Raw genomic sequence first — 112,079 nt, forward strand, 5'->3', positions numbered from 1 at the left:
CTTGACGGATTCACCGGTTGCGGCAGCGTGACCGGCCCGGTATCCGAAAACCATTGCCGGACCGATGGTTCCGCCCGCCCCGCCGTAGGCACGGCCGGTCGCACCGGCCATCGCGTTGCCCGCGGCGAACAAGCCCGGGATCGGGTGACCGCTGACATGCAGCACCCGGCCGTCGTGGTCGGTGCGTGGCCCACCCTTGGTGCCCATCGATCCGACGTGAATCGGCACCGCATAGAAGGGAGCGGTATCGATGGGGCCCAATGTTTTTCCGGCCAGGGTGGTGGCGCGCTCGTCGCCCCAGTAACCGTCGTAGGCGCTGGAGCCGCGGCCGAAATCGGGGTCGGCACCGGCCGCCACGTTGCGGTTCCATCGCGCGACGGTGGCGGTCAGCCCGCCGGCGTCGATACCGGTTTTGGCGCCCAGTTCGGTGAGGTCGGCCGACTCGCAGAACCAGCCGGGAACCGGTTCGCCCGGTGCGATACCCAGAAAACCGTAGCTGTTCAGATGAACTGAGTCGAAAACCATCCAGGCGCGGTCGTTGACATAACCTTTACCCGGCTGCAGGTAATGGAAGGCGCCGGCCATCGAGTTGTACTCGCCCGCCTCGTTGACGAACCGGCGGCCCGCCTGGTTGACGATGATGCTGCGCGGGCGCGTTCGCTCCAACCGCACACTGCGGCTGCGCTGTCGGCCGTCGATAGTGTCGTCCGGAATCCGGACGATCGGTACCCACCACGCCTCGCCCATGTTCGCCAGGTCCGCACCCAGTGCCATCGCCATCCGCAGGCCGTCCCCGGTGTTGTTCGGCGGTGACACGGCACCGTGCATCGGTCCGCGCAGAAAAGCCTGTGACAGCACCGGATCCCATTCGAAGCCGCCGGTGCCCAGGACGACGCCACGGCGGGCGCGGACGGCGATGCTCCCGTCGGCCCCGTCGATCCGGACACCGGCGATGCCGTCGGCGTCGAGCAACAGTTCGGTGGCCCGTGCGCCGGTGCGCGGGGTCACCCCGATGTCGAGCAGCCCCTGCAGGAGACCGGCGATCAGTGCCGTCCCGGCCACGCAGACCTCCCCCTGCGCGTCCACGTCGGCGTGCAGACGTGCCCGGGTTTCGGCATCGAACCCGACGTTGGACCAGTCGGCCGGAAACGCGGTGATCCGATCGGCCCAGTCGCCGATCCGGCTGAGGTCGAATGGCGCCGCACCCAGGGAACGGCCCCCGGTGGGCTGCCCGCCCGGCAATTCCGGTTGGTAGTCGGGAAAACCGGCGGCCACCTCGAAGCGCAGGCCACTGTGGGACTCGACGAAGTCCAGCATCGCCGGCCCGGTCTGGACGAATGTCTCCACCAGTTCGTCGTCCATCGAACCGAACGACTGTGCGTGCAGGTACTGCAACGCCGCGTCCGGCGTCAATTCCCGGTCGGGACAACGGTTGTGGGACGGAATCCAGGCGATGCCACCGGAGACCGCCGTTGTGCCGCCGACGGTCTGCGCCTTCTCGAAGACTTGCACCGTGGCCCCGGCGACGGCTGCCGCCAACGCGGCGGTGAGCCCGGCGGCGCCGCTGCCGAGCACGACGACATCGAATTCCTGGTCCCAGTTGTGTCCTGACATGCGTGGTGTCCCTTCAGCTCAGCAGCGCCGACAACTTCTCGGCGGCCCGAATGACGGCATCCCGGCCCTGCATCACCACGTCTTCCCGGTGGGAGATCAGGTTGATGCACGTTGGCGGTGACGCCGCGGGCCGAGGCACCGCGACCGCCAAGCCGTAGGTGTTGGGTTCGATTTCGCCGTGGGTGGTCACCCACCCGCGCTGGCGCGCGGCGGTCACCAGATCGCGCTCGCCCGGGCGCGGGGGCATGCTCGCGAGCAGCGCGATCCCGGCTGCGCCGCGGTCCAGCGGATATCGGCTGCCTTCGTGGAAGGCGAGTTGATAGGGGACCTGCGTCGGCACGATCACCGCGAGCGCGACCTGCTCGTCGGCCTCGGCGACCAGTAGCGACACCGTGGTGCCCAGCTCGTCGGCCAGGCCGCGCAGCGTCGGGAGGCACAGTTGGCGCACGTTGTGATCGAAGGACGCGCCGAGGGTGGCCAGGCCGGCGGCCGGCCGGTACCGGCCGTCTTCACCCTTGGTGACCAGCCGGAACTGCGCCAATGTGGCCAGCAGCCGATACGCGATGGTCCGGTGCACACCGACCTGGTCGGCGACCTCCTGCATGGTCAGACCTGCGGGGGAAGCCGCGACCATCTGCAGCGCGCAGAGTCCGCGTGCCAACGTCTGGGAACCCGTCACGGTCTTGACAGACCTCGATGGGAGAGCCAAGCTCTATAAATAACGCACATTAGTGTGCGATATTAGCACACCGATTGTCGAAAATGAGAGTGTCGTTTCCCGCAGAGACCGGACAGAGAGGAACCGTGACGGAGTTCGAAAGCGTCTGGAGCGACCTGCAGGGCGTGGCGTTCGAGCAGGGCTACCTGACTGCGGGCGCAGTGCGCACCCGTTATCTGCGGGCCGGGGACCGCAGCCGGCCGGTATTGGTGTTGCTGCATGGCTCGGGTGGTCACGCCGAGGCCTATGTCCGCAACCTTGCCGCGCATGCCGAGCATTTCTGGACCTGGTCCATCGACATGCTGGGGCACGGGTACACCGACAAGCCCGGACATCCGCTCGAGATCCGCCACTACGTCGAGCACCTGATGGCCGTCGTGCGGGCGATCGGCGCGGACCGGATCAAGCTCAGCGGCGAGTCACTCGGCGGCTGGGTGGCCGCACGGGCCGCCATCGACCATCCCGATGTCATCGACCGGCTGGTACTGAACACAGCGGGTGGCTCACAAGCGGACCCGGAGGTGATGAAGCGGATCATCACGCTGTCCATGGCTGCCGCCGAGGACCCGACCTGGGAGACCGTGCAGGCGCGCATCAAGTGGTTGATGGCCGACAAGTCCAGGGATTACGACGACTTGGTGGCCAGCAGGCAACGCATCTACCGGCAACCTGGCTTCGTCGCTGCGATGCGCGACATCATGGCTTTGCAGGATCCGGAGATCCGGGCTCGAAACCTGTTGGGGCCGGCCGAATACGGCGCCATCACGGCGCCGACGCTGGTGCTCTGGACCAGCGACGACCCCACCGCCGACGTGCCTGAGGGCCGGCGCATCGCGTCGATGATTCCCGGCGCGCGATTCGAAGTGATGCCGGGCTGCGGTCACTGGCCGCAGTACGAGGATGCCAAGACGTTCAACCAGTTGCACATCGACTTCCTGCTGGACCGCTGATGGTGGGTGCCGATGGAGTCGAGACCGTCGACGTTCTGATAGTCGGTGCCGGCCCGGTCGGTCTGACCCTGGCGAACATCCTTGGCCTGCAGGGTGTTCGCACCCTCGTTGTCGAGGAACGGTCGACACTGATCGACTATCCGCGCGGGGTGGGACTGGACGACGAGGCACTGCGCACCTTTCAGTCGATCGGTCTGGTGGACCGCGTGCTACCGCATACCGTGCCGAACCAGATCTTGCGCTTCTATGACGGCAAGCGTCGGGTGCTGGCCGAGATGGCGCCCCCGGATGCCCGATTCGGGTGGCCCAAACGCAACGGCTTCGTCCAGCCGCTAGTCGACGCCGAATTGCTGCGCGGTCTGGAACGATTCGACCAGGTGCAGGTGCGCTGGAATCATCCGATGATCTCCTGTGTGCAGGGCGACGACGGGGTGCGTGTCGAACTCGAAGGCCCTGCGGGATCTGTCGGCGTGCGAGCACGATACGTCGTCGGTTGTGACGGAGGCCGCAGCAGGACCCGCGGCACGATGGGTGTGTCCTTCGACGGCACCACCTCCCCGACCCGGTGGCTGGTGATCGACATCGCCAACGATCCCCTGGGTCACCCCAACAGTGAGGTGGGGGCGGACCCGGAACGCCCGTATGCGTCGATCTCGATCGCGCACGGAATCAGGCGGTTCGAGTTCATGATTCACGCCCACGAAACCGATGAGCAGGCAGAGGATCCGGCGTTTCTGCACCGGATGCTCGCCCGGATGGTGCCGCACCCGGACCGGGTCGAGGTGATACGCCGGCGCGTCTATACCCATCACTCCCGCATCGCCGGCGCCTTCCGGAGTGGCCGGCTGCTGCTTGCCGGGGACGCGGCGCACCTGATGCCGGTGTGGCAGGGGCAGGGTTACAACAGCGGCATCCGCGACGCGGCCAACCTGGGCTGGAAACTCGCCGCGGTGGTCAAGGGCCAGGCCGATCCGGCATTGTTGGACAGCTATGACGTGGAACGACGCAAGCACGCCCGGGCCATGATCGACCTGTCGACCATGGTCGGCCGGGTCATCTCGCCGACCAACCGGAAGGTCGCCGCCGCGCGCGACCTCCTGATCCGATCGGCATCGATAGTGCCCACCCTCAAACGATACGTGCTCGAGATGCGCTTCAAACCGATGCCGCGGTACGAACAGGGCGCCGTTGTACACTCGAAACCAACTGATTCCCAGCATGATTCACCGGCCGGCACGCTGTTCATTCAGCCCCGGGTCGATACCCGCACGCAGCAGAATGTACTGCTCGACGAGGTGCTGGGCACCTGGTTCGCGGTGTTGTGCTGGAACAACAATCCGCGCAAGATTCTCGGTGAACGAGCCTTCGCGGATTGGAAGGCGTTGGGCGCCCGGTTCGTTGCGCTGCGCCCGCTGACCCAACTGCACTGGCCCGGGCACGACGATCCAGACGTGGTGGTTGTGGGGGATCGGACAGGCGATCTGAAGGCTTGGTTCGATATGCACGCAGAGTCGGTGTTGTTTCTGCGTCCGGACCGATGCATCGCCGGAGCGTGCATAGCGCAACGCTCGCCGGAGTTGAGCGCAGCGATCGTAACCGCTCTCACCCTGACGCCAGGAGGGGGTGAAGTCGACAGTGCCACTGGCTCTTTGCTGTATGTCCCACAGCCCGCTGCTGAATCTACCGGGGCCGCCGCAGAATCTGCTTGACGAAGTCGAAGCCGCGATCGGGCAGGCGCGGGCTTTTGTGGCGGACTATGACCCCGAACTCGTCGTCATCTTTTCCCCCGACCACTACAACGGTTTCTTCTACAAAGTGATGCCGCCGTTCTGTATCGGTATGCAGGCCAACGGAATCGGTGACTACGGCACCCACGCCGGGCCGCTGGACGTCGCCCAGGACATAGCCGGGGAATGTGCCAAGGCCATCCTCGGTGACGGAGTCGACATTGCGGTGTCCACCAGCATGGACGTGGATCACGGTACCGTTCAGCCGTTGGAGAAGTTGCTGGGGACCGCGACTGCCCGCCCGGTGATTCCGGTGTTCATCAACGCGATCGCGACGCCGCTGGGACCACTGCACCGCTGCCGCGCGCTGGGCACCGCTGTCGGCAAGTTCGTTGCCGCCCTCGACAAGCGGGTGCTGCTGATCGGGTCCGGGGGGCTCTCCCACAGCCCACCGGTACCGACGCTGGCGACCGCCGCGCCGGCGGTGCTGGAGCGGATCGTGCACGGCCGGCCCATGACCGCCGAACAACGGCAGGCCCGTCAGACCCAGGTCATCGAGGCCGCAAAGAATTTCGCCGGGGGAGACAGCAACCTGCAGCCTCTCAACCCGGCCTGGGATCACCGGTTCTTGGACATCATCGACAGCGGTCACCTCGCCGATCTCGACGGATGGTCGAACTCGTTCGTTACCCACGAGGGTGGCAGCTCCGCGCACGAAATCCGCACCTGGATAGCAGCATTCGCTGCGCTCGCTACCGTCGGGCCGTACCAGACCCCGCTCCGCTATTACAAGCAGGCCGCAGATCTGATTGCCGGTTTCGCGATCCGCACGGCGGTGCTCACATGACGGACGTGGCCTTCGACCAGGTGGTGGACGTGCTCGTAGTGGGCTCCGGCGGCGGCGGCATGACAGCCGCACTGACCGCGGACGCGTCCGGGCTCGACGTGCTGGTCGTCGAGAAGTCTCCGCAATTCGGCGGATCCACCGCGCTTTCCGGCGGTGGCATCTGGGTACCGGGGGCACCCGCCCAACGCCGGGCCGGCTACCTCCCGGATGCCGACGGCGTCGTCGACTACCTACGGCAGATCACCGACGGACTCGTCAGCGACGCACGGCTACGGCAATATGTCGAGTCGGGGCCGCTGATGCTGGAGTTCCTGGAGAAGCTCAGCCCGTGGCTCCAATTCGTCTGGAAGCCGGGCTATGCGGACTACTATCCGGAACTGCCGGGCGGATCCGAACTGGGCAGCACGATCAACGTCCCACCGATCGATCTGCGCGAACTCGGCGACGACGAGCAGCGCCTGCTGACCCCGCTCGCGTTGGCGCCCCGAGGAATCTGGCTGGGACCCAAGGAATTGCGATCCTTCTACCGGATCCGGCAGTCCTGGGCCGGCAAGGGCGTGCTGCTGAAACTGATCTCACGAATGGCGCGGGCCCGGCTGCTCGGTGAGCGGATGGCCGCGATCGGACAGTCGCTGGCGGCGCGGCTGCGCTTGGCGATGAAGGACCGCGGCATCCCGCTCTGGTTGGACACGCCGATGACGGAATTGCTCACCGGCGCCGACGGTTCCGTCCTCGGAGCAGTGGTGCAGCGGGAAGGCCGCCAGTGGCGGATCGGCGCGCGGCGCGGGGTGGTCCTGGCCTCCGGCGGCTTCGACCACGACATGGCCTGGCGTAAAGAACACCAGCCGGTGATCGACCAGGACTGGAGCTTCGGCAACCCGGCTGCGATGGGCGACGGCATCCGAGCCGGCCAACAGGTGGGTGCGGCCGCCGACCTGCTGGACGAGGCATGGTGGTTCCCCGCCATCCAATGGCCGGACGGGCGAATGCAATTCATGCTCAACGAGCGGATGATGCCCGCACAGTTCATCGTCAACGGCGCGGGCAAACGGTTCATCAACGAGGCAGCCCCCTACATGGATTTCGGTCACGCGATGATCGAGGGCCAGAAGTCCGGTGTCACGCACATCCCGTGCTGGCTCGTCACCGATCACCGTTCGTTCAACCGCTATGTCGTCGGCGGGCACCTGCCGATTCCGAAAGTGCCCGGGGCTCCGGTACCCACCGGACGCAAGGTGCCGGCCGCCTGGCTGGAATCCGGTGTCGTCAAGGCCGCATCGACGTGGGAGGAACTCGCCGCCAAGATCAGCGTTCCGGCGCAGCAACTTCGGGCCACCGCCACCCGTTTCAACGAGTTGGCGCGGCGGGGACACGACGACGACTTCAACCGTGGCGACAGCGTCTACGACAATTACTACGGCGATCCAACGCTGCCCAACCCCAACCTGTATCCACTGGGCGATCCGCCGTACTACGCGTTCCGGATCGTGCTGGGGGACCTGGGCACGTCCGGAGGCCTGCGCACCGACGAGTTCGCCCGGGTGCTGCGGGAGGACGACACCGTGGTGCCCGGCCTCTACGCGGTGGGCAACACGTCCGCACCGGTGATGGGGCGCAGCTACGCCGGCGCAGGTGCGACCATCGGACCCGCCATGACATTCGGTTTCGTCGCGGCCAAACACATTGCCGCACACGCCCTTGATCCCATAGGAGGTAGCAAATGAAAATCTCATTGTTCTACGAGTTCGCCCTACCGCGGCCCTGGGTGCCTGACGACGAGCGTCAGATGCTGCAGGACTGCCTGGACGAAGTCGAGGCCGCCGACAAGGCCGGGTTCTCGACGGTCTGGCTGACCGAGCACCACTTCCTCGAGGAGTACTGCCATTCCACCGCGCCGGAGATGTTTCTGGCCGCGGCGAGTCAGCGCACCAAGGACATCCGCCTGGGATTCGGCATCATGCACCTGCCGCCGGCGGTGAACCACCCCGCCCGCGTCGCCGAACGCATCGCCACCCTGGACTTGATCTCCAACGGCCGAGTGGAATTCGGCACCGGCGAGTCCTCGTCGGTGGGTGAGCTCGGCGGATTCAACATCGATCCCGCCGACAAGCGGGGACAGTGGGAGGAAGCGCTCGAAGTCTCGATCCGCTGCATGGTGGAGGAACCCTTCTCGGGGTTCAAGGGCAACCACATCGAGATGCCGGCCCGCAATGTCATTCCCAAGCCGCTGCAGAAGCCGCATCCGCCGGTCTGGGTGGCCTGCACTCGGCCGGCCAGCGTTCAAATGGCCGCCCAGAAGTGCATTGGCGCACTGAGTTTCGCCTACACCGGACCCGGACCGCTCACCGAGCGGGTCAACGGCTACTACAAGGAGTTCGAGGAGAACGGGGTTCCAGTGACTCCGCAGATCAACCCCAACATCCTGGCCATCGGCGGTGATTTGTCGATGATGGTCGCCAAGACCGACGAGCAGGCCCTCGAACGCCTCGGTCAGGGTGGTGGATTCTTCTCGTTCGGCATCATGCACTACTACATGACCGGCGTGCACACCCCGGGTCGCACCGGGGTGTGGGAACGCTATCTCGAAGAGGTCGAGAAGGACCCGACGCTGGCGTACGGCCCCGGTCGTGGCGCGATCGGATCGCCCACAACGGTGCGAGAGTTCCTGCGCGGCTACGAGGAGAGCGGTGTGGACGAGATCATCCTGCTGCTCAATCCGCGCAGCCACGAGGGGACCATGGAATCCATCGAACTGATGGGTAAAGAGGTACTGCCCGAATTCATCGAGCGGGATGCGAAGCAGGTGGCCGACAAAGCCGCCCGGCTGGCACCGGTCATCGAGAAGGTCGAGGCGCGCCGGCCGGAATCGACCATTCCCCCCTTCGACGAGCACTACTCCTTCGGTGGCCTGCCCACCGGGCGCGGCGGAAAGTTCACCGCCAGTGAGATTCCGGAGGCCATGGCCGAGATCAACGAAGGCCGCGTGCAGGCGGCGCAGCGGCTGAAGGAACAGGAAAAGGGCAAGAGCTGACCGTTGTCGCGAATCGACGAGCTGTGGCGCTACGACGGCCGCCGTGCGGTGGTGACGGGATGCGCGTCGGGCATCGGAGCACACCTGGTGCACCACCTCCACGAGCTGGGAGCCTCGGTGGTCGGACTCGACAAACGCCGACCGCCGGTGGAGCTCAGCGACTTTCATCACGTTGACCTGTCTGATCCGGCTTCGATCGACGGAGCTGTCGCTGCCATCGTCGGACCCGTCGACGTGCTGTTCAACGTCGCCGGTGTCTCGTCGGGTATCGGCGACCCGCAACTGGTCGTCACCATCAACTTCCTGGGACTGCGCCATCTCACCGAGGCGCTGATCCCCCGGATGACACCCGGTTCGTCGATCGTGAGCGTGTCGTCGTTGGCGGCATCGGGCTACCGGGAGCATCTGCGCGATGTCGCACCGCTGCTGCGCACCCCGACGATGCAGGAGGGCATCGAGTGGTGTCAGTCCCATCCGGACACGCTGGGAACCGGATACCAGCTGTCGAAGGAAGCCGTGATTCTCTATACGATGCGCACCGCGACCGACCTCGGTGCGCGCGGTATCCGGATCAACTGCACCGGACCGGGCGTCACTGAAACGCCGATTCTCGACCAGTTGCGCACCGCCTACGGCCCCGAATTCCTCGACGACATACCCAAGCCGCTGGGGCGGGTGGCTGATCCGATCGAACAAGCCGCAGTGCTGTTGTTCTTGAACAGCGGCGCCGCAAGCTATATTTCGGGCCAGGTCGTGTGGGTCGACGGCGGCAACGTCGGAGCTGCCATCGCCCGCGAACTCGAGGAAGGGCCGGCTTGATGGCTTCCATGACGGAATTTCGCCGGGTCGCAGCCGAACTCAGCAACTGGGGGCGGTGGGGCGACGATGACGAGTTGGGCACCTTGAACTTCATCACCGCAGCGAAGGTGCGCCAGTCCGCCGGGCTGGTCCGGCACGGCAAGGTGTTCCCGCTCGGTGTCGACTTCGGGTCTTCCGGACCGCAGGGTGCTTTCGGGTTCCGGCACAACCCCGTTCACGTAATGACAGTGGACGGTGGGGACGCACATACCTTGGTGAAGTACGGGTCCGGGTGGCAGCAGAACCCGACCGCTGATCAATTGAGCAGCTACTTCTCCGACAATCCGTTTCGCTTCAACGACGACATGATCATCATGCCGTTGCAGGCGGCGACCCAGTGGGATGCGTTGTCACATGTGTACTACGACGACCGGTTGTACAACGGATTTCCGGCGGACTCGGTGACCAGTCTGGGTGCTTACCATTGCGGCATCGACAAAGTCGACGTCAAGGGGATCACGTCGCGTGGTGTGCTTCTGGACTTGGTACGGCATCGGGGCGCGGAGGTGTTTCTCGAGCACGGAAACCCGATCACCCCCGAAGAATTGGACGAGGTAGCCCGGGCGCAGGGCGTGACCATCGAGCGCGGGGACATAGTCCTGGTTCGAACCGGTTGGTGGGCAAGGTTTCTGATGACCGGTGATAAAGTCGAACGCTTTTCGGGACTGGACTGGCGGTGCGCCCAGTGGTTGCATGACAACGAGGTCGCCGCGGTGGCGGCCGACAATCTTCAGGTCGAGGATCCGGTGTCCGGCGTCGACGGCCTGTTCCTGCCCTTCCACCTGTTGTGCCTGCGCGACATGGGCCTGATGCTCGGCGAGTACTGGGACCTCACCGCGCTGGCCGCCGACTGCGCCACCGACGGTGTCTACGAGTTCCAACTCATCGCGCCTCCGCTGCGGGTCACCGGCGGCGTGGGCTCGCCGGTCAATCCGATCGCCATCAAATGACGGGCGTCCATCGCCGAACGCTCGAAATCGACGGGCTGGCCACGAGTTATCTCGAAGCCGGGCACGGTGATGCGGTGGTGCTGCTGCACGGTGGTGAGTTCGGTGCCAGTGCAGAACTCGGCTGAAAGCACACCATCGGCGAGTTGGCGAAGCACTTCCGGGTGCTGGCCCCCGATCAACTCGGATTCGGCGGATCGGCCAAGGTCATCGACTTCGTCAACAGCCGGGCGATGCGTATCCGGCATGTGGCCCGGTTCTGTCAGGTGCTCGGTGTCGAGGCGGCGCATTTCGCCGGAAACTCGATGGGCGCCATCAATCTACTCACCGACATGACTTCGGATGCCCCGCTGCTGCCGGTGCGTAGTGTTGCGATCATCTGCGGTGGTGGGGAGATCCAGCAGAATCGCTACTTCGACGCCCTGCAGCAGTACGACGCGACCTTGCCGGCTATGCGCAACATCGTCGAGGCTCTCTTCTTCGACCCGAGCTATCCGGCCGACGAGGATTACGTGTGGCGCCGCTATGAGTCGAGCACAGCGCCCGGCGCGTGGGAAGCGGTGGCTGCGGCCCGCTTTCGCCGCCCCAATGCCGCGTCACCGGCCACGCCGTCGAGCGCGCGGGCGTACCAACGTATCCACGTGCCGACACTGGTCGTCGAGGGCGGCGGCGACAAGCTGCTCCCGCCGGGGTGGGCGGCGCAGATCGCCGAGCAGATAGCCGGTGGCCGTTCGGTGGTGGTCGATGGTGCCGGCCATTGTCCGCAGATCGAGCAGTCGGCGGCGGTCAACGAATTGTTGTTGGACCTTTTCGGCCGCTAGCCTGGACGGCGTCAGATCAGGTAATCCAGCCGCGTCATCATTCCTGCGTGTTGATGATATGTGTTGTGACAGTGCATCACCCACGTCCCGGGGTTATTGGCGATCAGGACGGCACGCATCTTCTGCTTCGGCAGCACGATGACGGTGTCTTTGCGAGCGCCGAGGGAGCCGTCTGATTTGACCACCTGGAATGTGTGGCCGTGCAGATGAATCGGGTGGTACATCATGGTGGGGTTGTCGAACACCAGGGTCGGCCGCTGGCCTTCTCGGATGTGCAGCGGTTTCGTCCTGCTGTACGGCTCGCCGTTGATCGTCCAGTCATACTTGGCCATCGTGCCGCCGAGTACGACCGGCAGTTCGAGGCCGGGGTCCGGTCGCCCGAGGTTGACCGATGTTGTGGCGGTGAACTTCTCGATGGTGCCGACACGGCGGGTGAGTTCCGCGGGCCGGAACCGGGGGTCGGGTGGACTGCCCATCCCGGTGGACAACAATGCCCGGGCGACGGCGTTCTTCCCCTCGGCGGCTGCGACGAGCGGGAAGACGCCGTCGGCCGCGGTCACGTAGACGTCGTAGCGCTCGGCCATGCCGATCAGCAACGCGTCGACCTGGGTGGGGATCACCGGGTAGCCGTCCGTGTGGGTGACCGTCATGGGGTGGCCCGCCAATGCGACCCGGAACGTGGTGTCCGAGGCGGTGTTGATGAGCCGGATTCGGATTCGTTGGCGGGGTTTGGCATTGAATGTTGTTGCGGCGTCCGAAATTCGTCCGTTGACTAGGTAGTAGGGGTAGGCGATGTCGCCGGCATCGCCGCCGAGTAAGTCGCTGGTGCCGACCTCACCTGCCGTTCCTTCCGGCATCCCTGGCATACCGGGCATCCCGCTGGTCGGGCTGGGCGGAGCCGAAGAGGCCGTCGTGGTCGACGTGGTCGTGGGTAGCGGTGGCGGGCTGGGTTGTCTGTTCGGGTCGGTCAGGGCTTCGTAGAGCTGCTGCGGTGACTTACCGACACCGTCGGTCCAATCATCGAGCACCACAATCCATTCCGCATCGTAGTGGCCCATTTCGGTCGGATCGTCGACGATGAACGGCAGGTAGAGACCTTTGTCGGCATCGAGACCGGTATGGGGGTGAGCCCAGTACGTTCCCGAATCCGGGACGGAGAACCGGTAGGTGAAGTTCTGGCCGGCAGGGATGTTCGGTGTCGCGGGTTCGGCGCCGTCCATGTCGTTGCGTATCGCCACGCCGTGCCAATGGACCGACGTGGGATGGTCGAGTCTGTTGGACACTGAGACGACGATCTCGTCGCCGATGGTGGACCGGATCAGCGGGCCCGGGATGCTGTCGCCGTAGGCGAACGTGTCGACGATCTTGCCGCCGATGTCGACCTTGGTCGCTTGCGGCGTGAGACTTGCTGTCACCGTGCGACCGCTGTGCGGACGGGTTGCTTCGGCCGCGGCGATGGCGCCGGACATCGTCGGCTTGGTGGTTACCGACCGTTCGCACGCGACGAGCGCCGCACCGCCGGCGATACCTGCGGCGATGAAGCCGCGTCTGCTGATCCGGGTCGTCTCGAAGGGGTTGCCGCTGGTCGGCAGTACCGGCATTGACAGCTCCTCTGATGCGTGGGCCTGGTCCTAGAGTGCGCCTTCTACCCTGCTCAGATGCGACGGATCTTGCAACTGTTGCGCAGGGTGGTCCGCGGGGGTATTAGACGAAATCCCACGCTGATCGGTTCCCTCGAATTTGGAGCGAATGATGTTCTGGCGCAACCGTTTATCGCTCATCTGGTTGTCGGTGGTGGTTCGTAGAATCATCGGTATGGCAACCAGTTCGCGCGATGAGATCGTGGCGGTCTTCGACGCGCTCGATGCTGGGGTGGATCGGTTGTGTGGGTTGTCGTTTGAGGTGTTGACCACCCCGGAGCGGTTGCGGGCCTTGCAGCGACTGGAACGGATGGCGCGCCGGTTGCGGGTCCCGCAGCACCCGTTGATCAATCAGCTCGCCGCCCAGGCCGACAAAACCGAGTTGGGGGGCACGTTGTGTGAGGCGCTGGCCACCCGGCTGGGCATCACCAAACCCTGCGCCGCCCGCCGCATCGCCGAGGCCGCCGATCTGGGCCCACGCCGCGCGCTGACCGGCCAACCCCTGGAGCCGGTGCTGACCGCGACCGCAGCCGGCCAGCGCGCCGGCCGCATCGGCGACGGTCAGATCACCGTGATCCGCGACTTCTTCAAACATCTACCCGCCACAGTCGATGCGTTGACCCGCGAGGCCGCCGAAGCTGACCTGGCCGACAAAGCCACCTGGCAACGCCCCGATGAGCTCGTCGGCTACGCCCAGCACATGATGAACTGCCTCAACCCTGACGGGGAATTCACCGACGAAGAACGCACCCGATCGCGCGGGATCACCCTGGGTGCCCAGCAGCGTGACGGCATGTCCACGATCAGCGGGCTGATCACCCCCGAACTACGGGCGGCGATCGAGGCACTGTGGGCCAAACTGGCCGCCCCCGGCATGGCCAACCCCGCCGACCAAGCCCCAGTCATCGACGGCGAACCCGACCCCGAAATCGCCAGCGCCGACCGGCGCAGCACCGCCCAGCGTCAGCACGACGCGACGCTGGCCGCCATCCGCGCGCTGTTCGCCTCCGGGGACCTGGGCACCCACCGCGGGCTGCCGGTCACCATCATCGTCACCACCACCCTGCACGACCTCGAAGCCGGTACCGGCACCGGGCGCACCAGCGGCGCCACCCTGCTCCCGATCACCGATGTCATCCGCATGGCCAGCCACGCCCACCACTACCTGGCGCTGTTCGATCACGCCAAACCGCTGGCGCTATACCACACCCAACGCCTGGCCTCACCGGCCCAACGCATCATGCTGCACGCCAAAGACCGCGGCTGCACCAAACCCGGCTGTAGCGCCCCCGCCTACCACAGCGATGTCCACCACGTCACCGCCTGGACCAAAACCCGACGCACCGACATCACCGACCTCACCCTGGCCTGCGGCATCCACAACCGCCTGGCCGAACACGGCTGGACCACCCGCACCAACACCCACGGCCACACCGAATGGCTCCCCCCACCCCACCAAGACCACGGCCAACCCAGAACCAACACCTACCACCACCCCGAAAAACTCCTCAACCCCGAACACGACGACGAACCGTAGCGCCGCCGGTGAAAAGCGTGTGCCACCAGCAGATTAACTGCGCTGTCCGCTGAGGACGCCATGAGTTACGCACTGCGCGGAAGGGGCGAACGCAAGCGGCCTTCGAGCGGTTGGGCGGCGCTGACCCCGGCCGAACTAGATGTGGCCCGTCTTGTCAGCGATGGACTGGCCAATAAGGACATCGCTGCGCGCATGTTCATCTCCCGCGTGCAATTGGCGCAAGAAGCCGTGCGTCAGAACGCTATTCCGGGAAAGCATCGCCGACCGGACTATCGGTCCGCGTTGCCGTCAGTCGTACGGCCGGGTATTCGTCGCCGACAGCGGCTCTTAAATCAACTGCTTGACTTAATACCTGTATCGCCGATTAACTCGACGGGTGACCAACGAACTGACGGATAAGGTTGCCGTCATCACCGGCGGTGCTTCAGGCATCGGACGCGGGCTCGTGGAGCGGTTTGTCGCCGAGGGCGCGCGGGTGGTGATGGCCGACATCGACACTGCCAACGGCGAGGCCCTGGCCAAGGCGCTGGGACCGAACGCCGTGTTTCACCGCACCGATGTGTCGGACCCCGAACAGGTCACTGCGCTGGTGGCGGCGACGGTCGACACGTTCGGTGGGCTGCATGTCATGGTGAACAACGCCGGGATCTCCAGCCCGCTGGGCCGTCTGCTCGACGACGACTTCTCGAACTTCCACCGCGTGATGGCGGTCAACGTGCTGGGGGTGATGGTCGGCACCCGAGACGCTGCCCGGCACATGGCCGCCCATGGCGGTGGCTCCATCATCAACATCAGCTCGATCGGCGGGATCCTGGCCGGCGGTGGCGTCGCGACCTACCGGGCTTCCAAAGCGGCCGTCATCCAGTTCACCAAATCGGCGGCAATCGAATTGGCGTATAACGAGATTCGCGTGAACGCGATTGCGCCCGGCAACATCCCGACCCCGATCCTGGCGTCGTCCGCCGCCGGTATGGACCCGGCGGAATTGGAGCGGTTCGAGGCGAACATCCGACAGACGATGCGCGACGACCGGCCGCTGAAGCGGGAGGGCACACCCGATGACGTCGCCGAGGCGGCGCTGTACTTCGCCACTGAGCGGTCGCGCTACGTCACAGGGACGGTGCTGCCCGTGGACGGTGGAACGGTGGCCGGCAAGGTGATTCGGTCACGGAAGCGCGAAACATAAGCGCGGGACGCAACGACATGCTGCGCACCGTGTTCCGCATCGCCCTCGGTGCCTTCCTGATCTTCGCCGGCGTCGGCCACCTCAGCTTCGCCCGGACCACGTTCTACGCACAAGTTCCGCAGTGGCTGCCGGTGAGCGCCGATTTCGTCGTCATCGCCTCGGGTGTCGTCGAGCTAGCGCTGGGAGCCGCCCTGCTGGGACCCACCCGGTGGCGGGTGCCGGTCGGGTGGCTGGTTGCGCTTTTCTTCGTGCTGGTCTTTCCGGGCAATATCTCCCAGTTCGTCACGCACACGGACGCATTCGGGCTCGATTCCGACCTGGCCCGTGGCGTCCGGTTGCTGTTTCAGCCGCTCCTGGTGATCTGGGCCCTATGGTGCACCGGCGCGTGGACGGCGTGGCGGAACCGCAGATCCCAGGGCGGCTAGCGACCCGTTACCTCTTCTTGGCCGGCAGGATCGCCGACGCCATCACCTTCGGCGCCCGGTCCCACACCCGGTGCATCCCGAGGGCTGCCAGCAGTGCCGCGGTAGCTTCCTTGTCGACGTCGTCGGAGACCAGCACCCCGGGGTCGTCGGCAGAGATGCCGGCCTGCTGCAGCACGGCAACCCCGTCGCCCCAGGCCGCCACCGGCTTGCAGTGCCGGAATGCCTCCTGCAGCAGAGTCACCAGCTTGATGTCCCCGCTGGGCGTGGTTCCGGCGGCGACGATCACGGCGTCGAATTCGATGGACCGAGCGGTCAGTAAGGTGCGTTCCACGATCTCAATCCGTCTGCCCGACTTCAGTTTTCCGCCTACCGGTGCGGTGAGCAGCGGGACGGCGCCTGCGGCCAGCACAGCCTTCACCAATTTCGAGACGCCCGCGAGGTCCGACCCCGCGTCGGCGATGATGCCGACCTTGCGGCCGTCGACCGGCCCGGGCTCGGTGTACACCTGGGACAATGCCGCTGAGGTGGTGACGTCCTTCGGCGGATTACCTTTCGGCGCAGGCAATCCCAGCCCGGCAGCGACCTGCTCGCACAGGTCGGTGTCGACGTTGGCGAGCACCTGCAGTTCGCGTTCTTTGATCTCCTGCTCGTAGCACTTGCCGAGTTCGAAGGTGAACGCCTCGATGACGTGCAGTTGTTCGACGCGGCTGAGGCTGCGGTAGAAGATCGCGGCCTGGCTGAAGTGATCGTCGAACGAGGCGGGGTTCTCCCGGACGGTCGGGCCCTGGACCGCCCGCGGCGTCTGCACGTAGCCACCGTCGTCGACACCGGCCACCTCGGGTTCACCGTCGTCAATGCTGTTGGGACGGTACGGGGCCAGCCCTTCGTGGATTGCCGTCTGATGCATGCCGTCGCGCAGCATGTCGTTGACCGGGCAGTGCGGTCGGTTGATCGGCAACTGCGTGAAGTTAGGCCCGCCCAGCCGGGTCAGCTGGGTGTCGAGGTAGGAGAACAACCGAGCCTGCATCAGTGGATCGTTGGTCGGCTCGATACCGGGAACCAGGTTGCCGGTGTGAAATGCGACCTGTTCGGTTTCGGCGAAATAGTTGGTGGGATTGCGATTCAGCGTGAGCTTGCCGATCAGGGTGACCGGAACCAGTTCCTCCGGAACGAGTTTCGTCGGATCGAGCAGATCGATTCCTTCGTAAGTATCGGTGCCGTCGTCCGGCATCACCTGAATGCCGAGTTCGTATTCGAGGAAAGCGCCGGCGTCGATCGCATCGGCCATGTCGCGGCGGTGGAAGTCCGGATCGCATCCGGCGGCGATCTGCGCTTCCTCCCACACCAGCGAATGCACGCCGGCCGCCGGCTTCCAGTGGAACTTGACCAGACTGGTCTTGCCCTTCCGGTTCACCAACCGGAAGGTGTGCACGCCGAATCCCTCCATGGTGCGGTACGAGCGCGGGATACCGCGGTCACTCATGTTCCAGAACACGTGATGGGTGGCCTCGGTGTGCAGTGACACGAAATCCCAGAAGGTGTCATGGGCGGATTGCGCCTGCGGGATCTCCCGGTCCGGGTGGGGCTTCGCGGCGTGCACGACGTCTGGGAATTTGATGCCGTCCTGGATGAAGAACACGGGAATGTTGTTGCCTACCAAGTCGAAGTTGCCTTCGTCGGTGTAGAACTTCACCGCGAAACCGCGGGTGTCGCGCACCGTGTCGGCCGATCCGCGCGAGCCGAGAACCGTGGAGAAACGGCAGAAGACGTCAGTTTTCCGGCCTTTGCGGGCCAGGAAGCCGGCTCGGGTGTAGTCCGAGGCATTGCCGTATGCCTCGAAGACGCCGTGCGCTGCGGCGCCTCGGGCGTGCACCACACGCTCTGGAATGCGCTCGTGGTCGAAATGGGTGATCTTTTCCCGGAGATGGAAGTCTTCGAGCAGGCTGGGCCCGCGGTTACCGGCTTTGAGCGAGTGATCGGTGTCGGGCAGGCGCACACCCTGTGCGGTGGTGAGGAACTTGCCCTGCTGGGAACGCGGGTCGGCCTCGAGGTCGTCGCCGTTGGTGGCGCCGGTCGGGCTGGTGCGGCGCGGGGTGGATTGGGAGGGCTTGCGGGCGGGGGGCATCTCGAACTCCTGGGCTGTTTGTTGTTATAGGCGCGGGTTGCCGGTTTTATTGCGCTGAAACGCTGTGATTGCCCGGCGGTGCGCGGACGGCTGCGGTTCGCACCGGGCATCCGTCGTCCTGGCGGACGATAAAGCCTTGTTCCTCAAACGCGGACAGCCAGCCCTCCATCGGCCACCATCCCCAGCGCTGGTGGAAAATCGCCGCATTGCGCAGGATGTCGTCGAGGTGATCCACGGGCGGATCGGCCACGGGATGGTACTGGTGAAACGCGTGTGCCCCGCCCACCCAACGCATCGGCACTCCACGGGCTGCAGCGCATTGAGCAAAGTCGGTGTCCTCACCACCGTAGCCGCGGTACCTGGCGCAGAACCCCCCGATTTCCTGCCAGACACCGCAGTTCACCGCGAAGGACAACGACCAGAACAACGAGTAGTCCACGGTGTCGAGGACGGTGCCGTCCTGGGGCGCCGGTCGGGCCGGATGCGGATCTGGGTGCGCGCACAGTTGTGCGATGACGTAGCCACCTGGCCCCGGGGGCTGCAGGTATGTGACGGGTCCGCACAGGAGTGCGGAGGCGTGCTCCGGCCGGCGTGCGACGTCCAGGTAGCGCTCGATCAGCGTGGCGCCCGGGATGCAGTCGACGTCAAGAAAGATCAGCAGCTCAGCACCGTGTTCCTGCGCGGTCTGCGCGCCGAGATTGCGTGCCGATCCGATCGGCAGCGGCGGCGGTGCCGGACAGTCGACGACGATCGCCGGCGCGCCTACCGCAGCTACGGTTTCGGCGACGGCGGGATCGCCGAGCGCGACGACGACGTGGGTGTCCGGCATCAGGGTGCTGCGAGCCAATCCCTCCAGTTGCCGCTGCAGGTGCGCGCCCCGGCCGTGCACGGTGGTGATGACAGCGGTCCTCATGCTGCGCTCGGGCTGCATCGTTGCGCGGTGGCTTCGATGGCGGTGGCGGCACGCGCGGCGGCACCCTCGACTTGCCAGCGGCGCCAGCGGTCCGGGTCGCTCGAAGAGGCGTGCGCCAGTAGCGCGGGCCAGGCTCGTGCATTGGGCGAGCTCTTGGCGACCACCGCGAGTCGATGCCGCTTGAGCACATTCGCGGTGGCTTTCTGCTCGTCGAAGGGCCGCGGCTCGGGGACGACGACTGCTGGTCGTCGTGCGGCGGCGACGTCGGCCACCGACCCTTGACCCGCGTGCGTCACGACCACATCCGCGGCACAGATCTGCGGCCACGGATCTGCGGTCCAGGAACCGCTACCGCCGCCCAGCGCGGTCCAGGTGAAGCCGGGATAGGTTGCCGCGCAATCCTCTAACGCCGCACCGAACGTGCCGTCGGCTCCGCCGAGGACCAGCACCCGCATGCCCTCCGGTGATGTCGCCGTGCGTACCCGCCCGCCGGAAGTGCAGTCAGAGCGGTCCTCGAATCGACTGATGCCGCCGACGTAACTGGTCTTGTCCTCGTAAGGCCGCAACCAGGACGGCACGCACAGGTCTCGCGGCCACGCCGCCACGATGTGATCGGCGAGCCGGTGCACCAGCAGATGTGGGGCGTCAACACGCTTGCCGGGCAACGCCATCACGATCACCGGCACGCCGAGCAGCCGAACGAAGGTCGCCACTTCGACCGACACGTCGACGACGACGGCCGCCGGTTGCGCTCGCCCGACCCAGCTCGCGATCTCGTGCATCCGCGCAGTGGACCCGGGGTCGTGATGGGGCGCCCAGTGCAGGGCGCCGTGCGCAGTGGGCTCGCCAACCGCGACCGCCGCGTCGTCACGCGACAATCTCACGATCGCCGAAAAGGGGTGTGGCTGAGCGATATCCAGCGATGTCAGCGCCGTCACCGGATACTGCATTCGGGCGCAGATACTGGCCGCCCGCGCCAGATGTCCGAAACCTTGGTGGTGGATGTAGTAGCCGATCATCGGACCTACCCGTCGAGTCATCAATCATGTGGCGGTACACGTCGCAGTAGGCGCTGACCATCGCCTTCGACGAGCAGCGGCGAACAGCGTGATCGCGTACCTGTTTTCGGGGGAGCCGGACCGCCGCTGCGACGGCGTCCGCCATCGCCGGCACGTCATCGGTGGCGACCAACCGGCCGACGTTGTCGTCGACGAGTTCGGGAATGCCGCCGCGGGCGAACGCCACGACCGGGGTGCCGCACGCCATCGCTTCGGCGACTACCAGACCATACGGTTCGTCCCAGGCCGGGGTGACCAGCGCCGCGGCGGCCGCGCCCACCAGATCGGCCAACTGGTCGTGGTCGAGATGGCCGGCGTAGCGAACGCCGTCGTCCAATTCCGGAGCCACGCGTTCGGTGAAATATCGCGGGTCGCTGATGGGACCCGCCAGATTCAGCCGCCGCCCGCTCCGGCGGGCGGCGGCAATCGCGAGATGTGGCGCTTTTTCCGGGGTTATCCGGCCGAACCACACCAGGTCCGGCCCACCGGCACCGAGCGGCCATTGTGCGGTGTCGATTCCGTTGGGCACCACGGTGACCCGGCCGATCGTGTGTCGCCACGACGCAGCGGTGTGGTGCGACACGGCGGCGAAGCGGCCGCAGTCACCGTTGGCGGCGTCGATCGCCGACTCCAGCCACGGCGTCGGCGGCGTATGGACGGTGGTCAGCATCGGCGCCGGCAGCATCGAGGCCATCGCGACCGGAAGGTAATGCAGGCTGTGGTTGTGGATCACGTCGAATTCGTCCTTGCCGGGCCCGGCCAGCCACATCATCAGCGACAGATAGGCGTGGTGGTCGGCCATGAACGCCGGAGCCGGCATCGAGACATCACCGCGGGCCGCCTCGGACAAACCCAGCGGACGCAGATCCAGAGAGCGGCATTGCAATGCGGTGTCCGAATCCGGCGCGGCGAACAGCGAGACTTGGCAGCCGCCGGCAGCCAGGCCGCGTGCCAGCTGGAAAACATGTGCCTCCAGCCCGCCGGCAAAGGGCTGGCGGATCGGGAACCGGTTGGATGCGATCAGCGCGACATGCAACGGTGCGGTCATGCCAGCACGCTCTGGTAGATGTCCTGGTGGGCTTCGGCGAGTTGACGACGTTCGGCACGGCGCTGCGCCCAGGTCGCGCGCGGAGCGGGTTCACCGGCTGCCCAGCGCAGGTAGGCATCGTTGATCGCCCGGTCGAGGGACGATTCGTCGAAGGTGTGCTCGTCGAACTCGAACACGCCACACGGTCGCTGCTGGTGATAGAACCCGCAACTGGGCGCCACGACGGCGGTGCCCAGATCAAAGCATGCCTCCAGCCACCCCGAATGGGTGCCGAACCGGTACGGCAGCACCGAGACCGCAAGGGAGGCAAGGTATTCCCAGAGTTCGTCGTCGGAGAAGTACGGGTGCACCCGCACGTCCAGTTGCGGATGGCCGCGATAGTCCAGCAGGGCAAACCCGATCTCCGGTGCGAACCAGTGGTTGGCCGGATCGAAGATCTCGTCGTGCACGTTGATCTGCAACACCGCGTCGGGGAAAGCCGGCACGATCTCGGCAAGGGCGGCTATCACCGGCAGTGGATCCATATTGGCGCGCACACTCTTGACGTGCACGCCGACCACGAACCTGTCGCGAGGTGTGCGGGGAAGATCGATGCGTCGCCGATCCAGCACATGCGGATGCGGCAATACCCGCGCGTGCCGCTGCCACCGTTGCCGGATCAGTTCTGCCGCACCGGGAGTCAGTGTGATCAACTCGTCGGCGGCCGCGATCAGCACATCCTGCTGCTCGGCGTGGGCGCCCGGTTCGGGGTGGTGGGGGTTACGCAGATCGTGCACGGTGTACACCAGCGGCTTGTGCCGCATCTGCAGTTCCCGGACCACGTCGTTCAGCACCTCAGGCCCAATCGCGTCGAAGCCGAAATGGACATGGAACACGTCGAACAGTTCGTGGTGAGCACTGACCCACCCGCGTTCGAGCATCAGCGGCGGCCACCAGCCGCCGGGCACCGTACAACCGTCAGCTGGTACCGGATCATCGAGTCGCACAACGGAATCCGCGTAATGATCAGTCAGGTGCCGCACGTAGACGTGCGACGCGGGAACCGAAGCGACACGCAAGACAATTCCTTCCGCGACCGAGGTGAAGAAGAGAACGATCGCGCCGGAATCTCGGGCAGCCACCGCTGGCTGCGGCCCAGCCGCGATCTCGTTCCTGCTGATTGAAGAACAAAGCCCCTGCGTAGTACCCGCGATCAAGGGGGCCAAACGCCGGCCGATGCAGTGACCTGGCGGTCCGTTTGCGGGGAGCGATTACGGGTACGAAAAGGCGGTGACTTCGCTATGGCTGGAGAATCGGACCGGAAAACCCTGGGCGGCGAGCAGGCTTGGTGACGGGCCACCGTCCGCCGACGTCATCGTGGTCGGTGCCGGCATCACCGGTTTGACCACCGCAGTGCTCTTGGCGCGCGCGGGCAAGGACGTGCTTGTGTTGGAAGCACGGACCGTCGGCGCCTGCGCGACCGGAAACACCACCGCCAAAATCAGCCTGTTGCAGGGCACTCACTTGTCCAAGATTCTGCCCAAACACGGCCGGGACACCGCGCGCGCCTATCTGGACGGCAACCGCGAAGGAATGGAGTGGATCCTCCACCACTGTGACAAGCACGGGGTCGCGGTCCAGCGGGAGGATGCGTACACCTACGCCCAGTCCGGCGACGGCGTCAAGTCGGCGCGCGCGGAGTTCAATGCGTGCCAGACGGTGGGGCTACCGGTCACCTGGGAGGACGACGCCGACGTCCCGTTCCCGTACCACGGTGGCGTGCGACTGCGCGAGCAGGCGCAGTTCGATCCGATGAAGTTCCTCGATGCGCTCGTCGTCGAATTGTTGGAGCACGGTGGGCGACTGGTCGAGCACGCCCGGGTACGCAGCGTGTCCACCCGCGGCAGCGGGGTGCGGGTCCGGGTCAACGACGAGGCGCAGCAGGACCTCGACGTGCACGCCGAGCACTTGGTGCTGGCCACCGGGATGCCGATTCTGGACCGCGGCGGTTACTTCGCCCGGGTCAAACCGCAGCGGTCCTACTGTCTGGCGTTCAAGGTCCCCGGCACCATCACCCGTCCGATGATGATCTCGACTGATTCGCCGACCCGCTCGGTGCGCTACGCACCCGTGCCGGACGGCGAGTTGCTGATCGTCGGCGGTGCAGGGCACACCGTGGGGCGCGAGAAGAGTCCGTCCAAGGCGCTGGACGAGCTGTCGTCGTGGACCAAGCGCCACTTTCCGGGCGCCGCGCAGACGCATTTCTGGTCGGCACAGGATTACAGCCCGATCGACGAATTGCCGTACGTGGGTCCCATCCTGCCCAATCTCGACAGCATCTACATCGCAACGGGATTCAACAAATGGGGAATGACGAACGGCCCCGCCGCCGCATTGGCGCTGTCGAGCCGGATCCTGGGCGGACGGATGGACTGGGCCAGCGCCTTCGCCAGCTGGAGCCGGCATGAGCTGACGGGACTGGGCACCGCGCTGCAGTCCAACCTCGAGGTCGGGTTCAACCTGGGCCGGGGCTGGATCACCCCAGCAACCCGCTGGACCAACCGCAGCCCCGGGCCGGACGAAACCGGCGTCGTCAGCGGGCCGCCCTGGCATCTGGAGGCCAGGTCCCGCGTGGACGGCGTCGAGCACACCGTCTCTCCGGTGTGCCCGCACCTCGGCGGAATCGTCAACTGGAACGACGCCGACCAGGCCTGGGAATGTCCGCTGCACGGATCGCGCTTCGCGCCGGACGGCACGCTGCTGGAGGGGCCGGCTACCACCGATTTGACCGCCTCGCGGTGAGCGGTCGCGGCCGGTGGCCGACGGTACCCATGTTTAAATCAATCGCTTGACTTAATACCCGGTGACGGGTTGACTGGGCGGCATGACGACCGTCGGCCGAGCCGTGCGCAGCGACCGGGCCAGCTCCACGCAGGAGGCGATCCTGGTTGCCGCCGAGCGACTGTTCGCCGAGCACGGGGTGTTCGCCGTGTCCAACCGGCAGGTCAGCGAGGCCGCCGGGCAGGGCAACAACGCGGCGGTCGGATACCACTTCGGCACCAAAGCGGACCTGGTACGGGCGATCGAGCAGAAGCATCGCGGGCCGATCGAGCAGCTGCGCATGCAGATGGTCGCGGCGATGCCGGATGCCGTGGGGATGCGGGGGTGGGTGGCCTGTCTGGTCTGCCCGCTCACCGAGCACCTCGAGGCCCTGGGCAACCCCACCTGGTACGCCCGGTTCGCCGCCCAGGCCATGACAGACCCGGCCTACCACAACATCGTCGTCAAGGACGCGCTGAGCTCGTCGTCGCTGGTTCGGGTGATCGACGGCATCAACAGCTGCCTACCGGACCTGCCGATCGCCGTGCGGTCCGAACGAAACATCATGGCGCGCAACCTGTTGATGCACACCTGTGCCGATCTCGAGCGGGCGCTGGCCGAAGGCGCCTCGACGCCGCGGCCGTCCTGGCGTGCGGCGGCCACCGGACTGATCGACGCGATCGTGGGCCTGTGGTTGGCGCCCGTCACTCCGGTGGACGAGGAGCTGGGCCGATGAAGATCACCGTCGACCAGGACAGCTGCGCATCGTCGGGCAACTGCGTGATGAATGCGCCGGAAGTATTCGACCAGCGCGACGAGGACGGTGTCGTCGTCCTGCTCAACCCAACGCCACCCGCCGACCAGGCCGAGGGCGCCCGCAAAGCCGCTGCCTTCTGCCCGGCACTGGCCATCCAGATCGAGGAGTGAACGTGTCCGACACACTCACAGACACCACCACCGACACCGACATCCCCGAATATCCGATGGCCCGGGCAGCTGGGTGCCCGTTCGCGCCGCCCCCGGACGTGATGGCGCTGGCCGCTGCCAAACCGCTTTCCCGGGTACGGATCTGGGACGGCAGCACCCCCTGGTTGATCACCGGCTATGAGCAGTGCCGGGAGCTCTTCTCGGATTCGCGGGTCAGCGTCGACGACCGGATTCCTGGCTTCCCGCACTGGAACGAACGCATGCTGTCCACAGTGCACAAGCGGCCGCGATCAGTCTTCACCTCCGACGGCGAAGAGCACACCCGATTCCGGCGAATGTTGTCCAAGCCCTTCACCTTCCGGCGCGTAGAGGGTCTTCGCACGGCGATTCAACAGATCACCGACGACCACATCGACAAGATGCTCGCGGGCCCGCAGCCGGCCGACCTCGTCGCTGCTATCGCGCTGCCCATCCCGTCGCTGGTGATCAGCCAACTGCTGGGGGTGCCCTACGAGGACGCCGAGATGTTCCAGGAGCACGCCAATGTCGGCCTCGCTCGCTACGCGACCAGCGAGGACACCGTCAAGGGCGCGATGAGCCTGTACAAATACCTGTCCACATTGGTCGAGACCAAGATGGAAAACCCCGCTGAGGACGCGGTTTCCGACCTGGCCGAGCGAGTCAAGGCCGGTGAACTCAGCCTCAAGGAGGCCACCCAATTGGCCAGCGGCCTGCTGATGGCCGGGCACGAGACCACCGCCAACATGATCGGGATCGGTGTCCTTGCGCTGCTGCAGAATCCCGACCAGCTGCCGGCCATCCGGGATGCCGACGACCCCAAGATCGTCGCCAATGCGGTGGAGGAACTGCTGCGCTACCTCAGCATCATCCAGAACGGTCAGCGCCGCGTCGCCGTGGAGGACATCCCCATCGCCGGTGAGGTCATTCGCGCGGGCGAGGGGATCGTCATCGATCTGGCCCCGGCGAACTGGGATGGCAAAGCGTTCACCGACCCCGACCGCCTGTACCTACACCGCTCGAACGCGGACCGCAATGTGGCCTTCGGTTACGGCCGGCACCAGTGCGTCGGTCAACAGCTGGCACGCGCGGAGCTGCAGATCGTGTTCCGCACTCTGTTCCAGCGGATTCCCACCATGACGCTGGCCGTCCCGTTCGAGGAGATTCCGTTCAAGCACGACCGGCTCACCTACGGCGTCCACGAACTACCGATCAGCTGGTAAGCCCTTTCACAGCCCGAGAGAGGTCAATGATGACAAGCACGCTCTATCCCCCGAAAGGCTTTGGCGCACCGAAAGATCGCAAAGGCCACGCCCTCGGCAGCAATGTCGGCCTGCCCGCCGGCACGGAGGTGTTCTCCGCAGACAATCACATCTCGCTGGCCGCGGACATCTTCTACGAGCGCTTCCCGGAAGACCTCAAGGACAAGGCACCCCGGATCTGGTACGAGGACGGTGCGTATCAGGTCGGTCGCAAGGGCCAGTCGTTCCTGCCCGGCGACTTCAGTGCCGTGCTCATGCAGTACGACGACCTGCCCGGGGCCGCCAGCACCAACATCGACGCGCGCATTCAGGAATTACGCGAAGACGGTGTCGACAAGGAACTCGCCTTCCCCAACGCCGTGCTGGCGCTGTTCCACTACCCGGACAAGAAGCTGCGCGAAATCACCTTCCGCATCTACAACGAGTACATCGCGGAGTTGCAGGAGCGCTCCAACGGGCATTTCTACGGTGCCGGACTGATCAACTGGTGGGACCCGGAGGGCACTCGCCGGACGCTAGGCGAGTTGAAGTCGTTGGGGCTCAAGACATTTCTGCTGCCGCTGAACCCGGGCAAGGACGACGACGGAAACATCATCGACTACGGCAGTACCGCCATGAAGCCGGTGTGGGACGAAATCGAGGCCGCTGGGCTTCCGGTCACACATCACATCGGGGAGACTCCGCCAAAAACGCCGTGCCAGTTCAACAGCGTCGTCGTCGGCATGATGATCAACATCGACGGCTTTCGCGAGCAGTTCGCGAAGTATCTTTTTACCGGAATTCTGGACGATCACCCCGGGCTGCGGATCGGCTGGTTCGAAGGCGGAATCGCCTGGGTGCCGTGGGCTTTGCAGGATGCCGAGCACCTGGTGGCCTCCTACCAGCACATGTTCAACCGGCCGCTGGAGCACGACGTGCGCTACTACTGGGACACCCACATGAGCGCCTCGTTCATGGTCGATCCGCTGGGTCTGGAATTGATCGACCGGATCGGTGTCGACAAGGTCATGTGGTCCAGCGACTACCCGCACAACGAAAGTACCTACGGGTACTCGGAGAAGTCGCTGGCGGCCGTCGTCGAGGCGGTCGGACCGGAGCAGGCCGCCCGGGTGGTCAGCGGCAACGTCAGCGAATTCCTGGGCTTGTGAGCACAGTCACCGAAACCATTGGCGGGCTGGCGATCCCGGAAACTCCCGACCTGACCCGGCTGCGGCGCGAGACGGGCGCGCGGTTGCGCACCGCGATGGCCGATCGCGGCGTCGATGCCTTGGTGTTGCTCGGCAACAACGCCGTCGTGTACGCCACCGGAACGAGTTGGCCGCTGGGTGATGCCGGGCTGTCCTATGTCGAGCGGCCGGTGGCCGTGGTGCTCGCCGACGACCCGTGGCCGCACCTGTTCCTGCCCTTCCGCGAAGGCGCCGTGCAGGAGTCGGACCTGCCCACCGACCATCTGCATGGTCCGGTGTACCTCGAATTCGACGAGGGGGTGGCAGATTTCGCCCGGCAGCTCGCGGAACTGGTCCCGACCGGGTCGACCGTCGCGGTCGACGAACTCACCGGTGCCATGTCGCGCGCACGGAAGTCGTTGTTTCCCCACGGTGCGCCCGTCGACGCGGCCGCGGTGGTCAGTGCCGCCAAGGTGGTCAAGACCGTCGACGAACTCGCCTGCATCCGCACCGCGGTCCGGATCACCGACGAAGCGATGGTCGAAGTGCAGCAGGCACTTGCCCCCGGCATCCGTCAGATCGACCTGTCGGGCCGCTTCCTGCGCCGGGCCTTCGAACTGGGTGCGATGGCCAGCATGCTGGAACCGATCTGGCAGGTGATGCCGCGCAGCAAGGCCGAGGGTGTGTGGACCACCCACGGTGACCTCGCGCTGCCGTTGCTCAGTACCGAGCGCGAACTCGGCAAAGGCGACGTGTTGTGGACCGACGTCAGCATCACCTACCAGGGCTACTGTTCGGACTTCGGACGGACCTGGATCGTCGGGCAGGATCCGTCGCCGCGGCAGCAGGCGCAGTTCGACAAGTGGCGGCACATCATGGACACGGTGCTGGACGTGGCCCGCGCCGGCGTCACCGCCGCTGACCTGGGCCGGGCGGCCATCGAGGCCAACGGCGGTGCCCGGCCGTGGCTGCCGCACTTCTATCTGGGTCACGGCATCGGCGTCAACGCGGCCGAAATGCCTATGATCGGAACGGATCTCGGCAACGAGTTCGACGAGAACTTCGTGCTGCAGTCCGGCATGGTGCTGGTGGTCGAACCGGTGGTGTGGGAAGACGGCACCGGCGGTTACCGCAGCGAGGAGGTCCTGGTGATCACCGAGGAAGGCTCGACGAGGTTGACCAACTACCCTTACCGCCCCTATGGCGACTGAGGTTCTGGCCGACGACAGGGCACTGCGCCTGGGTCGTCGGGAACGCGCGCTGGCCCAGATGGCCGAACACGACCTGGACGTGCTGGTGCTGGGCCGGCAGGCCAATGTCCGCTACGTCACCGGCGCACCGCAGCTCTGGGTGGCGGGGACCCGCCCGTTCGGGCCCACCTGTGTGCTGGTGCGTGCTACCGGCGCGATCCACCTGCTCAGCACGTGGGACGAAGGGGTGCCCGACGACATCCCGCACGAGAACCTGTACGGCATCTCGTGGAATCCGGTGAACACCATCGCCGCGCTGCGGCGCATCGAGGGTGCCGACACCGCTCGCCGGGTCGGAACCGACGCGCTCTCACCGGTTTTCGCGCAGTTGCTGCCCACCGCCTTCCCGAATGCTGAACTGGTGGACGGCGAACTGGCCATGCGTGCTGCCCGCCGGATCAAGACCGACGATGAAATCGCCGCCCTGCGTGAATCGGTCGCGGTGGCCGAGGCGGCGCTGGCCGTCGCGGTGGCCGAACTGCGGCCCGGGGTGACCGAGCAGACCCTGGCCGGGGTGCTGTTGGAGGCGCTGGCCGCCGGCGGAGTCAGCACCCCGTCGAATCAGGATGTGGCGTGGGTGACGTCGCGGGAGCATCCCTGGCGGCGGGCCGGCAACCCCGGTGGGGTGCAGCCCGGCGACCTCGTAGCGCTGTCGGCCGGTGTGGTGGCCGGTGGCTACATCGGCGAGGTGGGCCGCACCTGGCCGGTGGGAACGGTTGCCGGTGCGCCGGCGATATTCGCGCGTTGGGATCGCCTGTGGGGCAAATTGGTAGCGGCGTGCAGCCCGGGCAACGGAGCCGGTGAGCTGTTGGCGGCCTACCAGGCCGCAGGGGAGCCGGCACCGCCGATGCCGGTGGCCCGCGGACTGGGGATGGGTTTCGACCCGCCTGTCGTCTCCGCTCGCTTACCCGGCACGGCGGACGGTGAGCGACTGGAGCCGGGGATGGTCCTTGCGGTCACCGGTTACGTCTGGGAACCGGGCGTCGGCGCGGTCTTCGGACGCGAGGCGGTGCTGATCACCCGTGACGGTCCCGAAGTGCTGACTGCCAGTCCGGCCTGGCACGGCTGAGCATGGGGGCCAAGGCGGACAAGCTGATCCGATATGACAAGGACGCCGAGACCCGCATCGCCACCATCACCTTCGACCGGCCGGAGTATCTGAACGCGCCCACCATCGCGGCCCGGCGGCGCTACGCCGCCCTGTTGCACCGGGCCGGCATCGACGACGACGTCAAGGTCGTGGTGATTCGCGGCGAAGGGCCCGACCTCGGCTCCGGCGCAGATCTCGTGGAGTTCATCCGAGCCAAGGACGCGGTCGAGCCCGAGCCGCTGCTCGCCGAATTCGGGATCGCCGCAGGGGAAGTCAGTTATCCACCGAAAGGCTCGTTTCGCCACGGTGCCTCCATCGGAGCGTGGTATGCGAATCCGAACTCAGGGATACGTGGCTTGCAGGACTTCAAGAAGATCAGCATCGTGGAGGCCAAGGGGTACTGCTACGGCTGGCACTTCTATCAGGCCGCCGACGCCGACTTGGTGATCGCCAGCGACGACGCTCTGTTCGGGCACCCGTCCTTCCGCTATTACGGCTGGGGACCGCGCATGTGGTGGTGGGCGCAGACCATGGGCATCCGCAAATTTCAGGAAATGGTCTATACCGGACGTGCTTTCACCGCCGCGGAGATGTACGACTGCAACTTCCTGAACAGCGTGGTGCCCCGGGCGGATCTCGAGGCCGAAGTGGCGAAGTACGCGCTGGCGTGTGCCCGAAACCGGCCGACCGACACGGTTTTCATGCAGAAGACATTCTTCGAGATCATGAAACAGTTCCAGGGTGAATACCTGGGCAGCGTGCTCAGTGGCTTCTTCGAATCCGCCGGCGGTGCCGCACAGGCCGACCCGGGTGGTTTCGCACTGGCCGGGGCGATCGACGAAGGCCTGGGGGGCGCGGTCAAGGACAACGACGACAAGTTCCCCCCGGACTGGCGGTTGAGCAAGAAGGCACGCGCCGGCAAGGGCAATGGTCGAAAGAAGAAGCGCTAGTGGTCGAATCGCCGTTGACCGGTCTGCTGGTGATCGACCTGTCCAGCGGGATCGCGGGCGCCTACTGCACGAAGTTGCTGGCCGATGGCGGTGCCGACGTCGTCAAGGTCGAACCCCCCGACGGTGATCCGCTGCGTTCCTGGTCGGCCTCGGGCGCGTCGGTCCAGGGCGACGGCGCCTTGTTCAGCTTTCTGGCCGGCTCCAAGCACAGCGTCGTGGTGGATCCTGGCGCCGACCTGGACCTGCTCGATCGGCTGCTGGCCGCGGCCGACGCGGTGATCTGGTCGCCCGGGTCCGCGGTGGCCGAAGTGGTTGCTCCAGAAGAGATCCGGTCGCGGTTTCCGCATCTCGTCGTCACCGCCATCACCCCGTTCGGACTGCACGGCCCCTGGCGAGACCGTGCGGCGACCGAGTTCACGCTGCAGGCCTGGTCTGGCGGGATCATCGGGCTGGGCCGCGGGGTGGCCGACCGCGCCCCGGTTTACGTCGGCGGCCAGGTGGGGGAGTATCTGGCCGGCGCCTACGCCAGCGCCGCCACCCTGACCGCGCGGTACCGCGGGGTTGGTGAGCTCATTGACATGTCGATGCTGGAGACCCAGATCCTCTGTCTCACTTACTATCCGGTGTCCTTCTTCGAGATGCTGGGGCGGCCGTGGCGGGATGCTCGCCGGCCCACCGTCCCTGGCGTGGCGGCCGCTCAGGATGGGCTGGTCGACCTCGGATGCGGCACCGCCCAACAGTGGTTCGACCTGTGTGCGATGGTCGGCCACGACGAGTGGATCGATGAGAACTCTTCGCTGTCCATCACCGAGCAGGCCAACATCCACGCCGACGAGATCTACGCGTGGGTACGCAGCCATCCGGTGGACGAGATTCGCGAACTGGCCACCGCCTTCCGGATACCGAACGCGCCAGTGGCCAACGGCGCCAACATCGCAACGCTGGACCACTTCGTCGAGCGTGGCTCATTCATGTCCAACCCGCGTGACGGATTCGCCCAACCGGGCCATCCGTATCGGATGCATCCGGCGCGCTTGCGGCCGCCCGGGCCCGCTCCGCGACTGGGCGAACACACCGAGCAGTGGCGCTCCGTCGACCCGTCCACGCGCCCGGCGCCGGCAGCCCGTGCCGAAGGGTTGCCACTCAGCGGCATACGGGTCCTCGACATGACGACGTTCTGGGCGGGCCCGTCCTGCACACACTTTCTGGCGATGCTGGGCGCCGAGGTGATCCACGTGGAATCCACCCGGCGTCCCGACGGCACCCGGCTGATCGCCGGAATCCCGGCCACCGTGGATCGGTGGTGGGAGAAGTCGCCGATCTTCGCGGCGCTGAACACCAACAAGAAGGGCGTGACCCTGGACCTGCAGAGTCCACGAGGGCGGGACCTGCTGCGGCAGCTGATCGCCACCTGCGATGTGGTCGCGGAGAACTTCACCCCCCGGGTGCTCGACCAGATCGGCTTGGATTTCGCTGCGGTGCAGGCTCTTCGGCCGAACGCGGTGATGCTGCGGATGCCCGGTTTCGGCTTGGACGGTCCGTGGCGGGACAACCCGGCCTTCGCCTACGTCATCGAGTCGGCGTCGGGGGTGAGCTGGCTGACCGGTTACCCCGACCGCACCCCGTTCGAGCCGTACTCGGTCGGTGACCCCAACGCCGGCGTGCACGCCCTCAACGCGCTGCTGCTGGCGTTGGAACACCGCCGCCGCACCGGGCAGGGCGTGCTGGTCGAGGCGGCGATGGTGGACGCCGCAATCAACATCGCCGCCGAGCAGTTGATCGAGTACTCCGCCTACGGCGCCCTGCTGGAAAGAGCCGGCAACCGTGGGCCGACCGCCGCGCCGCAGAACCTGTACCGCACCAACGAGATCGATGAGTTCGGACGGCTGGACAGCTGGGTCGCGGTCGCGGTGGCCACCGACGAACACTGGCGCTGCTTGCAGACTGCACTCGGATCACCAACGTGGGCAATGGATCCGCGGTTGGACACCATCGCCGGCCGACGCGAACACGCAGACCTGATCGACGAACGGCTGTCCGCGTGGTGCGGGCAACGGATCGGTGACGAGATCGTCGGGATGCTCTGGGACGCCGGGGTTCCGGTGGCCAAGGTGATGCAACCGCACCGGCAGACCGAACTACCCCAGCTGGCCGCCCGCGGCTTCTTCGAAGTCGTCGATCATCCGGTGCACGGCTCGGCTAGGCTCAGCACCGTGCCCATGCGGTTGTCCGACGGCCCCGACCGATTCCACACCCGGCCCGCACCGTTGCTGGGGCAGCACAACCACGAGGTGCTCACCGATCTGGGGTTGACCGCGGCGCAGATCGCCGAACTGGAGGCCGACGGTGTGATCGGCCGGGCACCAGCATGATTCGCAGGCGGTGACGGTGGCTATCGACCCGTCCAACATCCTGCTGACCGATCGCGTCGCAGTGGTCACCGGCGGCGGAGCGGGCATCGGCCGCGGTATCGCCGCCGGTCTGGTGTCCTTCGGCGCCAAGGTGGCCATCTGGGAACACAACCCGGACAGCTGTGCGCAAGCCGCGGAATCTATTGGTGCCCTGGGCATCACGGCCGACGTACGAGACGGCGGTCAGGTCGACGCCGCCCTGCAGCGCACTGCAGCCGAGCTGGGCACGCCGACGATCCTGGTGAACAATGCCGGTGGGGTGTTCTCCTCACCGCTGCTGGATACCACCGAAAACGGTTGGGACGCGCTGTATCGGGCGAACCTCCGGCATGTGTTGCTGTGCACGCAACGGGTGGCCCGGCTGATGGTGTCCGCCGGGCTGGCCGGCAGCATCATAGCGGTCACCTCTATCGAGGGGGTGCGCGCCGCACCAGGCTATGCGGCCTACGCCGCCGCCAAGGCCGGCGTGATCAACTACACCAGGACCGCCGCATTGGAACTGGCGTCGCACCGCATCCGGGTCAACGCCATCGCACCCGACATCACGCTCACCGAGGGCCTGGCGCAGCTCGGCGGGGCCGATGCGATAGCCGCGATCGGCAACGTCGTTCCATTGGGTCGTCCCGGTCACGTCGACGAGATCGCCGGCACCGCAGTTTTTCTCGCATCTGACCTGGCGAGCTACATCACCGGACAGACCATCCATGTCGACGGCGGCACGCATGCGTCCAGTGGTTGGCACCGCAACCCGGAAACCGGCGACTACCAGCTCGGCCCACGTTAGTTCCTGAGCAGCGTCGACGCGGGCTGCACGGCGGGCATATTTGTCTCATCTTCGAGTGGGACGAAATGCCCTGACTTCGGCGGCGGCATCTATTAGGCTCGTGTGACACAGCTAACAGGTGAGGAATGAGTCGGATGGAAATACTTGTCACCGGGGGCGCAGGCTTCCAGGGCAGTCATCTGTCGGAGTCACTACTCGACCACGGGCACTGGGTGACTGTCCTGAATACGTCATCGAAGAGCGCGAGGCGAAATACCGCTGATTTTCGTTCGCACGAGCGAGCCGCTTTTATTTCGGGGTCGGTGACCGACGGGGAAATGGTCCATCGCGCGGTTCGCGATCATCACGTCGTATTCCATCTGGCCGCCAACATCAATGTCGACCAGTCGCTCGGTGATCCGGAGAGCTTCCTCGAAACCAACGTGATGGGTACCTACCGCGTACTCGAGGCGGTTCGGCGCTACAAGAACCGGTTGATCTACGTCTCGACCTGCGAAGTATATGGAGACGGGCACAATCTGCAGGAAGGTGAGCTTCTTGACGAGAGCGCGGAACTGAAACCGAACAGCCCCTACGGCGCCTCGAAGGCGGCAGCCGATCGGTTGTGTTACTCCTACTACCGCTCCTACGGTCTGGACGTCACCATCGTCCGACCATTCAATATCTTCGGGGTGCGCCAGAAAACCGGGCGATTCGGTGCTCTTATTCCGCGCCTCGTCCGGCAGGCGGTCAACGGCGAAAATCTGACGATCTTCGGCGACGGTTCGGCGACTCGCGACTATTTGTACGTGAGCGATATCGTCAATGCCTACAACCTCGTCCTGCAGAACACCACACTTCGTGGACGGGCTATCAACTTCGCAAGTGGCAAAGACACCAGAGTCAAGGACATCGTCGAATACATAGCCGGGAAGTTCGGCGCCGAGATCACCCGCCACGACGCGCGTCCGGGCGAAGTCGCACGTTTCCCGGCCAACATCGACCTCGCCAGAAGCATCGGATTCCGGCCCGAAGTCGACATTTGGGACGGCATCGACCGCTATATCCAATGGGCGAAGGACCAACCTCGCTACTCCTACGAACAAGACGGCTGCAGCGGCGTCCTGACCCCCGCCGCCGGCCCTACCAGCAACGGATCTTCGGAGGCGAGGAACCTGAAGTGAATGGTCCGGCTGAGACGTCGATGCGTGCGGACGGGCTCGACGGGGAATCATTGACGTCGCTGCGCGCGAAGGTCGACGCGTGGAGTGCCCACGACGCGCTGGCGCAGTTGGTTGCGATGTTCGGTGGAGTAGTGCCGCGGCACGACGATCTGGCAACCCGGTTGGCCTTCCTGGACGAGTTCAGCGAGGTATGGGATTACCGGGGACGGGCGAGGGCACGTTCGAGCGGCCGGCGAGTGCAGTGCCAGGACGCCGACGGTGGGGCACGGTGGATGATCCCCCCGCTGGAAATGCCGGACGAGCAACTCGCGACGATAACGAGGCTGGCCCAGCGGCTGGGCCTCACACATGAATCGCGTCCCGCTGCAGACACATTCGACTACATGTTGGTGATCGGCACCGGGCGCTACTCGAACATGCTCCGAGCCAGGTGGGCGCGGGAACTCGCCGGCGAGAATCGCGTCGCCCATATCGTGCTTGCCGCCGCCTCCCGGCGGCTGTTGTCGACCGAACAGGACGCGGTCGCGTCCTGCGCCCCGGGCGCGCGTACCGAATTCGACCTGCTGGCCACCGCGGCGGCCGCCGCGTTCGGGATGGATACCTCCGAAGTGGTTCGGCGCGCGCGGCAGCTGGTCGACGACCCGCATCGGGGGCAGTTGGTGTGGCACTTCGGCGAAGACACCAACGATCTCGGGCTGCCCATCACACTGATCGAGGCGCCGTCGCCGGAGCCGAACAACCGCCGCGCCACTTCTGCGGATACGTTTACCTTCACCGCACGGACATTGGCCATGCACCGGTCGAGTTGTCTGTTTGCGACTGGTCAGCCGTTCGTCCCCTATCAGCACTTCGACGCGCTGCGAACGCTGACCCTGCCGTTCGGAATCCGGATCGAGACAGCGGGCTTCGGCATCGACCGGTACGAGGGACTGCACGAGATGGACCTACAGCATCCCGCCAAACTGCTACAGGAGGTCCGTTCCACAATCCGGGCGGGCCGAAGCCTGGTGGAACGGATCGACGCCTACCGGACGAGCAGCCGCGCCGAGGTTGCCCACAATCATCCGTCGGCGGTGATCGTGCACGGTGTGGCCGGCGGGTAGCTGCCCGATACCGCGCGCAGCCGGCCCGGCGGCGGCCAGGGCCGCAACCCCATATTGCCCAAGAAGCGCAGCGGATTGACGTGCGCACCGCCGATCCGCGTCTCGAAGTGCAGGTAACCGTCCCGGTCGTCGGCGCCGAGGCAGCCGATCGGGGAACCCGCACATATCCGGTCGCCGACTGCGGGTCGGTTGTCATCGCCGGGCCGAAACGTATAGCGGATCTCGGTATCGCTGTCAGCGATGGCCACCGAGTAGAGACCATTGATTTCGGTTGCGCGACAGACAATTCCAGATATAACAGCGTAGACCGGGCTGCCGGGGTCAGCGGCGAAATCGACACCGGGATGGAAACCGTCCGCCCGGGGTCCGTAGCCGCGGCCGATCGCGCGCGGCTCCGCCTCGACCGGCAACCGGACACCCGGCTCGGCCCGGTCGAAGTCGCCGCGCACCCGCCGTCGGTAATCGGCCTTCAGTAGGTCGAGTTCGTCGAGTGCGTAGCCGAACAGCAGCGAGCGATCGTAGGCCACACCGAAGTTGTGCCGGAAATCCGGATCGAGCCGCATGTAGTGTTGGACTCTCGAAATCCGCTCCGCCAACGTCGACCAGCCGTTGTGGGTCAACCGGATTCCGTCGAGCTGCCCGATGCGACCGTGGTCGGTGATGTTGGCCGGCCAGTGTGAATTGTGCATGAGCTTGGGTCCCGCATACAGGCCGGGGCGCCACCGCCAGAACGGCCCGCGCAGTGCCTCGGCGGTGCCCATCACCGGCACCATGTCCGGGTACTCCGGATCATCCCAGCGGGAGGCCATCGGGCACATCAACGCCGTAACGTCATCGGGGGTGTGCGCCAGCACGTCACGGATGTCGATGTCGATCTGGAAAACCCAGTCGGCGTCGACCATCACCATCCAGTCCGGACGGCAGAAGTCGGCCATCCGGTAGAGCAACTCCAGCCCGGTGGACTCGGGGATCAACCAGGGCGTCGGAGGTAGATCTGGCCGTGCGCGAACAACATTGGTGACTTTGGGGTGGCTCGCCAGGATCGCCGCGGTGTCGTCGGTGCTGCGGTCGTCGATCGCGTAGATGTCGTCACAGAACGCGGCCAGCGAGTCCAAGGTGCCGGCCAACGTCTTTCCGGCATTGTGGGCACGCGTCACTCCCAGAACCCGCATCATGGACTCCGCCGGATGGCGGCGATCACGCGAGCACCGATGTGTAGTAGCTGGGCTTGTCGGAAGGCGGGACGTAACTGCCATCCATCGCGGGCAGGTCGTGATCGGCCCGCAGCTGCGCGGCCGTGGTGCCCACTGATGTCCACCCGTAGTTCGCCAGGTACTCGGAAACGTCTCTGCGGACACCGGAATAGTTCAGCGACCAGATGTCCAGATCAAATCCGTGGTCGCGCCAGGTGCGAGTCGCAGCACGGATGATCTGTTCGACCCGTGCCGAGTCCAGGTCCGACGACCCGACGTAGTTCTCCACCGCCATCCGGCTGGCCGGTGCGCTGAATCGAGTGACGTTGTCCAGCAGTCGATCCTGGGCTTCCGGGGGCAGATAACCGAACAGGCCTTCGGCGATCCAGGCGGTCGGCAGCGCCGGCTGGAATCCGGCCCCCAGCAACGCGGCCGGCCAGTCGTGACGCAAGTCGGCCGGCACCATCCGCAGGTTCGCCGTCGGTTCAGCACCCAGCTGCGCCAGGGTTTCGGCCTTGAACTGCAGCACATCCGGCTGATCGATCTCATACACCGTCATGCCCGGCGGCCACGGCAGTCGGTAGCCGCGCGAGTCGAGCCCGGAGGCCAGGATCACCGCCTGCCGAAGCCCGGCGGCTGTCGCGTCGGCGAAGAACTGATCGAAGTAGCGGGTGCGGATCACCAACTCGGTGGTCATCCGCTGTAGGCCCCAGGCGGCTTCGGGCTCATCGACGTCGGACGCACACAGTTCCCCGGTGGCCCATCGGGTCAGGAATTCGATGCCCACCGCACGGACCAGCGGCTCGGCGAACCGGTCCTCGATCAGTGCGGCACTCGTAGCCCGCGCCCGGCCCGCGGCCACCAGCGTCGCGGTCGCGCCGACATGGCTGGCCAGGTCCCAGTTGTCGTCGTCTGTACGCGTCACCATCCTCCTTCGGGCCAGCGCATCAAGAATCGCACACGATCATCGACCGGTCAGGTCACCGCTGATGAAGACGGTGTCGTCGTCGGCAGCGGGTGCAGCAAGGCCGCTGCGCCGGAACAGTTCGGCCAGCGGGATGCCTTCGAGGCGCCAGCCCTTGGCGCCCAGGTAGTCCAGAACATGGTTGCGCCGGCCGGTGTAGACCAGGGAGGCCAAGTCGATGTCGACACCGTGACTGCGAAACGGGTCAGATATGGTCCGCGCCTGCTCGGCGTCGAAATCCGCTATGCCGGTAACGAATTCGGTGGCGATTCTGCTGCCGGTGGCGCTGAGTTCGGTGATGTGGTCGAAGAGCCGGTCCTGCGCCTGCGGCTTCAGATAGATCAGCAGGCCCTCGGCCAGCCACGCCGTCGGTGCTGCCGGGTCAAGGCCGGCGGCCTGCACAGCCGTCGGCCAATCTCCGCGCAAGTCGACGGACACCGGGCACCGAATTGCGGTGGGCCTGGCTCCGAGTTCGGCCAAGGTCCTCGTCTTGAACTCCATCACCTGGGGGAGGTCGATCTCGTAGACCACGGTCCCGGCCGGCCACGGCAACCGGTAGGCCCGAGCATCCAACCCGGACGCGAGGATCGCCACCTGTCGAATTCCGCTGTCGGTGGCATTGCGGACGTAGTCGTCAAAGTATCTGGTGCGGACCGCATTTCCATCGACCATCGCCTGCGCCACGGCCGGTGAAACGGCCGCGATCGTGGACATGTCGACTTCGCCGTCCATCATCTTGGTGAACAGATCCAGTCCTACCGCGCGGACCAGGGGTTCGGCGAACGGGTCGTCGATCAACCCGCGCGGATCCTTGGTGGCCATTGCCCGCCCGGCAGCGACGATGGTCGCGGTGACACCGACACCGGACGCCAGATCCCAGGTGTCATCGTCGGCGCGGGACATCAGCTCAGCCTAGTGTCGCTGACGCCGGAACAGGCGCCCGTGTTGGCTGCACAACCAGACGATGTCGCCGTCTGGTCCGCGGACGAAGTTGGATCGACTGCCGGTGGGCTGCTGGTCGGGTCCGAGGTCGAGCCCATAGTCCGGCCGGTAGAAGGCGAGTCCCAACTCGACGCTGTGCTGCCCCTCCGGGTCGGCGTCGCCGGCGCCCAAAGTGCCGGCGAGCTTGCCGTCCTGCACCCTTAGGTCGATGACCGTTTGTTCGCGGCTGCCGTCCTGAGAGACCTGCTCGGCGATGTACCGACCCGCGTAGGGTGCCAGGTCGGCTGCGTCCAGGCGGCGCGGTATGGCGGGCAGGTTGGTGATGCCGGCGAATCGGTGCAGTGCCCAGTCGCGGGCGAAGAGGTCGTTGATCAGATGAAATCCGCCATCGGAGTTGGTGAGTACCGTCATGGCGAAGTCGCGATCGGGCACCATGATAAATCCGGAGCGCTGACCCTTCCAGGTGCCGCCGTGCTCGACGATGGTCACACCCTGCGCGGAGGGCCGCAGCATCCAGGTCACGCCCATGCCGGTCAGCTCGACCCAGAGCGTCCCGCCCGCACCGGGATGGGAGCGCATCGCCTCCAGTGATTGTCGGCTCAGGACCCGCTCTCCATTGGGCGCCCGGCCATCGCCGAGGTGGAACTGCGCGTAGCACAGAAGATCTCGCGCGGTGGACATCAACCCCCCGGTCGGGTGACAACTACGTGGGAATGCCCAGAATCCGGTGTCGACAACGGGTTTGCCGTTTATGACACCGTGGGGTGCCGCCACATTCAGACCGATGATCTGGTCGGAGAAGTAGCGGCTGCGGGTCAGCTGCAGAGGTTCGAGCAGCAGTTGCTGCACGGCGGTCTCGTAGTTGGTGCCGGTGACAAGCTCGACGATCCGCCCCGCGACCACTAGTCCTGAGTTGTTGTACGCGAACGCCGTTCCCAACGCAGTCAGCTGAGGTAGCCGTGCCATCGCTCGGACGTAGCGGGCCACCGCGTCCTCACCGCGCCCGAAGTCCTGCCCGTTGCGGCCATCCCATCCTGAGGTGTGATTGAGCAAGTGCCGCACGGTCACCGCGGCGCTCACCGACGGGTCGGCAACCGCAAAGTCGGGGATGTAACGGCGGACCGGCGAATCCAGATCGACCATGCCCCGTTCGGCCAGCTGCATCACCACCGTTCCGGTGAAAGTCTTCGTAGTAGAGCCGATTCGAAATAGGGTGTCACCGTCCACGGGCAATGGATAGTCGACATTGGTTACCCCGTAACCCTTTACGTATTCCTGGCCGTCCGCCCAGACGGCGACCGCCACGCCCGGAATCGCATAGGCTTTCATGCCCGACTCGATCCTGGCATCGAGTTCGTAGAACGCCGCACCGAGGTCGGTGCCGGTGACTTCCTGCATGGCTGCGACGATTTCGCGCGCGCTAGTGGCGCCAGCCCTCGGCGGCCTGCTCGTCGAAGGTACGGTCAATGCGCTCGAAGCGGCGCCGGATGGAGGCGCGGGCCGCCTCATGCGGGATCACATACAGACGGTTGGCCAGGATCGCATCGGCGGTCAGTCGGGCCAGCTCTGCCACCCCGAGGGTGCCATCCTGCTCGGGCAGCCCGGCCACCGTCCCGTCGGGTGTGGACACCAGACCGTAGTCCGCACCGCGGATGCGTTCGGAGTTGGACGCCAACTTGGTCTCGATCACCATCGGACACAGCACCGACACCCCGATGCCGTTGCCCTTGACCTCACGGGCCAGCGTCTCGGCCAGACCGACCACCCCGTACTTGGCCACCCCGTAGGCGCCGAGCCCCGCATTGGGGACCAACCCGGCGAAGGAGGCGGTGAACGCGATGTGACCGCCGGTGCCCTGCTCCAGCAACCGCGGCAGAAAGGCCTCGACCGCGTGGATCGAACCCCACAGGTCGATGTCGATCACCCAGCGCCAGTCCTCGTGGGTCATCTCGGCGATCGGGCCCGCCACCACGATGCCGGCATTGCTGAACAGCACGTCGACCTGCCCGAGCAGCCGGAAGGACTCCTCGGCGAGATGCTGCATCTCCTCCAGATGACGGACATCGCACAGCACGCCGTGCGCGTCGACACCGTCGCCGCGCAGTTGATTGACGGCATGTTCCAAACCCGGTCCGTCGACGTCGGCAAGCACCAATCGCGCACCGCGTCGGGCCAACTCGGTGGCGGTGGCCAGCCCTATTCCGCTGGCCCCGCCGGTGATGACCGCCCCGCGCCCGTCGAAACTCTCCATAGGGCGAACCCTATTTGAGGCAGCTCCCCGCGTCGACGGGCAGGGTGACACCAGTGACGTAGCGGGACTCATCCGAAGCGAAGAACAGCACCGCGTTGCTGATGTCCTCCGCGTCCACCCACGGCACGGGCAGCGTGTGGAACATCTGACAGATCGGGGCCATGTCGTCGGGGCCCGGGTTCTCCAGGTCGGGGCGGAACAATTTCCAGGTGCCCTCGTTCATGATCATGCCGGTGCTCACGTGCGTGGGATGTACCGAGTTGACCCGAATCATGTGGTGTCCCAACTCAACTGCGAACGAACGCATAATGCCCACGACACCGTGCTTGGCCGCGACGTAGTTACCGCAGTGCGGATACGCCTTCAACCCGCCGACCGAGCTGGTCAGGATGATCGAGCCACCCTTCTTGCCGGCAATCAGATGCGGCACACCGGCTTTCACCGTTTTCCATACGCCGGACAGGTTCACGTCGATCATTTCCTGCCAGTCATGTTCGCTGCACTGGTCCAAGGTGTCCCCGCCGTTGCCGATGCCGGCGTTGGCGACGATGATGTCCAACCGGCCCAGCTGCTCGACGCCGGCGTCCACTGCGGCCTTGAGCCCCTCGTAGTCCCGCACGTCGACTTCGGCCGTGAAGATCCGCCGGTTGAGGCCTTTGACCAGATCGGCGGTCTCGGCCAGATCCTCCGGCGTGGCCGCCGGGATCGGGCTGGTCTCCACCACCCGCTTGCAGACGTCGATGGCGATGATGTCGGCGCCCTCCTGCGCCAACCGCACCGCGTGGCTACGGCCCTGACCCAGCGCAGCCCCGGTGACGAAGGCGACCTTGCCCTCTACCCGTCCAGTCATGACTTACCCCTTTTCTGCGTCGTCGTCAGCCGAGCACGGCCGGCATGGATTCCCAACCCCGAACCGTCGACGTCGGGGAAAGCGTGGCTGCGGAGAGATCGACCTCCCAATCCGGGAAGCGCCTCAAGATTTCCTCGAGCGCGATGCGGCCCTCCAGCCGCGCGAGCGCTGAGCCGAGACAATAATGGGTGCCGACACTGAACGTGAGGTGCTGGCGCGTTTCTCGGCGGATGTCGAAAACGTCTCCGTCGGGCGGGAATTGGCGGTGGTCACGATTTGCCGCGCCGATCAGCATCATCATGACGCTGCCTTCGGGCACCTTCTGGCCGTAGTACTCCACGTCGCGGGTCACATAGCGCGCCACATGCGGCGCCGGCGGTTCGAAGCGCAGCAGCTCCTCGATAGCCGCCGGTATCAACGCCGGATTCTCGACCAGCGCACGCCGTTGTTCCGGATGCTCGGACAACACCTTGCCGGCCCAGCCGATCAACCGGGTGGTGGTCTCGTTGCCGGCACCCGACACCACGGTGATGTAGGTGAGCAGTTCGTCGCGGCGCATCCGGCGCACGGTGCCGGTCTCGTCCTCGAACTCCGCGTTGAGCAGTTCGGTGGTGAGGTCGTCGGAGGGATGCGCGGCACGCCAGTCGATGTACTGACTGAAGAACTCGCCGCTGAGCATGGCTTCGGCAGAGAACTCCATCGGCTTGCCGGCCTCGGTGCGCATCTGTGCGTTGGCGAAGTCGCGGGCGGCTTCCTGTTCTTCTTCCGGAACCCCCAGCAGCATGCCGATCACCCGCATCGGCATCTGTGCGCCCAGGTCGGCGACGAAGTCGAATCGACCCGTACCGACCAGCGGATCCAAACTGCGCGCGCAGAATTCACGGATCTTGGGTTCCAGGGCGTTGATCTTGCGCGGCGTGAACATACGGGACAACAACTTGCGGTGGATGTCGTGGATCGGCGGATCCTCGAAAATGAGGACGCCCGGCGGCATCTCGATGTTGGCGCGGATGAGCTCGAGAATGGCGCCGCGCGCGGAGCTGAAGGTCTGATAGTCGACGATCGCGTCATCGACGTCGGCGAACCGGCTGAGTGCGTAGAAGTCGTGCTGCTCGTTGTAGTAGAGCGGCGCCTCTTCGCGCAGGCGCCGGAACATCGGATAGGGGTCGGCGTTGAGCCCGACGTCGTACGGATCGAAGTAGACATCGTTGGGAGCGCTGACTGTCACAGGTAACTGCCCTCTCGCCGGAACCGCGCCCCGTTGGCCGGGAGAGCGCGATCGTGCCGCCTGGGAAACTCTGTCACCACCCACCAACGAGTGTCAACGCGGAATCCGTTTCGGCTATTTACCGTTCTTACTATCAGAGAACAACATTCTCGTCCATTTAGCAATGTGCGATATTCGCTCATCGGGTAATGGATCAGTGGAAATCGAGGCCGGCGCGGCCGCAGCCTATTTGCCGGCGAATCCGCGTGAGCAGAAGTCCCAGACCTCGTCGGACGTAATCGGGTGCAGCGTCTCTTCGTCGGTCCCGCCACTGGACTGCGCGATGAACATCACGGTCTGCATGGTCATCGCGGCGGCCCGCTTCGGGTTGACGTCCGCGCGCAGCTTGCCGGCTTCCGCCGCTGCCTCAGTGAGTTCAGTGAGCAAAGCCAGCAGGGGTGCGTGCGCCACCTTGACCTCAGTCGGGTGGGTCACCAGCAAACGCGGCGCAAAGTCGGTGAACAGCGGCCGCCGCGCAGTCGGGTCGGGGCGAGAGGCCTCGTAGAGCAGCTCCACGGCGACCTTGAGGCGCTCGAGGGCGTCGGTGTGGCTCTCCGTCGCGGCGCGGATCTGGTCGGCCGAGCGGCTCAGGGCGTCCTCGAACAGGGCCAGCAACAGCTCGTGCTTACCGTCAAACTGCAGGTAGAAACTTCGCAGCGACTGCCGGGAGCGGTCCACGACCTCCTGGACAGTGAAGTCGGTGCTGCCCTTCTCGATGATGATGGCCTGCGCGGCATCCAGAAAACGCTGGACGCGCTGCGCCGCGCGCAGTTTCGCGGTCTTGATTGAGCGTTCGACGGCGCGCTGCTTCCACGCCGGCTCTTCGCTGGGGTTTGTCACGGGCGGCTCGGGGGATTGCCGCGCAGGGAGAACATGGTTGGACTGTACCGGAGAACGCCGCGCCATCGCTGTGCTCAACCTCCCCACGGACGGTGTCTAGGAGATTGTAACTTCCTCACGACGAGAATACTATTCTCTTTGACACGTGTTTGGGAAGCAGATTCCAGAGAATAGAACGCGCGTGGGGTTCCAGAGAGGTGAGTGAAGCGCGGTGCAGCTGAGTTTCGATGCCGATGTCGAGGCATTCCGAGCCGAATTCATCGCGTTTCTCGAACAGCACCTACCTGAGGAGGCCGACGCGTTCGAGCGGCCGCGGTCGTGTTCGCACCTGCCCGACTGGGCGGTCCGGTGGCAGCGACTGTTGTTCGACCACGGCTGGCTGTTGCCCGGCAACCCGCCGGAATTCGGCGGGCGCAACGCCTCGTTGCTGCAGCAGTACGTGTGCGCCGAGGAATTGGCCCGGCGGCGGATCTACCGCAGTTTCAACCCCCAGGGTGTCGGGATCATTGCTGCGTCGTTGCTGTCGTTCGGCAGCGACGAGCAGAAGCGGCGTTGGGCGGTGCCGATCCTGCGGGCTGAGATCACCGCATCACTCGGCATGAGCGAGCCCGGCGCGGGCTCGGACCTGGCGTCGCTGAAGACCAGAGCGGTGCTCGACGGTGACCACTTCGTGGTGAACGGGCAGAAGGTCTGGACCTCCGGCGCCCATGACGCCGATGTGTTACTGACCTTCGTACGCACCGATCCGGACGCACCAAAGCACAAGGGCGTCAGCGTGTTACTGATCCCGACGGACACCCCGGGAGTGGTGCGCCGGCCGTTCCCGTCGGTGTGCGATCACGACGACATCGAGTTCAACGAGGTGTTCTTCACCGACGCCCGGGTGCCGGCCGAGAATCTGGTGGGCGAACTCAACGGCGGCTGGCGCGTCGCCACCGGCTCACTGGGCCACGAACGGGCGATGCTCTGGATGGACTACGCCAACCTGTTGGACCAGATGACCGTCGACTACACCCCGACCGGGGTGCTGGAACGGGACTGCTACGCGACGCTGGTGATGGATGCCAGGGCGATGCATCTGCTGGGTTCGGCGGCGACTGCCCGGGCGGCGCGCGGCGAGGAGGACGTGCCTGCGCAGTCGGTACTGAAACTGTTGGGTTCAGAAGCCCTGCAACGTGCTTCGGAGGATGCGCTGAACGCTGCCGGCGCCGATGGTCTGGTGCATCCCGCGGTCACCGCGCCGTTTGCGCCGCTGGACCTCGACGCCCACAGCGGAAGCTGGTTCGACCGTTACGCCCGCAGCTTTGCCGGCACCATCGCCGGCGGGACGTCGGAGATTCAGCGCAACATCATCGCCCAGCGGATTCTGGGTCTGCCGCGCAATTAGCTTGCGCCCGTGGGATTGTCACAGCTGCGCCAGGCGCGGCGCCGAGCCTCGTTCGCGCAGGATCGCGCCGGCTTCGCGGGTGAGATCCCGCGAGCTGCCCAGCAATCCGTCGAAGAGCAACGCGCGCTTGATGTGTCGGTGTAATTCGTGCTCAGCGGTGAACCCGATCCCGCCGAGCACCTGCTGACAATGGCGGGCGGCGGTCAACGCCGCCTGGCCGGCAGCGGCTTTGGCCAGCAGACTGGCCAGATCGTCGGGCTGTTCCATGGCAAGCGTCAAGGTGGCTTCGGCGCCCTCGACGGCGACGAGCGTCTCGGCGAGCCGGTGCCGTATCGCCTGGAAAGAGGCGATGGGACGGCCGAATTGGACGCGGTCCAGCGCATGCCGGCGGGCCAGCGACAGCATCGCCCGCCCGGCGCCGACGAGCCACCAGCCCAGTGCCCGTCGGCCCGCTGCCAGCGCGCCCGCGGACAGCGGATCGCCGGCCGCGGTCCGGTGGATCGGAATCTCGTCGTCCAATGCCGAGCCGGGCTGATCGCCGCGTTCCCAGATCACCCAGGAACCGCCGGAGTACGGCAACGGCACGGTCGCGCCGCCGGTCTGTCCTTCGGCCCGCAGGATGACGTCGTTGAGAACTGCGGCGTGTGCTCCGGTTTCGCCGAGCAATCGGAAGACCAGAGGTATTGCCGCACCAGGGATCTCGTCGAGCATATCGAGCCAGCCCAGGTCAGCCAGTGCGGCGTCGAGACGGGCCCCGGAGCATCGGGCCATCGCCGTTTGCAGCGAGTCGGCGATCAGCTGCAGTTCTTCGGGATCGGTCACCGTCACTCCTTGCCGAGATCGAGCAGCCGGCGGGCGATGATGTTGCGTTGGATCTCGGCGGTTCCGCCGTAGATGCTGGCCGCGCGCGAGTACAGGTACTCCGGGCGCCAGGCGGTGTCGTCGAGTTCGAGTCGGCCGGGCAGCAGGTCGTGCACGGTGTCGTAGAGCTTCTGCTCGGCACCGGCCAGCAGCACCTTGTCGATCGAGGTGTCCGGACCCAACCGGGCGCCGGCGGCCAGCCGGTGCTGAGTGGCGCGGGACCGGCAGCGCAGTGTGTGCAGCGCGAGATATGCTGCGCCCAAGGCGGACTCGTCGGGTTCGGTCACGTCGGCGATGAGCTGGTCGAAGCGCGAGTACAGATAGGCGATGCGTTGCCAGAAGCACGTCGAGCGCTCATAGGGCAACAGGTCCATCGCCAGGCGCCAGCCGTCCCCCGGCTTGCCCAGCATGCGGTTGGACGGGATCACGACGTCGTCGTAGTAGACCTCGCAGAACTCGTCGACACCGTGCATGGTGCGTAGCGGGCGAACGGTGATGCCGGGCGTGTCCATATCGACGAAGAACGCGGTGATCCCGTCATGGCCGGGCGCGGTGCGGGTGAGCACTATGCACCGGGTGGAGTACTGAGCGAAACTGGTCCAGACCTTCTGGCCGTTGACGATCCAATTCTCCCCGTCCTGGACCGCCCGGGTGGACAGTGACGCCAGATCGCTGCCCGATCCCGGCTCGGAGAAACCCTGACACCACTGTTCACGACCGCTGAGCAGTAATGGCACCATTTCCGCGGCGAGTTCGGTTGTCGCGTAATCGATCATCGTGGGTGCGAGCACTTCGAGCATCGAATAGGGGCCGGGTTCGGCCAGCCGCCGTCCCACTACTTCCTCGCCGACCACCGCACGCAGCAGCGCCGGCCCGCCCAGGCCGCCGACCTCGACCGGCCAGCCGTAGCGCATCCAGCCCGCTTCGTAGAGCGCCTCGCTGACCCGCGCGAACTGGCGCATGTGGCCCTGCAGCGAATGATCGGGCCCGGGCGTCAGGTCATGGGCGTCGAGCCACGCGCACAGGTCGGCGCGAAACTGCTCGACGGTGACGGTGCCCGACGTCACGGCGCCGGACGACCCACGGCGTGCGGACGACCGTGGTCGTGCACCCCGCTGCGCCGAATGAACGTCATGGCGCGGGTTTTCAGCCGCCACCCGTCGGCGGTGCGCAGGTAGGTGTCACGGTAGTAGCCGATGCGCATGTCGTGGGCGGAGTGTTCGATGAAGCACAGCGGTTGGGTACCGGTGGCCTCGTCGCCGTCGAGGTCCACCAGCGCGGTCCCGGTCATGAACAGGCCCTTGGGCGCGGCGGCCACCAGCTCCGGAAACCGGTCCAGGGTGTAGGTGTCGCCGAACGCGCTGTAGGTGCCGTCGGGAGTGAACACGCCGATCAGCCCGTCGATGTCGCCCTGAGTGATGGTCACCGCGTAGCGGGCGAGCAACTGCTGGATCTCGACCAGATCGTCAGTTCTGGTTGGCATAAACCTTGCCGCCTTTCATCACAAAGCCCACGTTGCGGGTAACGGTGATGTCGTCCAACGGGTTTCCCGGCACCGCGATGACGTCGGCGAGCATACCCTCGGCCAGCCGGCCCAGTTCAGTGGAGTTGATCAGTTCCGCCGCGGTCACCGTGGCCGCCCGCAGCACCGCCACCGGCGGCAAGCCCCACTCCACCAGGGTGACCAGCTCATCGGCGTTGCGGCCGTGCGGTATTGCCGGCGCGTCGGTGCCGACCGCGATCTTCACCCCGGCCTGGTAGGCGGCCAGAATCGAGGTCTTCGCCTTCGGGAACATCTCGGCGGCCTTGTCCTGTAACTCTTTCGGAGCGTGTGAGACGTCCATCGCGTCGGCGAGCCTGCGGGTGGTCACCAGGAACCGATCGTTGTCGACCAGCATCTGAATCGCCTCGTCGTCCATCAGAAAGCCGTGTTCGATGCAGTCGATACCACATGCCACCGCATGCTTGACCGCTTCGGCTCCGTGCGTGTGCGCTGCGACGCGCAACCCCCGCCGGTGTGCCTCGTCGACGATGGCGCGCAGTTCCTCATCCGAATAGTGTTGTGCGCCAGCTTCACCGGTCAACGACATCACGCCACCGGAAACACACACCTTGATCAGCTGGGCGCCGTGTTTGATCTGGTAGCGCACCGCTTTGCGGATCTCGTCGACCCCGTTGGCGATGCCCTCTTCGACGGTGAGCTCGAGTGCGCCCGGCATGAATGCGGCGAACATGGTCGGATCCAGGTGACCGCCGGTGGGGGTGATCGCATGCCCGGCAGGCACAATGCGCGGTCCGTCGATCCAGCCGGCGTCGATCGCCTTGCCCAGCGCGACGTCGAGCAGGTAACCACCGGTCTTGACGAACAGCCCGAGGTTGCGCACGGTGGTGAACCCGGCACGCAGGGTGCGGCGGGCGTTGCCGACCGCGCGCAGCACGCGGGTCGGCGGGTCGTCCTGCACCTGGGACAGTCCCGGCTTCTCGCCGCGCCCGCCCATCAGCAGATTGACCTCCATGTCCATCAATCCGGGCAACAGGATCTGGTCGCCCAGGTCGATGACCTCAGAATCCGAGCCTGTGACATCGCCGCCGACACCGACGATGCGGTCGCCGTCGATCCGCAGGATGCCGGGCGAGACGATCTCCCCGGCATCGACGTCGAGCAGTCCCGCCGCTTTGAGCGTGAACTGCGATGAGCCGCGTGCGCGAAGAGCGTCAGGCACCGTTCAGATCACCGGTTCCCGAAGCACTTCCACCCATGCTGCGCCGCTGTCGGGGACCCGCGGTTGCTTCCACGCCTCGATCGGGAAGGACACCATGACCAGCGACTGCATGATGTGCATCAGTGTCTTCGCGTCGTCCGGCAGATCGTCGAGCGGGTACTTGTCGCAGTAGGCGATGACGTCTTCCAGGAGCGGGAAGGCGACGTCGTAGAACTGCTGCATCTCGGCCATCGTCGACGCCAGCCGCTTGGCGTAGCGCTCGGGCTCGGTGGCCAGATCCCAGTCCAGATATGGCTCCAGGGCCGCGAATTCAGACGGTAGCGACATTGTTCTGGTACTCCTTCACGAGATTACCGGTCGTCTTGTGCAGATGACGGATCAAGACTTCCTGGTCGCACAGCAGAAACTCGGTGACCGCCCTGGTGCCGATCATGGTCTGGGTCGCCTCCAGTGTGTTGGCGTCCTGTAATGCGTACTCCTTGAACGTCACCGCGGCCAGCTCCTGGGCCAGGCGTTCCCGCGCGTTGCGCGGCGGGACGAAATACAGTGATGCCTCGAAGATGTGCTTGTCCACCGCGGTTGGCCAGTAGTGGTAGGTCAGATACCAACCCGGCTCCCAGATCAGCAGCATGAAGTTCGGGTAGAACAGCCACGAGTCGATGCCCCACTGCGGCACCCGCTTCACGTTGACTCCCGGCGGCAGCTCGAGATCCTTGATGATCTCCGGCTTGTCCCATGGACCGAACAATCCGCTACGCAGCACCTGGTCCATCGGCTTGACCATGGACATGTCCGGGGGTGGGGCCTGTCCGCCCCAGGTCGACTGCAGGTTGTGCGGGCCGGCCAACTCGTAGTGCAGCGCCTCGTAGCCGAACTTCTGGATCTTGGCGGCTTCCTCTTTGGTGTACTGCCCCTGGTGCAGGATCGGCGCGTGGTAGAACTCGACGAACGCGTCGATGAACAGCTTCCAGTTGCTGCCGACTTCTGCTCGATAGGAATAGGTTTCGGTCATCTCGCCGAAGGGATAGCCTTCGATGCTTTTGGCCAGCGGTCCGAGATAGTCGATCAGCGGCGCCGCATTGTCGTCGAAGTTGATGAAGATGAAGCCTTCCCAGACCTCGCACCGCACCGGCGCCAGGCCGTACTGGCCCTTGTCGAGGTTGAAGAATTCTTCGGGTTGCTGAACGAAGGTCAGGTCCCCGTCCAGGCTGTAGCGCCAGGCGTGGTACTTGCAGGTGAACTGCCGGCAGGTGCCGGAAGTTTCTTCGTTGGGAAAGTCGTTCCACACCAACTTGTTTCCGCGGTGCCGGCAGACGTTGTGGTACGCCTTGACCGAGCCGTCCTTGGTCTTGACGATGATCACCGACGTGCCGGGGCCGGCCGACGGTAGCTCCCGGGTGAAGTAGCTGCCGGTGCGCGGCAGCCGATTGACCCGTCCGACATTGAGCCACTGCTTCTTGAAGACCGCTTCGCGCTCGGCCTCGAAGAACGCCGGGTCGATCGAGTCGGTGTAGTCGACCGGGTCGGTTCCCAGTTCGGGGTAGTTCTCTGTCCAGCTGCCGGCGGCTGGCTTGGGGAAGTGGGCCACTTTTACCTTCCTAGTGATCTTGTTCGAGCTGAACGCCAAAAGTGTTGAGGGCCATGGCCAGCATGATGTAAGAGCCGACCGTGAAGACGTAGTCCATCCGCTGGCGGTCGTCCATCTGCTCGCCGAGCGCGGCCCAGGTGTGGTCGGACAACTGGGACTGTTCGTCGAGCTCGTCGACCCCGACGAGCACCGCGCGTTCGAAATCATCGAAGTCACTGCCGGCCACCTCGGGTGCCCGCGCCGCCTCGACCTCGGCGTCAGTGACGCCTTCTCGTTTGGCCAGGTTGACGTGGTGGGTCCACTCGTAGGCGCAGTTACGGCGATGTGCGACGCGCAGGATCGCCAGTTCGCGGATGCGCGGCGGCAGGGTGGAGGAGAACAACAGGTGGACGTTGAACTTGAGGAACGCTTTGGTCAGGACCGGATGGTTCACCAGCGTCGACAGCACATTGGAGGCATCCCGCGGATTGCGGCGCTCCGGGGGCAGCATGACGGCCAGTGCCCCTTCGACAGCGTCGTCCCACTGGTCGGCTGGCAACGGCGGCAGACGCATCCCGCAGCGATCCTCTCGGTCGTCTTCTCTCTGAGCGAGAATCATATTCTCATTTACAACCAATAGATTTGCACGAATCGCTCGGTTGGTCAATCCTGGCGCGGACGCAATCGTGCTGCTTCGCGCCGGCCGGGCCGGGCCGGTTCCGGCTGTCGGGGTAGCCATGCTGCTGATTTACCTAGCCGCCACCACTGGGACGGGACTGCAGAGCGCCGATGCGCCTATGCTGGATGTTGATTCTCGCTTCGCGAGAAGCTAGTTTTCAAGCTATAGAGAGCTTGGCGCATGTGTGGCTCGTTGATGCCAGCCTGGGGGCCGCGCGTTCGTGTGAGATCCGAGCGAACGATGAGAAGGGTTGAAAGAGCCATGAACAAAGAGGACATGATCCTGATCAGTGTGGACGACCACACCGTCGAGCCGCCTGACATGTTCAAGAACCACCTCTCGAAGAAATACATCGACGACGCGCCGCGCCTGGTGCACAACGCCGACGGTTCGGACATGTGGAAGTTCCGTGACACGGTGATCCCGAACGTGGCCCTCAACGCCGTGGCCGGACGGCCCAAGGAGGAGTACGGCATCGAGCCGACCGGCCTCGACGAGATCCGGCCGGGTTGTTACAACGTCGACGAGCGCATCAAGGACATGAACGCGGGCGGCATCCTGGCCTCCATCTGCTTCCCATCCTTCCCCGGTTTCGCCGGGCGGCTGTTCGCCACCGACGACCACGACTTCTCCATCGCGCTGGTACAGGCCTACAACGATTGGCACATCGACGAGTGGTGTGGTGCCTACCCCGCGCGGTTCATTCCGATGGCGATCCCGGTGATCTGGGATGCCGAGGCGTGTGCCGCTGAGGTGCGCCGCGTCGCCAAGAAAGGCGTGCACGCGCTGACCTTCACCGAGAATCCGGCCGCGATGGGCTATCCCAGCTTCCACAACGAATACTGGAATCCGCTGTGGGAAGCCCTGTGTGACACCGACACCGTGATGAACGTGCACATCGGGTCGTCGGGCCGGCTGGCCATCACCGCGCCGGATGCCCCGATGGACGTGATGATCACGCTGCAGCCGATGAACATCGTGCAAGCCGCCGCTGACCTGTTGTGGTCGCGCCCGATCAAGGAGTACCCCGACCTCAAGATCGCGCTGTCCGAGGGCGGGACGGGTTGGATTCCGTATTTCCTGGAGCGTGCCGACCGCACCTACGAGATGCACTCCACCTGGACGCACCAGGACTTCAAGGGCAAGCTGCCCAGCGATGTGTTCCGTGACCACTTCCTGACCTGCTTCATCAGCGACAAGGTCGGGGTGGCGCTGCGCAACATGATCGGCATCGACAACATCTGTTGGGAAGCCGACTACCCGCACAGCGACTCGATGTGGCCCGGCGCGCCGGAAGAGTTGTGGGATGTGTTGTCTCTCAACGATGTTCCGGACGACGAGATCAACAAGATGACGCATGAGAACGCCATGCGCTGGTACTCGTTCGACCCGTTCACACACATTTCGCGCGAGCAGGCGACAGTCGGTGCCCTGCGTAAAGCCGCTGAAGGCCACGACGTGTCGATCAAAGCGGCCGGCCACGACAAGGACAGCCGGGGCGGCTCCTCGTTTGCGGATTTCGCGGCGAACGCCAAAGCCCTCACCGGCAACAAGGACTGAGCCCCAGTTTTCCCGCGAGCAGACGCAGAATCGCACTGCGTGAGCAGCGATCGTGCGATTCTGCGTCTGCTCGCGCTGAAAGGAGGTGCCCATGGATGGCATGAATTTCGAGCTCACCGAGGACCAGGAGCTGATCCGGCGGTCGGTCGCGGAACTGGCACGCAAGTTCGACGACCAGTACTGGATGGAAAAAGACCAGGCACACGAGTTTCCGCACGAGTTCTACCGCGCCATCGCCGACGGCGGCTGGCTCGGGATGACGATCCCGACCGAATACGGCGGCCACGGCCTGGGCATCACCGAAGCCACCATCCTGCTCGAAGAAGTCGCCAAGTCCGGCGGTGCGATGAACGCCGCCAGCGCGATCCACCTGTCGATCTTCGGCATGCAACCCGTCGTGGTGCACGGCTCCGAAGAGCAGAAGCAACGCATGTTGCCGGCGGTGGCCACCGGTGAGGTGCACGTCTGCTTCGGGGTGACCGAACCAGGCGCCGGCCTTGACACGTCACGCATCACCACGTTCGCCAAACGCGACGGCGATCGGTACGTGGTCAACGGTCGCAAGGTGTGGATCTCCAAAGCGATGGAATCCGACAAGATTCTGCTGCTGACCCGCACCCAGAGCTATGACGAGGTCATTAAGAAGACCGACGGCATGACGTTGTTCCTGACCGACCTGGATCGCAGCCGCGTCGACGTCCGGCCGATCAAGAAGATGGGCCGCAACGCCGTCAGCTCCAACGAGCTGTTCATCGACAATCTGGAAATTCCCGTCGAGGACCGAATCGGCGAGGAAGGCAACGGTTTTCAGTACATCCTGGACGGACTCAACCCGGAGCGGATGCTGATCGCCGCCGAGGCGCTCGGGATCGGCCGCGTCGCTCTGGAGAAGGCGGTCAAGTACGGCAACGAGCGTGAGGTGTTCGGCCGGCCCATCGGCATGAACCAGGGCCTGCAGTTCCCGTTGGCCGACTCGCTGGCCCGGCTGGACGCCGCCGAGCTGATGCTGCGCAAGGCCACCTGGCTCTATGACAACGGCAAACCCTGTGGGCGCGAAGCCAATACGGCCAAATACCTGTGCGCCGACGCCGGCTTCACCGCCGCCGACCGGGCGCTGCAGACCCACGGTGGCATGGGTTACGCCGAGGAGTACCACGTCACCCGGTACTTCCGCGAGGCGCGACTGATGAAGATCGCGCCGGTCAGCCAGGAGATGATCCTGAACTTCCTCGGTTCCCACGTGCTGAAGCTGCCGCGCAGCTACTAGGCTCGGCCCTCATCGGAAGACGGGAGCCAGGAATGCGCGACACAGTCATCGTCGAGGCAGTGCGCACCGCGGTCGGAAGACGCAACGGCGGATTGTCCGGGATACACGCCGCCGATCTGTCCGCCGTCGTGCTCGACGAACTGCTCGAACGCACCGGCGTCAGTCCCGAGATCGTCGACGACGTGATCTGGGGTTGCGTCTCGCAGGTCGGCGATCAGTCCAGCAACATCGGCCGCTACGCGGTGCTGGCCGCGGGTTGGCCGGAAACCATCCCCGGCACCACGGTCAACCGGGCCTGCGGGTCCAGCCAGCAGGCTCTCGACTTCGCGGTGCAGGCGGTGATGTCCGGGCAACAGGACGTCGTGGTGGCCGGCGGTGTCGAGGTCATGAGTCGCGTTCCGCTCGGCTCGGCCCGCGCCACCGGTATGCCGTACGGCCCCAAAGTTCTTGCGCGCTACGACGATTTCTCTTTCAACCAAGGGTTGTCGGCAGAGCTGATCGCCGAGAAGTGGGGATTCTCCCGCGCCCGGCTGGACGAGTATTCAGCCCTGTCCCACGAGCGTGCCGCCGCCGCGCAGGACGGCAATGCGTTCACCGAACAGATCGTGCCGGTGTTCACCGAGGATTCCGTCGTGCACGAGGACGAGGGCATCCGGCGGGGCACCACGGTGGAGAAACTGGCCGGGTTGAAGCCGGCCTTCACCGAGGACGGGGTGATCCATGCCGGGAACTCCTCGCAGATATCCGACGGCGCGGCCGCGCTGCTGATCACCACCGCCGAACTGGCGCTGGAACTGGGTCTGACGCCGATCGTGCGCTACCGCGCCGGTGCCGTCACGGGAGCCGACCCGGTGCTGATGCTGACCGGACCGATTCCGGCGACGGAGAAGGTGCTGGCCAAGTCCGGCGTTCGACTCGATGAGGTGGGCGTCTTCGAGGTCAACGAGGCCTTCGCGCCGGTGCCGCTGGCCTGGCTGGCCGAGACCGGTGCCGACCCGGCGCTGCTGAATCCGTTGGGTGGTGCGATCGCGCTGGGGCACCCGCTCGGCGCCTCGGGCGCGGTGCTGATGACGCGCATGGTTCATCACATGCGTGACAACGGGATCCGCTTCGGGTTGCAGACCATGTGCGAAGGCGGCGGCACGGCCAACGCGACGCTCGTCGAACTGGTCAACTGAATTCGGCTGGGCCGCGCCTCTTGTCAGCGCAGCCAAACCAACCTACTGTGTGTTCGGTAGGTTTCTGTCCGCAGCCCGGTTGAGGAGACCAGTGCCTGAGGCACGCCCGTATGAAACGCTGCTCGCCAAAGGCGAGGACCGCAAACAGCGGATCCTTGCGGTGGCGCAGCGGCTGTTGTCGCGTAACGGCTGGCGCGCCACGACGCTGGCCCAGATTGCCCGTGAAGCCGGGGTGTCTTCCGCCGGACTACTGCACCACTTCGAATCCAAAGAGCAGTTGCTGCATGCGGTGCTGGACGCACGTGACCTCGACGACGACACCCATTCCGACCGCGGCGGCGATCTGCTCGGCGAGATCGCTCAGGTCGCCGACCGGTTCAACCGGGCGCCCGAACTGTTGGGCACTTTCACCGTGCTCCTGGTGGAGAACATCGACCCCGACGCGCCGTTGCACGACCGTCTGGTCACCCGGCAACGCGACGCCACCGAAATCGTCGCCGCCGCCATCCGGCGAGGTCAGGCGGCTGGTCGCTATCGCGCCGACATAGACCCTGACGTCAAGGCGGTGGAAATCCTCGCCTTCACCCACGGAATGGAAATGACATGGTTGCTGGACCCTTCGATACCGCTGACCGAGGTTTTCAAGGAGTACGCAGAGGCGCTGGCGCGCGACTTTTCCCCGTGCAGGACGACGCCGAACCCGACATGAGGTACCGCCTCGACGTCGTCGCCTCCAGCGTCGCCGACGTGGTGACGTTCGCCGGCGGGTGGCTCTTCGATCGGTCGATGGCGGGCTGGGACGTCACCGTGCTGCTCACCGATCATCCCGACGACCGGCCGCTGCACATACTCGGCGCCAAGACGCTGGACCTGGAATCCGCTCTGACTTCCGTCGGGACGCGACCCCGCCCGCAGGCCCTGGCCGCCGCGGCGGACCTGTTGGGTTCCGACCCGCGAGTGCGGACCGGCGTGTTGCAGGCCCTCGACCACGGCGTCACCGAGGTCACGCTGTGGGGCAAGACCTGGCCGGTGGAGCTGGACGACAGTGTCGGGCTGGTCGAGCACCGGCTGAGTATGGCGGCCCAGACCTTCAAGGCGCGGGCACTGGCGGCGGCGGGTCTGGCGGGGGCCACCTTCGGTGTCGCCGAGCGCTTCCGCAGCGGCGTGCTGTCTGCCCCGTCGGTAGCGGCCGACCTGGTGCCCGCCGGCTAGTTCCGCCGGTGGGCGCGCGCATTGACGACGTAGCGGCCCTGTGGAAATGTAATACTCAGATGTGAGAGGCACGTTCTCGTTTACCGAGATCAGATGGAGCAAGAAATGGCGCAGGACGTCACCGAGTTGGATTTCTTCCGCGACAAACAACTCGTTGCGGACCCCTACCCGTATTACGAAGCGCTTCGCCGGCAATGTCCGGTGGCCCGCGAAGACCACCACGGCGTCATGATGGTGACCGGTTGGGAGGAGGCCTGCGCGGTATTGAACGACGCCGACACCTGGTCCTCGTGCAACTCGGTGACGGGTCCCTTTCCCGGCTTCCCGGTCCCCATCGAAGGCGACGACATCACCGATCTGATCGTGCAGCACCGCGACAAGCTGCCGTTCAGCGATCAGCTGCCGACGCTGGATCCCCCCACGCACACCAACCACCGCTCGCTGCTGATGCGGCTGATCACCCCGAAGCGCCTCAAGGAGAACGAGGACGCGATGTGGTCGCTCGCCGACCAGGTTCTCGACGACTTCCTGGCGCCCGGCGAAGGGGACTGGATCAAGGGTTTCGCGGGGCCGTTCACCCTGCTGGTGATCGCCGACCTGCTGGGTGTGCCGATGGAGGACCGCGACAAGTTCATCAAAGGCATCCGGCAGAACTCCGGCGGTGGCATCGGCGGAACCGGCAAAGAAGCGTTGGCCCACAGCCCGCTGGAATTCCTGTACGGTCTGTTCTCCGACTACGTCCGAGACCGCCGGCAGAATCCCCGCGACGACGTATTGACCGGTCTGGCCACCGCCACCTATCCCGACGGGACGACTCCCGAGGTCGAAGACGTGGCGCGCGTCGCCAGCAACGTCTTCTCGGCCGGACAGGAGACCACCGTACGGCTGCTCGGCGCGTCCCTACAGACGCTCGCCGAGCGCCCCGACATCCAGACACAACTGCGCAAGGACCGGAGTCTGATTCCCAACTTCATCGAGGAATCGTTGCGGCACGAGAGTCCGGTCAAAGGCGACTTCCGGCTGAATCGGGTGCCCGCCAGTGTGGGTGGAGTCGACCTGCCCGCCGGTACCACCGTGATGGTGGTGCAGGCCGCCGCGAACCGTGATCCGCGCCGGTTCGACGAGCCTGCCACCTTTGATCCGAGCCGCAAGAACGCCCGTCAGCACATCGCGTTCGGGCGGGGCATCCACAGCTGTCCCGGCGCACCGCTGGCGCGAGCCGAAACCCGGGTGGCGATCGAACGACTCCTCGATCGGACGTCGGAGGTCAGAGTCAGCGAGCGGGTGCACGGCCCGGCCGAGGACCGTCGCTACCAATATGTTCCGACTTTCATTCTGCGCGGGTTGACCGAGCTGCATCTGGAGTTCACGCCGGCATGAAAGTCTGGGTCGACGACGAGTGGTGCCGTGGTCACGGCATGTGTCTGACGCTGTGCTCGGAGGTTTTCAGCATCACCGAAGACGGTTACGCGGTGGCAATAGATTCCGACGTACCAACGGAGTTCGAGGCCGCCACCAGGGAAGCCATCGAATGTTGTCCCGAACAGGCGATCAAAGAGCGCTAAGGAGATTCGCGAATGTCCAACGGTCGCAAAGGGTATGTGATCCTCACCGAGGCCATCAAGGATCCCGAAGGCATGAAGTCCTACGGCAAGGCCGCCGGTGCGGCCATGGGTGGTGTGCGGGTTCTTGCGGTGGACACCTCGCCCACCGTCCTCGAGGGTGACTGGCACGGGGACCAGACCGTGGTGCTGGAATTCGAATCGGTGGACGCCGCCCGCGCCTGGTACGAATCCGAGGCATACCAGAACGCTGCCAAGCTGCGCCAGGCTGCGGCCGACTGCAACGCGGTCATCCTCGCCGGCTTCTGACGCCCGGCCCGCGATTGCGTTCCAGCTTGGGAGTTCACTCCTCGAGCGAGATCGCCTGTCTCGGGCACTGCCGGACGGCGTCGCGGACCTGCTCTTCGATATCTTGCGTGACCTCGGTCCGGTGCACCGTCAGCATGTCGTCATCGCCGAGTTCGAATACCTCGGGGATGATGCCCATACACACGCCGTTGCTTTCGCACAGATCCCAGTCCACTTCGATTCTCATCGCAACACCCGCACCGGAACGTTCTTCCAACCTGCGACATTCTGCATCTGGACCCGGTTGCAGTTGTCCCAGTCCACCTCGTAACGGGGCATGAAATCCAGCAGCTTGTCCAGCGCGATCGCGCTTTCCATCCGGGCCAGGGCGGCGCCCAGACAACTGTGGATGCCGTAGCCGAAGGACAGGTTCAGTGCCTCGTGTCGGTCCCGGTCGATGTTGAAGGTGTCCGGGTCGGTCCAGACGTCGGGGTCGCGATTGGCCGCACCGTTGATCAGGAACACCGGTTTCATCGCCGGGATCGTGACACCGTGCAGCTCAACATCTTTGACCGAGCAACGGACCTGATACTGCGACGGCGCCTCGTAGCGCAACAGCTCCTCGACCGCCGCCGGGATCTTGCTGCGGTCGTCGAGCAGTTTCTGCCATTCGCCCGGGAACCGCGCGAACACCACCGGCGCGTTGCCGATCAGCTTGGTGACGGTCTCGGCACCGGCACCACCCAATAATGTTGCGAATCCCGCGATTTCGATGTCGTCCAGTTTGGTCTTCTGACCGTCTTCGCGTTCGATCTCGGCCTCGATGAGCTTGGTGAACAGGTCGTCCTGCGGCTTCACCCGGCGTTCCTGCAGGAGTCCGTAGTACAGGGTCCCGGTTTCGATGTTGGCTTGGATGCCTTTCTCGCCGGCCTCGACCTGTCCGGGCTCGCGGTGCAGGGACTCGTCGATCAGAAAACGGATCCGTTGAGCGTGCTCTTCGGGCACCCCGAGCATCGTGGTGATCACCTCGACCGGGAACGGGCCGGACAATTCCTGCACCACGTCGAAGTTGTCCGGATCTACCTTGGACAGGTACTTGTCGATCTTCGCGCCGACCATCTCACGCTGCGATTGGATGGCGCGCGGCGTGAACACCTTGTTGAGCAGGCTGCGCATGTGCCGGTGGTCCGGCGGGTCCATGAAAATGATCGACTTCTGCTCCGGCGGCTTGCCGGTGCGCACCATCGACAGGTCGATGCCGAAGGCCGAGGAGTAAGTCTCGAAGTTCTTCAGCCCGGCCGCCACATCCGCATGCCGGGTCAGCGCGTAGAAGTCGTATTCCTCGCTGTAGTAGACCGGCGCTTCCTGTTGCATTCGTTTGTAGGTGTCCCAGGCGCCGTTGAAGAAGTCCTGCGAGAACGGGTCGAAAATCACCGTCGATGTCGTCAATGGAGGCTCCTTGCTGCTGAGCTGCGGACTGAAACCATTACAGCTGAACGCCCGACTGTAACGTCAACGGTAGCGGCTTCCGGGCTGGTCGGGAAGGGAAATCTGGTTTCATCTCGGGGCATCCATCAGGCTCAGTGCGGCGTCGGCCGCCGCCAGTGCGGCGCCACCGGACGCCGAGGCGCGCTCGGCGAGGTCCACCAGCAGTCGCACGTCCTTCTGCAGCAGCGGGCCGGCGAGACCGGCCAGTCGTGCCACGCCGCCCGCCTTGGCAATCGAGCTGAGCGCGAAGCTGTTCCCGCTGCTGCGCGCGACGACGTCAACCAGCCGTGCCGGGGAGACGCCGAGCGCCTCGGCCAGGGTGAGAGCGGTGGCCGCGGTCCCGACGTTGGCGGTGAACAGCAAGTTGTTGAGCAGCTTGGTGGTCTGCCCCGACCCCAGCTCGCCGAGGTGGATGACGGCGTCGGAGTAGCTTTCGAAGACCGCACGGCAGCGCTCGACGACCTCGGTTTCACCGCCGACCATGACCAGCAACCGGCCCTCGCCGGCCGCTGGTCCGCCACCGCTGACCGGCGCATCGATAATCGAGACACCCTGTGCGGCAGCTTTTTCCGCGATGGCGCGGCAGGTGTTGGGGTGCACGGTGCTGTGCACTGCGATCACCCCGCCCGACTGCAACCCGGCCAGCACGCCGAGCTCGCCGAAGGTCAGTTCCTCGACGTCGGAGTCACCGACCACGCACAGGCAGACCAGGTCACTGGCGGCGGCGAGTTCGGCCGGCGACCCGGCCACCCGCGCCGGGGTGTCCGCGAAGGACTCGAGGGCCGCTGCCCGGCGGGCCCACAGCGTCGTCGGGAAGCCGCTGTCGACGATCCGGCGCGCCATCGGAGCGCCCTGGCTGCCCAACCCGATGAACCCGACACGCATCAGCCCACCGCCCGGTCGGCGCTGCCCGCAATGCAATGGTCGACGAATGCGAACACCTTGCGGTGGTACTGGGCGGCGGTCAGTCCCAGGCTCAGATTATGCCCTGCTTCAGCGTGCAGTTCGGCCTCGAAAGATGCCGCGGCGCTGAACATCTCAGCGATCTCGGCCAGCGCTTCCGGATCGGAGCGGTACACGTTGTCGTACTCACCCAGGCTGAACCTGACCGGCACCCGCACCGCGGGCGCCAGCGCCGGGAAGTAGCGGTGCGGCCAGTTCAGCGCCACGTCCCGCTCGTAGGGCGGAGCGACCGAAGAATTCGTGATGCCGCGCAGAATGTCTGCCGGATACAGCCGCGTCGGTTCCCACAACAGTTCGCGGGTGCCTGGCGGACGTTCCTTGACCTCCGCGGCTTTCATGATCTCCTTGGCGGCGGCGTGGTAGCGCCGGCCGGTGCCGCCGAGTTCGAGGCCGAGCAGTCCGGCGCCACGGTCGTGCGCCGCCATGCGGGTCGCGAGTTCGCAGCCGCCCGAGTGACCCAGCACGAACAACCCCGCCCCGCGGGGTCGCTGACCCAGGATGCGGTCGACGGCACCGTAGGCGAGGTCGACCCGTTGCTCGGGGGTCCGCACGGCGTCCGGATATGCCGCCGAGCTGCCATGCCCCGGCCGGTCGAGCGCAATGACGGTGAATCCCTGCGCTTCTCCTAGTCGCAGTAACGACAAGTCCGGATGCCCGGGACAGTCGAAGTAGACCGCGCTGGTGCCGCCGCCGTGGATGGCCAGGATCACGGCCTTGGGACTGTCCGCTTCGACGACGACCGCCGACATGGGTACGCCGTCGACGATCACCACCCGGGGGCGGGGACTCATCCGTCGCTCCGCAACAGGATCACGCCGCTGGGGGTCAACCCGCCGCTGCTGACCACGCCGACGCGGGCGTCGGCAACCTGGCGCTCCCCGGCCTCACCGCGCAATTGGCTGACCGCCTCGTGCAGCAGCCCCATGCCGTGCGTGCGGCCGTGGGACAACTGGCCGCCGTGCGTGTTCAGCGGGATCTGGCCGTCACGGGCGATGTTCTTGCCGCCGTCCAGGAATTCGCGGGCCTCACCGATCCCGCAGAACCCCAGCGCCTCGATCCAGGACAGGCAGTTCATCGTGAAGCCGTCGTAGAGTTCGGCGACGTCGACGTCGGCCGGCCGTAACGAGGTACGCGTCCACAGGTGCGCCGACTGGCCCAGCACCTGCGGTTCGTGGGTCAGGGTGCTCTGGTCCCAGTCGATGCGCTCGATGATCTGGGTGCCGACGGCCTCCACCAGCACGGGCGGTTTGGCCAGATCGCGGGCGGCGTCGACCGCAGACACGATGACGGCGATGGCGCCGTCGCACGGCACGTCGCAGTCGTAGAGGCCGAACGGCGTGGTGATGGGCCGCGCGTTCAGGTAGTCGTCCATCGTCATCGGCGACCGGTAGACCGCGGTCGGATTGAGTTCGGCGTTGGCGCGCTGATTCAGTGCGATCCAGCCCAGGGTTTCCTTCGTGGTGCCGTACCGGTGGAAGTGCCGCTGGGCGTTGAGCGCCAGCGTGTGAGCGGCCGAGGTGGCGCCGAACGGCCACTGCCAGCTGGCGGTGCGGCCGCCGGACGGGACGATCTTGCCCTGCTTCATCTGTTCGTTGAAGGTGGCTTCCCACAGCGTCCGGAAGCACAGCACGTGCCGGGCCAAGCCGCCGGCGACCGCCAGCATTGCCGCGATCACCGATCCGCCGGGTCCGAATGTCTCGATACCGCCGTTGTGCCAGGTCGGCCGAATACCCAGGGCCGCTTCCAGATTGGTCACTCCGCCTTCGCCGAACCCGCCCAGGTTGCCGCCGCCGGGATAGGTCGACAGGCCGTCGATGTCGTCGAAGCTGAGTCCGGCGTCGGCGATGGCCGCCTCGCACGCCTGCACGGTCAGCGACAGTGCAGGCACCATCAAGCGCCGTCCGATCGGCGACATCCCGATCCCGGTGAGCGCGACCTTGTCCTCGAACTTCTCCGTCGTCAGCATCGGACGGACATACTCGCCAAAACGCTCCGGTGCGATCTCGTCGTCCGGCAGCGCGCCCGGTGCGGCATCGGGGACCGGACGGAACAGCGGCAGCCACACGTCTTCGATCTGCTCGAACACGACCTCGACTACCTGACCCAGTTCGAGTTGCTCGGGATCGGATTCGACGATGTTGGTGGTCAACCGGACCCGCGGGTCCTCGTCGATCGCGACCTGGGCCACCACGTACGGCGCCGGCATCCCCGGCAGGCTGAAGCGGTGGTTGATGGTGAAACCGGCCAGGGTCGCCCTGCCCGAGACTTTGCGTACGCCCATGTCACGGGAGCGGCAGTAGCGGCAGACCGGTGCGGGCGGATGGATCAGCGCCGCGCAGGCACGGCACTCCTGGATCCGCAACGTGTCGTCGGCGCCGGCGGTCCAGAAGAATTCGTTCTCATCAGTGATCTGGGGCAGCGGGCGTCCCGGGGCTGTTGACACGTCACCTCCGCAGGCTGAACGTACCGGTAGGCACGTTATGCGAATTCGAGAATTACGTTATCATCTCCGAGTGTGACGGAGACGCTGGTCCGGGAGACACCGCGGTCCGGCGTCACCATCCTGCGATTCAACCGTCCCGCACGGCTGAACGCGATCAACGCGGCAATGCTGGCCGAGCTCACCGAATCGCTGGGCGACCTGGCCGGCGACACCTCGGTGCACGCCGTCGTGCTCACCGGCGCGGGCCGCGGCTTCTGTTCGGGCATCGATGTGCGCGACTTCGGCACCGGCATTCCCGAACCCGACGATCCGGCCCTCGACCGGCTGAGATTTCAAGAGGCCATGGCCGCGATACCGCAGGCCATCCGTGATCTGCCGCAGCCGGTGATCGCGGCCGTCAACGGGCCCTGCGTCGGTGCCGGATTGGCCATCACATTGGCCGCGGACATCCGAATCTGTTCGACGGCAGCGTCATTCGGAAACGCGGCGATTCTGCTGGGCCTGTCGGGTGCGGAGATGGGCATGAGTTACCACCTGCCGCGGGTGGTCGGTGCCAGCGTCGCCGCGGACTGGATGCTGACCGGCCGGACGGTGTCCGCGGCCGAGGCGGATCGCCGCGGATTGGTGAGTCAACTGCTGGAGCCGCAGGCGCTAGTGGACCGCGCGGTGGAGCTGGCCGGGCATATCGCCGATCTGCCGGCTCTGGCGACCCAGCTCACCAAACGGACACTGCACGTGAACACCGACGCCGCGGGCCTGGCGCCGGCAATCGAACTGGAGAACCGCAACCAGGTGCTGACGCACGCCACCGACGAAGCCGCCGCGTTGCGTCAGAAGTGGTCGCGATGAGCGCGTCTCACAGTGACTCTGCAGCCGCGGCGCGAATTTTGCCGCCGATATTGCGCCCTGAGCGCAGACTCAACGTCGAGGGAGAGGAATCGGCAAATGGCGTGGGACTTCTCGACTGATCCGCAGTGGGCGGAGCAACTCGACTGGGTGGCGGATTTCGTCCGCTCGGAGTGTGAGCCGGTCGATCTGTTGGTCAAGGAGTCGCACGACCTCAACGACCCGGTGCGTCAGGCGCTGATTCCGCCGCTGCAGCGCATCGTCAAGGAACGCGGGCTGTGGGCCACCCACCTCGGGCCGCATCTGGGCGGACCGGGCTACGGACAGCTGAAACTGGCCCTGCTCAACGAGATCCTCGGCCGCTCCGAATGCGCGCCGATCGTATTCGGTTCCCAGGCACCCGATTCGGGCAACAGCGAGATCCTGGCCCACTACGGCACACCCGAGCTGAAGAAGCGCTATCTCGAGCCGTTGCTGGACAACCGGATCGTGTCCTGCTTCTCCATGACCGAACCGCAGGGCGGCGCGGACCCGAAGGTCTTCACCACCTCGGCCGTCCAGGACGGCGACAGCTGGATCATCAACGGGGAGAAGTGGTTCTCGTCCTTCGCATCGATGGCGTCGTTCCTGATCGTGATGGCCGTGACGGACCCCGAAGCCGCTCCCTACCAACAGCACTCGATGTTCGTGGTACCGGCCGAGACGCCGGGGATCAACGTCCTGCGCGACGTGGGTCTGGGCTATCAGCCCCTCGGCGGTGGCCGGGAAGGCTATGTGCGCTACGACAATGTACGGGTTCCTGCCGACCACATGCTCGGTCCGCGGGGCGGCGCCTTCGTGGTCGCCCAAACCAGGCTGGGCGGTGGACGCATCCACCACGCGATGCGCACGGTCGGTCTGGTGCGCCGCATCTTCGACATGATCTGTGAGCGTGCGGTTTCCCGTTACACACAAGGGGACATTCTGGGCAATAAGCAGTTGGTGCAGGAGATGATCGCCGACTCGTGGATGGAGATCGAGGCGTTCCGGCTACTCACCCTGCAGACGGCGTGGAAGATCGACCAGCACAACGACTACAAGGCTGTCCGGGCCGATATTTCGGCGGTCAAGGCGATGATGCAGAAGGTCCTGCACGACGTGTCGGCCCGCGCGCTGCAGGTGCACGGCTCGCTCGGTACGACGCACGAGATGCCCTTCGTGCAACACCTGGTGGAGTCGTTCGTACTCGGCCTGGCCGACGGACCGACCGAGGTGCACAAGACGGTGTTGGCCCGTCTGCTGCTCAAGGACTACCAGCCCGCCCCGGACCTGTTCCCGTCCGAGCACCTGCTGCGGCTGCGCGCGGCCGCCGAGCGGAAATTCGCCACCCAGTTGGCGGGTATCACCCTAACCCAGTAGCTCCCCAGCGCGAATCAACAAGTGCGGCAGCACCGTTGCCATCGCCGCTACGTCGGCGGCAGGCACTGACCGTCGCCGGTTGTGTTTGACGATCAACGACCAGGTCGCCACGGACTTGAAACAGGCCAGCGCCTGGAACCAGTCGAGGTCGGGCACCGGAACTCCCAGTGCCGTTCGGTAGGTGGAGGCCAGTTCCGTCGGATTCGGTGTCATGCCCAGGTAGCGGGTGGCACGCCGATAGGTCCGCGGGTCGCTGTTGATCAGGAACCACCCGACGTCGACGCGTGGATCGCCCACCGACCAGATCTCCCAGTCGATCACGGCGGTGATGTCCGCGCCGACGGCGAGCAGGTTGCCGAGTCGAAAGTCGCCGTGCACCAACGCGGGACCCAGCGGCGCGGGCACCGATTCTGCCAGCGCGTCGGCGACATCGCGCCATCCCGGCGCCAGTGCGGGTTCCACCGTCTGCAGGGCGCGACACCAGCGTTCGACTTCGGCGCCGGCGCTGCTGACCGGCTCGTCGCCCAATCCGACGGCAGAGTGGTCAACCCGGTGCAGCTGCGCCAGCATTTCGGCAGCACTCCGATAGCGTTGTGGCACAGCGCTGTCGACTGCAGCCCCCACGTCGTACAACGGCTCGACGGAACTGCCGTCGACCCACGACATCACAAACAGCGGCGGCACCAGCGGTGGGTCACCCGGATCCTCGAACAATACGTCGGGGACGGGAAGCGGGGTGGAGTGCAGCGCTTTGATGACGCGCGCCTGACGAAGCACGTCGCGATGTCGGGTGGGTGCCAGACCGGCGGGGGCGACCTTGACCACCACCGGGCGATCCGCCGTCTGCCCGACGTAGGTCAGGCTGGAGGCGCCCCCCGACAACGGGCGCAGCCCCTCGACGTCGGGCAGTCGACTGCGCACCGTATCGAGCGGATCGGTCAGCTCAGCCACCCGATTTCGCGGAGGAAGGTCTGGGTGTGCGCGATGCGGCCGGTCATCGACGCGGGGTCGCCTGTGCACAGTTCGAGCGCGGTCTGGGTGATCAGGCCGATGTCCTCGGTGTCGGCCTTGGCCAGGTCCAGGATGCCCGCACCGGGGGTGGCCACCGGTCGGGACGGCGCAGCGGCGTTGACTGCGATACCGTCGTCGTACAATTCTGCGGCAAGGCTTTTCGTGAGCCGGTTGAGCGCGGCCTTGACGGTGCCGTAGATCCCGAAGCCCGCTCCGCTGTCGAACGCGTCGAAGGGTGGGCCGGGCGGCAGGTCGCCACCGACCGAGGTCACGTTCAACACCCAGCCCCGTCGACGTTGCCGCATCGCCGGTATCGCCAGCTGCGTGAGATGAAGCGGCGCCAGCACATGCATCTCCAGCATGAGTCGCACCCGCCGCTCCGGGAATTCGTCGAGTGGCCGCAGGAAGGTGACCGCCGCGTTGTTCACCAGGATGTCCGGCGCGCCGATACGGTCCACGACTTCGCCGAATAAACGCTCGCGCTCTTCGGTTTTGGACAGATCGGCCGGGACCGCAACCGCAGCGCCACCCGCAGCGGTGATCTCGGCGAGGGTTTCTCGCAGCGAGCCTTGGTATTTGGGGTCGGGATCAAGGGTCCGCGCAGTCAGCGCCACGGTGGCCCCTTCGGCGGCCAACCGCAGTGCGATCGCCTTACCCAGACCTCTGCTGGTCCCGGTCACCAGGGCGGTCTGCCCGGCGCACCGTGTCAACGGATGAATCCCCACTCGGCTTCGTTGGACTCGGTCTTGATGCGCGAGGCGGGGTCGTCCTCCTCGTGCAACTCCGGGTGCGGGGTACTCGGCCGGGGGTCCCCGACTTCGGTGATGGCGTGCACCGGGCAGTCCAGCAACGCCCGCATCACCGCGTCCCGGTCCTGCTGCGGCACAGTGCCGTCGCCGATCAGGCACGCGTATCCCCAGTCATCGAGGGAGAAGTATTCGGGTGCGTGCTTGGCGCACAGACCGAATCCGTCGCAGATGGTGCGGTCCAACCGGATCTTCATCCCTCACACCCCTTCGACCAGGTAGGGACGCTCGGCGCGAAACGCACCGTGCCGGCAGTCCGGGCAGCTGCCGTCGAGGTGACGGGCGACGTCGTCGGGAAACTGGTCGAGGAGGGAGGCCGCGATGTTGCAGGCGGCGTCCAGCGTCCCGCAGGCACCGCGCGCCCGCAGCACCACCGACCACCGCCGCAGCCGGTCCAGGTCCTCGGTGGCCGCCACCCCGTCGCGCAGAGCGCCTGCGGCAGCGGCCATCGCCGCCGTGCCGTTGAAACAGGAACCGCATTGGCCGGCGTTCTCGCGGTCGAAGTACGCAAGCACCGCGGCCGCGACTGCGACCGGACATTCGTCGGTGATCACCGAGATCGCACCGCAGCCCAGTCCACTGCCGATCCCGCGGATGGTCTCATGGTCCAGAGTGGTCTCCAGCACGCGGTGGTTCAACAGCCCGGCGAAGTAACCACCCATCAGCACCCCACGCAGCTGATCCGGTGAAACCCCGTGTACGGCAAGGAGTTCGGTAAAGGGCAGGCCGTGTGGAAGTTCGTAGAGGCCAGCCGGCCGACCACCCCCGGTGATGGTGGCCAGGAAGGTGCCCGGAGACTGAGCTGTGCCCTGGGAACGGAACTCCGCCGCGCCGTGGGCCTGCAGGTAGGCCAGATTGGCCAGTGTCTCGACATTGCTCACCAGGGTGGGCCGGCCGCCGACGCCGACTTCGAATGGGCGCGGTGGCTTGTCGGTCGGTTTGACGGGTCCCCCGTTGACGGCGTTGACTGCGGCGGTCTCTTCCCCGGCCACGTAACCCGGTGGCACGGACCACACCTCGACGCTGGGCGCGCTGGCATCCAATTCGCTGAGCGCCTCCTCGACGCTGCGCGCTGACTCGGCGTCGGACACATAGACGTAGGCACGCTCGGCCGCGACGATCGCCGCGGCCAGCCGCAGCCCGTCCAGCACGAGGTGCGGCCGGTTACGCAGCAGCCAACGGTCCTTGATCGAAGCCGGTTCCCCTTCTTCGCCATTCGCGATCACTATCGCGCCGCCGGCGATCACCCCGTTGGTGCGTACCGTGCGCAACTTCACCGCCAGGGGGAAGGCCGCGCCACCGCGGCCCAGCAGACCGCTGGCTTCGACCTCGGCCAGCAACTTCTCGGCGTCGCCCAGCGGACGGTAGCCGCCCCGCTCGCGATAGGCCGCCAGGTTCTCCGGGCCGGATCCGGTCAACAGACGCGGCGGGCAACCGGGCCAGACGGCGGTGACGAAGGAGGCGGTCGTCTGAGTCTCCATCAGCTAGCCTCCCACCCGGCCGGATAGGCTTGGCCGCATGCGGACTGCGGTGGTGCGCGTCAATGTCGATCCAACCGGTGTGCTCTCGCCGGCGCGGCTAGCTGAGGGCATGGCGACGCTCCTCGGTCTGGCTCGTGAACTCGGTGCCGATGTGGTGGCCAACGACCTGGCGGCCCGGCCGCCGAGTCGGCGCGAGGTCGAGGTCCTCATCGCCGGCGACGATGGCGAAGGGACCAAAAAAACCGCTATGAACTTGTGCGACAGGGCTTTCGGTGTCACACCGGTGGCGGGCGTGGTCACCTTCGTCAGCCGCGGCACCGACGACGATGCGCACGGGGTGCTGTCCGGGTTCGGGCTGCGTGGCACGGTGCTGCGTGAGCCCGGCGACGAGGGTTACGACATCGTCTATGTGACGTTGCGCGAAACAGACCTCGATCGGGTTCCGGAAAGCCGCATCCACACCGCACTCGAGGCGTCGCTCAACTGTGAAGTCCACATCCGCACCGAGTGAACTCATGTGCTGCCCAGGAATTCGAGGATGGGCGGCGCAGCCAGCACCCAGGTGTCGAACATGTTGAAATGCGTAACCCGGCCTGCCGCACGGTCTTCGGAGGCGCGCTCCCAGGCGTCCTCCGGCCACGGCGGGTCGATCAGTTTGGATCCCTTGATCAGGCAGCTGACTTCCAGCGACGTGCGCTTGGGATGATCCAGGTCGTTCTCGCCACCGCGGATGATCAGGGTGGGGACCATGATCCGGTCGAACATTTCGTCCTCGACACCGGGAATCGTCTGCCCCGGCTTGGAGACGAAAGCATTGAGCCAGCGCAGCTGGATCTTGAGGAACTCGTCTTTGTCGAAGTCGAGGAACCGCTGTTTGTTGGCCGGGTTCTCCGCGATCCGGTCGCGCCACTCCTGAACTCTCACGACGCCGTCCATGCCGGTGCCGCGCACTGCCAGGATGCTCGGCACGATGTAGAAAGACCCCAGCACGAAGGTGCCGTACACGCCGCCGACGATGTTCCACACCACGAGCTTGGTCACCATCTCCGGATAGAGCATGGTGGTGAGCATGGAATCCCTTGCGCCGCCGGACCCCCCGGCCAGGATGCACTGCTCGAAACCCAGCCCGGTCACCAGCTTGTGCAGGGTTTCGGCGCGCATGTGCGATTCGCTCTGCCCGTAGAACTGCACATCGGAGGCGCCGCAATTCGGTCGGTCCCACAGCAGCACGCGGTAACCGCCGTCGGCCAGTGCGTCGGCCAGCGGACGCAGGCCCTCGATCTCCTTACTGAACCGCCCCCCCGGGGTCAGCGCGATGAGATCGCCGGTGTCACCGAGGATTTCGTAGACTACGTTTCCGCCGTTGATCTCGATCGTCGACACCTGGCTCTCCCGCGTCGTCACGCCATCACCAACACGTCGTTGCCGATCACGCGGACCGGGTAAGTGCGGATACTCCATTCCGGTTTGACCGCGGTGGTACCCGTCGCGAGTTCGAAACCCCACTGGTGCCAAGGGCAGTAGATGTACTCCAGATCCCGCACCATGACTGCGTCGCCGGGCGCGGTCTCGTCGACGACGGTGCGTCCCCGCGCCCGCCCCGAGCACAGCGGACCACCTTGGTGCGGACAGTAGTTCGCAATGGCGTAAAAGGTGCCGTTGACGTTGTAGACACCCACGCCGTGACGCCCGATCGGCACCAGTTTGTGGGTGCCGGGCGGGATCTCGTTGACGGTGGCCACCACGTGTTCACGGCCCTGGGCGAGGCGGGGCGGGGGCAAGGTGTGCGCCCCCCTTTCGTCCGGTGTCAATTCAGAGCACCCGGATCTGACCCTCGAGCACCGGAACGGTCTCGGGGAGGTGGTATGTCGCGATGCCGTTCTTGTACATCACCGCGTCGCGAGCCGCCTTGGGCAGGTGCTTGACCAACCAGCGTGGGTCATCGAACGTCCAATGCGGGTAGTCCGAGGAGAACAGCAGAATTTTCTCGCACTCCATCCACTCCAGTGCACGGGTCAGCTCCGTCTTGTCCTCCGGGTAGTCCAGCGGCTGAGTGGTGAATTTGATGTGTTCCTTGACGTATTCGGACGGCTTGTGCTTGATGTCCAGCCACGACTTGCGCGCTTCGTAGATGGAGTCCATCCGCCACATCAGGGGCAGGATCCAGCTGAACGCGTGCTCGACGAAGACGATCCGCAGGGTCGGGAACCGGTCGAAGACCCCGTCGAAGATCAGGCTCATCACCTGGTTGGCGGCCAGCAGCGAATAGGTGACCATGAAGTCGTGGTTGTAGCTGGGGTAGCCCACCGGCGGCGTCGGCAGCTCCTCGTAGTGGCTGCGGGACAGGTGACAGCTCACCGTGATGTCGTGCTTGGTGGCGGCGGCCCAGATCGGGTCGTATTTCGGATGGCCCCACGACGGACGCGGCTCGGCCTTGATCAGGATCTGGGCCATGTAGGGGTGCCCGGCCCAGCGTTCGATTTCACGCACGGAGGCGTCCGGGTCTTCGATGGCGGCGCAGATGGAGCCGCGCCACCGCTGGTGCCAGTTGTTGTGGCTGTCCAGCCAGTGGTTGGCCTGCCAGTCGTTCAACGCCACCGACATCGCGTGCTGCGCTTCGTGAATGCGGGCCGGATACGCGGCTGGCTCCAGGATCGCGATGTCGGAACCGGCCTCCATGATCAGCTGCCGGAACGCCAGATCCGGGTCGCTGCAGGGGAACTCGCCGTTGGTGGGGAAGGAGTCCACGCGCATCGCATAGCTGTGTGCGTAGTCCGGGGCGTCGTAGTAGATCTGCTCGCCGACGTTGCGCGTCAGGAAGTACTTGCTGCGCCAGGGCTCCGGGATGTAGGGGACCAGCTCACCCCGTTTGGGTGCCGGGTGGACATCGGAGTCGACGCATCGGACGGCTATGCGCTCGGCGGGCGGCACCCGCTGCTGCGAATGGGTCAGGGTCATCTGAATCTCCTCGGTCTCCCTGGCATCTACTGTGCGCCCACCCCGGCCGGGATGTCTATGCCGTACAGCTGTGCCGCGTTGCGCCAACACACTTTGTCGCGCTGTTCGGCGGATAGTGCCCGGGGCAGTGTGCGAATGTCGCCGCATTGCCAGTGCGGATAGCTGGAGCCGAACATCACCATGTCGTCCTTGCCGGTGAAGCCGAACCATTCACCGGCGAATTCGACGTCGCCGGGTCCGTCCAAGGCGCCCTGAACGAAGAACACATGGCCCGGCAGGTAGTCGCTCGGCATCCGCGGCGCCCAGGGCGTCTGCTCCAGGTGCGGGCGGCCGAAGGTGTCCATCCGCCACATGAACGGCGTGACGAAGTCGGCGGCCCCGTCGGCGAAGACGAATTTGAGCGTCGGGTACCGCTCGAAAACGCCCTCGGCGATCATGTTCATCAGGTGGTAGAGGTAGTTCAGCGCCATGAAGCTGACGTACTGCTCGTAGGTGCGGGTGTTGCCCGACGGGGTCGGGGCGAAGCCGATGCCCGAGCCGGACTCGATGTGCACCGCGACCGGAAGGTCGGCTTCGACGGCGGCCTCCCACAGCGGCCAGAACTGTGGTTTGCCATAGACCTCGCGAGACTGCAGCGGCACACCGAGCTGCACCACCCGAGGGTGGTCGCGGTACTTCTCGACCTCGCGCAGCGCGCCGGCGACGTCGTCCGGATTGATCCGGAGGGTGCCCCGGAACCGATCGCCGTACTCGTCATGGTCCAGCCAGCGCGACACCATCATCTCGTTGTGCGCGGCGTGGAGCGCGCTGCCCAGGTGCCGGTCCGGCATGATCCCACGGCCCATCGGATGCAGGATCGCCACATCCACTCCGCGCTTGGCGAACAACTCCTCGGCGACGAATTCCGGATCCGAGCCCGGGTAGCTGCGACCGCGCTCCGGTCCCTTGGTGTCGGGCGCATACTCCCCGCCCGGTGCGCCGTACCAGTCGTTCTCGTAGTCGGGAAAGCCGCGGCTCTTGAACGGTTCGCGCAGAAAGTTGCGCAGGTCGGTGTTCGAGGGGAAGAAGATGTGGACGCTGGCGTCGATGAGCGGCGTGCGCACCCCGTCGTTGTGTTCGATCACATCAGCCACCCTCCGGCTCCGGCGGTCTGGGCGGTCGTGGCCGGGCCATCTGATAGACAACCTAACATTTTGCCTCGCTATCCCTCAACGGATTGCCGGTAAGCAGCTCGGTTACTCATCCGACCAGGTAGCAGTGTCTTTTTCTAGCTTGTTGCAAGTGCAGTTCTTAGATGTGGATAATAACATTCTCCGCGTTGAATGTAACTTCTGCTGCGGTGTTCACCTCGCGTCGGCAGGTCCGACGGTGACGCCGGCCTGGGCTTCGAACGGCTTGATCACCTCGGTGAAGTCGGAGTTGGGTCCCTGATGCTGCGCGACCACCTCCCAGAGTCGTCCGACGGTGTCGGCGAGTTCGGTCGGCACCCCCAGGGCGTGGGCCTCCTCGAGGTAGAGTCGCACGTCCTTGACCATCAGTCCGGTGGCGAAGCCGTAGTCGAAGGTGCGGGGCAGGATGGCTCGCGGAAACTTGTCCCGGCTGGCACTGGTGGCCCCCGAGCCGGCGTTGAGCACCTCGAGCAGGACGGCCGGATCCAGACCTGCCTTGACGCCCATCACCGCGACCTCAGCCGTGGCGATGAGCACGTTGGCCGCCAGGATGTTGTTCGCCAGCTTCATGGTCTGCCCGGAACCGGGCCGGTCGCCCACGTAAAAAGGACGGCCGAACGTCTCCAGGATTGCGTGGACGGCGTCGTACTCGGCACGCGGGCCGGCGACCATCAAGGCCAGTGCGCCGCGTTCGGCGCCGCCGACGCCACCGCTGACCGGGCTGTCCATCGCGACGATGCCGCGCCGGGCCAGCAGTGTGTGGATCTGCCCGGCGGTCCGGCTGCCGACGGTGGACAGGTCGACGTAGCGCCGAACCCGCGAGCCGTCGATCACGCCGTCCGGCTCGGTTGCCACCGCGAGCGAGACGGCCGGCGTCGGCAGGCTGGCCAGCACGGTCTCGGCACCGTCGGCGACTGCCCGCGGTGACGACGCCGGGTGGGCGCCCAGGGCGGTGACGCGGTCCAGGGCCGCCGTGCTTTTGTCGTAGGCGATGACATGATGACCCGCTGCGATGAGCCGGCGTGCCATGGGGAAACCCATGTGCCCCAACCCGATAAAGCCGATGTTCACGCGTTGTCCAGCTCGTCGAAGATCTCGGCGGCGGCCCGGAAGCTGTCGACCGCGGCGGGCATCCCGGCGTAGACAGCGACCTGCAGGAACACCTCGCGGATCTCCTCGCGCGTGACGCCGTTGGTCAGTGCGGCCCGGATGTGGGTGCGAAGTTCGTGGGGCCGGTTGAGCACCGACGTCATGGCCAGGTTGAGCATGCTGCGGGTTTTGCGGGTCAGGCCGTCCCGACCCCATACCGCGCCCCAGCAGTATTCGGTGACGAGATCCTGCAGCGGCCCGGTGAACTCGTCGGCCCCGGCGATTGCCTGATCGACGTAGGCCTTGCCCAGTACCTCCGAGCGGATCTGCCGCCCCCGCTGATATGTTTCGCTGTCCAACGCCCGGCTCCTCTGCGACTAGGGTCAGTCAGGAGTGTAGGGCCACGGTCGATGGCTGCTCGATTCGCTTGCCGGACGGCCGAATTGGACCGGCTGGGTCAGTTACAGGCCCAGTCGACGGGCCACCCGCCGGCGAGGTTGCTCATGGCGTGCAACTCGGCAGCCCGGCGCGTATGTCCGAACCCGCCGTGGTAGCTGGCACCGTCGTGCACGACCGCACCGCAGTGGGTGAAGGTGCTGACCACGGCACACCCGGGGGCACCGCAGCGCGACAGCGCGAGTTGCTCGGCTCCCAGCTTGCTGACATGGCGGCGTGCCTTGCCGGAGGTCCCGTCGGGCGCGTAGGCGATGGCGCCATAACGGGTCAGAAGTGGCGGCAGGTTCTCGGGCATCGCGTTGTCGGATGCGCGTGCGTGAGCCGGCTGGACCAGGGAAAACAGCATTGCGGCGGCGGCTACCAGGCTTGCGAGCGCGACGCGACGCCGTTGTCGTGTCGTCATTGTGCTTTTCCTTCCTCGATTCGTGGTGAGCAGACGTCGGTTCGGCGAACGCTACCGCTCGCCGTGTGAGCACATGTTCACATGCCGGAAACATGCAACCTCTACTATACCCACTTTTGCCGCCCCCGAAGCAGGCCCGGTGCACCGGCTGCTACATCGAATCTTTCAGCGCAGCAACGGTTTCCAGGTCGTCCAGGGCGGTGACACCGCGCCGCAGTCCCGCCATGGCGATGTCCTCGACCTGCATGCCGCCCATCCCGGCGGTGATGAGGGCAGCCACATAGGCATACGACGCGCTCTGGCGGAAGCGCAGCCAGAGGTCGTCGCGGTCCAGCTCGGGCCCACCCGCAGCAGCCAAAGCGCGGCGGTAATCGTCGAGCAGTTCGCGCTGGGCGGCGATTCGATCCGTCAGCGTCAGGCTGGTGACCAGCGTGTAGGCCAACTCTCGGGACGGATGGCCGCGACGCACCGCCTGCCAGTCCAGCAGCCCGGCCGCACCGTCGCGGAAGTACACATTGCCCGGGTGCGCATCGCCGTGCATGACGGTGTGCGGAGCAGCGTCGATGATCGCCGCGACGGCACGGTAGTTGTCGGCGATGAAGCGGCCGTTCTGCACCGCAATGTTGGTGCGTTCGGCGAGCCGCTTGATCGAGGTGTGCATCAGTGGGCCGGTCAGCAGGGATGTGACGTCTCCCGACGGCGTGTAGAGCCATCCCAGCGGTCCGCGGTCGTCACCCGGCAGTCGGCCCCAGAATGTCGCGTGCAGCGTGGCCAGGAGTTCGACGAGCAGGCTCGCCTGATCGACGGACAGGGGATTCAGCGTGTCGGGGAACTCGCAGGATCCGGCCGGCAGATCCTCCAACACCAGCAGGTACCGGCCGGTCCAGGGGTCGAACGCGGTGCCGTAACACTGCGGGACGCCGGTGAGCTCCGGGGCGAGCCGGCGGTAGAAGCGCACCTCAGTGTGCCCGAGGCGGCCCAGTTCGCCCATCAACCGGGTCGCGGCGCGCTGCGCCGTCAGCTTGACGAACACCGATTCCGGGACGGCGTCCCCGGTCAGGGCCAGTCGCGCCCGCGACGATGTGCCGGCGTGACCGTCGAGCAGGCTGACCGTGCCGATGCTGGTGCCCATAACGGACGAGAGGACACCCGCGTCGATCTGATCGGCCGCCCGCGGTAGGCCGGCGCGGCGGCCGACGAGCGCATCCGCGGCGACCCGACCGACTCCGCGGCCCAGGTGGCCGACCAAGCCGGCCATCAACACCGCCTGTGGCACAGGGTTTTTCATGTCAGTCCGTTCTGATGTGACCTGGGCGGGCTGCGACCGTCCCGGCATAGCGAAAATAGCCGACCGCCCGGTACTGCCACGCGCGGATCGCATCCCACAGATCCGGACGGCCGACCGCTGACTTTACAGATTTGCCCGAAACTGTCACGCTGTAGCCGCCGGGTTCCACCCTGCGGGGGATCACAGAGAAGGCGCGAAGGATGATGTGGTGACCACGTCTCAAGTGTTGTTCGACGAGGCTCCGGCGTATTACAGCGAGCACTACGACTGCGATGCGCTGAGCCGGCACGAGGACGTCGCCGCGGCGTTCACCGCGCAGGAAGGCGAGGGGGTGCATCGATGAGCGCACCCGACCGCCCGCTGGCGGGTCGTACCGCGGTCATCTCCGGCGCAAGCCGTGGCATCGGCTTGGCCATCGGCCTCGGGCTGGGCCGGCTCGGGGCAAACGTGGCGTTGCTGGCCAAGACGGCCGAACCGCACCCCAAGTTGCCGGGCACCGTTTACTCCGCGGCGTCGGAGATCGAAGCGGTCGGCGGTAAGGCGATAGCCGTGGTGGGAGATGTCCGCAGCGAAACGGATGTCCAGCACGCCGTCGACACGGCCGTCGAGACCTTCGGTGGCATCGACATCTGCGTCAACAACGCCAGCGCAATCGCCACCGAGGCCACCGAACTGCTGTCGGCGAAGAAGTTCGACCTGATGCAGGACATCAACATCCGCGGCACATTCCTGTTGACCAAGGCCGGCCTGCCCCAGCTGCGGCGGTCACCGAACCCGCACGTGCTCACCATCGCTCCGCCGCTGAACCTGAGCCCACGCTGGTTGGGTGCGCACCCGTCCTACACGTTGTCCAAGTACGGCATGACCTTGCTGTCGCTGGGCTGGGCCGCCGAATATGCCGCTGACGGAATAGCTTTCAACTGCCTGTGGCCCGAGACCTACATTGCGACCGCCGCGGTGGCCAATTCGCCCGACGCCGAGTCGCAACTCGCCCGGTCACGTGACCCGGCGATCATGGCTGACGCGGCGGTCGAGATCGTGCAACGTCCGGCCAGGACCTATACCGGTGGGTGTCTGATCGATGCTGACGTGCTGCGGGCGTCGGGCAGATCCGACCTGCGCCGGTACGGTGGCGGCCCAGACCCGATCCTCGACCTGTTCCTCGACGAGCCCGCGGGCGACGCCGGCGAAGGCACGTCGTGACAGGAGCATGTGACGACATCTGGACGGTGATGTCGACCGCTCGCACCATCCGCCGGTTCACTGACCGGCCTGTCGACGATGCCACGTTGAAGCGGTGTCTGGAAGCCGCCCAGTGGGCACCCTCGGGTGCCAACGCGCAGGGCTGGCGCTTCGTCGTACTGCGCTCACCGGAGTTACGTGCAGTCGTGGCTGAGGCTGCGGCACAAGCACTTCGGGTGATCGAGCCGGTCTACGGCATGAGCCGGCCGGCCGGCGACGACCACACCCCGAGGGCTCGCACCAATCGGGCCACCTACGAGTTGCACGACCGGGCAGGCGAATTCACTTCCGTCCTGTTCACGCAGGTCCACTATCCGACGGCATCGGAACTCCTGCTCGGTGGTTCGATCTTCCCGGCCATGCAGAACTTTCTGCTGGCCGCCCGTGCCCAGGGACTCGGCGCCTGCATGACCAGCTGGGCGTCTTACGGTGGTGAGCGGTTGCTGCGCGACGCCGTCGGGGTACCCGATGACTGGATGCTGGCCGGGCACATCGTCATCGGCTGGCCGCTAGGCAGACACGGGCCGGTGCGGCGCCGGCCGTTGTCCGAAGCGGTCAACCTCGACCACTGGGACGGTCCGGCCGGCCAACTACTGGACTGACCGGTCTACATGAAGGAGACCTCCGCATGAATATCGACGACATGATTCTGGTGAGCATCGACGATCACGTCGTCGAACCACCTGACATGTTCCTGCGCCATGTGCCGGCCAAGTACAAGCCGGAGGCGCCGATCGTGGTCACCGACGACAAGGGTGTCGATCAGTGGATGTACCAGGGCAGGCCGCAGGGCGTGAGCGGACTCAATGCGGTGGTGTCCTGGCCTGCCGAAGAGTGGGGTCGCGACCCGGCGGGATTCGCCGAGATGCGGCCGGGCGTGTACGACGTGCACGAGCGGGTGCGCGACATGGATCGCAACGGAATCCTTGCCTCGATGTGCTTTCCGACCTTCACCGGCTTCTCGGCACGCCACCTCAACATGCACCGCGAGGAAGCCACCCTGGTGATGGTGTCGGCCTACAACGACTGGCACATCGACGAGTGGGCCGGGTCCTATCCGGATCGGTTCATTCCGATCGCCATCCTGCCCACCTGGAATGTCGAAGCGATGTGCGCCGAAATCCGTCGGGTGGCCGCCAAGGGTTGCCGCGCGGTCACGATGCCGGAATTGCCACACCTGGAAGGACTGCCCAGCTACCACGACGAGCAGTACTGGGGCCCGGTCTTCACGACGCTGTCCGAGGAGAACGTGGTGATGTGCCTGCACATCGGTACCGGCTTCGCGGCGATCAGCATGGCGCCCAACGCACCGATTGACAACCTCATCATCCTGGCCACCCAGATTTCGGCGATGTGCGCCCAGGACCTGCTGTGGGGACCGGCGATGCGCAACTACCCCGACTTGAAGTTCGCCTTCTCCGAAGGTGGAATCGGTTGGATCCCGTTCTATCTGGACCGCAGCGACCGCCATTACACCAATCAGAAATGGCTACGCCGCGATTTCGGTGACAAGCTGCCCAGCGACGTGTTCCGCGAGCACTCGCTGGCCTGTTATGTCACCGACAAGACGTCGCTGAAGCTGCGCCACGAGATTGGAATCGACATCATCGCCTGGGAGTGCGACTACCCGCATTCGGACTGCTTTTGGCCCGATGCCCCGGAGCAGGTGCTGGCCGAGCTCGAGGCCGCCGGTGCCGACGATGCCGACATCGACAAGATCACCTGGCAGAACTCCTGCCGGTTCTTCGGCTGGGATCCGTTCGCCCGCCGGCCGAAGGCTCAGGCCACGGTGGGTGCGCTGCGTGCCGGTGCCGCCGATGTGGACGTGGCGATCCGGCCGCGGGCCGAGTGGGCGCGACGCTACGAGGAAAAACTCGCGCAGTCCGCGCTTCAGTGAGGCGAAGTGCCCGCACCTGCTGACTGCGCAACGAACCATCGCGCGGCTTCGGCGATCGAGTCTTCGACCGGCTGTGGCTGCCAACCCAACTCACGCTCGGCCTTGCTGTGGTCCAGCGGCGACATCAGCTCCGCCATCCGGGCACCGACGTAGGCGAACGGCAGGTCGCGGTTCAGCAGCCGGGCGGCCAGGTCGTTGATGCGGGAGGTGACGCGCAGGACCGGCATCGGTATCGGAATGCGCGGTGGGCGCCGACCCACCGCGCGGGCCGCGATCGCGTGCAGCTCCCTGGTGCTGATATAGCGGTCGGAGATGATGTAGCGCTCCCCGTTTCGGCCCTTGTCGGCGGCGAGAAGCATTGCGCGAGCGGCATCTTCGATGCCGACGACCTCCAGTGAGAAGCCCATGTAGAACGGGAGCTGTCCGGCGGCCACCCGGGCGATAGCCCCACCGTGCGGGGTGGGTGCCCAGTCGCGCGGTCCGTAGGTGGTCGAGATGCACATGGCGACGGCCGGCAATCCGCGCTCGCGGGCGTACTTCAAGACCAGATCCTCGGCGGCGATCCGGGATTGGATGTACGCGCCACCGTCAGTCCAGTTGTGCGGGTCCGCCTCGGTGACCAGGCGGTGATCGTTGATCGCCAGTGTCCCGGTGCTGCTGGTGAAGACGAACTTTCGCAGATCGGCGGCCACGGCGGCGTCGAGCACGTGCTGCAGGCCCTCGACATTGGTGCGGAACAACGGCGCGGTGTCACGCAGCCACATGCGCGCGTCGACCACGCAGTAATACACCACATCGCACCCGGCCATGGCCGTCCGCAGCGCGTCGTCGTCGAAGACGTCACCGTAGCAGCGTTCCACCGGGAGATCGTCGATACCCTTGGTAGAACTGGTTTTCCGCAGCATGACCCGCACATCCTCGCCGGCCTGCACGAGCTGACGGGTGACATGCGAGCCCAAAAAGCCACTGGCGCCGATGACCAGTTTCTTGGTCCCGGTCATGATGCGCCCGCCAGTGCGCCGGGTCCGTACTTGGCGCCGATCATCGTCCATGGGTCGGCGTACGGCCCGCGGTGTTCACGCCTGTCCAGCACAGCGAAAAACACGCGCAAGGCAGGGCGCACCACCGGGCCGATCAATTTCAGCAGCACTCGGCGCCGACCCATCGATTCGGCGACATAGGCCACGGTCTGCGACCAGTCGTGTTCCTGAAACTCGAGCAGCCCTTGAGATTCCGTGGTATCGAACCACCCGGTGAAGCCCCAACCACGATCGTCGTCCGGATCGCCGGGCAGGCCGGTGGATTGGCCCAGCCGGCCGATGCCGACCGCGGCCATGATGTCGTCCTGCAGCTCGCTCATCAGCTGGACGCAGCTTTCGTTGCCGGCGATCAGCAGTACCTTGCCGTCGACGGCCTCGCGTCGGTCCACGGCATTGGCGAAGGCCAGTGCGACGTCGCGAGCATCGGTGGCGTGCATCCGGTTATCGACGGGTGTGGAACGGACCAACACCAGGTAGTCACCGTCGAAGCTGGCGGCGCCGTCCGGTGAGACGATTGCCGCCAGCCGCAGGATCGTATAGGGCAGACCGCTTTCGGTGATGACGGCTTCGGCCAGAACTTTGTCTTCGCCGTACTGGTCGATCGGATTGACCGGGGTGTCGGCGGTGATCCGCTCGGGCTGCCGATTCGGGTTGCGGGAGCCGTACACCGCTGCGCTGGAGGCGAATACGAACAACGGTGGGTCGTCCAGGGCCTGTGCGGCGGTCACCAGGTTGCGGGTGCCGCCCACGTTGACCTTGCGGGCCAGTGCGGGATTCCGGTACGAGGGTGGCGCGACGACGGCCGCGAGGTGCACGATCGCGCCAGGTTGATGGCGGCCCAGCACGGCGGCCACGGCGGCGGCGTCGGTGAGATCGGTGTGTTCGGTGATCAACGTTCCGGGATGTCCGGCCGCACCGAGAGACGCAGCGATCGCCGTCGAATTGTCATTGGCCAGATCGACTGCGATCACCGTGCGACCGCGGCGTAGCAGGATCTCACAACAGCGTCGACCGACCTGGCCGAAAGCGCCTGTGACAAGCACTGTTTGACTGCTCATCGCTCGAACCTCCGGGCCAGGGCCGCCGCGCTGTCCCGCAGTCGGGGCGAGATACGCACGGAGAACAGGGGATTGAACACATCCTCACGCAACCGGGTGAGTGTCGAGGTCTTGATCAGCCAGCCGTGATCGGACTTCTCGTACGTTTCGTGGTAGTGACCGAAACCGTTGAGGTTGACACCCGGGCGGAGCCGGACCACATCCTGCAGGGCCCACACGCCGGTGGCCGACGTCGCCGTCCGCAGTTCGACTTCGGGGGCATGAACTTGGTGCACGGTGGGATTGGTGCCCAACATGGCACGGACGTAGGAGACGAACTCGTCGGCTCCGGTAATCAGCTTTCCACCCGACGGCGAGGTGTCGCTGACGAAGTCGTCGGCGAATAACGTGCGCCAGTCGTCCCAGCGCTTGGTGTCCAGATAACGGCAGTATCGGGCCTTGAGCTGCTTGATCGCCTCGATCTCCAGCAGCACGGCGGCGGTGTCCAGCATCCGGGCCCTTCCGTAAGTCGTAACCGATTTTGAGATTACTACTTCCATCAAAGAGAATGTTATTCTCGCTAGATAATCCAGACGGGAGGCGGCCCGGATGCTGTTGGAGTTCGATGCTGATCAGCGGCTTTGGCAGGACACGGTGCGCGACGTTGTGGCCAAGCAATGTCCGCCGTCACTGGTGCGCAGTGTGGCCGAAGACGGCGCCGACACCGAACCGTTGTGGAAGCTGTACCGCGAACTCGGCTGGACCGAACTCAACGACCCGGCCAGCGCCGTCGAGCTGGCCATCGTGCTCGAAGCGCTCGGCCACGCCGCCGACCCCACCCCGTTCCTGGCGACGCTGAGTCAATTCGCGCCGCTGGCCGGCGACCGGTTCGACCCGGGCCAGTCCGGCACCGCGGTCTACAGCGGAGTCACCGCCCGGCGCGACGCCGAGGGTTGGGTGCTCGACGGCACCGCTCGTCACGTCCTCGACGGCGACCGGGTCGACCAGGTGGCGGTGGTGACCGAAGCCGGAGTGTTCCTCGTAGCCGCCGACCAGCTGTCGGCGCGACGGGAATCGGTCTTCGATCCGGTGCTGCACGTCGCCGACCTCTCGTTCCGCGAGGTGCGGGTGCCCGACGGCGACCGACTCAACACCGACCGCGAGCGGGCGCGACACACCGCGCTGACGGGCATGGCCATCACCATGGTCGGAGCCTGTCAGCGCATCCTGGACATGGTCCTCGAACATGTGCGCAGCCGGCACCAATTCGGCGTTCCGATCGGCTCATTCCAGGCCGTGCAACACAAAGCTGCCGACATGCATGTGGCTGTTCAGCGGGCCCGGTCGCTGTCTTACTTTGCGGCACTGACGATTTCCGCGGACGACCCGCGCCGCAGGCTGGCCGCCGCGATGGCCAAGGCGTCAGCCGGCGAGTGTCAGTCGCTGGTGTTCCGGCACGGCCTGCAACTGCACGGCGCAATGGGATTCACTTGGGAGAACGATGTGCAGTTTGCGCTCAAACGGGCCAAGGCCGGTGAGCTGATGCTCGGGGGTGCCGCGGAGCATCGAGCCCAGATCGCCGAGGAGTACCGTGCAGCTGACTTTTGATACCGAGGTCGAGCAGTTTCGGGCGGAATTCTCGGCGTTCCTCGACGACAATCTGCCGGACGCCAGGGAATGCACCGAGCGACCCCGATCGGTGTCTCACATGCCGGCCTGGGCGCGGCGCTGGCAGCGGCTGCTGTTCGACAACGGCTGGCTACTGCCGACCCAGCCGCCCGAGTACGGGGGCCGCAATGCGACCGTGCTGCAGCAGTACGTCTACCTCGAGGAGCTGTGCCGCCGCCGGATCTACCACAGCCTCAACCCGCAGGGCGTCAATATCGTTGCGGCGTCGCTGATTTCGTTCGGTAACGACGAGCAGAAGCGGCGCTGGGCGGTACCGATCCTGCGAGCCGAGCTCACCGCGTCACTGGGTATGAGTGAGCCCAGTGCAGGTTCCGACCTGGCGTCGTTGCGCACCCGGGCGGTGCTGGACGGCGACCACTTCGTGGTCAACGGGCAGAAGGTGTGGACGTCGGGCGCCCACGATGCCGACGTCCTGCTGACGTTTGTCCGGACCGACCCGGACGCGCCGAAACACAAGGGCATCAGCGCATTGGTCATCCCCACCGACACCGAGGGCGTGGTCTGTCGGCCCTTCGCGTCGGTCTGCGCCGCCGACGACCTGGATTTCAACGAGGTCTTCTTCACTGATGTCAAGGTGCCGGCCGAGAACCTGGTCGGTGAGCTCAACGGCGGCTGGCGGGTGGCCAACGGCTCGCTGGGGCACGAACGCACCATGATGTGGCTGGGGTTCGCCGACCGGATGGACAATATGCTCGCCGACTTCGTGCCCAGCTCCGCATTGGACCGCGACCAGTACGCCACCACGATCATGGACAAGCAGGCACTGCGCCTGTTGGGGTCGGTGGCGCTGGCTCGTGCGTCGCGCGGCGAGGACGACACGTCGGCCATCTCGGTACTGAAACTTCTTGGTTCCGAAGCGGAATTGCGGATTTCCGAGTACGCGTTGGCCGCGGCGGGTGGGGACGGTCTGGTGCATCCGGCGTTGACCGGGCCGTACGCGCCGATGAATCTCGACCACTATTTCGCGAGTTGGTTCGAGCGGTACGCCCGCAGCTTCTCCGGCACGATCGCCGGCGGGACGTCGGAGATTCAGCGCAACATCATCGCCCAGCGGGTGCTGGGTTTACCTCGCGGGTAGCCGTCCACTTCGGCCCCGAGGGTGACCAGCGTTGCACGCTCGGCGACACCGCGGGCATGGTCCGCTCAGTCGATGACGGCGGCCTCTTTGCGCTCGGTCACCGGACGCGCCAATTCCTGCTCCTCGCAGATGCGTTGCAACTTCTCCAACGTCTCGTCCAGGCCGGCGCCGAGTCGCGGCCCGGGCGTGAAACTGGCCGGTAGCTTGCGCATCCCCTGAATCACGCCGATGGTCTCGTAGTGGACCGCGCCATCGGGGTCGCACCGGTAATCGGGCATCCGGTCCAGCACCGCATTGAGCATCGACTTGAACACCGTGCGCGCCACATTGGATCCGACGCAGCGGTGCACGCCGATGCCGAAACTGAAGTGCCGGTTGCCTTTACGGTCCAGCACCACCTCGTCCGGGTCATGGAACACCGCGGGGTCGCGGTTGGCCATCGCCCATGAGATCCACAGCCGTTCACCCTCTTTGAATCGAGTGCCGTCGAGTTCGGTGTCCTCCGAGAAGGTTCGGCCGTCGCCGGGTGCCGGCGTGAAGTAACGCAGAAATTCTTCGGTGGCGGGGTCGAGTAGCGTCTCGCGCTCGCGGCGTAGGCGTTCTCGTTCGTCGGGATGCTCCGAGAGCCATTCCAGGGAATGGGCGGTCAACGCCGTGGTGGTGTCGAATCCGCCGCCGATCACCAGCCCGAGGTTACCCAGTATCTCCAGGTCGGGAGCGGGCTCGCCGTCGATTCGCATCTGCAGCAACGCATTCACGATGCCGGGACGCGGATTCTCGCGGATTTCGATCATGTTGTTGACCATGTCCAGGCCCATGTTGCGGTGCATCTCGGTGACGCGCTCGATGTCGGGGGAGTGCTCCGGGGTGTACACCGCGGCATGGACCGGCTCGCTGTACATATTCCACTTCTTGAGCGGAATGCCCAGCATCGCCAGGGTCAGTACGGCGGGCACGATGTTGGCCAGGTCGTCGACGAAATCGATGTGGCCGCTTTCGATTTTCTCGTCGACGCACGCGCGGGTGACGTCATCGATGAAGGGTGCCCAGCGCTTGACCGCGGCCGGTGACAGATACGGATTGAGCACCGTCCGGTAGGTGCGGTGCTCGGGGTCGTCCATCTCCAGGATGCCCCCGCGCACCACGCTGACCCGTCTGGCCGTCGGGATCGAAATCCCTTTGTAGCCACGACGTTCGCCGTGGATGTCATGATCGTTGGAGACCGCGGGACAGCGGGCCAGTTCGAACACCTCATGGCTGCCGGCCGCGACCCAGTGCCCGCCGTAGGTCTCCGTCCACGCCATCGGGCACTTGGCGTGCATCTCCTCGGTGATGCTCTTGAACTGCGATCGGTACTCCGCGGAGTGCCGATCGAAGTGGTAGCTGTTCTTCTTGCGATCGCTGTCGCTGTCTATCGCATCGTCCACACTCAAAGCGCTGTCTCCCAGTTCAGTCGGTGAGCATGATGGCTTGCTCGGGGCAGGACTGCGCGGCCTCCCGCACTTGCTCGAGCTGGTCTTCGGGAACCACCTCGTTGACCGCCGAGGAGCTCCCGTCGATGTCGCTGAGCTCGAACGAATCCGGTGCGATCATCGCGCACAGCGTGTGTCCCTGGCAGCGTTCGGCATCCACCCAGACCTTCACCCGTCCTCCTTCGAAATGTCTGTCGGCTGTGTGTTCAGGTGTTTCGGCCGCCGTTGACACCCAGGATCTGACCCGTGATGTAGCTGGCTTCGTCCGACGTGAGGAAGGCACACGCGGCGGCGATATCCTCGGGCTGGCCGATCCGGCGCACCGGGGTCCTGGCGATATTCTCCTCGACATCACCCAGGAACCCCTGGGTTTCGGCGTTGCGCAGCATCGGGGTGTCGATGAAGCCGGGCGGCACGGCGTTGACCGTGATGCCCTTCGGCCCGTATTCGAGCGCCAACGACTTGGTGAGTCCGTTGACCGCGGACTTGGCGGACACGTAGTGCGCCATGAAGGGCTGACCCGAGTGGGCGCTCGACGACGAGATGTTGACGATCCGCCCCCACCCCGCCTCCACCATGTCGGGCAGCACCGCCTGGGTCATGTGGAAGACACCGTTGAGGTTGACGTCGATGACCTTGCGCCATTCGTCGAAGGTGATCTTGTTGAAGCGCTTGAAGCCGTCCAGGCCGGCTGCGTTGACCAGGATGGCGACCGGTCCCAGCTGGTCGCGGATCGCCGACAGCGCAGCGTCCACCTGCGACCGATCGGTCACGTCCGCGGTGAACGAGAGGTCGTCCTCGGCTTCCTTGAGGTCGATGACGGCGACGTTACGACCGTCGGCGCGCAGTCGCCGCGCGATGGCCAGACCGATGCCGGATCCGCCGCCGGTGACCACCGCTGTCTTCATGTCGCAACGCTGCCAATCTCACTCACAAAGAATCTGCCTTACAATTATGAGAATCGTACTCTCCGGCGGAAGTTGCTGGCAAGTTATCCGGCAAACCGCGTGCAGCCTGCACCAAAGGGTGCGTGCGGCGCGACGCTGAGCGACCGCTTAGCCGATCGACAGGGTAATACGCTTCGGCTCATTTCTTGAGTTCTCGCTTCTCGAATGTAAGATTCGCCGGGGATGAGAATGAAGTTATCGTGACTGTCGCCACACCACACAGCCGGGGCAGGGGGTCATCCATGTCGGTGCAGGACGCGTCGGTGGTGCTCGCGCGCCGGGTGCTGGTCACCGGCCGGTCGGTGAGTTCGTGGACCGCAAGTCTCTTGCGGTCTCAGTGATAGGAGCGCCCGCGTTGAAACCCCTCGAAGGAATCCGCGTCCTGGAAGTCGCCATGTACGGCTTCGTCCCGTCGGCGGGCGCAGTGCTTGCCGAGTGGGGCGCGGACGTGGTCAAGGTCGAGCACGCTGTCACCGGCGACCCGCAGCGAGGCCTGCGTCAGACCGGCATGCTGCGCGTCGAGGGCGACCCCAACCCGAACATCGAACACGCCAACCGCGGCAAGCGCAGCATCGGCCTGGACATGTCGGTGCCGCAAGGAAAAGAGGTGCTGTATGACCTTGCGCGCCGATCCGACGTGTTCCTGACCAGCTTCCTGCCCGACCACAGGCAGAAATTCGGCATCGACGTCGACGACATCCGGGCGGTGAATCCGAACATCGTCTACGCTCGCGGAAGCGCGCTCGGGCCACGCGGTGACGAAGCGACCAAGGGTGGGTATGACATGACCGCCTTCTGGTGCCGGGCCGGTACGGCCGCCACCATCACGCCGATGGGTTACGACGGGATGATCAATCCGCCCGGACCCGCCTACGGCGACACCATCTCCGGCACCAACCTGGCGGGCGGTATCGCTGCGGCGTTGTTGAAGCGGGAGCGCACCGGGGAAGCGTCGGTGGTCGACGTGTCGTTGCTCGGCAGCGGGTTGTGGTCACTGGGACACACGGTGGCGTTGACGAATCATCTGGGCCAGCTGATGATGTCGCCGCCGCCGGGCATCCACGGTTCACCGGTCAACCCGTTGGTGGGCGTGTATCCGACTGCGGACAACCGCTATATCTCCCTGGTGATGATGCAGCCCACCAAGTTCTGGGCCGACGTGTGCCGGCACATCGATCGCCCAGAACTGGCAGACGACCCGCGTTTCAGCGATGCGGAGAAAATCGCTGCGAACACAGCAGAAGCCGTGGAGATCTTGACCAAAGTCATTGCAACACGCACCCTTGCCGAGTGGAGCGAACGTTTCGCGACGCTGGCGGGTCCATGGGCGCCCGTGCAGGACACCCTGCAAGCTGCCGATGATGCGCAGATTCGATCCAACGAATACATCGTGCGCGCAGGCGAACTCGAGCTCGTCGCCAATCCGGTGCAGTTCGATGTCACCGCGCCGCAGACGGGCCCGGCACCCGGGTTCGCCGAGCAGACCGACGAAATCCTGTTGGAACTCGGCCTCGATTGGGACCGAATCATCGAACTCAAGACCGCCGGCGCGGTCACGTAGGACGTCCGATGCCCGATAACGGTTATGCGTTTTCCATTCCCACCGGACGCGGTATGAGCAATAATCGCCAAACGCGTCAAGGCGTGGGGTTTCGTGCGGCGGCTACGTCTCGGCAGCAGCTACTCACGCGACAGAGCGGAGGGACCGTCGGCAGGATGGTAGAAGTCGTTGACGGTGTCGCATCTGCTAAGCCCCCGCTGTCACTGACACCCGCGGCCCGGATCGGCATGTCGCGCAGTTCAGTTGCCGCCGCTGCGCTCACCGGGAAGGGATCTCGGACCTATGGCGAGTAAGGGCGCGGAACGCTGGACCCCGGGTATTTCACTGGGGCGCGGTTCCAAGCCCATGGAGGCCGTCGGCGCGCTGTTTGCGATGTCGGCCGACGCCATCAAATATCTCTTCCGCCGGCCGTTCCAGTGGCGCGAATTCCTGGAGCAGTCGTGGTTTGTGGCGCGGGTCGCGATCTTGCCAACGTTGTTGGTGGCCATACCTTTCACCGTTCTGGTGAGCTTCACCCTCAATATCCTGTTGCGCGAACTGGGCGCTGCTGACCTCTCCGGTGCCGGGGCCGCCTTCGGTGCGGTCACTCAGGTCGGTCCGCTGGTGACCGTGTTGATCGTCGCGGGGGCCGGTGCCACCGCGATGTGCGCGGACCTGGGTTCCCGAACCATCCGCGAAGAGATCGACGCGATGGAGGTGCTGGGCATCAACCCGGTTCAGCGTTTGGTGACGCCCCGAATGCTGGCCTCGGGTCTGGTGGCTCTGCTACTGAACAGCCTGGTCGTCATCATCGGAATTCTGGGCGGTTATGTCTTCTCGGTGTTCGTCCAGGACGTGAACCCCGGCGCGTTCGCCGCCGGAATCACCCTGTTGACCGGTGTCCCCGAGGTGATCATTTCCTGTGTCAAGGCAGCGCTTTTCGGCCTGATCGCCGGGTTGGTCGCCTGCTACCGCGGGCTGACCGTCTCTGGCGGCGGCGCGAAGGCTGTCGGCAACGCCGTCAACGAGACGGTGGTGTACGCGTTCATGTCGCTGTTCGTGGTGAATGTGGTCGTCACCGCGATCGGTATCAAGATGTCGAGCAAGTAGCGGAAAGGGGGTAACGACTCACGTGACGCTGCGAGCTACCTATCCGCGGGTGGCGCGGACGCTGGAGAAGCCGGTCGGTGCCCTGGGCCGATTCGGCGATCACACGTTGTTCTACGGCAAGTCCCTCGGCGCGATCCCCTTCGCCGCCACCCATTACCGCCGTGAGATCATCCGGCTGATCGCCGAAATCAGCATGGGGGCCGGCACTCTGGCGATGATCGGCGGGACACTGGTCATCGTCGGATTCCTGACCCTGGCCACCGGCGGGACGCTGGCCGTGCAGGGCTACAGCTCGCTGGGCAACATCGGCATCGAGGCACTCACCGGATTCCTGTCCGCCTTCATCAACGTGCGGATCGCGGCGCCGATCGTCGCGGGCATCGGCTTGGCGGCAACGTTCGGTGCCGGAGTGACGGCACAGCTCGGGGCGATGCGGATCAACGAGGAGATCGACGCGCTGGAATCGATGGCGATCCGCCCGGTCGCCTACCTGGTGAGCACCCGGATCGTGGCCGGAATGCTGGCGATCACGCCGCTCTACAGCATCGCGGTGACGCTGTCGTTTCTGGCCAGCCAGTTCACGACGGTGTTCCTGTTCGGCCAGTCAGGTGGTCTGTACCAGCATTACTTCAACACCTTCCTGAACCCCATCGACCTGCTGTGGTCGTTCCTGCAAGCCATCCTGATGGCGATCACCATCCTGCTGATCCATACCTATTACGGCTTCTTCGCCTCCGGCGGCCCGGCCGGTGTGGGTGTCGCGACCGGCAACGCGGTCCGCACCTCGCTGATCGTCGTCGTGTCGGTGACCCTGCTCATCTCGTTGTCCATCTACGGCTCCAACGGCAACTTCAACCTGTCGGGCTAGGAGGGGTGGTGAACGAGAGGCGCGCGTATGTCAGTCCGTTGGTGGGCTTGGCGACCATCGGCGTGATCCTGGCCATCGTCGCCGTCGCCATCGGGTTGTTCAGCAGCAGCTTCACCGAGAGCATCCCCGTCACCGTCGTGTCGCCGCGGGCGGGACTGGTGATGAACCCGGAAGCCAAAGTGAAGATGCGTGGCGTTCAGGTGGGCAAGGTCGAAAGGATCGAAGAGCGGCCCAACGGTCAAGCCGTGTTGCACCTGGCGATGTACCCGTCAGCAATGCAGTTCATTCCGCGCAATGTGCTGGTCGACATCGCGTCGACGACAGTCTTCGGTGCCAAGTTCGTCGAGTTGCTGCCCCCCGAAAACCCCTCGCAGCAGAGTCTGCAACCGCATCAGGTGCTCGAGGGCAAAGGCGTCACGGTGGAGATCAACACCGTCTTTCAGCAATTGACGTCGTTGCTGGGTTCGATCGATCCCGCCAAACTCAACGAAACCCTCGGCGCGATCGCGGCGGCGGTGAACGGCCGCGGCCACAAGATCGGCCAAGCGCTGGCCGACCTGGACGCGTTCCTGGCCACCCAGGATCCCGCGCTGCCCGCGCTGAACCACGACCTGAGCGTGCTGCCCGCGGTGAGCAACGCCTACGGCGATGCCGCACCGGATCTGATGAGGGCGGCTGAGAATGCCACGCAGCTCAGCAAATCCATCGTCGAGGAACAGCAGAATCTGGACGCGTTCCTGATCAGCTCGATCGGACTGGCCGACATCGGCAACGAAGTGGTGGGCGGAAACCGGCAGGGCCTGACCGATGTGCTGCATCTGCTGCTGCCGACGACCAACCTGACCAACGAGTACAGCCCGGCGCTGACGTGCGCCCTGGGGGGCATGGCGGTGAACCTGCATGCGGCGGCGTTGCCCGAACCGATGATCAACGTGCTGGTCTATCTCGGTTTCGGCGCTGAGCGCTACCGCTACCCGGCGAACCTGCCCAAGGTGGCTGCGACCGGCGGTCCGCAGTGCCACGATCTGCCGCGGGTGCCCTTCGAGCACGCCCCGCCGTTCGTGATCGCAGACATCGGCGCCAACCCGCAGGAGTACGGAAACCCGCAACTGCTGTTGAACTCCGACGGTCTCAAGCAGCTGCTCTACGGACCGATCGACGGACCGCCGCGCAACAGCTTCCAGGTCGGAGATCCCGGATGAGCAATTCACGCGGAATGATCTTCAAATTCGGCGCCTTCGCGGTGATCATGGTGCTGCTGACCATCTCGTTGTTCTTCATCTTCGGGCAGTACCAAACCGGTTCCACGAATGAGTATTCGGCGCTCTTCACCGACGTGTCACGACTCAAGGAGGGTCAGACGGTGCGGGTGGCCGGGGTCCGGGTGGGCACCGTCAACAGCATCGAATTGCGTGCGGACAAGAAGGTTTTGGTCAAATTCGACGCCAACCGCAGCGTCGTGCTCACCGGCGGCACCAAAGCGGTCGTGCGCTACCTGAATCTGGTCGGCGACCGGTACCTGGAACTCCTCGACGGACCCGGGAACACGAGGGTGCTGCCGGCCGGCAGCGAGATCCCGATCGATCGCACCGCGCCGGCCCTCGACCTCGACCTGCTGCTGGGCGGACTGAAGCCGGTCACCAAGGGACTCAAGGCCGAAGACGTGAATGCGCTCAGCGCGTCGCTGATCCAGGTCTTCCAGGGCGAGGGTTCGACCCTGCAGTCGCTGCTGTCCAAGACATCTTCGTTCTCGAATACATTGGCCGACAACAGCGAATCGGTCCAGGCGCTGATCGACAACCTCAACACTGTGGTCGGCACCGTCAATTCCGAGGGCACGAAATTCTCCGGCGCCATCGACCGTCTCGAGCGCCTGATCAGCGGATTGGCAGGCGACCGCGACACGATCGGCACCGCCATCACCGCCCTGGACAACGGCACCGCCTCCATCGCCGATCTGCTCACCCGCGCCCGACCGCCATTGGCCGGCACCGTCGATCAACTGAATCGGCTTGCGCCGCTGTTGGATAACGACAAGAACGTCATCGACATCTCGTTGCGCAAGTTGCCGAACAACTACCGCAAGTTGACCCGGTTGGGGTCTTACGGCGCCTGGTTCCCCTATTACCTCTGCGGACTGTCGCTGCGCGTCTCGGACCTGCAGTACCGGACGGTGGAAGTGGGCATCAAGCACCAAGTCACGGGAAGGTGCGCCGAACCCGATGCTTAAGTACCGCGGAGCACAGCTCATTCGCGCCGGATTCCTCGGCGTCGTCTCGATCGTGCTGGTGATCGCCGTCGGGCTGTCCCCGGATGCGTTGATTCAACGGGCTACCGCCGTCCGCTACCAAGCCGTGTTCGGCGATGCCGGCGGTCTGGTAACCGGCAACGACGTGACGGTCTCGGGGATCAAGGTCGGCAGCGTGTCCGGGATGAAGTTGCAGAACGGCGATGTCCTGGTGACGTTCACCGTCAAAGGCGCTGTGCTACTCGGCTCGTCGAGTACCGCTCACATCCGGACCGGGTCGTTGCTGGGCCAGCGGGTGCTCACCGTGGAGTCCACCGGCAACGGCAAAATGCGCCCGATGGACGTCATCCCGCTGTCGCGCACCTCGTCGCCGTATTCGCTGTCCGAGGCTGTCGGTGATCTGGCGACCGACATCCAGGGAACCAATACCGACTCCCTCAACCAATCCCTTGACACCCTGGCGACCACCCTGAATCAGATTGCGCCGCAACTAGGTCCGACGTTCGACGGCGTTACCCGGCTGTCTGCGACCATCAACGGCCGCGACCAGCAGCTCAGTCAACTACTCAAGGGCGCGGCCGACGTCACGCACATTCTTTCCGAACGCAGCCAGCAACTGAACACGCTGATCCTCAACGCCGACGACCTGCTGTCGATGCTGGTGGAGCGGCGCCAGGCGATCGTGCGGCTGCTGGCCAGCACGTCCGCGGTGGCCAAACAACTGACCGGTCTGGTCCACGACAATGAGGCTGAGTTGGCGCCCACGCTGACGAAGCTGAACTCGGTCACCGCGATGCTGGAGAGCAATCGAGACAACCTCGGCAAAGCGATACCCGGCTTGGCCAAGTTCGAACTGACCCAAGGCGAAACGGTGTCCAGCGGGTTCTACTACAACCCGTTCATCCCGAACCTGTTCCAGTTCGAGTTCTTCCAGTGGTTGTTCGACTACGCATTCGGCTTCCGCGCCTACGGCGCGCCCGGTCAGCCACCGGACAATGCCGGGCCGCGGTCACTCCTGCCTTTCCCGTTCAATATGAATCCGGGCGGGTCGCGGTGATGCGCCGCCGAGGCTTCAAGATCGCACTGGCGGTCCTGTTGGTCGTGCTCGTCGTCGTCGGCGCCGGGGTCATGATCCGCAATACGTTCTTCCGGCCTACCACGATCACCGCGTACTTCCGCACCGCCACCGCGATCTATCCGGGCGACGACGTGCGGGTATCGGGCATGAAAGTGGGCACGATCGAGTCGATCGAGCCGGGGGGCACCCAGGCCAGAATGGTGATGCACATCGATCACGGCATCTCCATCCCGTCGGACGCCAGAGCCGTCATCGTCGCCCAGAACCTGGTGGCTGCGCGCTATGTCCAGCTCACCCCGGCCTACCGCAACGCCGGCGCCACGATGAAGGACGGCGCGGTGATCCCGGTCGACCGGACGGCCACCCCCGTCGAATGGGACGAGATCAAAGACCAATTGATGAAGTTGGCAACGGATTTCGGACCCAACAGCAGAGCATCGACACCGGCGGTGTCGCGGTTCATCGACGCGGCCGCCGACGCGCTGGGCGGCAACGGCGACAAACTTCGCCAGACACTGGCGCAACTGTCGGCGCTGGGACGAACCTTCGCCAACGGCAGCGGCAACTTCATCGACATCATCAAGAACCTGCAGACCTTCATCGGGGCCTTGCGCGACAGCAACATTCAATTGGTGCAGTTCAACAATCGGCTCGCCACCCTGACCAGTGTGCTCGACGACAACAAGCCCACCCTGGATGCGGCACTGACCGACCTGTCGACCGCCGTCGTGGAAGTACAGCGGTTCATCGCAGGCACCCGGGACCAGACCGCCGAGCAGATCACCCGGCTGGCCGACCTGACCCAGATCCTCGTCGACAACAAGATGGCACTACAGAATGTGCTGCACGTGGCGCCGAACGCAATCGCCAACGGCTACAACGACTATGACCCGGACGTCGGCAATGTCCGCGGTGGGGTGGGCTTGCAGAACTTCAGCAATCCGACCTTCGCCTACTGCTCACAGATCGGGGCCATCGAAAACGTCACCGCGGTCGAGACCGGAAAGCTGTGCGGTCTCTATCTGAGTCCGGCTCTGAAAGTGTTCAACCCGTTGATGCTGTTCAACTTCAACTACCTGCCGATTCCGGTCAACCCGATTCTGGCTCCGGCGTTCGACCCGCAGAATGTCGTGTACACCGAGGATCGGTTGAAGCCGGGCGGGATAGGCCCGAGGCCAGCGCCCCCCGAATTGCCGCCCGCGGTGTCGGCATTCAGCGGGCTGCCGGGCGACACTCCGGAGTATCCGCCACCGCCCGGTCCGCCGGCGCGGATACCGGGGGCGGCGATGCCGGAGCCGCCACCACCGAGCCTGCCCGTCCAACCACCACCCGTACCGAACAGCCCCGCGGACCTGCTCCTGCCCGCAGAGAGGCATTCCCCATGACCCCCCGGCGACAAGGCCGGCCGCCCGCGCCCGCCGCGCGGACCGTTCGCCGGGTTCTGGGCATTGCCGTCACCGTCATACTCACTGTGAGCGGGTGTGCGTTCAGCGGACTGAACTCGCTGCCGCTACCCGGTGCGGTGGGACGCGGGCCGGATGCCACCACCTACTACGTCGAGATCGCCAATGTCGGGACGCTGGAAGCGAATTCGCCGGTGATGGTCAACGACGTGATCGTCGGCAGCGTCAGCAAGCTGACCGTCCGCAACTGGCATGCCGACGTCGAACTCTCGGTGCAGCGCGGTGTGGTCATTCCCGAGAATGTGGTGGCCAGCGTCGGACAGACCAGCCTGCTGGGATCCATGCACCTGGCCCTGAACACGCCGCTGGGTCAGCAAGCGCACGGCAAGTTGCCACCCGGCGCCAAGATTCCGATCGATCGCGCCTCGACCTATCCCTCCACCGAGCAGACGCTTTCCTCGTTGTCGGTGGTCCTCAACGCCGGCGGATTGGGACAGATCGGCGACATCATCAACAACTTCAACGCCGCGCTCTCCGGGCACCCTGCGGAGATACGCGATCTGCTGCACCGGTTGGACACCTTCATCGGCACCTTCGACGCGCAGCGCGAGAATCTGGTTGCGTCGATCCAATCGCTGAACCGGCTCACCGGAACGTTGGCAGGCCAGCGTGACGTGATTACGCGGGCGCTGAACAAGATTCCGCCGGCACTGGACGTGCTGATCAGGGAGCGGCCCCGGCTCACCACGGCACTGAACAAACTGGGGACGTTCGGTGACACGGCAACGAGACTGGTCAACGACGCCGGGTCGGATCTGGTGAACAACCTGCGGAATCTCGAGCCGACGATCCGGGGGTTGGCTGATGTCGGGCCGGAACTCGATCAGGCCATCGCCTATGCGCCGACATTCCCGTTCACCCAGGGTTTCATCGATCGCTATGTCCGTGGCGACTACGTCAACGGCAACTTCATCCTGGACCTGACCAACTCTGGACTGCGCAAGAGCATCCTGCGCGGCACCCACTGGGAGCGGTTGGGCGCAGAGCCGGTGCCGGCGCCGGGAGACCCGCAGTATCTGCAGTTCCGGTACGGTGCACCCCCCGGATCGCCGGGCTCGTTCCTGCCGGGTCCACCGCCGGCTGCGGCACCGGGAGCACCCGGCCCGCTGCCGGGTCCGGCGCCCGCGGCGCCCGGCCCGCCCCCGGCGGGTGTGCCGAGCCTATTGGGGCCTGCGCCGGCGCCGGCAGAACAGGGTCCGCTGCCGCCGCCTACCGGGTTGCCACCCGCGGTCGCTCCGGTGCAGGGGGGTGGATAGATGCTGACTCGCTTCATCCGCATCCAACTCGCGATTTTCGCGATCGTCGGGATCCTCGGCATGGTCGTCATGGTCGTCCTCTACATCCAGGCGCCGACGCTGCTGGGCATCGGCAAGATCACCGTGACGCTGGAACTTCCCGAGAGCGGCAACCTGTACCGCTTCAGCAACGTGACCTATCGCGGGGTGCAGATCGGGAAGGTGACGGGCGTCGAGCTCACTGCGCGGGGCGCGAAAGCAACTATGCGGCTTGACAGTTCACCGAAAATACCGGCGAACCTGGATGCGGAGGTGCGCAGCCTTTCCGCGGTGGGCGAGCAGTACGTCGACCTGCGGCCGCGCACCAGTTCGGGTCCCTATCTGCGCGAGGGCTCGGTCATCGCCGCGACCAATACCCGCACCCCGCAGCCGATCGGGCCGGTGCTGGACCAGACCAGCGCCCTGCTCAACAGCATTCCGCAGGGCAAGCTCACCAAGCTGCTCGACGAATCGTTCCGGGCGTTCAACGGGGCCAGTTACGACTTTCAGTCGCTGTTCGACTCGACCTCGCGGATAGCCGGCGACCTCAACGGCGTCGCAGACCGCACGCGACGCCTCACCGAGGACACCGCGCCGCTGCTCGACTCGCAGGCGCAGACCACCGACAGTATCCGGCGGTGGGCTCACAGCCTGGCGGGTGTCACCGGCCAACTGGCGACCAACGATCCGCAGATTCGTAGCGTCCTGCACAACGGACCGGGGGCGTTCAACGAGGCGTCCCGGCTGCTCGACCAGATCAAGCCGACCTTGCCGGTGCTGCTGGCGAACCTGACCACGATCGGTCAGATCGGGGTGACCTACCACGCGTCCCTCGAGCAGGTGCTGGTGCTGTTCCCACCGTTCGTCGCGGCGATCCAATCGTTCGTCGGCAGCAACAGCCCTACCGGTTTGGCGACCGGTGCCTTCAACCTCATCATCAGTGACCCGCCCGCATGCACCGTCGGATTCCTGCCGCCGAGTCAATGGCGGTCCCCGGCCGACACCACGACCATGGACACACCGGACGGGCTGTACTGCAAGCTGCCCCAGGATTCGCCCATCGGGGTCCGCGGCGCCCGCAACTACCCGTGCATGGGCCATCCCGGCAAGCGGGCGCCGACGGTCGAAATATGCGACAGCGACCAGCCTTTCATGCCGCTTGCGATGCGGCAGCACGTCTTCGGCACCTACCCGCTGGACCCGAATCTGCTGTCCCAGGGGATCCCGCCGGACGACCGGGTCAACTTCAACCGGGAAAGAATCTTCGGTCCGATCGACGGAACGCCGATGCCGCCCGGGCTGGGCCCGGCGCGGGGATCGGCGATCCCGCCCAACGCCCCACCGCCGGCACAACTTTCACCGATGGGTGCGGTCGACCCCATCGCGCCGCTCGACACGCCTGCCGGCGCGCCCAGCCCGGCACCGGCGGCCGCGCCCGGTCCGCCGCCGGACCCGGCACCCGCAGCCGCACCAAGTGCGTTCGGGCGCAACGGATTACCCTCCGGGCCGGCCGTCGTCTTCGCCCAGTACAGCCCGGAGACCGGCAGCTATATGACTCCGGACGGTCAGGTCTACCGCCAGTCGGACCTGGTCGCGTCGAAGGCGCCGAAGACGTGGAAGGACATGTTCGCCATCTGAGGCGTTGTCTGCTCAGCCGATCCGGTCCAGCCGGAACGGCTGTTCGATGTACAGCGGAAGGTTCACGCCGCAGGCGCCACTTGCGGCACTGGTGCGCTCCCGCCCGGCGAACACCGTCGATTCGGGGTTGAGCGTATTGGCGCCGGTCACCGGGTCGGCGGGATAGAAGTAGATATTCGAGTGGCCGATGTACGAAGTGCCGTCCTCGCAGACCTCCCAGTTCGGGATGTCGCGTTTGACGAACCAGGTCGTTCCGTCGTGCATGTACAGTTGCGCGGTCCAGCCCTGGTCGCTGACCACCCGGCCGGCGCAGTCTTGAGCGGTCGAGCAGGACGAGGAGATGGTCCACGTGCTTCGGACCACGTCCTCATCGTGATACACCTGCCTGGTCTTGGCCCAGTCGCCGATCTGGGTGGCGGTGTAGGTCCCATTGATGGCGGGGTCGTAGGCCCATGCCGGCGGGGCTGTTCCTAGGCCGGCGACCAGGGTGGCCGCCGAGAGTGTCACAGCAGCCGCTGCACTGATCGGACGCATCATGAGTTGCTCCTCGACGCGCTTACTACCATTGAAATGGAGTCCGGACTTCACGATATATAAGAAGCGTGCTCACAAGCCTTCAAATTTTTCAATTAGCCACGAACTTTTGACTTTTTTCAACGTTACCCGAAGGCTGCTCGATGTCACTACTGGCTCCGGCTTTTCTTTGCTTGCCGTTTTTTGCCGGACGAAGACGAGCACCACCGCCGAATCGGGATGCAGTTCGGTCACTGCGGCTTTGACGACGGTCGCGGTGCTCGTCACTTGCGCGCGCTGCGTCGAGGGACTGACGATCTGGTCGGCGAACTGCTGGTAATAGAGCAGATAGTCGTCAGTGACCCGGGATTTGGCGTTCGTGAGGTCATGGCTCAGCGTGTCCGGTGAGTAGGAAAGCAGCGCCACCGCGCCGTCGCTGGCCGCTCCGATGACCTGGTGCGTGACGTTGCGGTCGGTCTGCCAATCCGACCGATAGGTTGCCAAGAAGTACCAGGTGGCGAATCCCGTACTGGTCAGCAGCAGCAGGGTCAGCACCATCGCGGGCCACTTAGCCAGCCAACGACGCGTCGGGTGCCCGTCCCGGCCGGTCGTCACCGGGCGGACCGACTTCTGCATCGCCTCGGCGTCGGCGGTCATGGGACGAACTCGACCTTGGCGATCTTGAGTCGTCCGGCGTCGGTCGCGACGTTGACGACCAGCCGCCAGGTCCGGATCTCCGGCTTGGACTGATCGGGCTTGGTGATCTCCGATCTGGCCGCGACCAGCACAACCGCGGAGTCACTGGTCATCGACTGCACCGCCACGGACTGCACGGATGCCTTGGTGACGACCTTTGATTCCTCGAGGGATCTGACCATGTCTTCGGCGCCCATCAGGACGCCGGCTTTGAACTGTCCGGTGGTCTCATCGGCGAAACGCTGCATGTCCGCTCTGGCTTTTGTCGAGTCGACCGACATCATGATCTGCACGGCGTTGCGGGCGACCGCAGCGAATTCGGCCGTCCTTTGAGTTTGCTGAACCACCCTTTGGTGATGCCAGATCAAATAGCCGCTGCCCGCCAGTGCGCCGCAGCTGACCAGAATCGCGGCGATGACGGCAAGAGTCCTGCGACCCGGGCGACGCGGCCGGAACCGGCGTGCCCACGACCGCCGTTCCTCATCCGGCGGATTGCCGGACCCGGTTGCGGCCCGCTCGGCCTGTTCGCGCAACGCGACTGCACGGGCTCGGGCAATCTCGGCGCGCGCTTCTGCTTCGGCGAGATCGTCGACGCCGTCGAGGAGGGCCTCGATCGGAATGTCGGCGTCGAGCGCCTCGGTTTTTAGCTCACCCGGCGGCATCGAGCACCTCCTCGCCTGGAATCACGGCGAGAGTCACATTAGCACTCGTACGGCAGATGCCCGCTCGGCCGGCGCACAATGCGCTCCTCTCGAACCAGGAGAATTTTCTTACCATCTGTCACCAAGGTAATGAATTTTCAGACCTACTGTGGCAAATTAAGTTGGTGCGATTCATTATCGGCGCAATCGCTGCATCGCTGGGCCTGGCGATGTCCGCGGGCCTGCCTGCGCCGCCCGCCGCCGCCGATCCCGCCAGTTGCGATTACGCGGACTGCACGCCGGGCATCGCCGGACACCAGGTGCTGGGTGCGCCGTGCGACAACACCACGTATTTCGTGTTCGGCACCGCGGACTACTACGTATCGTTCGCCACCGAGCCGGGACGGTTGATGTTCTGCGGCTCCCCGCGGCGGTATGAACCGCGCTGGTTCCGGTCACCGCCGATGGTCGGCGTCAAGCAGGAGAACGCCTCGTGCTCCGAATGGCCGACTTTCTATGTCGCACAGGCTCCGGACGGTCTGTTCCTGGTCTGCAACGCCCATGACGGTTTCCAACGTTGGGAGCGCGGCGACACCTGATCGTGCCGCCGACTCATGGTCGCGTGTTCGGGATGTTCGGCTGATCCTGGAACGGGCTCGGCCCGAAGTAGTCGTCGGTATGGATCGTGCCGTCGCGGTCGCGATGATGGGCATCGTGACACGTGGACGGATCGAAGTTATAGCCCCAAGCCGCCTCGTCATAGGGTTGGCCGGGGCACCAGTGATACCCCACCCACGGCCACTGCGGGTCGTCGGCCTGAGCGGTGGCGGCGCTCGCAATCATGAAGCCGGTGGTGATCATGATCGCTGCGGCAGCCAGACGACGAACTGTCTCCATAGAGGAACGGTATCTGAGTAACCGCGTCGTGAAAATGCGATCGGGCTAATCAGCGGCGGCGTCGAACAGACGCCGGGTGATCCGCAGCAGTTGGGTGCGTAGGGTCTGGTCGTCGATGTCGGCGACCAGCGGATGCACCACCCCCACCGCGATCGCACCCGAGAGCATGGCAGCCGAGACGCGCGCGTCCTCGGCAACGCCGTCGACGAGAACACCGTAGAGGCGCTCGATGAACTGCTGGAACGGCTGGTGATCGGCCAGCAGGCGGACGATGACGGGGTCGAACTGCAAGGTGCTTGCCGCACCGCGCCGCTCGACGGCAACCTCGATGACCCGGTCCAGCAGTACGTCGCGCGCCCGGGTCCGGTGATCGTGTGCTTCGGCGGCTTCCAGTGCCTCCTCCAGACCGCCGAGTTCACGCTCGGTGAGAGCGATGACGATCTGCTCCTTGGTCTTGAATTGGTGGTAGACAGCGGCTTTCGTGACGCCGATGGCGTCGGCGATCATCTGCAGTGAGGTTCCGCCGACACCGTTCTCACCGATCAGCTGCAGGGCGGCATCCAGGATGCGCAGCTGCGCGGGGCTGCGGGTGATGAACCGGAATCGGCTCGGTGCTGAGACCACGCAGTCAGAGTAGCCGATCGGCTATTGACGATGGGGTAGCCGTTCGGCTAGCTTCGCTGACGAGCCCGAAGGAGTCATCGATGTCCGATATCGGCGCTGCAGCCACCCCGCCACGATCACCCGCCGCGCGGCGAATCGATGGCGAGGTGATCCTGCTCTGGACGCTGCCGGTCCTGCTGCTCATCTGGATCGCGGCCTTCCTGTTGTTCCCGGGATTTCACCCGCCGATGTCTCCGTCGATGACGGCCGAGCAGGTGGCCGCGTTCTATCGCGATCCGGCTCATCTGCCCGAGATCCGGTACAGCATGATCGTCTTCAACTGGTTCGGCGTGTGCCTGGTGCCGATCCTGGTGCTGGTTGCGATGCAGATTCGCCGGATGGCTCATCGCACCCCGATCTTCTCCTACGCGATGCTGGGCTGCGTCGCCGGCGGCCCCACCTTGTTCCTGATCGCCAACGTGTGCTGGTTGCTGGCCGCATTCCGACCGGAACGGCGACCGGAATTGACGCAGTTGCTCAACGATTTCGCCTGGATCACCTTCACCATCCTGGTTCCCTACCTGATCGGGCAGAGCGTAATCTTGGCTCTGGCAATCTATTTCGACGATCAGCCGCGACCGGTGTTCCAGCGCTGGGTGGGTCACTTCAATCTCGTCGTAGCCGCGGCGCTGGTCCCGGCGGCGTTCGTGGGCCTGTCGTTGTCGGGTCCGCTCGCATGGGACGGCGTGCTGTCCTTCTGGTTGAAGAACATCGCCATCACCGTCTGGATCGTGGTGACCGGCGTGGTCCTGGCCCAGGCCATATATCGGGAACGATCTGAAAACCAAAGCCAGGCAATGACATTGGAACCCGCTTGAGCGCGGCGGTGGCGCTACCGGAGCGCTCGGCCGCACCGCGGGGCCCCTGGCGGCACCGGTTTGCCTGGCACCTGCGGCACAACCCCAAGCGCGAGCTGTGGTTGGCCTGGTGGACACTCGTCGTCTTCTACAACATCTTCTTCCCGGTGTTCTTCATCGTGGCCCAAGTCCAGCCGCCGCCCCAGCCCACCTGGGACCTGGCCACACAGGTGCACTGGTTCAATGAACGCCGCCTCGGCATCCCCATCGGGCTCGGCGTCATCTTCGTCATCTGTGGGATGAACGCGATCAACAACGCCCTGATCGCCTATTCCATGCGGCGCATGTCGGTGAGCCGCGCGTTCGGATACTCCTACCTGCTGATCTATGCGCTCAGCGCGGTGCCGGGCCTGCTCCTGCTCTGTATCGCGTTGATCGTCGGGACACTACGCCCGCACCGAGATCCCGAGGCGATCGGTTGGCTCTACGACTTCGCCTTCTTATCGTTCGACGGGACCATGGGGGTTTTCCTGATCGGGTCGCTGCTGTGGATGGTCGCGATACTGATCGATAAGAATCGGGTGTTTCCCAAGTGGTTCGGCTATCTCAATCTGTGCAACGCGCTGACCGAGGTCGTCGTGGCGCCGTGTTGGATCTTCGGGCGTGGCGTGCTGGCCTGGAACGGGCAGATCGCGTGGTGGTTGGACATGGTGGTGTTCGGCATCTATCAGGTGACCTTTGTCGTCATGCTCTTCCGGATGATCCGGCGTGAAGACTTCGGTACCGGACCGCTACCCGAGCTGCCCAGTAAGCGCGCGGCGGGACAGGCGGGCGCGTCATGACCGAGCTGGCCGGAGAAGACAAGCGCGCGACGTTCGTGCCGGGCCAGCCGGACATGTGGGCCTTCGTCCTGTTCGAAAGTCTGATATTCACCGGATATTTCGGCTTCTACCTGTTCTACCGGACCAGGAGCCCGGGGCTCTTCTTGAGCTCCCAGGAGCACCTGGATCTGCGCATCGGCGTGCTGAACACACTCGTGTTGCTGCTGAGTTCCTGGTCAGTGGCGCGATGCGTGCAGTCTGCGCGCGCCGGCGCGTATCGGGCAGCGCTGCGCGACGTTCTGGCGACGGCCGCGTTCGCCGCAGTCTTTCTGTCTCTGAAAGTTTTCGAATGGTCCCGGCTGGTGCATGCCGGAAACGGCCTGGACAGCAACGACTTCTTCGGCTACTACTTCTTCCTCACCGGCATTCATTTCGTGCACCTGCTCATCGGATTCGTCGTCCTCGGTGTCATCGGTTACCGCCTCCTGGGTGCCCGGCGTGGCACCGCCGACTCTCAAACACTGATTGAAACGTGCGCAACCTATTGGCACACCGTCGATTTCCTCTGGGTGCTGATCTTCGCGTTGTTGTACGTGGTGCGGTGACGCGGTGAAGCCCAACGCGCGGCTGCTGGTGGTGTGGGCGGTACTGGCCATGCTCACGTTGGGTTACCTGTGGATCGACCACTCCGTCCACAGCACCAGTGTGGTGCTCACGACCAGCGTCATCGTCATCGCACTCATCAAGGTGCGCATCATCTTTCGCGAGTTCATGGAAGTCCGGGAGGCGCCCGCACGACTGCGCCGGCTCACCGATGCCTGGGTATTGCTGATCGCGGCCGGATTGTTCGGCAGCTATTTCATCGGCCTGGCGATCAACTGACCGGTCGCCCGGCCGGTGGCTCCTGGGGTGTGAAGGTGAGGTGGAGCTGGTTGAGTCCGCGCAGGATGTAGGTGGGCTCGTAGGTGAATCGGCGGTCGTCGGCGGTGCCGTGGTGGGCTTCGTCGAGGTTGATGTCGGCCATCCGGTCCAGTATCCGTTCGATGGACACCCGGCCTTCGACCCGGGCGAGTGGGCCGCCGGGGCAGGAGTGCACGCCGCGCGCGAACGCCATGTGTTCGCGGACGTTCTTGCGGTCCAGCCGGAACTCGTGCGGGTCGTCGAAGCGGCGCGGGTCACGGTTGGCCGCACCGGGCAACACCATCACCACGGTGCCGGCCGGAATGTCCACTCCGCCAACCTGGGTCGACCTGCGCGCCAATCGCGAATCACTCTTGACCGGGCTCTCCATGCGCAGGGATTCCTCGATGAACCCCGGAATCAGGCTGCGGTTGTCGCGGAGTTGCTGCTGGATGTCCGGACGGTTGCCGATCACCTGCAGTGCGGCGCTGAGCAGCTTTGCCGTGGTCTCCTGGCCGGCGGCGAACAGGAAGGTGGCTGACCGGACGACGTCGATGACCTCCGGCGTCGTCCCGTCCGGATACTTGGCGGTGGCCAGCGCGGTCAGGACGTCTTCGCGCGGGTGCGCGCGGCGGTCCTCGATGTAGGCCGAGAATTTGTCGTCGAGCCACTCCAGCGGATTGACGCCCACCGATTCGTGGTCCAGGGCCCCGACGCGGCCGGGACGGTCGGCGCCCAGTACCACCCGGAATTCTTTGTGGTCCTCCTCCGGGACGCCGAGCAGATCGGCGATCACCAACGTGGCAAACGGTTTTGAGTATTCACCGATGAATTCGCAGTTGCCGTTGACCAGGAACTCGTCGAGTTGGCGGTCAGCGAGGCGCCACATGAATTCCTCGTTCTGCTTGAGTCGGCTCGGCGTCAGCAGCCTGCTCAAAATCGACCGCGCCCGGCTGTGGTCCGGCGGGTCCATGGTGACCATGTGCTCGAACATCGGGAAACAGTGCCGGTGCTCGTCGATCTGATGGTTGATGTCGTCGCCGTCGGGCTGGAACGGCAGCGGCGGGAACGGCCCGCCGAGCGCGACGCAGTTGGAGAACGAGTCGGTGTCCTTGTAGACCGCCGTCGCCTCTTCGTAGCCGGTGACGGCGACGACCCCATAGTGCGGCAGACGCAGCACCGGGTTCTGGGCGCGCAGGTAATCGAAGTAGGTGTACGGGTCGGGTACCAGCGACGGATCGGTGAAGAAATCAATGGTGTCGTAATCGCTCATCGTGCATTCCTCCCGAAGCCGGCCCGCAGCACCGTGTCGCCAATTGGTCAGTCGGCGACGAGAGCTGGCGTCGCCCGATTAGAACGTCTGCTGAGCACCTGCTTAGCATGGCGGTATTGTCGTGGTCAAGATCACTGCGCCGGTACCGAACCGTGTCGCGGATACGATCGGCCTGATCGTCGGGCGAGCGCAGAGAGGACGGGTACGGCATGACATCGGCCCGCAGGATCGGGGCGCCGGACGCGAAGAATCGCGGCCTGCTGCTCGACGCGGCCGAACAGTTGATGATCGAGGAGGGCTACGCGGCGGTGACGTCGCGGCGGCTCGCCAACAAGGCCGGACTCAAACCGCAGCTGGTGCACTACTACTTCCGCACCATGGAGGACCTGTTTCTGGCCGTCTTCCGGCGCCGCGCCGAGGAAGGGCTGCAGGCCCAGGCGCAGTTGCTGCAGTTGCCGCAACCGCTGTGGGCGCTGTGGCGATTCGGCACCGATCCCGGGTTCACGCGTATCTCGATGGAATTCATGGCGCTGGCCAACCACCGCAAAGAGATGCGCGCCGAAATCGCCTACTACGCCGACCGTTTTCGCGACGAACAACGCCAGGTGGTGTCGGCTGCCATGCAACGGTACGAGGCGCAGGGCAAGCTGAATACCGATTTCGTGCCGCCGGTGGTTTTCACCGTGCTGATGACCAGCCTGTCGCGGTTCCTGGTGCTCGAGCAGGCGATGGGTGTGTCGGTGGGTCACCCGGAGACGCTGAAGTTCGTCGAACATCACCTGCGCAGGTTGGAAGGCGAGCCGCAGCCGATCGCGGACATCCCGCCGACCTGGGTGGTTCACCAGGTGCGCAGCGAACAGAGCACCCCACGTTCTCCATCCTTGGACACCACCACCGCGCCGTCGACCGACAAGGTGCAGTGAAAGCCCGGAAAGCCGGGTTGACGCTGCATGCTGACGCTGACCATCGCCCAGTGCGCGGGATCCACCAGCATTACCGTCTGACTCCACGGCCGTCCCGGGGCGATATCGGCCTGCACATTCGGCGTGAACGGGTAGGGGTTGTGGCTGTAGTCCGAAAACTTCGCCGGATCCTGGTCCTGGTAGTAGATATCGGCGTAGGCCGGGTTGTTGGCGGTGATGGTGTAGACGACCCGGTGCGCGGGCGGCGGGTCGTCGTCAGCCCGTGCCGTGCCGGTGCCGGCCGCTATACCGGAGCCGGCCAGCAGAACCGCTGACAGCAGCGCTGCTCCGATGCCCAGTTGCGGCGTTGCCCTGGTCGTCATATCGCTCCTCCGGCTGCTGGGCGCGGATTGGCTTTGCGGTTCATGACTAGTGCTGCGGCCTGCCAGTGCGGGTCGGCCACCCACAGCCGTGCAAACGATGCTATCGCCTCATCAGGGGAAACTCCGCTGATTACCCGTTTTATCTCGGCGGCCGGACGGCGGGCGAGGGATCTGGCGACCGAGCGCCAGCCCTGGTCGGCCGAGTCGAAGGATGCCCGCGGTAAGACCACATCCACCAGTCCGAGGCGTTCGGCCTCGACGGCATCGACTGCGGTCCCGCTACCGGCCAACAGCAGGGCCCTGCTTTTGCCGACCAGCGCGGCCAGACGTTCGGCGCCGCCCCACGCCGGCATGATTTCGAGTTGCACCTGATTGAAGGCGATCTTGATGTCGTCGGCGGCCACCCGGATGTCGGCGGCCACCGCGACCTCGGCGCCGCCGCCGAAGGCGTGCCCGTTCATCGCCGCGACCACTGGCGCCGGGAACCCGGCGATCCGGTCGCACAGCGTGCGCATCCGGCGGGCCATCGCCGCGGCTTCGTCCTCGGTCCGTAGCGCGCTGAGCTCCTTGAGATCTCCGCCGGAGACGAAAGCCCGGTCGCCGGCACCCGTGATCACCAGTGCCAACGCCCCGCTCGCGCCGTCGAGCGCATGGTCGAGCTGGTCCATGGTTTCCAGCGAGATGGCATTGCGTGCGTGCGGCCGATCGATGGTCAGCACTGCCACCCCGGTCTCGGCGTCGTCGAAATCCAGGTCCACCATGCGTGTTCAGCTCCTCGGTACAACCCGGACTTGCGACGCCGATATTGGCATTCTCGTCTAGGGAGAATAGCATCATCGCTGCAGGTCCAGAAGTTGTCCGGACGCCTGCGGATTGGGGTGGCCAGGTGCGGAACCGAATCGCCGCGGCAGCGGCCGTAGCGCTGGCGGCACCCGTCTTCGGGGCGTGCAGCGCCCCCTCGCAAGGCCAGCTGGCCAGCACCGCGGTGGCGACCGTCAACGGGAACGAGGTGCGGCCCCGAGTTGTGCGCTGCTTCCAGCAGGAATGGTTTCGCACCATAGAACTCGGTGACGACGCCTCGGGCGCCAAGATCGTCGTCGACCAGCGGGCAAATCCGGCGTCCACGGTGTCCGTCCGCTTCCACAACTTCGGTGGTTTCACCGGCACCTACTCCCACGGCGGCGGAGCCGACGCCGCCACCCGCTTCGATGGCCAGTCGTTCATCATCACCGGCACGGCCAACGGGTCCACCACGGCCAAACCGGGCGAGGCGGCCAGCGCCGATTTCAAGATCAACGCGAAGTGCTGACCCGCACCGTGCCGCCCGCGCGGGGGGTGGGTGCACGTTGCGCACGGCGATATAGGAGAATATGATTCTCACTAATTGCGAAGGAGGATTTCATGGGTCAGTTGTCGCACCGGGTTGACGTCCCGTTTCCGATCTTTGACGCGGATAACCATCTTTACGAGCCGCCGGAGGCGCTGACCAAGTTCCTGCCGAAGGAATACCAGAACCACGTCCAGTACGTGCAGGTCAACGGGCGCACCAAGATCGCGATCCGCGGCCAGATCAGTAACTACATTCCCAACCCGACCTTCGAGGTCGTCGCCAAACCCGGAGCCTGGGAAGAGTATTTCAAGTACGGCAACCCGGAAGGCAAGAGCAAGCGCGAGCTGTTCGGTGAGCCGATGCGTGCCATCCCGGCCTTCTTCGAGCCGGGCCCGCGCCTGGAAGTAATGAACGAGCTGGGGCTGGACAAGACGCTGATGTTCCCGACGCTGGCCAGCCTCCTCGAGGAACGGTTGTCGGACGACCCTGTTGCCATCCATGTGCTGGTCCATGCGCTGAACCAGTGGCTCGACGAGGTCTGGGGCTTCAACTACCAGAACCGTATCTTCACCACCCCGGTGATCACCCTGCCGATTGTCGAAAAGGCGATCGAAGAGCTGGAATGGGCGGTCAAGCGCGGTGCCCGCTGCATCCTGGTCCGCCCGGCACCGGTCCCCGGCTTCCGTGGTCCGCGGTCGTTCGCGCTGCCCGAGTTCGACCCGTTCTGGGAGCGGGTCGTGGAGTACGACGTGCTGGTCGGCATGCACTCCAGCGACAGTGGCTACTCCCGGTACACCTCCGAATGGGACGGTGCCAGCGCCGAGATGCTGCCGTTCCAGACCAACGCAATGGGCATCCTCAACGAGTGGCGGCCGATCCAGGACTCGGTGGGCTCGTGGGTCATTCACGGCGCGCTCTATCGCCACCCCAAGCTGAAGGTCGCGATCGTCGAGGCCGGGTCGAAGTGGATGACCCCGCTGCTGGACGGCCTGGCGGAGGTCTTCCGCAAGGCTCCGGAGGCATTCCCGAGCGACCCGGTCGAGATGGTCAAGAACCGGATCTACGTCAGCCCGTTCTTCGAGGACGGTATCGACGACCTGGTCAACCTCGTGGGCGTGGACCAGGTGCTGTACGGGTCGGACTGGCCCCATCCCGAAGGGCTGGCGGAGCCGACCTATTACATCGAGGCGCTGTCGCACTTGTCGGCCGACGACCAGGCGAAGATCATGGGTGGCAATCTCGGTCGACTCGTCACGGTGTGACCGACCGGGTCAGCTGGCAGACCATCCCCGAGATGGTCTTGAGCGCGGCGGATCGCTTCGGCGATGCGGAAGCGGTCGTGGACGGTCCGCTGCGCTACACCTTCGCTGAGCTCGTCCACCGAATACGTTGTGCGGCAGGTGCTTTTGCCGATCTCGGTATCGCCAGGGGTGACCGGGTGGCCGTCTGGGCGCCCAACTGTGCCGAGTGGATCGTTGCCGCCTTCGGCCTGCTGACCGCCGGGGGAGTCCTGGTGCCGGTCAACACCCGGTTCAAGGTGGCGGAGGCCGCTGACGTCATCGGCCGCAGCGGGGCCAAGGCGGTATTGGTCCAGCAGGGCTTCCTGGGGCAGGACTTCGTGGCGCCGGCCGGGATACCGGTCATCGACCTGAAATCCGGCTTCCTCGACGCCGGATCACCGTTCGAGTGCCCGGTCAGCGGCGCCGATGTCTCCGACATCATTTTCACCTCCGGCACCACCGGGCGGCCCAAGGGCGCGATGATGAATCACGCTCAGACGTTGCGCATGTACGAGGAGTGGGCGACCCTCGCGGATCTGCGCGAGGGTGACCGCTACCTGATGATCAATCCGTATTTCCACACCTTCGGTCTCAAAGCGGGCCTTGTCGCGTCCTTTCTGCGTGGTGCCGCGATGCTGCCGGTAGCGGTTTTCGACATCGCCACCGCGGTGGATCTTATTGAGCGCGAGCGCATTACGATGTTGCCCGGCCCGCCGACGCTGTATCACTCGTTGTTGACGGTGCCGGACAAGTCCAAGCTGGCCACGTTGCGGGCCGGCGTCACCGGTGCCGCCGACATCCCCGTCGAACTCGTCCGTCGCATCCACGGTGAGCTGCCGTTCCAGACGTTGATGACCGGGTACGGGCTCACCGAGGCGGGCAACGTCACCTTGTCCCGGCCCGGCGACTCCTTTGCAGAGGTCGCCTCCACCGCGGGTCTGCCGTGCGACGGGGTCGAGGTGCGCATCGCCGGGGACGGCGAGGTGCTGGTTCGCGGGTACGGGGTCATGCAGGGCTACCTCAACGATCCGGTCGCCACCGCTGAGGCGATCGACGGCGACGGCTGGCTACACACCGGGGACCTGGGCAGCATCGACGAGTCGGGTCGGTTGCGCATCGTCGGCCGCAAGAAGGACATGTTCATCGTGGGCGGATTCAACGCCTACCCGGCCGAGATCGAAGGCTTCCTGCTCAAGCACCCCGCCATTGCCCAGGTGGCGGTGATCGGCGCTCCCGACGAACGGCTCGGGCAGGTGGGCAAGGCATTCGTCGTCCGTAAGAGTCCGGTGGACGCGCCGGAACTGATCGACTGGTGCCGGGAGCGTATGGCTGGATTCAAGGTGCCGCGAGTGGTGGAATTCGTCGACGCGCTGCCGATGAACGCCACCGGCAAGGTCGTCAAGGATCTCCTCCGCTGAGTGGCGCTCGGCATCCTCCGGCAGTTGCATATGCCGAAAGCAAGAACGGTATTTCCACAGTTTGACGCGGTTTTGCGCGGTCCGTGTCGGCCCGGACGGTAATATTGCCGACGGAAAGTGATAATCTCGTTCTCCGACGGCCGACGACGTGCCGGAGTGGCCGCCGCCAGTCCGGCCCATCATGGTTGCGGTGGCGAGTAGGGTGTGGCCACGGCTGGCGTACGGCGGATCCCGGACGGAATTGGGATCGGGCGGCAAGTTAACGCATTTTCCCGACACCGTCGGCGGCTACCAGGCACCTTGTCACCGACGGACAAGCGGTAGAGGAGTTCGGAGTTGAGCGGCGAGCGATCTCGTTCCCGAGCCGGTGAGCGGAGGACGGCGGCACCCGCCGTAATGCAGACGACGCGAAATCGGCGCCGGTGAAGAAGGACGACACACCGCAGAGTGTCGCGGAAATGCGGTCCCTGGCCGAGGAGGCCGAGGCGGAGGCCGCCGAGGCCGAAGCCCTCGCCGCCGCTGCCCGCGCGCGTGCCCGCGCCATCCGGCTGCGCCGCGAAGCCGAAATCGTTGCAAGCACCGAGGTCGGATCCGGCACGAACGGACTGAAAGTCGACGACGCAACAATCGAGCCGGCCGAACCGCCGGTCACGCTCGCCAAGCCCGACGCCGCGAAGATCAAACTGGCCAAGGGCCCGGTGAAAAAGGCCGGCGGCGCCAAAGCCACCGCAGCAGCGGAGCAACCGGAGCCGGTGAAACCAGCCCGCATCGAGGAGCGCGACACCGAGGTTGCGGACGATCGCACCACCGAGACGCTTTCCGACGAAACGGACGCGGACGCAGCGGACGACGAAAACGCCGAGGAACCGGCTGCCAGATCCGCGCGGCGCGGCCTGCGCCGACCGACACTGAAGTCGGTGGCAGCGGTACTGGCCGTCGCTATCACGCTCTTCGCGGTGGGGGCCAGCGTGGAGATGTCCGTGCTGCATCGCAACGCCACCCGGGAACGCCAGCAGGTTGCCGAGTTCGCCGCGGGCGCACGGCAGGGAGTCGTGACGCTGACTTCGCTCGACTACGAACACGCCAAAGAAGGCGTGCAACACATCCTGGAAGTGTCCACCGGAACGTTCAAGGACGACTTTCTGAAGATGGCCGAAGATTTCACCAAAGTCGTCGAAGAGTCGAA

114 protein-coding genes and 1 pseudogene (1 of these 115 running past the window's edge) are annotated in these 112,079 nt (G+C 65.5%); 61 read left to right on the top strand and 54 right to left on the bottom strand.

Going from position 1 to position 112,079, the window contains the following annotated elements:
• On the bottom strand, positions 1–1,614 hold a 1,614-nt coding region (locus tag AC5Y6Y_RS18325; RefSeq protein WP_499919702.1), incomplete at its 3' end, for an FAD-dependent oxidoreductase.
• 13 nt (positions 1,615–1,627) lie between these two features.
• Positions 1,628–2,293: an IclR family transcriptional regulator gene (locus AC5Y6Y_RS18330; RefSeq protein ID WP_499919703.1), complete on the bottom strand. Its 666-nt coding sequence runs from the start codon at positions 2,291–2,293 to the stop codon at positions 1,628–1,630.
• 125 nt (positions 2,294–2,418) lie between these two features.
• On the opposite strand from AC5Y6Y_RS18330, the gene AC5Y6Y_RS18335 reads away from it, so the two are divergent.
• From AC5Y6Y_RS18335 to AC5Y6Y_RS18370, 8 genes and pseudogenes are all read left to right on the top strand, one after another.
• The gene (locus AC5Y6Y_RS18335) at positions 2,419–3,282 is read left to right on the top strand and encodes an alpha/beta fold hydrolase (RefSeq protein WP_463827198.1); all 864 of its coding nucleotides are present in this window, start codon (positions 2,419–2,421) and stop codon (positions 3,280–3,282) included.
• On the top strand, positions 3,282–4,991 hold the full coding sequence (locus AC5Y6Y_RS18340) for a bifunctional 3-(3-hydroxy-phenyl)propionate/3-hydroxycinnamic acid hydroxylase (protein ID WP_499919705.1): 1,710 nt from the start codon (positions 3,282–3,284) through the stop codon (positions 4,989–4,991). The genes AC5Y6Y_RS18335 and AC5Y6Y_RS18340 overlap by 1 nt, the downstream gene beginning before the upstream one ends.
• Positions 4,939–5,856: a 3-carboxyethylcatechol 2,3-dioxygenase gene (locus AC5Y6Y_RS18345; RefSeq protein WP_499919706.1), complete on the top strand. Its 918-nt coding sequence runs from the start codon at positions 4,939–4,941 to the stop codon at positions 5,854–5,856. The genes AC5Y6Y_RS18340 and AC5Y6Y_RS18345 overlap by 53 nt, the downstream gene beginning before the upstream one ends.
• Positions 5,853–7,580: an FAD-binding protein gene (locus AC5Y6Y_RS18350; RefSeq protein WP_463827201.1), complete on the top strand. Its 1,728-nt coding sequence runs from the start codon at positions 5,853–5,855 to the stop codon at positions 7,578–7,580. Before AC5Y6Y_RS18345 ends, AC5Y6Y_RS18350 begins: the two co-directional genes overlap by 4 nt.
• On the top strand, positions 7,577–8,887 hold the full coding sequence (locus AC5Y6Y_RS18355) for an LLM class flavin-dependent oxidoreductase (RefSeq protein WP_499919708.1): 1,311 nt from the start codon (positions 7,577–7,579) through the stop codon (positions 8,885–8,887). Before AC5Y6Y_RS18350 ends, AC5Y6Y_RS18355 begins: the two co-directional genes overlap by 4 nt.
• Positions 8,888–8,890: 3 nt before the next feature.
• Complete coding sequence (locus AC5Y6Y_RS18360) at positions 8,891–9,706, top strand: coniferyl-alcohol dehydrogenase (RefSeq protein WP_463827203.1); 816 nt, start codon at positions 8,891–8,893, stop codon at positions 9,704–9,706.
• A complete protein-coding gene (locus AC5Y6Y_RS18365) occupies positions 9,706–10,695 on the top strand; it encodes a cyclase family protein (protein ID WP_463827204.1) in 990 nt (329 codons plus the stop codon). The genes AC5Y6Y_RS18360 and AC5Y6Y_RS18365 overlap by 1 nt, the downstream gene beginning before the upstream one ends.
• A pseudogene (locus AC5Y6Y_RS18370) lies at positions 10,692–11,513 on the top strand (alpha/beta fold hydrolase). The gene AC5Y6Y_RS18365 and the pseudogene AC5Y6Y_RS18370 overlap by 4 nt, the downstream one beginning before the upstream one ends.
• An 11-nt stretch (positions 11,514–11,524) precedes the next feature.
• On the opposite strand, the gene AC5Y6Y_RS18375 reads toward AC5Y6Y_RS18370, so the two are convergent.
• Positions 11,525–13,114, bottom strand: a complete 1,590-nt coding sequence (locus tag AC5Y6Y_RS18375) for a multicopper oxidase family protein (protein WP_499919711.1) — start codon at positions 13,112–13,114, stop codon at positions 11,525–11,527.
• A 214-nt stretch (positions 13,115–13,328) separates the two neighbouring features.
• On the opposite strand from AC5Y6Y_RS18375, the gene AC5Y6Y_RS18380 reads away from it, so the two are divergent.
• Genes AC5Y6Y_RS18380 through AC5Y6Y_RS18395 form a run of 4 tightly spaced genes read left to right on the top strand, consistent with a single transcriptional unit; the run spans position 13,329 to position 16,301 of the window.
• Positions 13,329–14,690, top strand: coding sequence for an HNH endonuclease signature motif containing protein (locus AC5Y6Y_RS18380; RefSeq protein WP_499930130.1), 1,362 nt, complete (start codon positions 13,329–13,331; stop codon positions 14,688–14,690).
• A 60-nt stretch (positions 14,691–14,750) separates the two neighbouring features.
• Positions 14,751–15,089 (top strand): LuxR C-terminal-related transcriptional regulator, encoded by a 339-nt coding sequence (locus tag AC5Y6Y_RS18385; protein WP_499930131.1) that lies wholly within the window; start codon positions 14,751–14,753, stop codon positions 15,087–15,089.
• On the top strand, positions 15,067–15,876 hold the full coding sequence (locus tag AC5Y6Y_RS18390) for an SDR family NAD(P)-dependent oxidoreductase (protein WP_499919248.1): 810 nt from the start codon (positions 15,067–15,069) through the stop codon (positions 15,874–15,876). Before AC5Y6Y_RS18385 ends, AC5Y6Y_RS18390 begins: the two co-directional genes overlap by 23 nt.
• Before the next feature lie 17 nt (positions 15,877–15,893).
• Positions 15,894–16,301, top strand: a complete 408-nt coding sequence (locus tag AC5Y6Y_RS18395) for a DoxX family protein (RefSeq protein WP_499919246.1) — start codon at positions 15,894–15,896, stop codon at positions 16,299–16,301.
• Between the two features lie 7 nt (positions 16,302–16,308).
• Here the strand turns inward: AC5Y6Y_RS18395 and AC5Y6Y_RS18400 are convergent, their stop codons facing one another.
• From AC5Y6Y_RS18400 to AC5Y6Y_RS18420, 5 genes are read right to left on the bottom strand one after another with little or no spacing between them, the layout of a single operon-like run.
• Entirely contained in the window at positions 16,309–18,426 is a 2,118-nt protein-coding gene (locus tag AC5Y6Y_RS18400) for a catalase (protein WP_499919245.1), read from the bottom strand.
• A gap of 46 nt (positions 18,427–18,472) precedes the next feature.
• Positions 18,473–19,339, bottom strand: coding sequence for a glycosyltransferase family 2 protein (locus AC5Y6Y_RS18405; RefSeq protein WP_499919243.1), 867 nt, complete (start codon positions 19,337–19,339; stop codon positions 18,473–18,475).
• The gene (locus AC5Y6Y_RS18410) at positions 19,336–20,223 is read right to left on the bottom strand and encodes a glycosyltransferase (RefSeq protein WP_499930132.1); all 888 of its coding nucleotides are present in this window, start codon (positions 20,221–20,223) and stop codon (positions 19,336–19,338) included. The genes AC5Y6Y_RS18405 and AC5Y6Y_RS18410 overlap by 4 nt, the downstream gene beginning before the upstream one ends.
• On the bottom strand, positions 20,207–21,445 hold the full coding sequence (locus AC5Y6Y_RS18415; protein ID WP_499930133.1) for a glycosyltransferase: 1,239 nt from the start codon (positions 21,443–21,445) through the stop codon (positions 20,207–20,209). The genes AC5Y6Y_RS18410 and AC5Y6Y_RS18415 overlap by 17 nt, the downstream gene beginning before the upstream one ends.
• Positions 21,442–22,509: a glycosyltransferase family protein gene (locus tag AC5Y6Y_RS18420; RefSeq protein ID WP_499919256.1), complete on the bottom strand. Its 1,068-nt coding sequence runs from the start codon at positions 22,507–22,509 to the stop codon at positions 21,442–21,444. Before AC5Y6Y_RS18420 ends, AC5Y6Y_RS18415 begins: the two co-directional genes overlap by 4 nt.
• A 205-nt stretch (positions 22,510–22,714) precedes the next feature.
• Between AC5Y6Y_RS18420 and AC5Y6Y_RS18425 the strand changes: the two genes are divergently transcribed.
• The 12 genes from AC5Y6Y_RS18425 (at position 22,715) to AC5Y6Y_RS18480 (ending at position 36,368) form a co-directional block, all read left to right on the top strand.
• Positions 22,715–24,226 carry an FAD-dependent oxidoreductase gene (locus tag AC5Y6Y_RS18425; protein ID WP_499919239.1) on the top strand — a complete coding sequence of 504 codons (1,512 nt, stop codon included), beginning with the start codon at positions 22,715–22,717 and terminating at the stop codon, positions 24,224–24,226.
• An 82-nt stretch (positions 24,227–24,308) separates the two neighbouring features.
• Positions 24,309–24,980: a TetR/AcrR family transcriptional regulator gene (locus AC5Y6Y_RS18430; RefSeq protein WP_463827215.1), complete on the top strand. Its 672-nt coding sequence runs from the start codon at positions 24,309–24,311 to the stop codon at positions 24,978–24,980.
• Positions 24,977–25,171 (top strand): ferredoxin, encoded by a 195-nt coding sequence (locus tag AC5Y6Y_RS18435; RefSeq protein ID WP_463827216.1) that lies wholly within the window; start codon positions 24,977–24,979, stop codon positions 25,169–25,171. The genes AC5Y6Y_RS18430 and AC5Y6Y_RS18435 overlap by 4 nt, the downstream gene beginning before the upstream one ends.
• Positions 25,172–25,173: 2 nt before the next feature.
• On the top strand, positions 25,174–26,412 hold the full coding sequence (locus AC5Y6Y_RS18440; protein ID WP_499919238.1) for a cytochrome P450: 1,239 nt from the start codon (positions 25,174–25,176) through the stop codon (positions 26,410–26,412).
• Between the two features lie 29 nt (positions 26,413–26,441).
• A complete protein-coding gene (locus AC5Y6Y_RS18445) occupies positions 26,442–27,599 on the top strand; it encodes an amidohydrolase family protein (protein ID WP_499919237.1) in 1,158 nt (385 codons plus the stop codon).
• Positions 27,596–28,828: a M24 family metallopeptidase gene (locus tag AC5Y6Y_RS18450; protein ID WP_499919235.1), complete on the top strand. Its 1,233-nt coding sequence runs from the start codon at positions 27,596–27,598 to the stop codon at positions 28,826–28,828. The genes AC5Y6Y_RS18445 and AC5Y6Y_RS18450 overlap by 4 nt, the downstream gene beginning before the upstream one ends.
• The gene (locus AC5Y6Y_RS18455; protein ID WP_499919234.1) at positions 28,818–29,936 is read left to right on the top strand and encodes a M24 family metallopeptidase; all 1,119 of its coding nucleotides are present in this window, start codon (positions 28,818–28,820) and stop codon (positions 29,934–29,936) included. Before AC5Y6Y_RS18450 ends, AC5Y6Y_RS18455 begins: the two co-directional genes overlap by 11 nt.
• Before the next feature lie 2 nt (positions 29,937–29,938).
• Positions 29,939–30,907, top strand: a complete 969-nt coding sequence (locus AC5Y6Y_RS18460; RefSeq protein ID WP_499919232.1) for an enoyl-CoA hydratase/isomerase family protein — start codon at positions 29,939–29,941, stop codon at positions 30,905–30,907.
• A complete protein-coding gene (locus tag AC5Y6Y_RS18465; protein ID WP_499919231.1) occupies positions 30,907–33,279 on the top strand; it encodes a CaiB/BaiF CoA-transferase family protein in 2,373 nt (790 codons plus the stop codon). The genes AC5Y6Y_RS18460 and AC5Y6Y_RS18465 overlap by 1 nt, the downstream gene beginning before the upstream one ends.
• A gap of 16 nt (positions 33,280–33,295) precedes the next feature.
• Positions 33,296–34,102: an SDR family NAD(P)-dependent oxidoreductase gene (locus AC5Y6Y_RS18470; protein WP_463827223.1), complete on the top strand. Its 807-nt coding sequence runs from the start codon at positions 33,296–33,298 to the stop codon at positions 34,100–34,102.
• Between the two features lie 134 nt (positions 34,103–34,236).
• On the top strand, positions 34,237–35,265 hold the full coding sequence (locus tag AC5Y6Y_RS18475; RefSeq protein ID WP_499919230.1) for an NAD-dependent epimerase/dehydratase family protein: 1,029 nt from the start codon (positions 34,237–34,239) through the stop codon (positions 35,263–35,265).
• A gap of 20 nt (positions 35,266–35,285) precedes the next feature.
• Positions 35,286–36,368 (top strand): hypothetical protein, encoded by a 1,083-nt coding sequence (locus AC5Y6Y_RS18480; protein WP_499919255.1) that lies wholly within the window; start codon positions 35,286–35,288, stop codon positions 36,366–36,368.
• On the opposite strand, the gene AC5Y6Y_RS18485 is transcribed toward AC5Y6Y_RS18480, so the two are convergent.
• The 8 genes from AC5Y6Y_RS18485 to AC5Y6Y_RS18520 form a co-directional block, all read right to left on the bottom strand.
• The gene (locus tag AC5Y6Y_RS18485) at positions 36,326–37,540 is read right to left on the bottom strand and encodes a peptidoglycan DD-metalloendopeptidase family protein (protein WP_499919229.1); all 1,215 of its coding nucleotides are present in this window, start codon (positions 37,538–37,540) and stop codon (positions 36,326–36,328) included. The genes AC5Y6Y_RS18480 and AC5Y6Y_RS18485 overlap by 43 nt on opposite strands.
• A gap of 25 nt (positions 37,541–37,565) precedes the next feature.
• A complete protein-coding gene (locus tag AC5Y6Y_RS18490; RefSeq protein ID WP_463827226.1) occupies positions 37,566–38,486 on the bottom strand; it encodes a class I SAM-dependent methyltransferase in 921 nt (306 codons plus the stop codon).
• A gap of 39 nt (positions 38,487–38,525) precedes the next feature.
• A complete protein-coding gene (locus AC5Y6Y_RS18495; RefSeq protein WP_499919227.1) occupies positions 38,526–39,428 on the bottom strand; it encodes a class I SAM-dependent methyltransferase in 903 nt (300 codons plus the stop codon).
• Between the two features lie 9 nt (positions 39,429–39,437).
• The gene (locus AC5Y6Y_RS18500; protein WP_499919226.1) at positions 39,438–40,865 is read right to left on the bottom strand and encodes a serine hydrolase domain-containing protein; all 1,428 of its coding nucleotides are present in this window, start codon (positions 40,863–40,865) and stop codon (positions 39,438–39,440) included.
• 22 nt (positions 40,866–40,887) lie between these two features.
• A complete protein-coding gene (locus AC5Y6Y_RS18505) occupies positions 40,888–41,718 on the bottom strand; it encodes an SDR family NAD(P)-dependent oxidoreductase (RefSeq protein ID WP_463827229.1) in 831 nt (276 codons plus the stop codon).
• A 10-nt stretch (positions 41,719–41,728) separates the two neighbouring features.
• Positions 41,729–42,568 (bottom strand): mycofactocin-coupled SDR family oxidoreductase, encoded by an 840-nt coding sequence (locus tag AC5Y6Y_RS18510; RefSeq protein WP_463827230.1) that lies wholly within the window; start codon positions 42,566–42,568, stop codon positions 41,729–41,731.
• Between the two features lie 25 nt (positions 42,569–42,593).
• The gene (locus tag AC5Y6Y_RS18515; protein WP_499919225.1) at positions 42,594–43,796 is read right to left on the bottom strand and encodes a cytochrome P450; all 1,203 of its coding nucleotides are present in this window, start codon (positions 43,794–43,796) and stop codon (positions 42,594–42,596) included.
• Positions 43,797–44,021: 225 nt separating this feature from the next.
• Positions 44,022–44,675 (bottom strand): TetR/AcrR family transcriptional regulator, encoded by a 654-nt coding sequence (locus AC5Y6Y_RS18520; RefSeq protein ID WP_463827232.1) that lies wholly within the window; start codon positions 44,673–44,675, stop codon positions 44,022–44,024.
• Positions 44,676–44,886: 211 nt separating this feature from the next.
• Between AC5Y6Y_RS18520 and AC5Y6Y_RS18525 the strand changes: the two genes are divergently transcribed.
• Positions 44,887–46,062, top strand: a complete 1,176-nt coding sequence (locus AC5Y6Y_RS18525; protein ID WP_463827233.1) for an acyl-CoA dehydrogenase family protein — start codon at positions 44,887–44,889, stop codon at positions 46,060–46,062.
• A gap of 18 nt (positions 46,063–46,080) precedes the next feature.
• On the opposite strand, the gene AC5Y6Y_RS18530 is transcribed toward AC5Y6Y_RS18525, so the two are convergent.
• From AC5Y6Y_RS18530 to AC5Y6Y_RS18560, 7 genes are read right to left on the bottom strand one after another with little or no spacing between them, the layout of a single operon-like run.
• The gene (locus tag AC5Y6Y_RS18530) at positions 46,081–46,833 is read right to left on the bottom strand and encodes an acyl-CoA dehydrogenase family protein (RefSeq protein ID WP_499919253.1); all 753 of its coding nucleotides are present in this window, start codon (positions 46,831–46,833) and stop codon (positions 46,081–46,083) included.
• Positions 46,834–46,886: 53 nt separating this feature from the next.
• Positions 46,887–47,990: an acyl-CoA dehydrogenase family protein gene (locus AC5Y6Y_RS18535; protein WP_499919222.1), complete on the bottom strand. Its 1,104-nt coding sequence runs from the start codon at positions 47,988–47,990 to the stop codon at positions 46,887–46,889.
• Positions 47,987–48,406, bottom strand: a complete 420-nt coding sequence (locus AC5Y6Y_RS18540) for a nuclear transport factor 2 family protein (RefSeq protein ID WP_463827235.1) — start codon at positions 48,404–48,406, stop codon at positions 47,987–47,989. The genes AC5Y6Y_RS18535 and AC5Y6Y_RS18540 overlap by 4 nt, the downstream gene beginning before the upstream one ends.
• A complete protein-coding gene (locus AC5Y6Y_RS18545) occupies positions 48,390–49,646 on the bottom strand; it encodes a metal-dependent hydrolase family protein (RefSeq protein ID WP_499919220.1) in 1,257 nt (418 codons plus the stop codon). The genes AC5Y6Y_RS18540 and AC5Y6Y_RS18545 overlap by 17 nt, the downstream gene beginning before the upstream one ends.
• 3 nt (positions 49,647–49,649) lie before the next feature.
• Positions 49,650–49,973 (bottom strand): hypothetical protein, encoded by a 324-nt coding sequence (locus AC5Y6Y_RS18550; protein ID WP_463827237.1) that lies wholly within the window; start codon positions 49,971–49,973, stop codon positions 49,650–49,652.
• A complete protein-coding gene (locus AC5Y6Y_RS18555) occupies positions 49,957–51,234 on the bottom strand; it encodes an aromatic ring-hydroxylating oxygenase subunit alpha (protein WP_463827238.1) in 1,278 nt (425 codons plus the stop codon). The genes AC5Y6Y_RS18550 and AC5Y6Y_RS18555 overlap by 17 nt, the downstream gene beginning before the upstream one ends.
• 10 nt (positions 51,235–51,244) lie before the next feature.
• A complete protein-coding gene (locus tag AC5Y6Y_RS18560; RefSeq protein ID WP_463827239.1) occupies positions 51,245–51,787 on the bottom strand; it encodes a carboxymuconolactone decarboxylase family protein in 543 nt (180 codons plus the stop codon).
• 366 nt (positions 51,788–52,153) lie between these two features.
• Between AC5Y6Y_RS18560 and AC5Y6Y_RS18565 the strand changes: the two genes are divergently transcribed.
• The 8 genes from AC5Y6Y_RS18565 to AC5Y6Y_RS18600 all read left to right on the top strand — a co-directional run bounded on the left by AC5Y6Y_RS18565 (position 52,154) and on the right by AC5Y6Y_RS18600 (position 58,980).
• The gene (locus AC5Y6Y_RS18565; protein WP_463827240.1) at positions 52,154–53,452 is read left to right on the top strand and encodes an amidohydrolase family protein; all 1,299 of its coding nucleotides are present in this window, start codon (positions 52,154–52,156) and stop codon (positions 53,450–53,452) included.
• A gap of 100 nt (positions 53,453–53,552) precedes the next feature.
• A complete protein-coding gene (locus AC5Y6Y_RS18570; RefSeq protein WP_463827495.1) occupies positions 53,553–54,719 on the top strand; it encodes an acyl-CoA dehydrogenase family protein in 1,167 nt (388 codons plus the stop codon).
• Between the two features lie 32 nt (positions 54,720–54,751).
• Positions 54,752–55,897, top strand: a complete 1,146-nt coding sequence (locus AC5Y6Y_RS18575; RefSeq protein ID WP_499919219.1) for a thiolase family protein — start codon at positions 54,752–54,754, stop codon at positions 55,895–55,897.
• A gap of 91 nt (positions 55,898–55,988) precedes the next feature.
• Complete coding sequence (locus AC5Y6Y_RS18580; protein WP_463827242.1) at positions 55,989–56,606, top strand: TetR/AcrR family transcriptional regulator; 618 nt, start codon at positions 55,989–55,991, stop codon at positions 56,604–56,606.
• Complete coding sequence (locus AC5Y6Y_RS18585; RefSeq protein WP_499919252.1) at positions 56,603–57,109, top strand: hypothetical protein; 507 nt, start codon at positions 56,603–56,605, stop codon at positions 57,107–57,109. Before AC5Y6Y_RS18580 ends, AC5Y6Y_RS18585 begins: the two co-directional genes overlap by 4 nt.
• Positions 57,110–57,214: 105 nt before the next feature.
• The gene (locus tag AC5Y6Y_RS18590; RefSeq protein WP_463827497.1) at positions 57,215–58,489 is read left to right on the top strand and encodes a cytochrome P450; all 1,275 of its coding nucleotides are present in this window, start codon (positions 57,215–57,217) and stop codon (positions 58,487–58,489) included.
• Positions 58,486–58,674 (top strand): ferredoxin, encoded by a 189-nt coding sequence (locus tag AC5Y6Y_RS18595; RefSeq protein ID WP_463827243.1) that lies wholly within the window; start codon positions 58,486–58,488, stop codon positions 58,672–58,674. Before AC5Y6Y_RS18590 ends, AC5Y6Y_RS18595 begins: the two co-directional genes overlap by 4 nt.
• 12 nt (positions 58,675–58,686) lie before the next feature.
• A complete protein-coding gene (locus AC5Y6Y_RS18600) occupies positions 58,687–58,980 on the top strand; it encodes a DUF1330 domain-containing protein (RefSeq protein ID WP_499919217.1) in 294 nt (97 codons plus the stop codon).
• Between the two features lie 34 nt (positions 58,981–59,014).
• On the opposite strand, the gene AC5Y6Y_RS18605 is transcribed toward AC5Y6Y_RS18600, so the two are convergent.
• From AC5Y6Y_RS18605 to AC5Y6Y_RS18625, 5 genes are all read right to left on the bottom strand, one after another.
• Positions 59,015–59,206: a ferredoxin gene (locus AC5Y6Y_RS18605; protein WP_499919215.1), complete on the bottom strand. Its 192-nt coding sequence runs from the start codon at positions 59,204–59,206 to the stop codon at positions 59,015–59,017.
• On the bottom strand, positions 59,203–60,408 hold the full coding sequence (locus AC5Y6Y_RS18610) for a cytochrome P450 (protein ID WP_499919213.1): 1,206 nt from the start codon (positions 60,406–60,408) through the stop codon (positions 59,203–59,205). The genes AC5Y6Y_RS18605 and AC5Y6Y_RS18610 overlap by 4 nt, the downstream gene beginning before the upstream one ends.
• A 108-nt stretch (positions 60,409–60,516) precedes the next feature.
• Complete coding sequence (locus tag AC5Y6Y_RS18615; protein ID WP_499919211.1) at positions 60,517–61,332, bottom strand: NAD(P)-dependent oxidoreductase; 816 nt, start codon at positions 61,330–61,332, stop codon at positions 60,517–60,519.
• The gene (locus AC5Y6Y_RS18620) at positions 61,332–62,201 is read right to left on the bottom strand and encodes an alpha/beta hydrolase (protein WP_499919210.1); all 870 of its coding nucleotides are present in this window, start codon (positions 62,199–62,201) and stop codon (positions 61,332–61,334) included. Before AC5Y6Y_RS18620 ends, AC5Y6Y_RS18615 begins: the two co-directional genes overlap by 1 nt.
• Positions 62,198–63,853, bottom strand: coding sequence for a thiolase C-terminal domain-containing protein (locus AC5Y6Y_RS18625; protein ID WP_499919208.1), 1,656 nt, complete (start codon positions 63,851–63,853; stop codon positions 62,198–62,200). The genes AC5Y6Y_RS18620 and AC5Y6Y_RS18625 overlap by 4 nt, the downstream gene beginning before the upstream one ends.
• Positions 63,854–63,925: 72 nt before the next feature.
• Between AC5Y6Y_RS18625 and AC5Y6Y_RS18630 the strand changes: the two genes are divergently transcribed.
• The gene (locus AC5Y6Y_RS18630; protein ID WP_463827250.1) at positions 63,926–64,702 is read left to right on the top strand and encodes an enoyl-CoA hydratase/isomerase family protein; all 777 of its coding nucleotides are present in this window, start codon (positions 63,926–63,928) and stop codon (positions 64,700–64,702) included.
• 96 nt (positions 64,703–64,798) lie between these two features.
• A complete protein-coding gene (locus tag AC5Y6Y_RS18635) occupies positions 64,799–66,097 on the top strand; it encodes an acyl-CoA dehydrogenase family protein (protein WP_499919207.1) in 1,299 nt (432 codons plus the stop codon).
• Here AC5Y6Y_RS18635 and AC5Y6Y_RS18640 read toward each other — a convergent pair.
• From AC5Y6Y_RS18640 to AC5Y6Y_RS18655, 4 genes are read right to left on the bottom strand one after another with little or no spacing between them, the layout of a single operon-like run.
• A complete protein-coding gene (locus AC5Y6Y_RS18640) occupies positions 66,086–67,048 on the bottom strand; it encodes a phosphotransferase family protein (protein WP_499919205.1) in 963 nt (320 codons plus the stop codon). The two genes, AC5Y6Y_RS18635 and AC5Y6Y_RS18640, sit on opposite strands and share 12 nt — an antisense overlap.
• Positions 67,036–67,818, bottom strand: a complete 783-nt coding sequence (locus AC5Y6Y_RS18645) for an SDR family NAD(P)-dependent oxidoreductase (RefSeq protein ID WP_499919204.1) — start codon at positions 67,816–67,818, stop codon at positions 67,036–67,038. The genes AC5Y6Y_RS18640 and AC5Y6Y_RS18645 overlap by 13 nt, the downstream gene beginning before the upstream one ends.
• Positions 67,815–68,111, bottom strand: a complete 297-nt coding sequence (locus tag AC5Y6Y_RS18650; RefSeq protein WP_463827254.1) for a ferredoxin — start codon at positions 68,109–68,111, stop codon at positions 67,815–67,817. Before AC5Y6Y_RS18650 ends, AC5Y6Y_RS18645 begins: the two co-directional genes overlap by 4 nt.
• A gap of 3 nt (positions 68,112–68,114) precedes the next feature.
• Entirely contained in the window at positions 68,115–69,395 is a 1,281-nt protein-coding gene (locus tag AC5Y6Y_RS18655) for an NADH-ubiquinone oxidoreductase-F iron-sulfur binding region domain-containing protein (protein ID WP_499919203.1), read from the bottom strand.
• A 37-nt stretch (positions 69,396–69,432) separates the two neighbouring features.
• Between AC5Y6Y_RS18655 and AC5Y6Y_RS18660 the strand changes: the two genes are divergently transcribed.
• Positions 69,433–69,906, top strand: coding sequence for a hypothetical protein (locus AC5Y6Y_RS18660; RefSeq protein ID WP_499924880.1), 474 nt, complete (start codon positions 69,433–69,435; stop codon positions 69,904–69,906).
• Between the two features lie 2 nt (positions 69,907–69,908).
• On the opposite strand, the gene AC5Y6Y_RS18665 is transcribed toward AC5Y6Y_RS18660, so the two are convergent.
• The 8 genes from AC5Y6Y_RS18665 to AC5Y6Y_RS18700 all read right to left on the bottom strand — a co-directional run bounded on the left by AC5Y6Y_RS18665 (position 69,909) and on the right by AC5Y6Y_RS18700 (position 76,758).
• A complete protein-coding gene (locus AC5Y6Y_RS18665) occupies positions 69,909–70,778 on the bottom strand; it encodes an alpha/beta fold hydrolase (RefSeq protein WP_499930146.1) in 870 nt (289 codons plus the stop codon).
• Positions 70,779–70,795: 17 nt separating this feature from the next.
• Positions 70,796–71,206, bottom strand: coding sequence for a Rieske (2Fe-2S) protein (locus tag AC5Y6Y_RS18670; RefSeq protein ID WP_499919201.1), 411 nt, complete (start codon positions 71,204–71,206; stop codon positions 70,796–70,798).
• A gap of 1 nt (position 71,207) precedes the next feature.
• Positions 71,208–72,353 carry an amidohydrolase family protein gene (locus tag AC5Y6Y_RS18675; RefSeq protein WP_499919200.1) on the bottom strand — a complete coding sequence of 382 codons (1,146 nt, stop codon included), beginning with the start codon at positions 72,351–72,353 and terminating at the stop codon, positions 71,208–71,210.
• Positions 72,354–72,379: 26 nt separating this feature from the next.
• The gene (locus tag AC5Y6Y_RS18680) at positions 72,380–73,477 is read right to left on the bottom strand and encodes an amidohydrolase family protein (RefSeq protein ID WP_463827499.1); all 1,098 of its coding nucleotides are present in this window, start codon (positions 73,475–73,477) and stop codon (positions 72,380–72,382) included.
• Positions 73,478–73,696: 219 nt separating this feature from the next.
• Complete coding sequence (locus AC5Y6Y_RS18685) at positions 73,697–74,593, bottom strand: NAD(P)-dependent oxidoreductase (protein ID WP_499919199.1); 897 nt, start codon at positions 74,591–74,593, stop codon at positions 73,697–73,699.
• Entirely contained in the window at positions 74,590–74,970 is a 381-nt protein-coding gene (locus tag AC5Y6Y_RS18690) for a carboxymuconolactone decarboxylase family protein (RefSeq protein WP_463827260.1), read from the bottom strand. Before AC5Y6Y_RS18690 ends, AC5Y6Y_RS18685 begins: the two co-directional genes overlap by 4 nt.
• 98 nt (positions 74,971–75,068) lie before the next feature.
• Positions 75,069–75,470 carry a DUF4189 domain-containing protein gene (locus AC5Y6Y_RS18695; protein ID WP_463827261.1) on the bottom strand — a complete coding sequence of 134 codons (402 nt, stop codon included), beginning with the start codon at positions 75,468–75,470 and terminating at the stop codon, positions 75,069–75,071.
• A 151-nt stretch (positions 75,471–75,621) separates the two neighbouring features.
• Positions 75,622–76,758, bottom strand: coding sequence for a phosphotransferase (locus AC5Y6Y_RS18700; RefSeq protein WP_499919197.1), 1,137 nt, complete (start codon positions 76,756–76,758; stop codon positions 75,622–75,624).
• 208 nt (positions 76,759–76,966) lie between these two features.
• On the opposite strand from AC5Y6Y_RS18700, the gene AC5Y6Y_RS18705 reads away from it, so the two are divergent.
• Genes AC5Y6Y_RS18705 through AC5Y6Y_RS18720 form a run of 4 tightly spaced genes read left to right on the top strand, consistent with a single transcriptional unit; the run spans position 76,967 to position 79,897 of the window.
• Positions 76,967–77,101: a hypothetical protein gene (locus AC5Y6Y_RS18705; RefSeq protein WP_463827263.1), complete on the top strand. Its 135-nt coding sequence runs from the start codon at positions 76,967–76,969 to the stop codon at positions 77,099–77,101.
• Positions 77,098–77,961 (top strand): SDR family oxidoreductase, encoded by an 864-nt coding sequence (locus AC5Y6Y_RS18710; protein WP_499924873.1) that lies wholly within the window; start codon positions 77,098–77,100, stop codon positions 77,959–77,961. Before AC5Y6Y_RS18705 ends, AC5Y6Y_RS18710 begins: the two co-directional genes overlap by 4 nt.
• A gap of 29 nt (positions 77,962–77,990) precedes the next feature.
• Positions 77,991–78,602: a nitroreductase family protein gene (locus AC5Y6Y_RS18715; RefSeq protein ID WP_499919249.1), complete on the top strand. Its 612-nt coding sequence runs from the start codon at positions 77,991–77,993 to the stop codon at positions 78,600–78,602.
• 26 nt (positions 78,603–78,628) lie between these two features.
• Positions 78,629–79,897, top strand: coding sequence for an amidohydrolase family protein (locus tag AC5Y6Y_RS18720; protein ID WP_499919196.1), 1,269 nt, complete (start codon positions 78,629–78,631; stop codon positions 79,895–79,897).
• On the opposite strand, the gene AC5Y6Y_RS18725 is transcribed toward AC5Y6Y_RS18720, so the two are convergent.
• From AC5Y6Y_RS18725 to AC5Y6Y_RS18735, 3 genes are read right to left on the bottom strand one after another with little or no spacing between them, the layout of a single operon-like run.
• On the bottom strand, positions 79,891–80,898 hold the full coding sequence (locus tag AC5Y6Y_RS18725) for an NAD-dependent epimerase/dehydratase family protein (RefSeq protein ID WP_499919195.1): 1,008 nt from the start codon (positions 80,896–80,898) through the stop codon (positions 79,891–79,893). The two genes, AC5Y6Y_RS18720 and AC5Y6Y_RS18725, sit on opposite strands and share 7 nt — an antisense overlap.
• A complete protein-coding gene (locus AC5Y6Y_RS18730) occupies positions 80,895–81,995 on the bottom strand; it encodes an NAD-dependent epimerase/dehydratase family protein (protein ID WP_499924868.1) in 1,101 nt (366 codons plus the stop codon). Before AC5Y6Y_RS18730 ends, AC5Y6Y_RS18725 begins: the two co-directional genes overlap by 4 nt.
• Positions 81,992–82,486 carry a nuclear transport factor 2 family protein gene (locus AC5Y6Y_RS18735; protein WP_499924866.1) on the bottom strand — a complete coding sequence of 165 codons (495 nt, stop codon included), beginning with the start codon at positions 82,484–82,486 and terminating at the stop codon, positions 81,992–81,994. The genes AC5Y6Y_RS18730 and AC5Y6Y_RS18735 overlap by 4 nt, the downstream gene beginning before the upstream one ends.
• A gap of 97 nt (positions 82,487–82,583) precedes the next feature.
• Here AC5Y6Y_RS18735 and AC5Y6Y_RS18740 point away from each other — a divergent pair, with 97 nt between their 5' ends.
• Both AC5Y6Y_RS18740 and AC5Y6Y_RS18745 read left to right on the top strand, forming a co-directional pair.
• Complete coding sequence (locus tag AC5Y6Y_RS18740) at positions 82,584–83,582, top strand: acyl-CoA dehydrogenase family protein (RefSeq protein ID WP_463827268.1); 999 nt, start codon at positions 82,584–82,586, stop codon at positions 83,580–83,582.
• Complete coding sequence (locus AC5Y6Y_RS18745) at positions 83,566–84,741, top strand: acyl-CoA dehydrogenase family protein (RefSeq protein ID WP_499924863.1); 1,176 nt, start codon at positions 83,566–83,568, stop codon at positions 84,739–84,741. Before AC5Y6Y_RS18740 ends, AC5Y6Y_RS18745 begins: the two co-directional genes overlap by 17 nt.
• A gap of 65 nt (positions 84,742–84,806) precedes the next feature.
• Here the strand turns inward: AC5Y6Y_RS18745 and AC5Y6Y_RS18750 are convergent, their stop codons facing one another.
• From AC5Y6Y_RS18750 to AC5Y6Y_RS18760, 3 genes are read right to left on the bottom strand one after another with little or no spacing between them, the layout of a single operon-like run.
• Positions 84,807–86,174 carry a cytochrome P450 gene (locus AC5Y6Y_RS18750; protein WP_499924861.1) on the bottom strand — a complete coding sequence of 456 codons (1,368 nt, stop codon included), beginning with the start codon at positions 86,172–86,174 and terminating at the stop codon, positions 84,807–84,809.
• Positions 86,175–86,190: 16 nt separating this feature from the next.
• Entirely contained in the window at positions 86,191–86,385 is a 195-nt protein-coding gene (locus tag AC5Y6Y_RS18755; RefSeq protein ID WP_463827271.1) for a ferredoxin, read from the bottom strand.
• A gap of 34 nt (positions 86,386–86,419) precedes the next feature.
• On the bottom strand, positions 86,420–87,121 hold the full coding sequence (locus AC5Y6Y_RS18760) for an SDR family NAD(P)-dependent oxidoreductase (RefSeq protein WP_463827272.1): 702 nt from the start codon (positions 87,119–87,121) through the stop codon (positions 86,420–86,422).
• A gap of 394 nt (positions 87,122–87,515) precedes the next feature.
• On the opposite strand from AC5Y6Y_RS18760, the gene AC5Y6Y_RS18765 reads away from it, so the two are divergent.
• The 9 genes from AC5Y6Y_RS18765 (at position 87,516) to AC5Y6Y_RS18805 (ending at position 98,379) form a co-directional block, all read left to right on the top strand.
• Positions 87,516–88,721 carry a CaiB/BaiF CoA transferase family protein gene (locus AC5Y6Y_RS18765; protein WP_499924858.1) on the top strand — a complete coding sequence of 402 codons (1,206 nt, stop codon included), beginning with the start codon at positions 87,516–87,518 and terminating at the stop codon, positions 88,719–88,721.
• Positions 88,722–89,003: 282 nt separating this feature from the next.
• On the top strand, positions 89,004–89,810 hold the full coding sequence (locus tag AC5Y6Y_RS18770; protein WP_463827274.1) for an MlaE family ABC transporter permease: 807 nt from the start codon (positions 89,004–89,006) through the stop codon (positions 89,808–89,810).
• Between the two features lie 22 nt (positions 89,811–89,832).
• Positions 89,833–90,678, top strand: coding sequence for an ABC transporter permease (locus AC5Y6Y_RS18775; RefSeq protein ID WP_463827275.1), 846 nt, complete (start codon positions 89,833–89,835; stop codon positions 90,676–90,678).
• An 8-nt stretch (positions 90,679–90,686) separates the two neighbouring features.
• Complete coding sequence (locus AC5Y6Y_RS18780) at positions 90,687–91,880, top strand: MCE family protein (RefSeq protein WP_463827276.1); 1,194 nt, start codon at positions 90,687–90,689, stop codon at positions 91,878–91,880.
• Positions 91,877–92,908 (top strand): MCE family protein, encoded by a 1,032-nt coding sequence (locus tag AC5Y6Y_RS18785; RefSeq protein ID WP_463827277.1) that lies wholly within the window; start codon positions 91,877–91,879, stop codon positions 92,906–92,908. The genes AC5Y6Y_RS18780 and AC5Y6Y_RS18785 overlap by 4 nt, the downstream gene beginning before the upstream one ends.
• Positions 92,901–93,983: an MCE family protein gene (locus tag AC5Y6Y_RS18790; RefSeq protein WP_499919190.1), complete on the top strand. Its 1,083-nt coding sequence runs from the start codon at positions 92,901–92,903 to the stop codon at positions 93,981–93,983. The genes AC5Y6Y_RS18785 and AC5Y6Y_RS18790 overlap by 8 nt, the downstream gene beginning before the upstream one ends.
• Positions 93,983–95,389: an MCE family protein gene (locus AC5Y6Y_RS18795; RefSeq protein ID WP_463827279.1), complete on the top strand. Its 1,407-nt coding sequence runs from the start codon at positions 93,983–93,985 to the stop codon at positions 95,387–95,389. The genes AC5Y6Y_RS18790 and AC5Y6Y_RS18795 overlap by 1 nt, the downstream gene beginning before the upstream one ends.
• Entirely contained in the window at positions 95,386–96,723 is a 1,338-nt protein-coding gene (locus tag AC5Y6Y_RS18800) for an MCE family protein (protein WP_499930134.1), read from the top strand. The genes AC5Y6Y_RS18795 and AC5Y6Y_RS18800 overlap by 4 nt, the downstream gene beginning before the upstream one ends.
• Positions 96,724–98,379, top strand: a complete 1,656-nt coding sequence (locus AC5Y6Y_RS18805; RefSeq protein WP_499924849.1) for an MCE family protein — start codon at positions 96,724–96,726, stop codon at positions 98,377–98,379.
• Positions 98,380–98,391: 12 nt separating this feature from the next.
• Here the strand turns inward: AC5Y6Y_RS18805 and AC5Y6Y_RS18810 are convergent, their stop codons facing one another.
• The 3 genes from AC5Y6Y_RS18810 to AC5Y6Y_RS18820 all read right to left on the bottom strand — a co-directional run bounded on the left by AC5Y6Y_RS18810 (position 98,392) and on the right by AC5Y6Y_RS18820 (position 100,250).
• Positions 98,392–98,916, bottom strand: a complete 525-nt coding sequence (locus AC5Y6Y_RS18810; RefSeq protein WP_463827282.1) for an Rv2253/PknI dimerization domain-containing protein — start codon at positions 98,914–98,916, stop codon at positions 98,392–98,394.
• Between the two features lie 69 nt (positions 98,917–98,985).
• The gene (locus AC5Y6Y_RS18815) at positions 98,986–99,549 is read right to left on the bottom strand and encodes a twin-arginine translocation pathway signal (protein ID WP_463827283.1); all 564 of its coding nucleotides are present in this window, start codon (positions 99,547–99,549) and stop codon (positions 98,986–98,988) included.
• Positions 99,546–100,250: an Rv1363c family protein gene (locus AC5Y6Y_RS18820; RefSeq protein ID WP_499930135.1), complete on the bottom strand. Its 705-nt coding sequence runs from the start codon at positions 100,248–100,250 to the stop codon at positions 99,546–99,548. The genes AC5Y6Y_RS18815 and AC5Y6Y_RS18820 overlap by 4 nt, the downstream gene beginning before the upstream one ends.
• A gap of 164 nt (positions 100,251–100,414) precedes the next feature.
• Here AC5Y6Y_RS18820 and AC5Y6Y_RS18825 point away from each other — a divergent pair, with 164 nt between their 5' ends.
• The gene (locus tag AC5Y6Y_RS18825) at positions 100,415–100,828 is read left to right on the top strand and encodes a hypothetical protein (RefSeq protein ID WP_463827285.1); all 414 of its coding nucleotides are present in this window, start codon (positions 100,415–100,417) and stop codon (positions 100,826–100,828) included.
• Between the two features lie 13 nt (positions 100,829–100,841).
• Here AC5Y6Y_RS18825 and AC5Y6Y_RS18830 read toward each other — a convergent pair whose 3' ends face one another.
• Positions 100,842–101,126: an Mtp family mycobacterial-type pilin gene (locus AC5Y6Y_RS18830; RefSeq protein WP_463827286.1), complete on the bottom strand. Its 285-nt coding sequence runs from the start codon at positions 101,124–101,126 to the stop codon at positions 100,842–100,844.
• Positions 101,127–101,171: 45 nt separating this feature from the next.
• The gene (locus tag AC5Y6Y_RS18835; protein ID WP_499930136.1) at positions 101,172–101,750 is read right to left on the bottom strand and encodes a TetR/AcrR family transcriptional regulator; all 579 of its coding nucleotides are present in this window, start codon (positions 101,748–101,750) and stop codon (positions 101,172–101,174) included.
• Between the two features lie 80 nt (positions 101,751–101,830).
• Between AC5Y6Y_RS18835 and AC5Y6Y_RS18840 the strand changes: the two genes are divergently transcribed.
• From AC5Y6Y_RS18840 to AC5Y6Y_RS18855, 4 genes are read left to right on the top strand one after another with little or no spacing between them, the layout of a single operon-like run.
• Positions 101,831–102,607, top strand: a complete 777-nt coding sequence (locus AC5Y6Y_RS18840) for a hypothetical protein (RefSeq protein WP_499930137.1) — start codon at positions 101,831–101,833, stop codon at positions 102,605–102,607.
• A gap of 8 nt (positions 102,608–102,615) precedes the next feature.
• The gene (locus AC5Y6Y_RS18845) at positions 102,616–103,428 is read left to right on the top strand and encodes a hypothetical protein (protein ID WP_499930147.1); all 813 of its coding nucleotides are present in this window, start codon (positions 102,616–102,618) and stop codon (positions 103,426–103,428) included.
• Positions 103,425–104,012, top strand: coding sequence for a cytochrome c oxidase subunit 3 family protein (locus tag AC5Y6Y_RS18850; RefSeq protein WP_499924839.1), 588 nt, complete (start codon positions 103,425–103,427; stop codon positions 104,010–104,012). Before AC5Y6Y_RS18845 ends, AC5Y6Y_RS18850 begins: the two co-directional genes overlap by 4 nt.
• Before the next feature lie 4 nt (positions 104,013–104,016).
• Positions 104,017–104,289, top strand: a complete 273-nt coding sequence (locus tag AC5Y6Y_RS18855; RefSeq protein ID WP_499930138.1) for a cytochrome C oxidase subunit IV family protein — start codon at positions 104,017–104,019, stop codon at positions 104,287–104,289.
• Here AC5Y6Y_RS18855 and AC5Y6Y_RS18860 read toward each other — a convergent pair.
• Positions 104,282–105,580: a cytochrome P450 gene (locus tag AC5Y6Y_RS18860; RefSeq protein WP_463827292.1), complete on the bottom strand. Its 1,299-nt coding sequence runs from the start codon at positions 105,578–105,580 to the stop codon at positions 104,282–104,284. The genes AC5Y6Y_RS18855 and AC5Y6Y_RS18860 overlap by 8 nt on opposite strands.
• Positions 105,581–105,789: 209 nt before the next feature.
• Between AC5Y6Y_RS18860 and AC5Y6Y_RS18865 the strand changes: the two genes are divergently transcribed.
• A complete protein-coding gene (locus AC5Y6Y_RS18865) occupies positions 105,790–106,503 on the top strand; it encodes a TetR/AcrR family transcriptional regulator (protein WP_463827293.1) in 714 nt (237 codons plus the stop codon).
• Here the strand turns inward: AC5Y6Y_RS18865 and AC5Y6Y_RS18870 are convergent.
• Together AC5Y6Y_RS18870 and AC5Y6Y_RS18875 are read right to left on the bottom strand one after the other, a co-directional pair.
• A complete protein-coding gene (locus AC5Y6Y_RS18870) occupies positions 106,419–106,865 on the bottom strand; it encodes an Rv2576c family protein (RefSeq protein ID WP_463827294.1) in 447 nt (148 codons plus the stop codon). The genes AC5Y6Y_RS18865 and AC5Y6Y_RS18870 overlap by 85 nt on opposite strands.
• The gene (locus AC5Y6Y_RS18875) at positions 106,862–107,626 is read right to left on the bottom strand and encodes an enoyl-CoA hydratase/isomerase family protein (RefSeq protein ID WP_463827295.1); all 765 of its coding nucleotides are present in this window, start codon (positions 107,624–107,626) and stop codon (positions 106,862–106,864) included. Before AC5Y6Y_RS18875 ends, AC5Y6Y_RS18870 begins: the two co-directional genes overlap by 4 nt.
• Positions 107,627–107,751: 125 nt before the next feature.
• Between AC5Y6Y_RS18875 and AC5Y6Y_RS18880 the strand changes: the two genes are divergently transcribed.
• From AC5Y6Y_RS18880 to AC5Y6Y_RS18895, 4 genes are all read left to right on the top strand, one after another.
• Positions 107,752–108,174, top strand: a complete 423-nt coding sequence (locus AC5Y6Y_RS18880; protein ID WP_463827296.1) for a lipoprotein LpqH — start codon at positions 107,752–107,754, stop codon at positions 108,172–108,174.
• A gap of 92 nt (positions 108,175–108,266) precedes the next feature.
• Positions 108,267–109,457 (top strand): amidohydrolase family protein, encoded by a 1,191-nt coding sequence (locus AC5Y6Y_RS18885; protein WP_463827297.1) that lies wholly within the window; start codon positions 108,267–108,269, stop codon positions 109,455–109,457.
• On the top strand, positions 109,454–110,893 hold the full coding sequence (locus AC5Y6Y_RS18890) for a FadD3 family acyl-CoA ligase (RefSeq protein ID WP_499930139.1): 1,440 nt from the start codon (positions 109,454–109,456) through the stop codon (positions 110,891–110,893). Before AC5Y6Y_RS18885 ends, AC5Y6Y_RS18890 begins: the two co-directional genes overlap by 4 nt.
• A gap of 422 nt (positions 110,894–111,315) precedes the next feature.
• Positions 111,316–112,079, top strand: the 5' portion of a protein-coding gene (locus AC5Y6Y_RS18895; RefSeq protein ID WP_499930140.1) for an Rv1363c family protein. It continues 205 nt past the right edge of the window; only the first 764 of its 969 coding nucleotides appear in the window; the start codon lies at positions 111,316–111,318; the stop codon falls past the right edge of the window.

This window comes from Mycobacterium sp. NGS24, assembly GCF_059813065.1.

Excerpts from the sequence above, each read along its gene's own strand:
- AC5Y6Y_RS18340 (WP_499919705.1), top strand. The coding sequence starts at position 3,282 with ATGGTGGGTGCCGATGGAGTCGAGACCGTCGACGTTCTGATAGTCGGT.
- AC5Y6Y_RS18345 (WP_499919706.1), top strand. The coding sequence starts at position 4,939 with ATGTCCCACAGCCCGCTGCTGAATCTACCGGGGCCGCCGCAGAATCTG.
- AC5Y6Y_RS18350 (WP_463827201.1), top strand. The coding sequence starts at position 5,853 with ATGACGGACGTGGCCTTCGACCAGGTGGTGGACGTGCTCGTAGTGGGC.
- AC5Y6Y_RS18355 (WP_499919708.1), top strand. The coding sequence starts at position 7,577 with ATGAAAATCTCATTGTTCTACGAGTTCGCCCTACCGCGGCCCTGGGTG.
- AC5Y6Y_RS18365 (WP_463827204.1), top strand. The coding sequence starts at position 9,706 with ATGGCTTCCATGACGGAATTTCGCCGGGTCGCAGCCGAACTCAGCAAC.
- AC5Y6Y_RS18375 (WP_499919711.1), bottom strand. The coding sequence starts at position 13,114 with ATGCCGGTACTGCCGACCAGCGGCAACCCCTTCGAGACGACCCGGATC.
- AC5Y6Y_RS18380 (WP_499930130.1), top strand. The coding sequence starts at position 13,329 with ATGGCAACCAGTTCGCGCGATGAGATCGTGGCGGTCTTCGACGCGCTC.
- AC5Y6Y_RS18385 (WP_499930131.1), top strand. The coding sequence starts at position 14,751 with ATGAGTTACGCACTGCGCGGAAGGGGCGAACGCAAGCGGCCTTCGAGC.
- AC5Y6Y_RS18395 (WP_499919246.1), top strand. The coding sequence starts at position 15,894 with ATGCTGCGCACCGTGTTCCGCATCGCCCTCGGTGCCTTCCTGATCTTC.
- AC5Y6Y_RS18400 (WP_499919245.1), bottom strand. The coding sequence starts at position 18,426 with ATGCCCCCCGCCCGCAAGCCCTCCCAATCCACCCCGCGCCGCACCAGC.
- AC5Y6Y_RS18405 (WP_499919243.1), bottom strand. The coding sequence starts at position 19,339 with ATGAGGACCGCTGTCATCACCACCGTGCACGGCCGGGGCGCGCACCTG.
- AC5Y6Y_RS18415 (WP_499930133.1), bottom strand. The coding sequence starts at position 21,445 with ATGACCGCACCGTTGCATGTCGCGCTGATCGCATCCAACCGGTTCCCG.
- AC5Y6Y_RS18430 (WP_463827215.1), top strand. The coding sequence starts at position 24,309 with ATGACGACCGTCGGCCGAGCCGTGCGCAGCGACCGGGCCAGCTCCACG.
- AC5Y6Y_RS18435 (WP_463827216.1), top strand. The coding sequence starts at position 24,977 with ATGAAGATCACCGTCGACCAGGACAGCTGCGCATCGTCGGGCAACTGC.
- AC5Y6Y_RS18445 (WP_499919237.1), top strand. The coding sequence starts at position 26,442 with ATGACAAGCACGCTCTATCCCCCGAAAGGCTTTGGCGCACCGAAAGAT.
- AC5Y6Y_RS18455 (WP_499919234.1), top strand. The coding sequence starts at position 28,818 with ATGGCGACTGAGGTTCTGGCCGACGACAGGGCACTGCGCCTGGGTCGT.
- AC5Y6Y_RS18460 (WP_499919232.1), top strand. The coding sequence starts at position 29,939 with ATGGGGGCCAAGGCGGACAAGCTGATCCGATATGACAAGGACGCCGAG.
- AC5Y6Y_RS18475 (WP_499919230.1), top strand. The coding sequence starts at position 34,237 with ATGGAAATACTTGTCACCGGGGGCGCAGGCTTCCAGGGCAGTCATCTG.
- AC5Y6Y_RS18480 (WP_499919255.1), top strand. The coding sequence starts at position 35,286 with ATGCGTGCGGACGGGCTCGACGGGGAATCATTGACGTCGCTGCGCGCG.
- AC5Y6Y_RS18485 (WP_499919229.1), bottom strand. The coding sequence starts at position 37,540 with ATGCGGGTTCTGGGAGTGACGCGTGCCCACAATGCCGGAAAGACGTTG.
- AC5Y6Y_RS18495 (WP_499919227.1), bottom strand. The coding sequence starts at position 39,428 with ATGTCCCGCGCCGACGATGACACCTGGGATCTGGCGTCCGGTGTCGGT.
- AC5Y6Y_RS18500 (WP_499919226.1), bottom strand. The coding sequence starts at position 40,865 with ATGCAGGAAGTCACCGGCACCGACCTCGGTGCGGCGTTCTACGAACTC.
- AC5Y6Y_RS18505 (WP_463827229.1), bottom strand. The coding sequence starts at position 41,718 with ATGGAGAGTTTCGACGGGCGCGGGGCGGTCATCACCGGCGGGGCCAGC.
- AC5Y6Y_RS18510 (WP_463827230.1), bottom strand. The coding sequence starts at position 42,568 with ATGACTGGACGGGTAGAGGGCAAGGTCGCCTTCGTCACCGGGGCTGCG.
- AC5Y6Y_RS18530 (WP_499919253.1), bottom strand. The coding sequence starts at position 46,833 with ATGGCCCGATGCTCCGGGGCCCGTCTCGACGCCGCACTGGCTGACCTG.
- AC5Y6Y_RS18540 (WP_463827235.1), bottom strand. The coding sequence starts at position 48,406 with ATGCCAACCAGAACTGACGATCTGGTCGAGATCCAGCAGTTGCTCGCC.
- AC5Y6Y_RS18550 (WP_463827237.1), bottom strand. The coding sequence starts at position 49,973 with ATGTCGCTACCGTCTGAATTCGCGGCCCTGGAGCCATATCTGGACTGG.
- AC5Y6Y_RS18560 (WP_463827239.1), bottom strand. The coding sequence starts at position 51,787 with ATGCGTCTGCCGCCGTTGCCAGCCGACCAGTGGGACGACGCTGTCGAA.
- AC5Y6Y_RS18565 (WP_463827240.1), top strand. The coding sequence starts at position 52,154 with ATGAACAAAGAGGACATGATCCTGATCAGTGTGGACGACCACACCGTC.
- AC5Y6Y_RS18570 (WP_463827495.1), top strand. The coding sequence starts at position 53,553 with ATGAATTTCGAGCTCACCGAGGACCAGGAGCTGATCCGGCGGTCGGTC.
- AC5Y6Y_RS18575 (WP_499919219.1), top strand. The coding sequence starts at position 54,752 with ATGCGCGACACAGTCATCGTCGAGGCAGTGCGCACCGCGGTCGGAAGA.
- AC5Y6Y_RS18585 (WP_499919252.1), top strand. The coding sequence starts at position 56,603 with ATGAGGTACCGCCTCGACGTCGTCGCCTCCAGCGTCGCCGACGTGGTG.
- AC5Y6Y_RS18590 (WP_463827497.1), top strand. The coding sequence starts at position 57,215 with ATGGCGCAGGACGTCACCGAGTTGGATTTCTTCCGCGACAAACAACTC.
- AC5Y6Y_RS18595 (WP_463827243.1), top strand. The coding sequence starts at position 58,486 with ATGAAAGTCTGGGTCGACGACGAGTGGTGCCGTGGTCACGGCATGTGT.
- AC5Y6Y_RS18600 (WP_499919217.1), top strand. The coding sequence starts at position 58,687 with ATGTCCAACGGTCGCAAAGGGTATGTGATCCTCACCGAGGCCATCAAG.
- AC5Y6Y_RS18605 (WP_499919215.1), bottom strand. The coding sequence starts at position 59,206 with ATGAGAATCGAAGTGGACTGGGATCTGTGCGAAAGCAACGGCGTGTGT.
- AC5Y6Y_RS18615 (WP_499919211.1), bottom strand. The coding sequence starts at position 61,332 with ATGCGTGTCGGGTTCATCGGGTTGGGCAGCCAGGGCGCTCCGATGGCG.
- AC5Y6Y_RS18620 (WP_499919210.1), bottom strand. The coding sequence starts at position 62,201 with ATGAGTCCCCGCCCCCGGGTGGTGATCGTCGACGGCGTACCCATGTCG.
- AC5Y6Y_RS18635 (WP_499919207.1), top strand. The coding sequence starts at position 64,799 with ATGGCGTGGGACTTCTCGACTGATCCGCAGTGGGCGGAGCAACTCGAC.
- AC5Y6Y_RS18650 (WP_463827254.1), bottom strand. The coding sequence starts at position 68,111 with ATGAAGATCCGGTTGGACCGCACCATCTGCGACGGATTCGGTCTGTGC.
- AC5Y6Y_RS18655 (WP_499919203.1), bottom strand. The coding sequence starts at position 69,395 with ATGGAGACTCAGACGACCGCCTCCTTCGTCACCGCCGTCTGGCCCGGT.
- AC5Y6Y_RS18660 (WP_499924880.1), top strand. The coding sequence starts at position 69,433 with ATGCGGACTGCGGTGGTGCGCGTCAATGTCGATCCAACCGGTGTGCTC.
- AC5Y6Y_RS18675 (WP_499919200.1), bottom strand. The coding sequence starts at position 72,353 with ATGACCCTGACCCATTCGCAGCAGCGGGTGCCGCCCGCCGAGCGCATA.
- AC5Y6Y_RS18695 (WP_463827261.1), bottom strand. The coding sequence starts at position 75,470 with ATGACGACACGACAACGGCGTCGCGTCGCGCTCGCAAGCCTGGTAGCC.
- AC5Y6Y_RS18700 (WP_499919197.1), bottom strand. The coding sequence starts at position 76,758 with ATGAAAAACCCTGTGCCACAGGCGGTGTTGATGGCCGGCTTGGTCGGC.
- AC5Y6Y_RS18710 (WP_499924873.1), top strand. The coding sequence starts at position 77,098 with ATGAGCGCACCCGACCGCCCGCTGGCGGGTCGTACCGCGGTCATCTCC.
- AC5Y6Y_RS18715 (WP_499919249.1), top strand. The coding sequence starts at position 77,991 with ATGTCGACCGCTCGCACCATCCGCCGGTTCACTGACCGGCCTGTCGAC.
- AC5Y6Y_RS18720 (WP_499919196.1), top strand. The coding sequence starts at position 78,629 with ATGAATATCGACGACATGATTCTGGTGAGCATCGACGATCACGTCGTC.
- AC5Y6Y_RS18725 (WP_499919195.1), bottom strand. The coding sequence starts at position 80,898 with ATGACCGGGACCAAGAAACTGGTCATCGGCGCCAGTGGCTTTTTGGGC.
- AC5Y6Y_RS18730 (WP_499924868.1), bottom strand. The coding sequence starts at position 81,995 with ATGAGCAGTCAAACAGTGCTTGTCACAGGCGCTTTCGGCCAGGTCGGT.
- AC5Y6Y_RS18735 (WP_499924866.1), bottom strand. The coding sequence starts at position 82,486 with ATGCTGGACACCGCCGCCGTGCTGCTGGAGATCGAGGCGATCAAGCAG.
- AC5Y6Y_RS18740 (WP_463827268.1), top strand. The coding sequence starts at position 82,584 with ATGCTGTTGGAGTTCGATGCTGATCAGCGGCTTTGGCAGGACACGGTG.
- AC5Y6Y_RS18760 (WP_463827272.1), bottom strand. The coding sequence starts at position 87,121 with ATGAAGACAGCGGTGGTCACCGGCGGCGGATCCGGCATCGGTCTGGCC.
- AC5Y6Y_RS18770 (WP_463827274.1), top strand. The coding sequence starts at position 89,004 with ATGGCGAGTAAGGGCGCGGAACGCTGGACCCCGGGTATTTCACTGGGG.
- AC5Y6Y_RS18785 (WP_463827277.1), top strand. The coding sequence starts at position 91,877 with ATGAGCAATTCACGCGGAATGATCTTCAAATTCGGCGCCTTCGCGGTG.
- AC5Y6Y_RS18790 (WP_499919190.1), top strand. The coding sequence starts at position 92,901 with ATGCTTAAGTACCGCGGAGCACAGCTCATTCGCGCCGGATTCCTCGGC.
- AC5Y6Y_RS18795 (WP_463827279.1), top strand. The coding sequence starts at position 93,983 with ATGCGCCGCCGAGGCTTCAAGATCGCACTGGCGGTCCTGTTGGTCGTG.
- AC5Y6Y_RS18800 (WP_499930134.1), top strand. The coding sequence starts at position 95,386 with ATGACCCCCCGGCGACAAGGCCGGCCGCCCGCGCCCGCCGCGCGGACC.
- AC5Y6Y_RS18805 (WP_499924849.1), top strand. The coding sequence starts at position 96,724 with ATGCTGACTCGCTTCATCCGCATCCAACTCGCGATTTTCGCGATCGTC.
- AC5Y6Y_RS18810 (WP_463827282.1), bottom strand. The coding sequence starts at position 98,916 with ATGATGCGTCCGATCAGTGCAGCGGCTGCTGTGACACTCTCGGCGGCC.
- AC5Y6Y_RS18815 (WP_463827283.1), bottom strand. The coding sequence starts at position 99,549 with ATGACCGCCGACGCCGAGGCGATGCAGAAGTCGGTCCGCCCGGTGACG.
- AC5Y6Y_RS18820 (WP_499930135.1), bottom strand. The coding sequence starts at position 100,250 with ATGCCGCCGGGTGAGCTAAAAACCGAGGCGCTCGACGCCGACATTCCG.
- AC5Y6Y_RS18830 (WP_463827286.1), bottom strand. The coding sequence starts at position 101,126 with ATGGAGACAGTTCGTCGTCTGGCTGCCGCAGCGATCATGATCACCACC.
- AC5Y6Y_RS18840 (WP_499930137.1), top strand. The coding sequence starts at position 101,831 with ATGTCCGATATCGGCGCTGCAGCCACCCCGCCACGATCACCCGCCGCG.
- AC5Y6Y_RS18850 (WP_499924839.1), top strand. The coding sequence starts at position 103,425 with ATGACCGAGCTGGCCGGAGAAGACAAGCGCGCGACGTTCGTGCCGGGC.
- AC5Y6Y_RS18860 (WP_463827292.1), bottom strand. The coding sequence starts at position 105,580 with ATGAGCGATTACGACACCATTGATTTCTTCACCGATCCGTCGCTGGTA.
- AC5Y6Y_RS18865 (WP_463827293.1), top strand. The coding sequence starts at position 105,790 with ATGACATCGGCCCGCAGGATCGGGGCGCCGGACGCGAAGAATCGCGGC.
- AC5Y6Y_RS18870 (WP_463827294.1), bottom strand. The coding sequence starts at position 106,865 with ATGACGACCAGGGCAACGCCGCAACTGGGCATCGGAGCAGCGCTGCTG.
- AC5Y6Y_RS18875 (WP_463827295.1), bottom strand. The coding sequence starts at position 107,626 with ATGGTGGACCTGGATTTCGACGACGCCGAGACCGGGGTGGCAGTGCTG.
- AC5Y6Y_RS18885 (WP_463827297.1), top strand. The coding sequence starts at position 108,267 with ATGGGTCAGTTGTCGCACCGGGTTGACGTCCCGTTTCCGATCTTTGAC.